The sequence below is a fragment of the Corallococcus sp. AB018 genome (genome assembly GCF_003986945.1).
Classification (GTDB): Bacteria; Myxococcota; Myxococcia; order Myxococcales; family Myxococcaceae; genus Corallococcus; species Corallococcus exiguus.
On sequence record NZ_RAWR01000001.1, the window covers coordinates 1 to 115,343 of the forward strand.

The 115,343-nt window shown below is 71.6% G+C and carries 47 protein-coding genes (1 of these 47 running past the window's edge); 9 read left to right on the forward strand and 38 right to left on the reverse strand.

The features are described 5' to 3' along the window. The 15 genes from D7Y11_RS00005 to fabD all read right to left on the reverse strand — a co-directional run. Positions 1–1,268 (reverse strand): 3-hydroxyacyl-CoA dehydrogenase NAD-binding domain-containing protein (locus D7Y11_RS00005; protein ID WP_233607154.1); only part of this gene is annotated, 1,268 nt, incomplete at its 3' end. 6 nt (positions 1,269–1,274) lie between these two features. Then, the gene (locus D7Y11_RS00010; RefSeq protein ID WP_121751480.1) at positions 1,275–2,027 is read right to left on the reverse strand and encodes a thioesterase II family protein; all 753 of its coding nucleotides are present in this window, start codon (positions 2,025–2,027) and stop codon (positions 1,275–1,277) included. Then, positions 2,024–3,751, reverse strand: coding sequence for a DUF6178 family protein (locus D7Y11_RS00015; RefSeq protein WP_120574527.1), 1,728 nt, complete (start codon positions 3,749–3,751; stop codon positions 2,024–2,026). Before D7Y11_RS00015 ends, D7Y11_RS00010 begins: the two co-directional genes overlap by 4 nt. A gap of 97 nt (positions 3,752–3,848) precedes the next feature. Beyond that, the gene (locus tag D7Y11_RS00020) at positions 3,849–18,980 is read right to left on the reverse strand and encodes an SDR family NAD(P)-dependent oxidoreductase (RefSeq protein ID WP_126932707.1); all 15,132 of its coding nucleotides are present in this window, start codon (positions 18,978–18,980) and stop codon (positions 3,849–3,851) included. Continuing rightward, positions 18,977–31,369 (reverse strand): SDR family NAD(P)-dependent oxidoreductase, encoded by a 12,393-nt coding sequence (locus D7Y11_RS00025; RefSeq protein WP_126932708.1) that lies wholly within the window; start codon positions 31,367–31,369, stop codon positions 18,977–18,979. The genes D7Y11_RS00020 and D7Y11_RS00025 overlap by 4 nt, the downstream gene beginning before the upstream one ends. Further along, complete coding sequence (locus tag D7Y11_RS00030) at positions 31,369–42,861, reverse strand: SDR family NAD(P)-dependent oxidoreductase (protein ID WP_126932709.1); 11,493 nt, start codon at positions 42,859–42,861, stop codon at positions 31,369–31,371. Before D7Y11_RS00030 ends, D7Y11_RS00025 begins: the two co-directional genes overlap by 1 nt. Beyond that, a complete protein-coding gene (locus tag D7Y11_RS00035; RefSeq protein WP_126932710.1) occupies positions 42,858–54,569 on the reverse strand; it encodes an amino acid adenylation domain-containing protein in 11,712 nt (3,903 codons plus the stop codon). Before D7Y11_RS00035 ends, D7Y11_RS00030 begins: the two co-directional genes overlap by 4 nt. Further along, positions 54,566–55,426 carry an SAM-dependent methyltransferase gene (locus D7Y11_RS00040; protein WP_121751475.1) on the reverse strand — a complete coding sequence of 287 codons (861 nt, stop codon included), beginning with the start codon at positions 55,424–55,426 and terminating at the stop codon, positions 54,566–54,568. The genes D7Y11_RS00035 and D7Y11_RS00040 overlap by 4 nt, the downstream gene beginning before the upstream one ends. 39 nt (positions 55,427–55,465) lie before the next feature. Further along, entirely contained in the window at positions 55,466–56,230 is a 765-nt protein-coding gene (locus D7Y11_RS00045) for a polyketide synthase (protein WP_121751474.1), read from the reverse strand. Then, positions 56,227–57,012 carry an enoyl-CoA hydratase-related protein gene (locus tag D7Y11_RS00050; protein ID WP_121751473.1) on the reverse strand — a complete coding sequence of 262 codons (786 nt, stop codon included), beginning with the start codon at positions 57,010–57,012 and terminating at the stop codon, positions 56,227–56,229. The genes D7Y11_RS00045 and D7Y11_RS00050 overlap by 4 nt, the downstream gene beginning before the upstream one ends. Positions 57,013–57,014: 2 nt before the next feature. Beyond that, complete coding sequence (locus tag D7Y11_RS00055) at positions 57,015–58,247, reverse strand: hydroxymethylglutaryl-CoA synthase family protein (RefSeq protein WP_121751472.1); 1,233 nt, start codon at positions 58,245–58,247, stop codon at positions 57,015–57,017. A gap of 2 nt (positions 58,248–58,249) precedes the next feature. Further along, positions 58,250–59,521 carry a beta-ketoacyl synthase N-terminal-like domain-containing protein gene (locus tag D7Y11_RS00060; RefSeq protein ID WP_121751471.1) on the reverse strand — a complete coding sequence of 424 codons (1,272 nt, stop codon included), beginning with the start codon at positions 59,519–59,521 and terminating at the stop codon, positions 58,250–58,252. A gap of 45 nt (positions 59,522–59,566) precedes the next feature. After that, positions 59,567–59,818, reverse strand: a complete 252-nt coding sequence (locus D7Y11_RS00065) for a phosphopantetheine-binding protein (RefSeq protein ID WP_121751470.1) — start codon at positions 59,816–59,818, stop codon at positions 59,567–59,569. A gap of 19 nt (positions 59,819–59,837) precedes the next feature. Continuing rightward, positions 59,838–60,845: a 3-oxoacyl-[acyl-carrier-protein] synthase III C-terminal domain-containing protein gene (locus tag D7Y11_RS00070; protein WP_158628986.1), complete on the reverse strand. Its 1,008-nt coding sequence runs from the start codon at positions 60,843–60,845 to the stop codon at positions 59,838–59,840. 47 nt (positions 60,846–60,892) lie between these two features. Further along, positions 60,893–63,334, reverse strand: coding sequence for an ACP S-malonyltransferase (fabD, locus tag D7Y11_RS43715; protein WP_306770408.1), 2,442 nt, complete (start codon positions 63,332–63,334; stop codon positions 60,893–60,895). 332 nt (positions 63,335–63,666) lie between these two features. Here fabD and D7Y11_RS00080 point away from each other — a divergent pair, with 332 nt between their 5' ends. From D7Y11_RS00080 to D7Y11_RS00095, 4 genes are all read left to right on the forward strand, one after another. Beyond that, on the forward strand, positions 63,667–64,488 hold the full coding sequence (locus D7Y11_RS00080; protein ID WP_158641876.1) for a sigma-70 family RNA polymerase sigma factor: 822 nt from the start codon (positions 63,667–63,669) through the stop codon (positions 64,486–64,488). Between the two features lie 77 nt (positions 64,489–64,565). Next, positions 64,566–65,528 (forward strand): SMP-30/gluconolactonase/LRE family protein, encoded by a 963-nt coding sequence (locus D7Y11_RS00085; protein WP_120574523.1) that lies wholly within the window; start codon positions 64,566–64,568, stop codon positions 65,526–65,528. 30 nt (positions 65,529–65,558) lie between these two features. Then, positions 65,559–68,282, forward strand: coding sequence for a serine/threonine-protein kinase (locus D7Y11_RS00090; protein WP_126932712.1), 2,724 nt, complete (start codon positions 65,559–65,561; stop codon positions 68,280–68,282). 45 nt (positions 68,283–68,327) lie between these two features. Beyond that, positions 68,328–68,537 carry a hypothetical protein gene (locus D7Y11_RS00095; RefSeq protein WP_120574521.1) on the forward strand — a complete coding sequence of 70 codons (210 nt, stop codon included), beginning with the start codon at positions 68,328–68,330 and terminating at the stop codon, positions 68,535–68,537. Positions 68,538–68,609: 72 nt separating this feature from the next. On the opposite strand, the gene D7Y11_RS00100 is transcribed toward D7Y11_RS00095, so the two are convergent. Beyond that, positions 68,610–69,194, reverse strand: coding sequence for a superoxide dismutase (locus D7Y11_RS00100; RefSeq protein WP_120574520.1), 585 nt, complete (start codon positions 69,192–69,194; stop codon positions 68,610–68,612). 46 nt (positions 69,195–69,240) lie between these two features. Next, on the reverse strand, positions 69,241–69,741 hold the full coding sequence (locus D7Y11_RS00105; RefSeq protein WP_120574519.1) for a flavin reductase family protein: 501 nt from the start codon (positions 69,739–69,741) through the stop codon (positions 69,241–69,243). A 146-nt stretch (positions 69,742–69,887) separates the two neighbouring features. Here D7Y11_RS00105 and D7Y11_RS00110 point away from each other — a divergent pair, with 146 nt between their 5' ends. The 5 genes from D7Y11_RS00110 to D7Y11_RS45110 are packed head-to-tail and all read left to right on the forward strand — an operon-like array spanning position 69,888 to position 83,117. After that, the gene (locus D7Y11_RS00110; RefSeq protein ID WP_158628984.1) at positions 69,888–72,236 is read left to right on the forward strand and encodes an AAA family ATPase; all 2,349 of its coding nucleotides are present in this window, start codon (positions 69,888–69,890) and stop codon (positions 72,234–72,236) included. A 31-nt stretch (positions 72,237–72,267) separates the two neighbouring features. Beyond that, positions 72,268–80,280, forward strand: coding sequence for a hypothetical protein (locus D7Y11_RS00120; protein WP_158641877.1), 8,013 nt, complete (start codon positions 72,268–72,270; stop codon positions 80,278–80,280). 12 nt (positions 80,281–80,292) lie between these two features. Next, entirely contained in the window at positions 80,293–80,817 is a 525-nt protein-coding gene (locus D7Y11_RS00125) for a hypothetical protein (RefSeq protein WP_126932714.1), read from the forward strand. Between the two features lie 15 nt (positions 80,818–80,832). Then, a complete protein-coding gene (locus D7Y11_RS45105; protein ID WP_126932715.1) occupies positions 80,833–81,603 on the forward strand; it encodes a hypothetical protein in 771 nt (256 codons plus the stop codon). Then, positions 81,603–83,117 carry an SUMF1/EgtB/PvdO family nonheme iron enzyme gene (locus D7Y11_RS45110; protein WP_126932716.1) on the forward strand — a complete coding sequence of 505 codons (1,515 nt, stop codon included), beginning with the start codon at positions 81,603–81,605 and terminating at the stop codon, positions 83,115–83,117. The genes D7Y11_RS45105 and D7Y11_RS45110 overlap by 1 nt, the downstream gene beginning before the upstream one ends. A 208-nt stretch (positions 83,118–83,325) precedes the next feature. Here D7Y11_RS45110 and D7Y11_RS00140 read toward each other — a convergent pair whose 3' ends face one another. From D7Y11_RS00140 to D7Y11_RS00235, 21 genes are all read right to left on the reverse strand, one after another. Next, positions 83,326–83,547: a hypothetical protein gene (locus D7Y11_RS00140; RefSeq protein WP_126932717.1), complete on the reverse strand. Its 222-nt coding sequence runs from the start codon at positions 83,545–83,547 to the stop codon at positions 83,326–83,328. Then, on the reverse strand, positions 83,544–84,275 hold the full coding sequence (locus D7Y11_RS00145; protein ID WP_126932718.1) for a hypothetical protein: 732 nt from the start codon (positions 84,273–84,275) through the stop codon (positions 83,544–83,546). Before D7Y11_RS00145 ends, D7Y11_RS00140 begins: the two co-directional genes overlap by 4 nt. A gap of 1,204 nt (positions 84,276–85,479) precedes the next feature. Next, positions 85,480–87,642, reverse strand: a complete 2,163-nt coding sequence (locus tag D7Y11_RS00150; RefSeq protein ID WP_126932719.1) for a hypothetical protein — start codon at positions 87,640–87,642, stop codon at positions 85,480–85,482. Further along, a complete protein-coding gene (locus tag D7Y11_RS00155; RefSeq protein WP_126932720.1) occupies positions 87,639–89,249 on the reverse strand; it encodes a hypothetical protein in 1,611 nt (536 codons plus the stop codon). The genes D7Y11_RS00150 and D7Y11_RS00155 overlap by 4 nt, the downstream gene beginning before the upstream one ends. Then, entirely contained in the window at positions 89,218–89,412 is a 195-nt protein-coding gene (locus D7Y11_RS00160) for a hypothetical protein (protein WP_120594156.1), read from the reverse strand. Before D7Y11_RS00160 ends, D7Y11_RS00155 begins: the two co-directional genes overlap by 32 nt. A gap of 4 nt (positions 89,413–89,416) precedes the next feature. Beyond that, complete coding sequence (locus D7Y11_RS00165; RefSeq protein ID WP_126932721.1) at positions 89,417–90,604, reverse strand: phage baseplate assembly protein V; 1,188 nt, start codon at positions 90,602–90,604, stop codon at positions 89,417–89,419. Then, positions 90,601–90,810, reverse strand: a complete 210-nt coding sequence (locus D7Y11_RS00170; protein ID WP_120565664.1) for a hypothetical protein — start codon at positions 90,808–90,810, stop codon at positions 90,601–90,603. The genes D7Y11_RS00165 and D7Y11_RS00170 overlap by 4 nt, the downstream gene beginning before the upstream one ends. Beyond that, entirely contained in the window at positions 90,810–91,151 is a 342-nt protein-coding gene (locus tag D7Y11_RS00175; RefSeq protein WP_121751455.1) for a hypothetical protein, read from the reverse strand. The genes D7Y11_RS00170 and D7Y11_RS00175 overlap by 1 nt, the downstream gene beginning before the upstream one ends. A gap of 31 nt (positions 91,152–91,182) precedes the next feature. Continuing rightward, positions 91,183–98,790, reverse strand: coding sequence for a right-handed parallel beta-helix repeat-containing protein (locus D7Y11_RS00180; RefSeq protein WP_126932722.1), 7,608 nt, complete (start codon positions 98,788–98,790; stop codon positions 91,183–91,185). Next, positions 98,787–102,557 (reverse strand): phage tail protein, encoded by a 3,771-nt coding sequence (locus D7Y11_RS00185; protein WP_126932723.1) that lies wholly within the window; start codon positions 102,555–102,557, stop codon positions 98,787–98,789. The genes D7Y11_RS00180 and D7Y11_RS00185 overlap by 4 nt, the downstream gene beginning before the upstream one ends. A gap of 451 nt (positions 102,558–103,008) precedes the next feature. Beyond that, complete coding sequence (locus tag D7Y11_RS43125; protein ID WP_158641878.1) at positions 103,009–105,522, reverse strand: hypothetical protein; 2,514 nt, start codon at positions 105,520–105,522, stop codon at positions 103,009–103,011. Further along, positions 105,519–109,286 (reverse strand): baseplate J/gp47 family protein, encoded by a 3,768-nt coding sequence (locus tag D7Y11_RS00190; protein ID WP_126932724.1) that lies wholly within the window; start codon positions 109,284–109,286, stop codon positions 105,519–105,521. The genes D7Y11_RS43125 and D7Y11_RS00190 overlap by 4 nt, the downstream gene beginning before the upstream one ends. Further along, positions 109,283–109,657: a GPW/gp25 family protein gene (locus D7Y11_RS00195; protein WP_121751450.1), complete on the reverse strand. Its 375-nt coding sequence runs from the start codon at positions 109,655–109,657 to the stop codon at positions 109,283–109,285. Before D7Y11_RS00195 ends, D7Y11_RS00190 begins: the two co-directional genes overlap by 4 nt. Beyond that, positions 109,657–110,844 (reverse strand): phage late control D family protein, encoded by a 1,188-nt coding sequence (locus D7Y11_RS00200; RefSeq protein ID WP_120594164.1) that lies wholly within the window; start codon positions 110,842–110,844, stop codon positions 109,657–109,659. Before D7Y11_RS00200 ends, D7Y11_RS00195 begins: the two co-directional genes overlap by 1 nt. Beyond that, a complete protein-coding gene (locus D7Y11_RS00205) occupies positions 110,844–111,122 on the reverse strand; it encodes a LysM domain-containing protein (protein WP_120574501.1) in 279 nt (92 codons plus the stop codon). The genes D7Y11_RS00200 and D7Y11_RS00205 overlap by 1 nt, the downstream gene beginning before the upstream one ends. A gap of 10 nt (positions 111,123–111,132) precedes the next feature. Next, entirely contained in the window at positions 111,133–111,861 is a 729-nt protein-coding gene (locus D7Y11_RS00210) for a hypothetical protein (protein ID WP_120594165.1), read from the reverse strand. Then, entirely contained in the window at positions 111,858–112,070 is a 213-nt protein-coding gene (locus D7Y11_RS00215; protein ID WP_126932725.1) for a hypothetical protein, read from the reverse strand. The genes D7Y11_RS00210 and D7Y11_RS00215 overlap by 4 nt, the downstream gene beginning before the upstream one ends. An 18-nt stretch (positions 112,071–112,088) precedes the next feature. Further along, positions 112,089–112,964, reverse strand: a complete 876-nt coding sequence (locus D7Y11_RS00220; protein ID WP_126932726.1) for a hypothetical protein — start codon at positions 112,962–112,964, stop codon at positions 112,089–112,091. A gap of 1 nt (position 112,965) precedes the next feature. Then, positions 112,966–113,457 carry a phage tail protein gene (locus tag D7Y11_RS00225; protein WP_120574497.1) on the reverse strand — a complete coding sequence of 164 codons (492 nt, stop codon included), beginning with the start codon at positions 113,455–113,457 and terminating at the stop codon, positions 112,966–112,968. 24 nt (positions 113,458–113,481) lie between these two features. Continuing rightward, positions 113,482–114,045: a phage tail protein gene (locus tag D7Y11_RS00230; protein ID WP_126932727.1), complete on the reverse strand. Its 564-nt coding sequence runs from the start codon at positions 114,043–114,045 to the stop codon at positions 113,482–113,484. Further along, positions 114,045–115,343 carry the 3' portion of a phage tail sheath subtilisin-like domain-containing protein gene (locus tag D7Y11_RS00235; protein ID WP_158641879.1) on the reverse strand. It continues 1,023 nt past the right edge of the window, so the window shows 1,299 of its 2,322 coding nt (coding positions 1,024–2,322); the start codon falls outside the window, past its right edge — the gene reads right to left on this strand; the stop codon is at positions 114,045–114,047. Before D7Y11_RS00235 ends, D7Y11_RS00230 begins: the two co-directional genes overlap by 1 nt.

Genomic DNA, 115,343 nt, shown 5'->3' on the forward strand with positions numbered 1-115,343 from the left:
AGGTCCCACGCCTCCGCGCCTGGACTGGAGAGGACCGGGACCCGCCCGCCCCGCGGGACTGGCGCTCGCGGCGCGGCCCGGGGGTCCCCTGCCCCGCTCTCCAGCGACGGGTCCTCCAGCAGCCTCCGCTCGACGCCTGCTGGCACCGGCAGGCCGTCCCGCCGCATCCGGTCCGCGGTCTGCGTCACCCCGAGCGCGGCCCACATCGCGAACGGGCCGAGCTCCCACTGGAAGCCCCGCGTCAGCGCCACGTCCACGTCCCGGGGTGAGCGCGCCACCGCGCCCACGCAGCGGGCCGCGTGGGACAGGATTCGCGACACCACCTCCCAGGCGAAGCGGCCGGCCCGGCCCTCGTCCGCGATGAGCTTGCGCAGCCGCGCGCTCGCGTCGTCCTCCGCCAGCAACGGCCGCAACGTCCGCGTCAGCGTTGGGTCCGACTCCCGGCGTGCCGCCAGCGAGGGAGGTCCCGCGCGCCATCCGGGTGGAAGCTGGAAGCCAGCGCGCTCCTCTGGCAGCTCCGCGTGGCAGCGCTCCACGACGTCCACGAAGGCGCTGGCCCCCCAGTCCTCCAGGGCCTGGAAGCAGCCCCGCTCGCGCGAGAACAACAAGGCCGTCAGCCCCTCCACGTCCCCCAGCGCCAGCCCGTGCGCCTCCATCCGCTGGAGACAGGTGACGAACGCGTGGGCCGCGGCGCGCTCGGCGACGAGGTGCGGCGACTCCCGGGCCACCACGACGCTCAGGCCCAGCACGTCCCGCGCGAAGGCCCTCGCCTGTTCCACCCGGACCGCCTCCGTCCCGGGGCCCGGCACCAGCTCTACCAGGCGCGCCCTCCTCACGGGCGGCAGGAAGTGCATCCCCAGGAAGCGGCGGAGGAAGTCAGGAGCGCGCCCCGCCACCAGCTCGCGCAGCGGCAGCCGGGACGTGTCCACGGCCACCAGCGCCTGCGGTGCGAGCAGGGGCTCCAGCCGCGCGAGCAGCTCCGACGTCCCGGCCCGCGTCCCCTGCGTGGCGTCCACCACGAGCCCGCAGCCGCGCAGCGCCTCCGCGTCACCCGGGAGCGCACCTGGCGTCACGAGCCTCGCCAGGGAGCGGTGGAAGAACGGGGACGGCGTGGCGTCCAGGGCCCGCGCCAGGCCCTCTGCCGCGGCGCCGGGGCGCTCCACGTCGAGCAGGAGCACGGGGACGCCCACGTTGGCCAGGTGCGCGGCGAGCCCCAGAGCCGGGGCCCCCGTGCCCAGCACGGCGACGCGTTGGATGCGGGAGGCCATGGGCCCTCAGCTCCCCGTCCAGGGCCGGAGCACCCTCCGGAAGAGCTGGAGCAGCGGCTCGGCGCTCGTCCGCGGGAAGAAGTGGCCTCCGGGGAACATCTCCAGCGTGAAGGACTCCCGGGTCTGCTCGGCCCACTCCTCCAGGGCCACGCGCGCCACCGCCTTGTCGTCCTCGCCGCCCAGGACGGTGAGGGGCACCGGGAGCGGCGCCTCGCGCCGGTAGGTGTACGACTCGATGACCGCCCAGTCCGCGCGGATGATGGGCATCAGCATGTCCATCAGCCCGGGGCTCGCGAGCACCTCCGGGGGCGTTCCCTCCAGGCGCACGAGGAACTGGAGGAACTCCTCGTTGGACATCAGGTGCACCTGGGGCGACCACCGCGAGTGCTGGGGCGCGGCGAACGCGGAGATGAACAGGTGGCACGGCAGGGGCGCGTGCCGGCGGCGCAGCTCGCGCACGAGTTCGAAGGAGATGAGCCCGCCCATGCTGTGACCGAACAGCGCGAAGGGCCGGTCGAGCAGCGGCTCCAGCGTGTCCGCCAGTCCCTGGACGAGCGGCTCCAACCGCAGGCTCGGCAGCTCGCGGATGCGCGCGCCACGCCCCGGCAACTCGAGCGCGCACCCCTCCACCGACTCGGGCAGGTCCCGATGCCAGGTCCGGAACACCGAGGCTCCTCCCCCCGCGAAGGGCAGGAAGAAGAGCCTCACCCGTGCCCCGGGCCGAGGCACGGGACGGACGAGCCAGCGTGAATCAATCACCCCCGCCCGTCCTTGCCCGTGGAGCGGTCCCCGGGCGAGGCCGGAGGCGCGGAGGTGGACGCCTTCTTCGCGGGCGCACCGATGCCCTGGACGAACGCCTGCACCGCGTGGATCTGCTGCTGCGTGAAGATGAACCGCGTGTCGCGCTTGTCCGTCTCCTTGGAGCCGCCCGAGATGGCGCGCGGCAGGAAGGGATAATCACTGAGCAGCGCCTTCACCGCGAGGATGACCTGGCGGTCCAGCACGTGGCCCAGCCCGTCCAACCGGCCGCGGGACTGACAGGGCTTGCCCGCGTTGACGTCCGCCTTCAGCGTGGCGGCCATCCGCGTCAGCTCCTTGGACTTCTGCGCGTCGCGCTGGCCCTCGGCCAGCCGGGTCAGCGTCTCCTGGAGCGTGCGCGCCGTGAACATCTGCACGTCGCGGTGCAGGAGGCTCCAGCCCACCTGGAAGAGCTTCACCAGTTCCTGGCGCTCCAGCAGGTCCGCGGCGTCGTCGACGGTGGGGTCCCCGGGCCGGTTGCCCGCGGCCTCCCGCAACAGCCGCTCCATGCCCAGGTTGCAGACCGCCACCGCCGCGTCCGCGGCCTCCAGCGGACGGAACGCGCGGCCCGCATAGGCGCACCCGGAGATGAGGACGTTGGCCAGGTAGCTCAGCTCCCGCAGCCGGTCCATGTACGCCTTCGGCTCGCGGTCGCGGACCGCGAGGACGGCCCGCTTGAACAACGGCTCCGCGTGCGCGGCCTGTGGCTCCCCGGCGGCGAGCAGCGGGTGCTGGGCCGGCGCCTCCAGCACCTCCGCCTCGCGCAGCTCCTGGAGGAACTTCACCACCTTCTGCGACGGCGCGCCCTGCGGCAGGGCCTGCGTGGGTCCCTTCTTCGCCGCCTCCTTCGCCGCGCGATCCAGCGACTTGAAGTAGGACTGGGTGATGGGGTCCGGGGCGCGGGAGGCCACGAGTTCCTCCGTGGGCGTGACGCGCGCCAGGTTGAGGAAGCTGGCCGCCGACGAGGGCGCCACGTAGCCCTCCGCCTCGCGCCGGTCCTCGCGGTCCGCCGCCACGTCCGACTCCAGCATCTCCTCGCTGTTGAGGACGTTGAACAGACCGCCGTTGTCGTCGATGTACTCCGTGGAGATGTAGCAGCAGCGATCCAGCATCCGCATCAGGAAGTCATGGTGGTTCTTGTCCAGCTCCACCAGGACCGCGATGAGCGAATCCCAGCTCAGATGATCCTTGGCGATGATCTGGTATTCGGCGAACTCCTCATACAGACAGCTCTCCAGGGCCTTGTCCGTCAGGTCATCGTCGTCCGAGCGGCTGTTGCCAGACATCCGCTCGGCCATCGCGTCGATGTTGATGACCAGCACGTGCTTGCAGACGGCCAGGGTGACCAGGTCCTCGTCCAGCTCCGCCAGCTTTTGCGCGGCGAACTCCACCCCGGCCTCCATCATCACCTGGAGCCAGAGGCTGAAGCGCTCCGCGTCGAACGTCTGGTCCTTGCCAGGCTTCGCGCTGCGCCAGAGGTCCTCGTCGAAGATCTTCTTGAGCTGTTCGGTCGTCGCCAGGGCGACGATCTCCCCGGAGTCCTCCAGGCCGATGTGGTCGATGAGCTTGGAAAGCACGGGGGCTTCCAACCCCTGCACGATGCTGACCAGCTCCGGCTCCTCCAGGATGCGTGTCAGGAGTTGCTGCGGACGGCTGTTCGAAGAGGTCGACAATGCCTTCGTCATGACTTCTCCCCAAGCAATGCGCCTGCCCCACGGCGCTTCGCCAGACGAATACTAGAACGCCCCGAGCACTGACAGTCTTTTCTGGAATCCACTGAATTCAAGTGGACTCTCGTTCCTGGATGCCATTCCGGGCGGAGGCCGGCGGGACGGGGAGCTGGAGGCCGGCCACGTAGTGGGCGAGCTCGGAGAGCGTGCGGTGCGCGACCACGTCTCCCGGTTCCAGCATGACCCCGAAGTCCTCGCGCAGCTTGGCCACCATGAACATGACGTTGATGGAGTCCAGGCCGTACTCGCTGATGTCCGCGTGCATGTCGATCTCCGACTCGGACACCTTGAGGATGCGGGCGGCGGCCGCGCGCACCTTGGGCGCCACGCGCGTCTGGACGTCCGACTCCGGGGCGGGCGGAGGCGCGGGAGGGGCGTCCGCCTGGGGCTGCGTCCGCGCCCGGATGGCGTCCGCGATCTCCGCGATGCTGCCGCCGGACACCACCGTCATCGGTTCGAAGGCGGCGCCGAAGGCCGACTTGAGGCGCAGGATGATGGTCATCATGTCGAAGTGGTCCACCCCCTGGTCCTGGAGGGACTGGCGCGGGTCGAAGTCAGACGCCTGACGCTTCATCACCTCCGCGGCGACATGGAGGATGCGCGCCCCCGGTTCATCCGGCTCGGGTGCGGCCCGGACAGGCTCGGCGACAGGCTCGACGGCTGCCTTGGCGGCGGGCTGAACGACGGGCTCCGGCGCGGCCTGCGTGAACCAGCAGCGCTTCCGGTCGAAGGCGTACGTGGGCAGGTGGATGCGCCGCGGGCCGCCGCGGTGCAGCGAGGCCCAGTCGACCGTCGCGCCGCCGACCCACTGGCGGGCGAGCTCGCGCGGGTCGTGGGCGTGGCCGGTATCGCGGCCCTCCCCGGTCGCGGTGCCCTCCCACAGCCCGTCCACCGGCGCGCGGCCGGACAGGAACGCGTCCAGCTTCTCCACCACGTCGTCGAGCGACGTGACGACGAGCGCCAGCCGGGCGCTCCACGCCTTGCGGCCCACCTGCAGGGTGTAGAGCACGTCCTCGAGCGACAGCCGGTCGCGGTGCTGGCGCAGGAAGGTCCGCATCCGCTCCGCGCTGGCCCGCAGGGACTCCGGGCGCTTCGCGGAGAGGACGAAGACACCGGGGGCGGCCAGGGCCTGGCGGTGCGTGGCCTGGGGCGCGACGGTGTGCTCCTCCAGGATGACGTGCGCGTTGGCGCCGCCCGCCCCGAACGAGCTGAGTCCCGCGCGCCGCTTCGCGTGTGCTCCGGCGCTGGCGGGCAGCTCCCAGGGGGCGAGCCGCTGCTGGACGTGGAAGGGCGAGCCTTCGAAGGCGATCTTCGGGTTGGCCGTGTCCGCGTGCAGCGTGGGCACCAGCATGCGCTCCTTGAGCTGGAGGACGACCTTGGTGAGGCCGGCGATGCCCGCCGCGGACTCCAGGTGGCCGATGTTCGACTTCACCGACCCCAGGGCACAGAAGCCCACCGCGGGCGTCCGGGTCCGGAAGGCCTTGGTGAGCGCGGCGACCTCGATGGGGTCGCCGAGCGCGGTGCCGGTGCCGTGCGCCTCCACGTAGGAGATGCTGTCCGCCGGGACGCCGGAGCGCTGGAGCGCGGCGGCCACCACCTCCGCCTGCGCGTTCAGGTTGGGCACGGTGAAGCCGCTCGTCCTGCCGCCGGTGTTGATGGCCGTGGCCTTGATGACGGCGTGGATGGGGTCGCCGTCGCGCAGCGCCTCTCGCAGGGGCTTGAGCAGCACCGCGCCCACGCCCTCCCCGTCCACGAAGCCGTCCGCGCCCGCGCCGAACGCCTTGTTGCGGTCATCCCGGGCCAGCATGTTCACGCTGCACAGCCGCTGGTAGTGCAGCGGGTGGAGGATGAGGTTGACGCCGCCCGCGATGGCCAGGCGGCACTCGCCCCGCTTCAGGCTCTCCACCGCCAGGTGCAGCGCGGTCAGCGACGACGAGCACGCGGTGTCCACCGTGAGGCTGGGGCCGTGCAGGTCCAGGTGGAACGAGACGCGGTTGGACAGGGTCCAGTGCGCGGCGTTCGCCCGGGTGAAGCCGCCCCGGGCGTGCACCTCGCCGCTGAACAGGTCGTAGTCCTGGTTCATGGCGCCCACGAAGACGCCCACGCGCCGGTCGACGGCGTCCAGCGCGGCGGGGCCCTGGGCCGCGTCCTCCAGCACCTGCCAGGCCGTCTCCATGAAGAGCCGGGCCTGCGGGTCCAGCACGTCCGCGTCCTCCGGCACCATGTTGAAGAAGGCCGCGTCGAACTGGTCCACGCCGGAGAGGAAGCCGCCGTGACGGCTGTAGACCTCCGCGCCCTGCGCCTCCGGACGCCAGCGCTCGGAAGGAACGGGCGTGATGGCGTGGCGGCCCTCGCGCAGGTTCTTCCAGAAGGACTCCAGGTCCTCCGCCTGCGGGTAGCGGCCCGCGCATCCGATGATGGCGATGTCACCGTCCGCGGCCTCTGGGTGAACGGGAGCGCTGGGCTCCGGCGTCACGGGGGTGGACGGAGCCCGCGGCTCCGGCGGCGTCGGCGCGCCCCCGAGCAGCCGTTCGAGCGCGTCGCGGGACGTGGCGAGGAAGTGGTCCGTGAGCTTCACCAGCGTCAGGTGCTCGAAGAGCAGCGTGGAGGGCTGCTGGCCCAGGTCCGCCTCGAAGCGGGCGACGATCTTGAGGTTCACCAGCGAGTCGACGCCGAAGCGGTCCAACGGGACGTCATCCGGCAGCCGCTCCTTCGAAAGCCCCAGCAGTTCGGAGAAGACGCCCCGGACGTAGTCGAGCACGCGGCCCCGGAGCTCCCCTGCTCCGGCGGCGGGCCGGGGCGCGGATGCTCGCGGTGCGAGGGGCGCGGCCTGGGACTCGCGGGCCTCCGCCTCCGTCCACGTGAGCCCGTCACTCACCGCCATCACCAGGCACTGGCGCGACACCTGGGGCGCGGCGATGGGCGAGCCCAGCGCCAGCGCCGGCTGGAAGCCGCCGGCCTTCAGCACCCGCAGCCACTGGCCCGCGTCGAGCAGGGGCGAGCCCTCCATGCGGACGCGGGCATCGTCGAAGCGCCACCAGCCCTTCATCAGGCCGAAGGTCATGGTGACATAGCCCTGCACCGCCGTGGCGTCGCTCACCACGAGCAGGCCCCCCGGCCGCAGCAGGCGCTTGAGGTTGGCGACGGTGCGGCGGATGTCGCGGGTGGCGTGCAGGACGTTGGCGCCAAAGGCGATGTCCACGCTGCCCGGCCCCAGGTCCTGCCGGTCCACCGGCGTCTCCACGTCGAAGGTGCGGAAGTCGGCGAACGGGTGGCGCGCGCCGTACCGCTCGGCGCCGTGCCGGACGAACGCCTGGGAGATGTCCGTGTAGAGGTACTTCACCCGGCCGCCCAGCCCGTCCAGCCGCTTCAGCACGAACTCACTCGTGCCGCCCGTGCCCGCGCCCACCTCCAGCACGGTCACCGTGGCCGTGGGGTCCTGCGCGAGCCGCCGCTCCACCTGCGCGCGGATGGCCTCCGCGCAGAGGTGGTTGAAGTAGTCCGACAGCGCCGAGCCCCGGTACACGCCCTCCACGAGCGACGTCGAGCCGCCCGGGAACATCACCTCCGGGGCGTCCACCCGGCCCGTGAGGACCTCCGGGTAGGCCTGGGCGCAGGTGCGCAGCAGCCGGACGTGCGGCTCCAGCACGGGGAACTCCTGGACGAGCCGCGCGGCGTCCGCCCGGCCCGCGGACTCCACGCGCGGCGTGGTGAGGAGCAACCGGCCCTCCGCCATGAGGAAGCCGCCGCGCACCAGGATGCCCAGCAGCGCGTGGAACAGCTTGCGGTGCGTGTCCACGACGCCCAGCCGGGCGCCCAGCTCCTCCGAGGAGGTGCGCTCTCCGGCGCGCAGGAACACGCCCATCCGCTGGAAGGTCTCCAGCAGGAGCGCCTGGCCCAGCCCGTCCAGCCGCTCGAAGCCAGCCTCCAGGTGCCGCAGCGACTCCAGGTCCGCGGGGACGGAGGGCACGGGCTCCAGCGCCACCGGCCCGCGCTCCGCCGCGAACAGCTCCTGGCGGCCGGTGGCGTGGACCCGGACGGTGCCCAGCAGCTTCACGTCTCCCTTGAGCACCACCACCTGGCCCAGGTGTTCGCGCCGCGCGAGGACCCGGCGGACAATCTCCCAACCCTCCGCGGGCTCGATGGAGTCCACGCCGCGCCGGGCGAGCTCGCGGCGGTAGCGCTCGCTGGCCACGATGCCCACGCTGCCCCAGTAGCCCCAGTTGATGACGACCACCGGGAAGCCCGCACCGCCGCGCTCCAGTGCCGCCTGGGCGTCCTCGAAGCGCGAGGCCGCGGCGTAGTTGCTCTGGCCGGCGTCACAGCTGAAGGACTCCGCGGACGAGAAGAACAGCATGAAGTCCAGCGGGGTGCCCCGGAAGACCTCGAACAGGCCCTGCGTGCCCAGCACCTTGGGGGCCAGCACCTCGTCGAGGACCGGCTCCTCCAGGGTCGCGAGCGTCGCGTCCTTGAGGACGATGGCGGAGTGGATGACTCCGTCCACGGCGCCGAAGCGCGCGCGGGCCCGGGCGTGCGCGTCCCGCAGCTGGGACAGGTCGCTCACGTCCGCCGGGACATAGAGCACCTCCGCCCCGAGCGCTTCGAGCTCACGCAGCTGCTCCTGCTTGCGCGCGTCCACGGCGCTCCTGCCCACGAGCACCAGCCGGGCCTTCACCGTGCGCGCCAGGTGCAGCCCCAGCTCGTAGCCGATGCCGCCCAGGCCTCCCACGATGAAGTACACCCCGCGCGCCTTGAAGGGCTCCGCGCCGGGAGCGGCCGGCAGCACCAGCCGATCCAGCCCCAGCTCGTAGCGGCGGCCCTCGCGCAGCGCGACCTCCGTCTCATGGGCGCGGGCCTGCTCGTCGAGGATGGCGCGGGCCAGGGTGGGGCTCGCGGGCTCACCGCCGCCCACGTCCACCTGGGTCACGCTCCAGCGGACCATCTCCCGGGAGAGCGACCGCACGAAGCCGCTGACCGCCGCGGCCATGGGGCGCGGCTGCTCGTCCCCCAGCACGCGGTGCGCATCGCGCGTCACGACCTTCAGCTCCAGCGAGCGCTCCGCGAAGCCTCGCGCCAAGAGCCGCTTCACGCACCGGAACAGGGAGCGCAGGTGCTGTTCCTGGCGCGCCTTCACGTCCAGGACGCGAGCCTCCGCGGGGGCTCCGGAGAGCACTTCGCCGCCTCCGGCGGACAGCACGTACAGGACACCGGGCGCGCCTTCGCCCAGGTCCGCGGGCACCTGCCCGTCATGCAGCGCGATCCGCTGGAGCTCCGTGCCGCGCCGCCCGGCCTCCGCCACGAGTTCCGCCGCCAGCGCGGCCTCCTCCGGCTGATCCGGACGGTAGAGGATGCCCCCGCGAGCTGCTCCGGAAGACGCCGTGTGCGGGGCCTCCATCGGCTGCTCCCGCCAGCGCGGCGCGAACAGCATGCCCCCGGTGCGGTCGGACATCGGCCGCAGCACCACGTCGTCGAAGGCCGCCCGGACGACGCCCGCGTCATCCAGCAGCAGCACCTGGAAGGACGCCGCCGCCGCGTCCTGCTGGCGGACGTACGCGAAGCCCTTCGCGGGCAGCGTGCCGGGGATGCGCACCGCGCCGATCGCGAACGGGACCCGCGCCGTGCCGGCTCCGGATGCCGCGTTCCCCAGCCCCAGCAGCGAGACGGCCTGCAGCACGGTGTCCAGCAGCACGGGGTGGAGCGGGCGGCGGGACAGCTCGCCCGCCGTCTCCGGGGTGGACTCGAAGGCCGCGAGCGCCTCGCCCTCCCCTGCCTGGCAGGCCTTGAGGCCACGGAAGCGCGGCCCGTAGCCGAGCCCCAGGGCCTGCGCCCGCGCGTAGAGCGCGTCCGCGTCGATGGAGGTCCGGCACCGCTCCCGCACCGCGCCCAGCGCGACGGGGCCCGGTGCGTTCCCAGCGTCATCCGGGTGAAGCTCTCCGGAGGCGTGGACGGTGCGCGCGCCGCTGGCATCCTGGCTGCGCAGGACGAGCCGGAGGACCGCGCCCTGCCGCGTCACCGCCACCTCCACGTCGTGATCCGTGGTCACGACGAGCGGCTGGTGGAATGCCACCTGCGCCATCCGCGTCCGCTGCGTCTCACCCAACAGCCGCCCGGCCTGGGCCATGAGCTCCAGCCACGCCGTGCCCGGCATCACCGGCTGGCCGTGCACCTGGTGATGCGTCACCAGGACGTCCTTAGCCGAAAGCCGGGTCTTGAGGACGAGCCCGCCCTCCTCCAGGCCCATCTGGAAGGTGGACGCCTCCGCCTGGAGGGGCGCGGTGCGCTCCGTCTTCCGGAACCAGCAGCGCTCCTTCGCGAACGGATAGGTGGGCAGCGCGAGCGGCTCCGGACGCGGCCCCTTGCGCAGGCGGGCCCAGTCCACCCGGACGCCCAGGGTCCACAGCTTCGCCACCTTCGCGAGCGAGCCGCCCGCCAGGAGCGCCTCCAGGTACTGCTCGCCCTCGCGGCCCTCCAGCAGCCAGTCCGCGTCCGAGCCCTCCTCGCGCTGCCGCTGGTGGTGGAGGTCGGAGCCCGAGCCGTTCGCGCCGTCCGCGAAGCGCAGGAGCTGCTCACGGACCTCGCGCGGCGACGACGCCACGAAGGCCAGCCGCTCCTCCATGGCCGTGCGCCCCGTCTGGAGCGTCCACGCCAGCGCGTCGAGCGGGAGGCCTTCCGCGTGCGCCCCGATGAAGTCCGCGAGCCGCCGGGCCTGGACCTTCAGCCGCGCCTCGTCGCGGGCGGAGAGGACCACGACCTCGGACGGCGCGGGGACGGGGGCGCGCGCCGGAGCGGGAGCGGCGTACTCCTCCACCACGAGGTGCGCGTTGGTGCCGCTGAAGCCGAAGGAGCTGATCGCCGCCCGCCGGGGCGCGCCGGGCGCGGGGACCCAGTCGGACAGCTGCGTGACGACGTGGAACGGCGTGTCCTGGAAGCCGATGAGGCTGTTCTCCCGCTCGAAGTGGAGCGACGGCGGCAGCTGGCGGTGCTTGAGCGCCAGCAGCACCTTGATGAGGCTGGCGACGCCCGCCGCCGCGGACGTGTGGCCGATGTTCGTCTTCACCGACCCGAGCCCGCAGAAGCGCGTGCGCGGCGTGAAGGCGCGGAACGCGTCCGTGAGGGCCTTCACCTCGATGGGGTCCCCGAGCTTCGTGCCCGTGCCGTGCGCCTCCACGTACGTGAGGGTCTCCGGATCGATGCCGAAGCGGCGGTAGAGCGAGACCTCCAGCGCTGTCTGCGACTGGGCGCTGGGCGCGGTGATGCCGTTGGTGCGGCCGTCCTGGTTGGTCGCCGTCCCCTTGATGACGCCGAGGATGCGGTCGCCATCCCGCCGCGCCTTGTCCAGCCGCTTGAGGATGACGGCGCCCACGCCCTCACCGGGCACGAAGCCGTCCGCGCCCTGGTCGAACGTGTGGCACCGGCCGGTGGGCGACAGCATCCCCGCCCCGTCCATCTTCGCGTAGGAGCTCTCCGACAGGTAGAGCGTCACGCCGCCCACGAGCATCAGGTCCGCCTCGTCGCTGACCAGGCTCTGGCGGGCCAGGTGCATCGCGACCAGGGACGAGGAGCACGCGGTGTCGAGCTGCATCGCCGGGCCCTTGAGGTTCAGGAAGTAGGCGATGCGCGCGGCGAGGATGGAGTTCGCGTTGCCGGTCATCGCCTGGGCCTGGCGGACCGCCGCCGGGTCCGTGCCCAGCAGCTCGTGGTAGTCGTTGTTCATGACGCCCACGTAGACGCCGCAGCGCTGGCCCTCCAGCCGCTCCGCCGCGTAGCCCGCGTCCTCCAGCGCCGCCCAGGCCGTCTCCAGGAACAGCCGCTGCTGCGGATCCATCAGCGCCGCTTCGTTGGGCGAGATGTTGAAGAAGAGAGGGTCGAACGCGTCGACGTCGTCCAGGAAGCCGCCCCAGCGGCAGCGGTGTCCCGCGCGCGTGGCGTCCCACCGCTCGGAGGGGACCTCGCGCAGGGAGCACACGCCGTCCTTCAGGTTGCGCCAGAACGCGTCCACGTCCGGGGCGCCCGGCAGCTTCGCAGCCATGCCGATGATGGCGATGTCCTCGGACCCGGCCTCCGCCAGGGCGGTGCGCACGGGCTCGCGCTGGACCTCCACGGACGGCGGGGGCGCGGCGGCGGCCACCGGCGCGGGAGTGCGCACGGGCTCCACCGGCGCGCGCCACAGCTCCAGGAGCTCGTCACCGGGGAGGGACTCGTCCAGTCCGGGGGACTTCGCGCTGGCCCGCACCTCCACCACGGGCACGGCTTGGGGCACGGGCGCGGCTTGCGGCGCGGGGGCCGGGGCCACGACGGGTTCCGGTGCGCTCGGGGGCGCGGCCGTGCGGGGGGCCAGCTCCTGGAGGACCTTCGCCAGGCGGGGGATGTCCCCGTAGTCGAAGAGCTGCACCGCCTCCAGCGACGTGCCCATCCGCGCGTTGAGGTTCTTCACGAACTCCAGGGCCAGGATGGAGTCCAGCCCCATCTCCGCGAACGAGCGGCTTTCGGAGAGCTCCTCCTCGGGCACGTGGAGCGTGGCCGAGAGCAGCCCCTTGAGCTGACGGCGGAGCGTGGCTTGCGACACGGCCGGGGCCGGCGCGGACGGCACCGGGGCGGGCACGGACGGCGCGGGGGCCGGCCGCGCTTCCGGCACGGGCGCGGCGCGCTGTTCATCCAGGACCCGCGGGGACTCCTTTGCCTGGGGCTGCTTCAGCTTCAGCTTCATGACCGCCTTGTCCTTCCACCCGGTTTCCACCGCTTCCCCTCGCGTCGTCGCCGCGGGCCGCGCGAAGCGCTCCGCGTCACACCAGAACCGCTTCCGCTCGAAGGGATACGTCGCGAACGAGACGCGCCGGCGAGGCTGCCCCGCGTGCAGCGCGCTCCAGTCGACCTCCGAGCCATCCACCCAGGCCCGGCACAGCGCCTCCAGCGGCTCGGTGCCAGGGATGCGCGCTCCGGAAGGCCGGGCCTGGGCCTTGCCGCGGAACACGCCTTCTTGCGCCGTGCCGCCTTGCGCGAACGCCTCCAGCTTGCGCTCCAGGTCACGCGGGTCCGACGCGATGACGGCCAGGCGCTCCGTCATGGCCTCGCGCCCCTCCTGCGTCGTGAAGGCGAGGTCCTCCAGCCGCACGCCGTCCAACGCGCCCGACCGCACGTCGCCCAGCAGCCGCCGGGCATACTCCGTGAGGGCCGCTTCCGTGCGCGCCGACAGCAGCAGGGCCTGGGGGCCCGAGGCCCGCGCGGGCAGCGGAGGCGCGACGTACTCCTCGATGGCGACGTGCGCGTTGGCACCACCGAACCCGAACGAGCTCACGCCCGCCACGCGCAGGGAGCTGCCGTCCGCGCCCACCCGCGACTCCCACGGCTGAAGCCGCGTCGCCAGCTGGAACGGCGTGTCCTCCAGGCGGATCTGCGGGTTCACCTGTTCGAGCGTGGCGTTGGGCGGGATCCGCTTGTGCGCCAGCGCGAGCAGCACCTTCGCGACACCCGCGGCGCCCGCGGCGGCCTCCAGGTGGCCGGTGTTCCCCTTGAGCGAACCGATGGCGCAGCGGGCCTGACCGCCGTACGGCAGGTTCCACTCGCGGTAGAGCGTGTCGAAGGCCTTCTTGATGCCGTTGACTTCAATCGGGTCCCCGAGCGGCGTGCCGGAGCCGTGCGCTTCGATGAGGGACACGCGGTCCGGGGCGATGCCCGCCTTGCGGTAGACGGTCGTCAGCAGCTCCGCCTGCGCGTTCGGGTTGGGCGCGGTGAGCGAGTGCGCCCGCCCGCCGTGGTTCGTGGCGGAGGCCCGGATGACGCCGTAGACGTGGTCCCCGTCCGCGAGGGCCTTGTTCAACGGCTTGAGCATCAGGGCCACGACGCCCTCGCCCCGGACGTAGCCGTTGGCGCCCGCGTCGAACGCGCGCAGGCGGCCGTCCGGGCTCAGCATGCCCGCCGAGTCGAAGGCCACGAAGAGCGCCGGGCTGAGCAGCAGGTTGACGCCACCCGCGATGGCGGCGTCGCAGCTGCCTTCGCGCAGGGCCTCGCAGGCCCGGTGGATGGCGATGAGCGAGCTGGAGCAGGCCGTGTTGCACGGCTCGCTCGGCCCGTGGAAGTTGAACTGGTAGGAGATGCGGTTCGCGAGCAGCGCGTGCGCGGTGCCCGTGGGCGCCAGGGCCTCTCCCTCCAGGCCCCGCTCCTTCAGCAGGCCGCCGTAGTCGGAGGTCGCCACGCCCACGAAGAGGCCCGTGCGGGAACCCGACAGGCTGGACGGCTTGTAGCCGGCGTCCTCCAGGGTCTTCCAGACGGTCTCCAGGAAGAGCCGCTGCTGCGGGTCCATCAGCTCCGCCTCGCGGGGCGTGATGCCGAAGAACGCCGCGTCGAAGCCGTCCACGCGCGGCAGGAAGCCGCCCCACTTCGCGCGCGTGCGGCTGGTGTCCCAGCGGTCCGCGGGGATCTCCTCCGTCAGCACGTCGCCCGCTTCCAGGTGCCGCCAGAGCTCGCGCAGGTCGCTGGAGCGCGGCAGCTCGCCCGCCATGCCGATGACGGCGATGCCTTCGTCTCCGGGGCGCGCGGCGGGTGCCCGGACTTCCGGCACGGAGGCGACGGGAGCGGGCACGGGCGCGGGTGCACTCTCCGGCGGCGCCGTGGGGCGCGAGTGCTTGCGGATGGCGTCGCCGTGGTTCTTCATCAGGAACCCGGCGAACTCGCGGATGGTCGCGTGCTCGAAGAACGACGCGGGCGTGATGTCGAGCCCGTAGTGGTCGTTCATCCGGTTGGCCAGCTCGGTGAGGATGATGGAGTCGAAGCCGTAGTCCACGAGCTCGTCGTCCACGCTGACCGCGTCCCGGTCCACCTTCAGCAGCGAGACGACCTCGTCCACGATCCGCTGCCGCAGCGCCTCGATGACCGCCGAACCGTCCACGACCGACTCCTCGATACGGGCGGGAGAGGTCCCCCCGGTGGAAACTGGTGCATCCATGAATGCCGCGGGTGCTTCGGCCGGCCCGGCCACGTCGGCCAGGCTGGCGGTGCGCGCGGGGTCTCCGTACGCGACGACGACGTGCGGCTCGGAGATCCGCAGCGTCGCTTCGAACAGCGCGAGCCCCGCCGGGGTGTCCAGGGCGCGCATGCCCAGGGTCTTCTCCACCAGCCGCTCCAGCTCCGCGGTCACGGGGAGGCCGCCCTCCTTCCACAAGGGCCAGCTCACGGACACGGTCCGGCCCCGCCGGAAGCCCGCCTCGCGCAGGCGCTCCCGGTGGTGGGCGAAGTGGTCCATCACGGCGTTGGCGTAGGCGTAGTCCCCCTGCCCCGCGTTGCCGAGCACCGAGGAGACCGACGAGCAGAGCGCGAAGAAGTCCAGCGGCACGTCCCGCGTCGCCTGGTCGAGCGCGAACAGGCCCTCCAGCTTGGGCCGCAGGCACTCCTCCATCGCGGCGCGGCCCCTGCCGGCCTGGAGGGTGCGCAGATTGCCAGCGGCGTGGATGACGCCGTGCAGGTCGCCCAGCTCCGTCCTCGCGCGCTCCACGGCCTCGCGCACGGCGTCCGCGTTCGCGACGTCGCAGCGCAGGTAGAGGACGCGAGCCCCCTGCCGCTCCAGCTCCAAGATCCGCTCCCGCTGGGCGGTTCCCAGCTCGGAGCGCCCCAGGAGCGCCAGCCGCGCCTGGAACTTCGAGGCGAGGTGGTGCGCGAAGACGAAGCCAAGCGCTCCCGCTCCACCGGTGATGAGGTAGACGCCGCCCTGACGCGGCGTGGGGCCCTGGCGCGTCCAGGCCTTGGGGGACAGCTCTCGGAGGACCCGGAGGAACCGGCCCCCGGCGCGGTGGAGCACGGGCGCGGAGTCCTCACCGTCGCGCAGCTCCGCCACGATGAGCCCCGCGAGCGCTCCGGTGCCCGGGACCGTCACGCCGACGGTGCGGCAGCGAAGGGCCGGGTTCTCCGTGGCGAGCGTCGCGAACAGGCCGTCCACGCCGCCGTGGACCGGAATCGCCGCGTCCGCGTGCAGGGGGTGGAAGAAGAAGAGGCGCGTGGGGCCCAGCAGGTGCGAGCGCGCCATGGCCCCCGCGATCCGCACGAGGGAGTAGAAGCCCTCGTCCTTCTGGCGCTCGAGGCCGGTGGAGTCCTCGGGAGGACCGTCCAGGGCCCACAGATGGAGGAGGTCCACCGCATCGCGCGCGCCCGCGCCGCAGGCCGTGAGGAGCGCCGAGTAGGACTCCTCGTCGTCAGGCCGGACCTCGAAGGTGTCGGGACCGAGCGCGCGGAACGACGCACCCGGCCGGACCTGGACGGTGCGGACACCGGGGGTCAGGGCCCGCAGGCGCTGCCCCAGTTCGGCGTGGAGCGCGGCATCCCGGGTGAGGATGATGGTGACTCCGGCCGGCGCGGGAGTGCTCGCGTTGGACGTGAGGTCGCGCCTGCGCCACTCATACCGGAGGAGCCGCGCGGAGGAGGCCGACCCCGCGCTGGTGGCGGACGGGCTCCGGGCTTCCGTCGTCCGCGTGGGGCCAGGGCCAGCGCCGTCCGCAAGAGCGGCAGGCCGAGCCGCCGTGGAGGTGGGCGAAGCTTCCGCCACGATTGAGGCCTCTTGAGCGGCGGCGGGCGCGGCCCAGCAGCTGCGGCGCTGGAAGGGATAGGCGGGCAGTGGCACCAGCGTGTGGTGCTCGGCGGGGACCAATCGGGCCCAGTCGCATGTTCCGCCCGCGAGGAAGACGTCGCCAAGCGCGGTGAGCACCTCGCGGTACCCGGCCTCCGACAGCTCCTGCGTCGTGAGCTTCCGCACGAGCGCGTTGGCGTCCGGCATCGACTCCGCCGGACGCGGCGGGGACAGCGGGAGCCGGTGTGCTTCCAGCGCCCTGCCGACAAGTGCCTCCAGCTCCTCCCGGCTGCTCGCGACGAACGCGATGCGCCGGGCGTAGTGCGGGCGCTTGCACAGCAGCGTGAACGCGACGTCCCCCAGCGAGCACTCGTGGCCACTCAGCCACGCCTTCAGGTCCACCAGCGCGGCCCGGAGCGAGTCCTCCGTCTTCGCCGTGACAGGCACCAGCCACGCGGGCTTCACCGGCGCGGTGAGACGCTCGCGCCGGGGCGCCTCCTCCAGGACGACATGGCAGTTCGTCCCGCCGAAGCCGAAGGAGTTGATCGCCGCCATGCGCGGCTGGCCGTCGTGACCTTGCCAGGGCGTCTGTTGCCGGGCGACGCGGAACGGACCGTCGGCGAAGTCGATGAGGGGGTTCAGCTCCTCCAGGTGCAGTGACGGCGGCAGCGCTCCATGCTCCAGCGCGAGCAGCACCTTGATGACGCTCGCGATGCCGGCGCTGAACGTGGTGTGGCCGATGTTCGGCTTCACCGAGCCCACGGTGCAGAAGCCCACGTCCCGCGTGGACTGCTGGAAGGAGCGCGTCAGCGCCTCCAGCTCGATGGGGTCTCCCAGCGCGGTGCCCGTGCCGTGCGCCTCCACGTAGGTGATGCGGCGGGGCTGGATGCCGAAGCGCTGGTAGACGTCGCGCTGGAGCCGCTCCTGCGCCGCGGGGTTGGGCGCGGTGATGCCGTTGGTGCGGCCGTCCTGGTTGACGCCGAACCCCCGCACGACGCCGCGGATGGCGTCGCCGTCACGCAGCGCCGCATCCAGGCGCTTGAGGACCACGGCGCCCACGCCCTCGCCCAGCGCGATGCCGTCCGCCTTCTTGTCGAAGGTGCGGCACCGCCCCGTCCGGGACAGCATCCCCGCCTTGCTCGCCTTGATGTGCAGCTTCGGCGTCACCATGACGTGGACGCCGCCCGCGATGGCCAGCTCGCTCTCCCCCGTCAGGACGCTCTGGCACGCCACGCTCAGGGCCGTGAGCGAAGACGAGCACGCCGTGTCCAGCGTCATCGCCGGACCCTTGAGGTCCAGGAAGTAGGAGATGCGCGCGGCCAGCACCGCGGGCGACAGGCCGGTGAAGGCCTGCGCCGTCGTGGCCTGCTGGGTCTCCGCGAGCAGCTCCTCGTAGTCGCTGACGGAGGCCCCCACGAAGACGCCGCAGGTGCGGTCCTTGAGGTCCTCCGGCCGCAGCCCCGCGCTCTCCAGGGCCCGGTAGGACTCCTCCAGGAAGAGCCGTTGCTGCGGGTCCATGATCTCCGCCTCCATGGGGGAGATGCCGAAGAACCCGGGGTCGAAGCGGTCCACTCCGTCCAGGAAGCCGCCCCACCTGCTCACCGTCCGCCCCGGCGCGCGGGGGTTCGGGTCGTAGTAGCGGGCGTTGTCCCAGCGCTCGGCGGGCACCTCCGTGATGGAGTCCACACCGTCCATCAGGTTGCTCCAGAACGCCTCCGGATCCGCCGCTCCGGGGAAGCGGCCGGAGTAGCCGATGATGGCCACCGCCCGCTCATCGCCGTCGCGCGAGGCCACCGGCGCGGCGTGCTGCCGCGCGGGCGTCACGGAGAGGTCGTCTGGCTGGAGGCGCCGGACGCGCAGCTCGTGGATCGCGAACACGACCTGGCCGCTCGCGTCCAGCAGGTCCATGTCGAACGCCATGGCCTCGCCGTCATTGGACAGCAGCCGCGCCACGGCGGTGTGCGGTGCTCCGTCCACGTCTCCAGGCATGTCCACGCGCCTTGCGCCCACGGGGACGTAGACGCTCGCCGGAACACCGGACAGGTGGATGGCGGTGCTCAGCGCCGTCATCAGCAGCCCGTTGACGATGGGCGGCTGGAGCAGGAAGCGCGGCTCCCACGCGCGGCCCTCCTGCGAGGGCTCGATGCGCGAGACGGACACGCCCGCCTGGACGCGCAGCCCGTCCATCGTCCGGTAGAACGGACCGATGCCCAGGTGCGGGTTGCGGCCGTAGACGTCGTCCTGGGACAGCGTGAGGGGCCAGGACCCGAAGTCCGGCGGCGGCACGGTGGACGCGCCCGCGGGGCCGGTCAGCTCCCGCACCTGGCCCTTGAGGTGCAACCGCCCCGTCGGGCCTCCGTCGCTCTTCACCGCGAAGCGCCATCCGGCCGGCTCCTCGCGGAACAGCAGCGTGAGGGAGGTGGGCGCGTCATGGGCGCCTACGACCGGCGCGCTGATGACCAGGTCATCCAACTGCACGCGCGACAGGCCCAGGCGCGTCTTCGCCACGGAGTACACGAGCTCCAGGTACGCGTCCGTGGGGAACAGCGGACGGCCGAAGACCTCGTGCGCGCTCAGGCACGGGTTCTCCGACGCGGACGTCTGGAACGTGAAGGTCAACGAGCCGCTCATGACTCCCCTGCTCCGTTCGACGACCGGGAGGCCGCGGACTCGGACACGGCGAAGAACAGGCGCTTGTCCGCGCGAGGTTCCGGCGCGCCTCCCGCCGCCACGGCCTGCGCGATGTAGGCGCCAAGCCGCTCCAGCGACGGATGCTCGTAGACCTTGCTCGGGCTGACCTTGATGGCGAAGCGCTGGTTCACCTTGTCCATGAACTCGATGCCGAGGACGGAATCGAGGCCCAGCTCCACCAGCGGACGGGAGGCTTCGATGGCCTCCGGGTCGGTGAACAGCACGCCGGCCAGCAGCGCGCGCAGCACCTGTGTCGTCTCCGGCACGGAGCTGACCGCCGCGGGAGCCGGGGCCTGCTGGGGCGCCACCGCGGTCGGGGGTGTCTTCACGTCCAGGCTCCGGGCCAGCCCGCTCAGGGTCTGCTCGCCCTGGAAGTGGACCGTGCGCAGGGACGTCCCGAACTCCTCGTTGACCTTGCGGAAGAACTCATCCGCGAGCACCGGATCCAGCCCGAGGTCCGCCAGGGGCTCGTTCACGCCCACGGCCGCGGCGTCCACGAAGAGGACCTGCGCCAGCAGGGCCCGGAGGCGCTCGACGGGAGGCACAGCGCCAGGCCGGGAGGACTCCGGGACGGGTGCGGCGGCCACGGGCATTGGCGCGGCGACCGGCGCCGGGGGGACGGCCACGAGCGTCGGCGCGGCGACCTGCGCCTGGGGGACGGCCACGGGCATTGGCGCGGCGACCGGCGCCGGGGTGACGGCCACGGGCATTGGCGCGGACGATTGAGACGCGACGGGCTTCGTCACTTCGGCCGCCACGGGGAGCCTCAGCGTGAGCTTGCCGGGACGCGCCACGGGAGCCTCCGCGGCCACGGGCGTCACGGGCGCCCGGGGCGGAGCCTGCACCGGGGGCGCGACCGGCTCCACCACGGGCCTGGGCTCGGGGACGGCCTGCGCCGCGACGGGCATCGGCGTGTGCAGGTCGTACCAGTGGGCCTCCTCCACGAACGGATAGGTCGGCAGCGGGACGCGGCGGCGCGCGCGGCCTTCGTGCAGCAGGCGCCAGTCCACGTCCACGCCCAGGGTCCACAGCTGGCAGAGCTTCGGGAGCCGGCCGTTGCGCGCGAGCGTGCGCAGGTACAGCGCGCCTTCCTCGCCCTCGATGAGCAGGCCCACCGCCGCGCCGTGCTCCGCCTTTCGGCCCAGGAACACCCCTTCCGTCTCCGGGGCCCCCGACGTGAAGGCCTTCAGCTTCGCGAGCAACTCCTGCCGGTTCGACGCGAGCACCGCCAGCCGGACGGCCATGGCCTCGCGGCCCACCTGCGTGGTGTACGCGACGTCCTGGAGCGCGACGGCCGGGCCCCGGGCCTCCAGGTCCTGGAGCAGGTCCGCCGCGTACCGGCGGAGGACCGCGTCCGTCCTCGCGGAGAGGACGAACACCTGGGCTTCCGCGTCCTCCTGACGGGGCGCGGGGGACTCCACGTGCTCTTCAATCACCAGGTGGGCGTTCACGCCGCCGAAGCCGAAGGAGCTGAGGCCCGCCACGCGAGGGCCCCGGGGGCTCTCCCACGCCTGGAGCGAGCCCGGGAGGTAGAACGGCGACCCCTCCAGGTCCACGTAGGGGTTGCGCTCACGAAAGTGGGCGTTGGCGGGGAGCTTCCGGTGCTTCAGGGCCAGCAGCACCTTCACCAGCCCGGCCATGCCCGCGGCGGCCTCCAGGTGCCCGGCGTTCGTCTTCACCGCGCCCAACGCACAGCGCGCGTCCGTGGCGGTGTCCTCCGCGGAGAGCTGGCGGAAGGCCTTCTTGAGCGCGTTGACCTCGATGGGGTCGCCCAGGCTGGTCCCCGTGCCGTGCGCTTCGATGTATGAGACGCGCGACGGGGCGATGCCCGCCTCCCGGTAGGCACGCACGAGCAGGTCGGCCTGGGCGTTGGGGTTGGGAGCGGTGAGGGAGTTGGCGCGGCCCGCGTGGCCCACCACCGCGGCGCGCACGATGCCGCGGATGGTGTCACCGTCCTCCAGCGCCTTGCGCAGCGGCTTGAGCACCACGGCGGCGCACCCCTCACCGCGCACGTAGCCGTTGGCGTCCTTGTCGAACGTCTTGCACTGCCCGTCGGGGCTCAACATCCCCGCCTTGTCGAACGCGAGGAAGAGCGTGGGCGCGAGCAGCAGGTTCACACCGCCCGCGATGGCCACGTCGCACTGGCCGTCACGCAGGGCCGCCACCGCGCGCTGCACCGCCACCAGTGAGCTGGAGCAGGCCGTGTCCACCGGCTCGCTGGGGCCGGTGAAGTTGAACAAGTAGGAGATGCGGTTGACGAGGATGGAGTGGAACACGCCCGTCGACGTGAGCCCGTCGATGGGTGCGTTGCGCGCGCGCAGAAGCTCCGTGTAGTCGGAGGTCGCGACCCCCACGAAGAGCCCCACCCGGGCTCCCCACCAGTCCGACATCCGATAGCCGGCGTCCTCCACGCCCTGCCACAGCGTGCGCAGGAAGACGCGCTGCTGCGGATCCATGAAGTCCGCTTCCCGCGCGGAGATGCCGAAGAACTCCGCGTCGAAGTGCTCCGGGTGCGGGATGAAGCCGCCCCGCTTGCCGCGCACCGCGTCCAGCAGGCCCGGCACCGCCTGGCCATAGGCCGCCTTCCACCAGTCCCAGCGCTGCTCGGGGATGGGGGTGACCAGGTCCTCGCCCGCCTCCAGGCGCTTCCAGAACTGCTCCAGGTTCTCCGAGCGCGGCATGACGCCACTGACGCCAATGATGGCGATGGCGTCCTGTGCCGTCCGCGAACCCACGGGCTCGTGACGCACGGGCGCCGCTGCCGGAGGAGCCTTTGCCGCCGCTGGAGCCATGGGGCCGGCCATGGCCGGTGCACGGCGCGGTTCGACGGCGACGGCGGGCGCCGCGGGTACGGCGGGCGTCGCCGGCCGCACGGAGGCCACGTGGTCCGCCAGCGAGGCCAGCGTGGCGTGCTCGAAGAAGATCGCGGGCGACAGCTCCGTGCGGAAGTGCTCGTTCAGCGCGTTGGCGAACTGGGTGAAGGTGATGGAATCGAAGCCGTACTCGCGCAGGTCCTCGTTGGGGTGGATGTCCTGGCGGCCCACGCGGAGCAGCCGCGACATGATGGCCACCATGTCCGCGCGAACCTGTCCGGCCGCGTCCCCGGCCGGAGCCTCCGCGCGGCGGGCGGGGGCCTGGGCCCCGAGCAGGCCGTCAATCCTGTCCTTGTTGCCAGCGATGACCATGAGCTGCGACTCCCTGAATGTGAGCGCTCGTTCGAACGCCTTGAGACCTTCATCGCGAAGCAGCGGACGCAGTCCCATCGTCGTCGCCAGCAATGCCTCGCTCGCCGGATCCACCGTCATGCCGCCGTCGCGCCAGAGCGGCCAGTCGAGCGACACCGTCTGCCCGGACCGCTCACCCCGCTGCCGCAGCGCCTCGCGTTGCCACGCGAACGCATCAAGGAAGGCGTTGGCGTACGCGTAGTCACCCTGCCCCGTGTTGCCCAGCACCGCGGACACCGAGGAGAAGAGGACGAAGGCGTCCAGCGGTTCACCGCGGGTCGCCGCGTCCAGGTGCATGGCGCCCAGCAGCTTCGGGCGCAGCACCTCCTCCAGTTCCCGCCGCGTCTTCTTCAGCAGGAAGGCATCGCGGCGGACGCCCGCGCCATGCAGGACGACGTGCAGGGCACCGAAGTGCTCGCGCGTCGCGCGCACCCAGGCCGCGACGTCCTCCTGATTGCTGACGTCCCCCTGGAGATGGAGGACCCGCGATGCATCACCCAACCGCGCGAGCCGGGCCTGCTTCGCCGCGTCCAGCGCGGAGCGGCCGGTGAGCACCACACGCGCGTCGTGATGGCGGACGAGGTGCTCCGCGAAGAGCAGGCCCAGGCCTCCAGCGCCACCGGTGATGAGGTGCACACCGCCCCGCCGGAGCGCGGATGCCGCGCTGGCCGGAGCCTCCACGCCCGCCCAACGCCGCGTGAGCCGCAGCTCCCCGTCGTAGGCGACGTCCGAGCAGCCCGGGGACACCGCGGAGAGCTCCCGCCACAGCAGCGCCGCCGTTTCCCTCGCGGGTCGGGCGTCGAGGCCCACGCTCGCGCAGGAGAGTCCGGACTTCTCGCGCACCAGGGTCCGCAACAGGCCACCGGGCGCGGCGAGCACGGGGCTCGCGTCGGTGCCCGTGGGGTACGCGTACACCAGCGACACCTGGGGTGCCGCGCGCGCCTGGAGCAACGCCTGGAAGAGGAAGAGCAGCGAGAGGCCGCTCGCGGCGATCCGCGCATCCAGCGACGCGGCCCGAGCCTCGCCCGAGCGCAGCGACGCCACCTGGAGGATGCGCGTGGGACGGATGCCTTCGCGCAGCAGGGATTCGACGAGCGACTGGTAGCTGGCGGGATCCTCCACGTCCACCGTGAAGCCACCCTGCGACGGGCCCAGGGCCACGGGAACCAGCCGCGCGCCCTCCCCCGCCGCGTGCAGCTCCGTCCGAAGCGCGGAGACGAGATCCTCGTCCGCCCCCAGCACCAACACGTCGCCCGAGGTGGGCGCACGCATGGCGGGCAGCGGCGTCTCATGCCACTCCGGCCGGTAGAAGTACGGACCGGTGCCCGGCGCTGCTTCCGGCTCCGGAGCGGCCATGCGGCCCAGGAACACGTCGCGCAGCGTGGCGAACACGCGCCCCGTGCCGTCCGCGAGGTCGATGTCGAAGCGGAAGCCCTCGCGCGAGGGCTCGCCCCTCCGGACGTGGGCGTGCGGTCCCTGACCGGGCTCGCCCAGCACGTCCAGCGCGCCCAGGGAGAACGGCACATGGGCCTCCGTGGCGTGCCCGGCATGCAGTAGCAGCGCCAGCGCCGACTGCAATGCGCCGTCCAGCAGGGACACCCACGCGTCCTCACGCCGCTCCCGGGGGTCGACCTCCAGGCTCGCCAGCGCTTCGCCCGTGCCCAGCGACACCCGTCCGATACGCTGGAACCTCGCGCCATACCGCAGGCCCAGCGCGCTGAAGGCGGCGTAGCAGGCCGCCCCCGTCTTCAGGACCGGGCACCTTTCGCGTGCGCCCCTGAGGTCCAGCGCGTGCACCGGCGCCGCGTCCCCCGCCAGCACCGAGCCTTCGGCGTAGCAGCGCCGCTCCGTGCCCGCCCCCGACCAGAGGCCGAAGCGGATCCGGTCCTCCTTGGATTCGAGCGACAGCTCCACCTGCGCGCTGCCCCGCACCGATAGCGGCCTCATCCACACCGCGTTCCGGATGCGGCGCGCCCGCGCTCCAGGGCCCGTGAGCCCTTCGGTGGCGAGCAGCTTCGCGAGCATGAAGACACCCGGCAGCGTTGGCTCACCGTGGAGCACGTGGTCCGCGAGCAGCGGCTCCTGCTCCGACAGCGTCTGCTCTATCGCCGGGCCGTCGTTCCCAGGATGCTCCCGCCGGCCGAGCAGCGGCTCCTGCTCCGGCAGTCCCTGAGCGGGCGCCGGTGGCGTGGGCGCGTCGATCCAGAAGCGCTCCCGCCGGAACGGGTACGTCGGCAGGCTCACGATGCGGCCTGACGCTCCGTCCAACGCGCGCGCCGGGTCCAGGCTCCCGCCCTGCCGCCAGGCCTCCGCCAGACGGTTCAGCTCCGTGGAGCGGGCGTCCTCACCAGCCGCGGCTTCGCGCGGATACGCCGCGAGCGCTGCGCGCAGCATGTCCCGGTCGCGGGCCACCACCGCCCACCGGGTGTTGAACGCGTTGCGTCCCACCATCAGCGTGTGGGCGACATCCGCCAGGGAGCACGCCCGGCCCTCCTCGGTGTCGAGGAACGCCAGGAGCCGCGCCACCTGCTCCTTCAGCCGCTCCGCGTCGCGGGCAGAGAACACGAACAGCCGCGGCGCCGGAGCCTCCTCGCGGACGGCCTCCGCCCGCGGGAACTCCTCCAGGATGAGGTGCGCGTTCGAGCCCCCCGCGCCGAACGAGCTGATGGCCGCGATCCGGGCCCGTCCGGACGGGGCCTCCCAGCCGCGCGTCTGCTTCACCACCTGGAACGGCGTCCGTGTCAGGTCCAGCTTCGGGTTCTCCACGTCGCCATGCAGGCTGCGCGGGAGCACCTGGTGGCGCATCGCGAGCGCGACCTTGATGACCGCCGCGATGCCCGCCGCGGCCTCCAGGTGCCCGATGTTCGACTTCACGGAGCCGATGGGACAGGGACGCCCGGGCCCCCGCTGCTCACCGAACGCGAGCTGGAGGCCCCGGATTTCAATGGGGTCGCCCAGCGACGTGCCGGTGCCGTGGCACTCCACGTAGCCGATGTCCTCCGGCCCCACCGCCGCGCGCGCCATCGACTTCTGGATGAGCTGGGCGTGCTGCTCCGGATTGGGAACGGTGAACCCCGCGGCCTTGCCACCGTGGTTGCTCGCCGAGCCCCGGATGACCGCGTGGATCCGGTCGCCGTCCGCCAGCGCCGCGGCGAGCGGCTTGAGCAGCACCGCGCCCACGCCCTCGCCCGGGACGTAGCCGTCCCCGCCCTCGCCGAAGCTGCGGCAGCGGCCGTCCGAGGACAGGAACTTCGCCTGGCTCAGGTAGATGTACTTGCCCGGGTGGATGGACAGGTTGACGCCACCGGCGACCGCCATGTCGCACTCGCCCGTCAGCAGGCTCTGGCAGGCCAGGTGGATGGACACCAGCGACGACGAGCAGGCGGTGTCCACCGCGAGGCTCGGCCCCTTGAAGTCCATGAAGAAGGAGGCGCGGTTCGCGATGGCCCAGGACAGCGAGCCGGGGCCCCTGTAGTCGCCCTGGAGCAGCCCCTTCTCGTGCGCGAGCAGTGAGTACTCGTTCCACATGGAGCCCACGAACAGGCCCACGCTCTGCTGCGCGTAGCGCTTGCGGGCCGCGTAGCCCGCGTCCTCCAGCGTCTCCCAGACGCACTCCAGGAACAGCCGCTGCTGAGGATCCATCTCCTCCGCTTCCTTGGGGGAGATGTTGAAGAACAGCGGGTCGAAGCGGTCCACGTCCTCGAGGAACCCGCCCCAGCGGCCATAGGAGCGCGCCCCCACGTCGGAACGGCTGCCCTGGATGGCGCTCGCGTCCCACCGCTCCAAGGGGATTTCCTGGATGCAGTCGACGCCGTCCACGAGGTTGCGCCAGAAGTCCCCCAACGTCCGCGCGCGGGGAAAGCGTCCGCTCATCCCGATGATGGCGATGTCGTAGCCCTGGCGGACCGGCGCGGCGCGAACGGGCTCGGGCGGCGCGGGAGTGGCCACGGGAGCCTCTGGCTCCGCGGGCCCCGACAGGCCCTCCTTTTCAAACCAGGCCACGAGCTTCTGGAGGTTCGGGTGCTCGAACAGCAGCGTGGGCGGCAGCTCCCGGAACGTCCGGTTCAGCTGCGACATCAGCTCCTGGAGGATGAGCGAGTCGAGCCCCATGGTGAAGAACGACTCCGTCGCGTCGAAGCCGGGACCGGGCAGGCCCAGCCGCGTCGCGACGAGCTCGCGCAGGTAGGCCTCCACGTCGCGCTTCGGCGCGCCCTGCTCCCGGGCTGGCCGGACCGGGGCCGCGGGGGCCTCCGCTCCCTGCACGAGCACCTGCACGTGCTCCTGCTGGGACAGCGCGGCGGTGAAGGCCTTCACGCCTTCGGCCACGGGGATGGGCCGCAGGTGGCGCAGCGCTCCGGTGAGCCCCTCCGCCATGCCCACGCCTTCCCACAGCGGCCAGTTCACGACCCGGCTCCGGCCCGGCGCGCCGCTCCGGTCGCGGAAGGCCATGAAGGCGTCCAGGAAGCTGTTGCCCGCGGCGTAGTCCGCCTGCCCCACGTTTCCCGTCAGGGCCACGATGGACGAGAAGCCGATGAAGAACTCCAGCGGCTGCGAAAGCGTGGCCTGGTGCAGGTGCAGCGTGCCCGCGAGCTTCGGGGCGAGCACGCGCTGGAAGTCCTCCCAGCCCTTGGTCATCAGCAGCCGGTCGTTCAGCACGCCGCCCAGGTGCAGCACGCCGTGCAGCGGACCGAAGTCCCGGGTGATGCGGCGAACGACGCCGTCGACCTGGGCGCCGTCCGTCACGTCGCAGCGCAGGAAGTGGACTTCACACGCGCGGGACGCCAGGTCCCCCAGCGGCGCCCGCACCGAACGGCCCAGCACGAAGACCCGGCAGGCCACGCGCGACGCCAGCGCGTCCAGCAGGGCACGGCCAATGCCGCCGCCGCCGCCCACGAGCAGGTAGTTCTTCCCGGCGCTGAAGGGGTTCACCGCCCCGGCCAGGTCCACCACCACGCCCCGCAGCTCCCGCATGAGCCGGCGTCCGTGGCGCCACGCCACCGGCTCCTCCGCCGGCTGCGCGGCGGTGCCTTCGCGAAGCAGCGCGTCCAGGCCCGCGTCGCCCGCGGTGTCCACGTCCACCAGCACCACCTGGAGCCGGGGACTCTCCCGCATCGCCGTCTTGGCCAGCCCCAGCAGCGCCGCCGCCGCGAAGCCCGTGCCCCGGTCCGTCTCGGTCGCGACGAAGGCCTCGCGCACGGCCACGACGATGCGCAGCTCCCGGTCGCTCGCGCGGGACAGGTGCGCCTTCACCAGGTCGAAGAGCGTGCGCAGGGCGCGCTCCGCCTCCGCGAGTCCGGAGGACTCCAACGCCTCCAGGAAGTAGAGCGTGGCCGCGCCGGATGCGCGCGTCAGCGCCTCCACCAGCGCCGCGACGTCACCCTCCGGGGACACCGCCCGCACGGTGCCGTGCACCGGTCGCGCCCGCTCCACGAACGCCTGGACCCGCGTGCCGACGACAGCGGCGCTCGGGGCCGGAGTCCGCGCGGCGGGCAGAGGAGCTTCGCTCCAGTGCGGCGCCTTCATCTCCCAGCCAGCGGGAGTCCTGGCCGCCAGCGAGCTGTCCGCGCGCTGGTAGATGACCTCGTGCAGCTCCAGCACCCGCCGGCCCTCCAGGTCCTGGCCGGTCACCTCCACGCAGAAGCGGTGCTCACCGCCCTTCGCGGGCTTGCGCTCCAGGTGGAGCCGGAGGACCTGCGGCAGCGCCCCGAAGCACCGCAGCGCGCCCACGAACGCCGGGACGAACCGGTCCTTTCCGAAGACGAGCGGACCGCCCACGTACCCCGTCAGCAGGCCCGCCTGGAGCACGGTGTCCAGGATGTGGGGCAGCAGCGCGTCGCCCTGCTCGCGCAGGCCCGCGGTGGACAGCTCCGCGAAGCACGACGCCTGCGCGCCGCCGAAGCGCCGCAGCAGCCGCAGGGACTCGCCGTACTGGAAGCCGCTGGCGGCCAGCCCCGCGTAGAGGGTGGCCACGTCGTGCACCGTGTAGAGGCCGTCCGTCGCCATGGGCGCGTCGCTCCGGGCGCGCCCTTCCCCTTCCCGCCCCACCTCCGCCTGGCTCAACCCGACGCCGTCCGCGGACACGCGCGACACGTCACCGTCCAGCACGGCGCGCAGCTCCACGGGCTGGCTCACGATGCCCGGCGTGTGGAAGACGACGTTGCGCAGCGACGCGCGCTCCCCCAGCCCCGCGTCCCTCGCCGCGCGCAGGGACAGGCTCATCATCAGCGCGCCGGGGATGAGCCGGTGGCCCGCGACCACGTGGTCCCGGAGGATGGGGTCCTCCGGCGACAGCGCGAGCCGGGCCCCCGTATCCGGGGACGCGTGCGACGGCGCCTCGGACACCTCACGGTCGCGGATCCAGAAGGCCTCGCCTTCGAAGGGATACGGCGGCAGCGGCGCCCGCGCGTAGCTTCCCGCGGGGTGCAGCCGCTCCCAGGCGAGGGCCGCGCCCCCCTCCCACAGCGACAACACGGTGCGGTCGAAGAGCTCCCCCAGGTCGGTGGCCTCCGCCGCGTCCAGGCCGGGCTCCTCGATGACGTGGGGACCCGAGGGCGCCTGTCCTGACGGCGCCTCCAGCGCGGCCTGGAGCCAGTCCTCGCGGTCCGGCTGCCAGGCGAAGCGCTCCAGCAGGGGGTGCGGCTCCAGGCTCGGCGCCGCCTCCGCCGCGGACTGCGCGGCGCGGGCCAGCGATGCCAGGTCCGGCGTGTCGGACACCAGCAACTCCACCGCCGCGGGCCTGGACAGCAGCCCCTCCGCGACCAGGCCGATGAGCTCCGTCAGCCGCGCGTCCGGGGCGAGCGGACGGGACTGGAAGCTCCACTTGGTGCTGAGCTTGCGGAACGCGCTCTCCACCGCGACGAACAGCAGCAGGCGGCGGCGGTCCTTCCCGGCGCCGGACACCTGGGCGTCGTGGAGGAAGCGCTCCATCGTGAAGCCCAGCGGGGAGAGCGCGCCATCCCACTCCTCCAGGAAGCGCTGGAAGGTGCGCTGCCCGTGGAACAGCTGCCGCGCGCGCGTCACGCAGGCCGCGAGCGCCTCGCCCGGAAGCTCCACGTCCGCGACGAGGTGGGCCAGGTACTCCGGCCGGATGGACACCGAGGGGATGATCCGGCGGCTCACGGGATCGAGCACGCCCATGGCGGGGGAGCGCACGCGCGCGTTCCCCGGCTCCGCGCCGGACACGAGCGCGAGCGCCTCTTCTGGCGGGAGCATTCCAGAGAGGGCGAGCGCGACGGCGAAGCCGTGCTGTCCGCCGTGCACCTCCCGGGGGTGGAAGCCCAGGTCGCCCAGCGTCGCCCAGAAGGCATACCGGACGAGGCAGGACAGCACCGGCCGCGCCTTCTGGGACCACGACGCCGCGCGGAAGGCCGTCGCCAGGCCGCCGCGCACTCCCGGCACCGTGCACGCCTTCAGCAGCGCGTCCACGCGGTCGCGGAACAGCGCGTTGCCCTCATAGAGCGGCCGCACGCTCCGGAAGCCGGTGACGGCGTGCTCGCGAAGGACCAGCGTGCCAGGCGCGGTGGAAGGCCCCGCGGCCGTCCGGCCCGCACCGTCCAGGAACGCGCGCAGCTCCGCGGCGCTCCCGACGAGCGCCCCGCGCCGCAGCGGATAGTGGGCCGCGGCCACGGCGTTCGTCACGCACACGTCGCCCAGCGCCGCGTCCTCCAGGCCGTCCTTCTCCAGCCACTCGCGCCACTGCTCCGCTCGGCGCGCGAAGCTGCCCGGCGACTTCGCGGACAGCAGGAACAGGTGCTTGCGGCCCGCATCGCGCAAGGAGCGGGCCGGCTCCGCCGTGTCCTCCAGGTGCTCCTCCAGCACGACGTGCGAGTTCGCGCCGCCGATGCCGAAGGAGCTGACGCCCGCCCGGCGGGGCTCGCCCGTGACGGGGCGCGGCCAGGCGGAGGGCTCCTGCGCGACGGTGAAGGGCGTCTGGGGAAAGTCGATGATGGGGTTGAGCGTCGTGACGTTCAGCGACTTCGGCACCTGGCCGTGCCGCATCATCAGCAGCACCTTGATGACGCCCGCGACGCCCGCCGCGGCCTCCAGGTGGCCGATGTTCGTCTTGACCGAGCCCAGCTTCGCGAACCGCACGTCCGGCGTGGAGTGGCGGAAGGCCCGCGTCAGCGCCTCCACCTCGATGGGGTCTCCCAGCGACGTGCCGGTGCCGTGCGCCTCCACGTAGCCGATGCTCCGGGCGCTGATGCCCGCGGACTCGATGGCGGCCAGGATGACGTCCCGCTGCGCGTCGATGCGCGGCGCCGTCATGGACGCCGTGCGGCCTCCGTGGTTGACGGCCGAGCCCTTCACCACGCCATGGATGCGGTTGCGGTCCCGGCGCGCGTCGTCCCGGCGCTGGAGCAGCAGCACGCCCACGCCGTCCCCCGGCACGTAGCCGTCCGCGTCCTTGTCGAACGTGCGGCAGCGCCCGTTGGGGCTCAGCATGCGGGACTTCGACCAGGTGACGTACTTCCAGGGGTGCAGGTTGAGGCTGACGCCCGCGACCAGCGCGTAGTCGCTCTCGCCCCGCTCCAGCGAGCAGCGGGCTTCATGGAGCGCCACCAGCGAGGAGGCGCACGCCGCGTCGATGGTGAAGCTCTTGCCCTGGAAGCCGAAGGCGTACGACAGGCGGTTGGCCAGGATGCAGACGTAGTTGCCCGTGCCCGCGAAGCTGTCCGCCTGGACGTCCGGGTGGACCGCCTCCTGGTGGTAGTCCGTGGCCATCACGCCCGCGAACACGGAGGTCCGCTTCGCGCGCAGCTCCGACAGCGGGACGCCCGAGTCCTCGATGCAGTGGAGCGTCTCCTCCATCAGGAGCCGCTGCTGCGGATCCATGTTCTTCGCCTCGCGCGGCGAGATTTCGAAGAAGCGGTTGTCGAAGCGCTCCACACCGTCCACGAGCCCGCACCAGCGGCTCACCGACGTGCCCGGCCGGTCGATGTCCGGCGAGTAGAACTTCCGGGTGTCCCAGCGGCTGGGGGGAATCTCGCGGATGCAGTCCCGCCCGGCCATCAGGTTGTCCCAGAACGCGCGGGCATCGCCAGCCAGGGGGAAGCGGCAGGCGAGCCCGATGACGGCCACCCCGGGTGCCTTTGCGCTCGCGGCCATCACGCCATCCCCGCAGCGCCAGCGCTCGGACGCATGCCCACGAGCAGCCGCGAGAGCTTGCCCAGCGTCTGGTTCTCGATGACCTGCATCGGGTTGATGCTGAGCTCCAGCGCGTGGTTGAGCTGCTTCACCAGCTTGATGGTCATGATGGAGTCGAGCCCCATGTCCTTGAACTCGACGCCGTCCTGGATGGAGTCGGGCTGCGTGCCGAGGATGGCCGCCAGCGCCACGCGGATGAGGCCCAGCTCCCGGCCGGGCTCCTCCGCGGCCTCCTTCTTCGCGGGGGCCTCCACCGCCGGAGTGGCGCGGCCCAGCGCCCTGGGTTCGAGGCTCGGCTCGAAGGGCACCTCGTCGAACCAGTAGCGCTTGCGCGCGAACGGATACACCGGCAGCGACAGCCGCCGGGGCTTCGGGCCGGAGCGATTCAGCGCCCGCCAGTCCACGTCCTCGCCCGCCACCCAGCGAGCGCACAGCGCGTCAGGCTTCAGGGCTTCCGCGCCCTGCGCCGCGGACTCCTGGCCCCCACCGCGCAGCCCCTGGAACCGGCCCTTCGCCGGAGCGGAGCCCACGTGGATGGCCCCCGCGGGGCCCGCCTCTCCGCGCAGGAACGCGTCGACGAGCCGGGTCAGCTCCGGCACGTCCCGCGCCACGAAGGCCACGCGCTCCTTCATCGCCATGCGCCCCGTCTGGAGCGTGTGCGCGAGGTCCCGGAGCGACAGCCCGCCCGCGCTCCCGGAGGCCACCGGCGCGGCGAACGCGTGGAACACCGCCCCCAGCGTCTGCGCGCTGGCCAGGGCCTTCACCTGCTGCGTCGTCCCCAGCCGCGCGTTCGCCTCCTCCACCAGCCGGGAGAGCGCGTGCGCGCCAAAGCCCAGGTCCACCCGGAGCTCGTCCTCGTCGAGCGCCGCCTCCGCCACGCCCAGGATGCGCGCGGCGATGTCCCGCAGCACCGCCCTGCCCTCGTGCGCCGGGACCGCCGGGGCGCCCCCCGCGTTGGCCCGCAGGTGCGCCGCCAGCCGGCCCAGTGAGGCCTTCAGCACCTCCGGGGTCTGCGCGGAGACCGGCACCACGAACGGCCCCGCGTCCGGCGCGGACACTGCGGGCCTGGCGGCGACGTACTCCTCCAGGACGACGTGCGCGTTGACGCCGCCGAAGCCGAAGGAGCTGACCGCCGCGCGGCGCGGCAGCGATGCGCCGTCGTCGCCCACCAGGGGCTCCCAGGGCTTCGTCTCGTCCAGGATGTAGAGCGGCGAGTCGTCGAGCTGGATGTACGGGTTCAGCTTCTCGAAGTGGGCGTTCTTCGGCAGCACGCCATGCTTCAGCGCGAGCGCGGCCTTCACGAGCCCCGCGATGCCGGCGGCGGTCTCCAGATGTCCGATGTTCGTCTTCACCGCGCCGATGCCGCAGTGCTTGCGCGTTGACACCGGCTGGCCCCTGCGCCGGGCGAACTCCTTGAAGACGTCCTTGAGGGCGTTGAGCTCGATGGGGTCCCCGAGCGCCGTGCCCGTGCCATGCGTCTCGAGGTAGCCGAGCGAGGACGGGTCGAGGCCCGCCTGCTCCCAGGCGGCGACGATGACGTCGCGCTGGGCCATGGGGTTGGGTGCGGTGATGGAGGCGGTGTGGCCGCCGTGGTTCATCGCCGCGCCCTTGATGACGCAGTAGATGGGGTCGCCATCCTCCACGGCCTGACGCAGCGGCTTGAGCAGGACGGCGCCCACGCCCTCGCCGCGCGCGTAGCCGTCCGCCCGGCTGTCGAAGGTCCGGCAGCGGCCATTCGGGCTGAGCATGCCCGCGTCGTTGAAGGCCACGTAGAGGTTGGGGCTCAGCAGCGTGTTGACGCCACCGGCGACGGCCACGGTGCACTCGCCGCGCTGGAGCGCCTCCACGGCCTTGCGCACCGCCACGAGCGAGCTGGAGCACGCGGTGTCCACGGGCTCGCTGGGGCCGGTGAAGTTGAGCAGGTACGAGACGCGGTTGGGGAGCATCGCATGCGCGTTGCCCGTGGCCATGTGCGCGGTGGCCTGACGCTCCAGCAGCAGGTTCGTGTAGTCGTGGTTCGCCACGCCGACGAACACGCCCACGCGCTCGCCCCAGTGCGACAGCGGATCCTGGCCCGCGTCCTCGAAGGCCTTCCACACGGCCTCGATGAACAGCCGGTGCTGCGGGTCCATCAGCCGCGCCTCTTGCGGCGACAGGCCGAAGAACTCCGGGTCGAACTGGTCCACGCCCGGCATGAACCCGCCCCAGCGCAGCGCGGGCGCCTCCTTCGAGAGCACCTCCGCGTTCCAGCGTCCCGAGGGGACCTCCGTCACCAGGTCATGGCCCTGGAGCAGGTGCTCCCAGAAGGCCTGGGGGTCCTCCGAGCCCGGGAACACGCCGCTCACGCCGATGATGGCGATGGGCTCGGACGTGGACACCGGGGCCGCCGGAGCGGCCCGCACCTCCCGCGCGGGAGCGCGCGGCGCTGGCACCGGCGCCACGGGGGCACGCCCCTGGTAGTGCGCGGCGAGGGTGCTCTCGAACTTCTGGTGGAGCGTCCGGGCGAAGCCCTGGATGGACACGTGGCCGTAGAACAGGGGTGGCGTCGCGTCCAAACCGAGCCGCGTGTTCAGCGCCTCCACCATCTGCACGACGCGCATGGAGTCCAGGCCGTACTGGCTCATGTCGTCCTCCACGCTGAGCTCCTCCGGCCGAACCTTGAGGACGTGGCAGAGGATGTCCTTCAGGTCCTCGCCCACCGCGGCCACCAGGGCCTCCGCGTCCCGCGCGGGGACGGCGGTCTCCACCGGAGCGGAGGAGTGCGAAGGCGTCACCGGCGCCGGTCCAATCCAGCACCGGCGCCGAGCGAACGGATAACCGGGCAGCGAGAGTCGCGCGGGCGGCGTGCCCTCATGGAGCGAACGCCAATCCACGCGCGTGCCCGAGACCCACTGCTCCGCGACCTGGAGCAGCGCGTCCCGAGTCCGAGCGGTTCCCACGTCCCGCGCGGGGCCTTCGTCCGTGCCTCGGACGTGCCCCGTGCGCAGCCCCGGCAGGGCCTTGCTGGAGAGGAAACCGTCCAGCGACTCGCGCAGCTCGCCGAGTGATTCCACGACGAACGCCGCGCGCTCCTCGAGTGGCTCGCGGCCGACCTGGAGCGTGTACGCGATGGACGCGACGTCGGAGTCGAACAGCGTGTCCCGGTGCCGGGAGAGGTGGTCCGCCAGGTTCCGGGCATGGGCCTGGAGCCGCTCCGCGCTCTTCGCCGACAACGGCACGAGCACCGGCCGGGCCGTGGCGGCGCCCTGCCGGGGCCGGGCCTCGCGGTACTCCTCCACGATGAGGTGGGCGTTCGCGCCGCCCGCGCCGAAGGCACTGATGCCCGCGCGCAGCGGAGCCTCCTGGCCGTCCTGCGACGGGCCAGGGCGCCACGGGGCCAGCCCGCCCTGGAGGCGGAAAGCGGAGTCCGCCAGCTCCAGCTCCGGGTTGGGCGTCCCGGCGTGCGGCGAAGGGAACAGCTCCCGCGTCCGGAACTGGAGCAGCACCTTCGTCAGCGCCGCGATGCCCGACGCGGACTCCAGGTGTCCGACGTTCGCCTTGATGGAGCCGACCGCGCAGAAGCCCTGCTCCGGCGTGTGCCGGGCGAAGGCCTGCTTCAGGCCCGACACCTCGATGGCGTCCCCCATGGAGGACCCCGCCGCGGCGCACTCCACGTAGGAGATGGACCGCGCCGGCACGCGGGCGCGGCGCAGGGCGTCGTCGATGACGTCCGCCTGGGCCTGGGGATTGGGCGCCAGGTAGCCCGCCGTCTTCCCGCCCGCATTGATGCTGGAGCCCTTGATGACGCCGTGGATGAGGTCCCCGTCCGCCCGCGCGCGGGCCAGCGGCTTGAGGACCACGAGCCCCGCGCCCTCGCCGTCGATGAAGCCGTCCGCCCGCTCACCGAAGCTGCGGGTGCTGTCGCCCTTCGTGAGCAGGCCCGCGTGGGCCAGCCGCTCCAGGTGGTCCGGGTGCAGGATGAGGTTGACGCCGCCCGCCAGGGCCAGCTCGCACTCGCCGCGCAGCAGGCTCTGGCAGGCCAGGTGGATGGCGGTGAGGGACGCCGAGCACGCGCTGTCCACCGCGAAGCTGGGACCGCGCAGGTTGAACCAGTAGGAGATGCGGTTGGCGATGGACCAGAACCGGCTGCTCGAACGGTTCGGCGTGCCCTCCGCCGAAGCGCGCGCACCCAGCCATTCGTAGTCCGGGTTCATCGCGCCAATGAAGACTCCGGCCTTCAGCGGCTGGCTCAGGAGCGCGCCGCGCGGCTGGCCCGCGTCCTCCAGCGCGTGCAGGGCCAGCTCCAGCAGGATGCGCTCCTGCGGATCCATCTCCTCGGCCTCGCCGGGCGAGATGCTGAAGAACAGCGGGTCGAACCGGTCCACGTCCTCCAGGAAGGCGCCGTGGCGGACGCCGCCCTCCGCCCCATTCCAGCGCGCGGCGGGGATGGCGCTGAAGGCGCTCCGGCCCGCGCGGAGGTTGTCGAGCAGCGCGTCCAGCGTCGGCGCGCCGGGGTAGCGGCCGGAGAGCCCCGTGATGGCGATGTCCTGGGACTCGGCCTGCTGGGGACGCTCCTCGGAGGGCGTGCCGCGCGAAGGACGCCGCTCGAAGGAGACGGTCTCCTGGCGCGGTGCCGGGACGGACGCGGCGCCGGCGGTGCCCACCACCCGCGTCAGCTCCGCGGCCTTGTGCTGCTCCAGGTATCCCGCGAGCGCTCGCACCGTGAGCTGTTCGAAGAGCAGCGTGGACGGCAGCCGGCCCAGGTCCTTCTCGAAGCGGCGGCGGACCTCCAGGCCCAGCAGCGAGTCGACGCCGTACGCGTCGAAGGTCGCATCGTCCCCCAGCGCGCCGGGGGACTGCTTGAGGACCTCCGCGAACACGCGCTTGACGTAGGCGCGGGTGCCTCCCTCCACCGGCGCGGTGACCGGAGCGGACATGGTCGCGGGACGCACAGGGGCGGCCTCGCGGACCACGGGCTTCGCGGCGGGGGCACGCGCCTCACGCGCACGCACGGCGATGCCGTCGCTCTGCGCCAGGAGGACGCTCTGCCACTCCTGGCCGGGGGACAGGCCCGGGAGCCCGCACGCGGACGCGCCCAGGAAGCCCTCGCGCGCCAGGAGCATCTTCCACGTCTCGCGGCTGACGACCGGCGAGCCCGGGATGCGGTGCTCCTCGTCGCGGTACAGCCACCAGCCCTTCATGGTGCCGAACGTCAGCGTCGCGAAGTCGCGGGCGGCGATGGTCTCGTTGAGGACGAGCAGACCGTGCCGGCGCAGCATCCCCTTGATGCGGCGCAGGGTGGCGCCGAGGTCCGCCGTGGCGTGCAGCACGTTGGTGCCCAGCACCAGGTCCACGCCCTCCAGGTCCGCGTCCCGCTCCAGGTCCAGGGTGCGGTACTCCACCGGCACCGGGCTGTCCCGGAAGCGCTCGCGCGCCTTGTGCAGGAAGTGGACGGACAGGTCGGTGAAGACGTAGCGGACGCGCTCCGCGTACGGACGCAGGGCCTCCAGCACGAAGCGCGTGGTGCCACCGGTGCCCGCCCCCACCTCCACGAGGACCAGGGGCCGCCCGGGCTGCTCGGCCAGCCGCGCCTCCACGAAGGCGCGCACGGCCTCCGCGGTGAGCGCGTTGAGCAGGTCCGAGTGGAGGCTGGACGCGTAGACGTTCTCCACCAGCTCCGTGGAGCCGTCCGGGAACATGACGTCCATGGAGGAGCGCCGGCCCGTCCACACGTCGGGCAGCGCCTCCACGCACCGGTCCAGCAGGTCCATGTAGGCGGCCAGGTCCGGCAGCCGCGTCAGCACGTCCGCGCGCAGCGCCTCCAGCGGACGCTCCCCGGCGGCGGCCCTGGCGCGGATGGCCAGGCACTCGCGGTAGAGCCGCGCCTGCTCCGGAAGGACCTCGTCCGCGCGCGGCTCGCGGTCCACCAGCGTGCGCCTCAGGCCGCGCCGCGCGTACTCCTCGAACAGCTCGAAGGCGGCGACGACGCGGCGGGCGGGCTCCTCGGGCCGCGAGCGCGCGAAGGCCTCCACCTGCTGACGGACCCCCGCCAGCAGCGCGGCGCCCGCGTCCCGCTGGACGGAGACGACGGTGCGCGTGCTCGCGTGGATGCGACCCAACACCCGCGCGTCGCCCTTGATGGCCACCACCTGCGGCAGGGGCAGGCCCAGCACCTGCTCCAGGGCGCGGAAGCCCTCCCGCGGAACGATGGAGCCGAAGCCCTCCTCGCGCAGCAGCTGGTTGTACTCCGGCGTCGCCACCGCGCCGACGGTGCCCCAGAAGCCCCAGTCGATGACCTTCACCGGGAACGGGAACGACTGGGACAAGAGGAGCGCGAGCGCGTCCTGGAAGCGGCTGGCCGCCGCGTAGTGGGACTGGCCCGCGCCCCCGGAGATGCCCACCGCCGACGAGAAGAACACGAGGAAGTCGAGCGGCTCCCCGGCGAGCACCTCCGCCAGGACGAGGCTGCCCGCCACCTTGGGCGCGAGCACGCGCTGGAGCCGCGCCCGGTCCAGCTTCTTCAGCAGGGCGTCCTGCAGCACGAGCGCGGAGTGGAACACGCCGTGGATGGCGCCGAAGCGCTCCTTCACCCGGGCAACGGCCTGGCGCAGGGAGGCGGCGTCGGTGACGTCCGCCTGCATGAAGACGACGTCCCCACCGTGCGCGCGCAGCGCCTGGAGTCCGCGCTCCATCGCTTCATCCGGCGCGCTCCGGCCCAGCAGCGCCACCCGCGCGCCCCGTTGCCCCAGCAGGTGCTCCGCCAGCGCCAGCCCGATGCCGCCCAGGCCTCCCACGATGAGGTACGTGCCTCCCTGGCGGAAGATGGGGGCCTCGGACGCGGGCGCATCGAGCGCGCCCAACCGCCGCTGCATCAACGTCCCGTCGCGCAGCGCGACCTCCTCCGGCAGCTCCGCGCCCTGTGCCTGGAGGTAGCGCCGCAGCACGTCCGAGCGCAGGTCCTCCAGCGGCTGCCCGGCGCCCAGGTCCACCACGCGGAAGCGGCAGTGGGGGTACTCCCCCGCGAGCGAGCGCAGGAAGCCCCCCAGCGCCGCGCCCGTCAGCAGGAGCGGCTCGTCCGCGCGCGTACGCAGCGCGCCGACCGTGAACACGAGGACGTCCAGCGGCCCGGCGAGCGCGCCACGCGCGTCCAGCGTCCGCACCACGTCATAGAGGCAGTACAGCGCGCGGCTGTCCTCGGCGCGCACGGCCTCCAGGGACTTCGCCTCCGTGCCGGGGGCCAGGAAGAAGACCGAGTCCAGCGGGAAGCCGCCATCCAGCAGCGGCTCCAGGCCTCCGGCCTCCAGGTCCCGGAAGGACAGGGCCTGCGTCCGCGTGTACCGCTCTTCAATCTCCTCGCCCCATGCGCGCGAGAGCTCGCCCGCGTCGTCCGGGTAGACGATGAGCGCGCCGCGCTTCTCCACCGGCGATGCCACCGCCGCGTCCACGCGGACCGCGTCGAAGTAGGGGGCGTACAGCAGCGGGGCCTCCTCGGCCTTCAGCTCCCGGGCCTCCAGGCCGTGCACCTTCACCGCCACCCGCCCGTCCTCCGCCACGAGCGCGACGTCGAAGCAGCGGCCGTCCTCGCTCTTCACGTAGACGGCCATGGCCGGCGCCAGGGGCCCCAGCACCTCGACGGCGTCCACGACGAAGGGCAGCAGACGCTTCGCCCCGCCCTGCCCCTCCGCCGAGGCCACCTGGCCCAGGACGACGTGGAGCGCTGCATCCAGCAGGGCCGGATGCAGCTGGTAGTCCGCGAAGCCCTCCGAGGCCTCGGGCGGCAGCGCGAGCCACCCCACCGATTCACGGCCGTCCGTCCGCATCCGCTGGAGGCAGCGGAAGAACGGGCCATAGCGAAGCCCCGCGCGCTCCAGCCGCGCGTAGATCTCATGGCCGTCCAGTTCCTTCGAGCAGCGCGCCGCGACGGCCTCCACGTCCAGCCGCTCCACCGGCGCCGTCCCGGCCTCCGGCTGGTACTCGCCGGTGGCGTGCGTCACGGGCCCGTCGGGGTGCAGGCTGGAGATGCTGAAGGACGTCGTGCCGCTGCCTCGGGTGAGCGCGATGGAGACGCGGACCGGCGCCTCCACCTCCAGCCGCTGCTGGAGCACGACGCGGGACAGGCTGAAGCGCTGGCCCTCGTTCTCCGGCAGGAGGAACGCGCGCCACGCCATCTCCAGGTAGCACACGGCCGGGAGCACCCCGTGCGAACCCACCACGTGGTCGCGCAGGAAGGGCGCATCCGGCGTGAGCGTCGTCTCGTAGCGCAGCGTGTCCGCCGCCAGCGTGGGGACGACGTGGTCCACCAGCGGGTGGAGCGACGCGGGGCGCGCGGCTCCGCCCCGGACGAGCGATGCGTCCCAGTGACGCTCGCGCTCGAACGAATACGTGGGCAGGTGCAGGCGCCGCGGCAGCGGGCCCGTGTGCAGCCGGGCCCAGTCCACGTCCAGCCCCGCGACCCAGAGCCGGGCCACCTTGTCCAGGCGTCCCTTGCCCAACAGCCGCCACACGTGGTCCTGGCCGTCCTCGCCCTCCAGCGCCTCCATCAGCGCGGGCGAGCGCGTCGCCGGGTCGCCCACGAAGGTGGACTCCGCGGACGTGCCGCGCAGGAAGTCCTTCAGCCGGGAGCGCAGCTCCTCCACATGGGACACGACCACCGCCAGCCGGTGCGCCATGGGCTCGCGGCCCACCTGGAGCGTGTGGCAGACGGCGTGGAGCCAGCGCCGGGCCTCCTCCTGCCCCGTGGAGGGACGGCGGTCGAGCTCCTCCAGCATCGCGGCGGCGGAGCGCTCCAGCGCGCCCCGCGTCTTCGCGGACAGGAGGAAGACGGCGGGCCCTTCCGGCGCGGGGGCCTGGCTGGCCTGCGCATCGGAGTCACCGCCGAACTCCTCGAGCACGACGTGGGCGTTGACGCCGCCGAAGCCGAACGAGCTGACGCCCGCGCGGCGGGGCACCGACGGCGCGGGCCGGTGCCAGTCCGCGGTCTCCGTCACGACGTAGAAGGGAGACCCTTCCAGGGCGATGTATTCGTTCTGCGCCCGGAAGTGGACCGTCGCCGGGAGCTTCCGGTGCTTGAACGCCAGCAGCACCTTCACGACCCCGGCGACGCCCGCCGCGGCCTCCAGGTGCCCGATGTTCGTCTTCACCGACCCCAGGCCGCAGGTGCGAGCCGGCAGGTCCGACCCGGCGTCCGAGGCCAGGGAGCGGAACGCGTTCACCAGGGCGCGCGTCTCCACGGGGTCGCCCAGCTTCGTCCCGGTGCCGTGCGCCTCCACGTAGGAGACGGTGGAAGGATCCACGCGGGCCTTGCGGTAGGCGCGCGTGAGCAGCTGCTCCTGCGCGCGGGGATTCGGCGCGGTGAGCGTGTTGGCGTGGCCCCCGTGGTTGATGGCCGAGCCCCGGATGACGGCGTGGATGGCGTCGCGGTCCGCGAGCGCCTTCGACAGGGGCTTCAGGATGAAGACGCCCGCGCCCTCGCCCCGGACGTAGCCGTCCGCGGAGCGGTCGAACGTCTTGCAGCGGCCGTCCTCGCTGAGCATCCCGGCCCGGCCGAAGGCCAGGGTGAGGAACGGGGACAGGATGAGGTTGATGCCGCCGACGACGGCCTGCTCGCAGTCGCCGTTGCGCAGGGACTCCAGGGCGCGGTGGATGGCCACCAGGGAGCTGGAGCAGGCCGTGTCGATGGCCTCGCTCGGCCCGTGCCAGTCCATGAGGAACGAGACGCGGTTGGGCAGCATGGTGCCCGCGATGCCCGTGGCGCTGTAGGCCTCCACGGTGTCCTGCTGGCGGACCTGGAAGGCGCCGTACTCGAGCGCGCCGACTCCGACGAAGAGGCCCGTGTTGCTGCCGCGAAGCTCGCTGGGGCGGTGGCCGGAGTCTTCAATGGCCTGCCAGACCAGCTCCAGCAGCAGCCGCTGCTTCGGATCCATCAGCGCGGCCTCGCGCGGCGTGATGCCGAAGAAGGCCGCGTCGAACCGATCCACGCCGGAGATGAAGCTCGCGCGCCAGGGCTCCCGCCCGTCGATGCGCAGGTACGGCCGGTCCGCCGGCACGGGCGTGACGAGGTCCGCGCCCCGCGCCAGGTGCTCCCAGAACTCGCGCAGGTCCTTCGACCCCGGGAAGACGCCCGCCAGGCCCACGATGGCCACGGGCTCGTCCAGCGCCGGCTCCGGCACCACGGCGGGAGCGGCCACGCGGGCCTGCTCCACCGCCGGGGCGGCGGGCGCGGACACGGCCGGCGACGGGAGGGATTGGGTGAACGCGGAGGCGTGCTCGCGCGCCAGGTGAAGGGCCAGGGCCCGGGGGCTCTGGAACTCGAAGACGAGCGTGGGCGACAGGGAGGCGCCCAGCTCCGTGCCCAGCGCCGTCATGAACTCCACGAGCGCGACCGAGGACAGGCCCGCCTCCATGAAGTTGCGGGACGGGTCCACCTGCTCCACGGCGACGCCAAGCTTCGCGGCGATGCGCTCACGCAGGCGCCGCTCCACGCCCCTCGCCACCTCGTCCCCGGCGGCGAGCGGAGGGACGGCGGCCCTCGAAGGAGCAGGGACCGCAACGGGGGTGGTCGTCGTCGAGAAGGGATTGCCGAGCGCCGGGACGTTCTTCAGGGTGACTCCCGTCAACTCCACCAGCGGGCGGCCGGAGGCGTCATGCAGCCGCGCGTCGAGCACGAGCACCTCGTCGTTCGACAGGCGCACGCGGCTGGTGGCGACGCAGCGGGGACCGGGCGACTGGTGCACCACCAGCCGCTCCACGAACATGGGGATGCACGGTCTGCCGCGCGCGGCGAGCGGCTCGAACGCCCCCGCCACGATGACGCCATCCAGGAGCGCAGGAGGAACGAAGCAGTCGGAGCCGGCGGAGGACTCCTCCGCGACGGCGAGCTCGCCCAGGACCTCGCCGTCCCGGTGGAAGGTGCGCTGGACCGTGAAGAGCGACGGGCCATAGGCCACGGACACCTGGCGCATCCGCTCGTAGACGCTCGCGCCTTGCGTGGTGCGCGTGGCCTCCCGCTGGAAGCGCGCGACGTCCAGCGCGGTGGGCGCGGGGCCCGCTCCCGCGTCGAACAGGAACGTCCCCGTGGCGCAGCGGACCGGGGGCGCGTCGGGCGTCAGCTGAAACGACACTTCGAACGACGCGTCCCGCACCGACACCGTGATGCGCGCGGCTCCGCCCGGCCCGAGCACCAACGGCTGGTGGAAGAGCAGGTCGCGCAGGCCCACCGGCGGCCGCTCCTGGAAGTGCCGGCGGCCGGCCTCCAGCACCCAGGACGCGTACGTCACGCCCAGCAGCACGCGCTGGCCGAGGACGGTGTGGTCCCTCAGGGCCGGGTCGTCGTGCGTGAGCGTGAAGCCATCCTCCAGGCGTGCGCCCACGACGCGCAGGGCCCTGCGGGTCAGCAGGCCCCCTGTCGCGCGCGCCGGTCCCACCGGTTCCGGGCTGGATGAAGCGGTCGCCACCTTGTCGGACTCCACGGTCATACCCCTCTCCCCGACTTCAGCCCCTCCGCGCGCGGCGCGGCGGCGTGTTCCCAATGGCCGTGGGTCAACGGTGCGTCGTCGCGGTGCGTGCGCTCGGCGGCCGGCGCGGTCACCGCGTCGAACCAGTAGCGCAGGCGCTCGAACGGATAGGTGGGGGCCGCCACGCGCGCGGGCGTCGCGTCCCCGTACAGCGCCATCCAATCCACCGCGTCTCCACGCACCCATCCCCAGGCCAGCGCGCGCGGATCCGTCCCGAGCACCGGCGAAGGCTCGCGGTCCGCGGCGGTCCCTTCATGCGTGCGCGCATCCACCGTCCCCTCGCCGTAACGCGCGAGCGAGGACTCCAGCTCCGCCAGGTCCGAGGCCACGATGGCCAGCCGCTGGCCGTGCACGGACCGCCCCGTCTGGAGCGTGTACGCGAGCCGGGGCAGCGCCAGCGAGGAAGCCCCCCCCGCGCGCAGCTCCGCGACGTGCTCGCGCAGCGCCGCCGCGTACCTGCGAAGCGCGGACGCGTCACGCGCCGACAGCGGGATGACCTGGGGGCCCGGCGCCGCGACCTCACCGCGGGCCGGCGGCACGTACTCGTCGATGACCACGTGGGCGTTCGCGCCCCCCGCGCCGAAGGAATTCACCCCCGCGCGGCGCGGCAGCGCGTGCCCGTCCGCGTCGACCCGCGCCGCCCACGGCGTCGCCTGGGAGACGAGGTGGAACGGCGAGTCCCGCAGGTCCAGGTAGGGGTTCACGTCGTTCAGGTTCGCGAGCGGCGGCAGCGTCTGGTGGCGCAGCGCCAGCAGCACCTTGAGGACGCCCGCGATGCCGGCCGCGGACTCCAGGTGGCCGACATTGGTCTTCACGCACGTCACGGCGCAGGACGCCTGGGAGGTGGCCTCCCCTCCTCGCGCGCGGGCCATCTCCTGGAACGCGCGCTTGAGGCTGTTGAGCTCCACCGCGTCGCCAATCTCCGTCCCGGTGCCGTGCGCCTCGATGAGGGACACGCTGCGCGGGTCAATGTCCGCGCGCTCGTAGACCTGCCGGAGCAGCTGCACCTGCGCGTTGCCATTCGGGGCCGTGAGCGAGTTCGCGCGGCCGCCGTGGTTGACGCCCGTGGCCCGGATGACGCCGAGGATGCGGTCGCCGTCCGCTTCGGCGGCCCGCAGAGGCTTGAGCACCAGCGCGCCGGAGCCCTCGCCGCGCACGAAGCCATCCGCCCCGCGCGAGAACGAGCGGCAGGCGCCCGTGGGGCTGAGCATCCCCGCTTCGCTGAAGGTGATGTCCATGCGGGGGCTGGCGATGACGCTCACCCCGCCGACCAGGGCCAGCGAGCACAGCCCGCGCCGCAGGTCCTCCACGGCCTTGTGGATGGCGACCAGCGAGCTGGAGCACAGCGTGTCCACCGGCTCGCTGGGGCCGTGGAGGTTCAGCAGGTACGAGACGCGGTTGGCCAGGAACGCATGCGCGTTGCCGAACGTCGCGGCGGAGCGCACGCCGTCCGCGGCGGACTCCACCACGTCCGTGTAGTCACGGTTGGTGACGCCCACGTAGAGCCCGGTCCGCGTCCCGGACAGCGACGCGGGGTCGCGCCCCGAGTCCTCGATGGCGCTCCACACCGTCTCCAGGAACAGCCGCTGCTGCGGGTCCATGAGGCGCGCTTCCTCGGCGGGGATGCCGAAGAACGGCGCGTCGAAGCGGTCCACCGCCTCCAGGAAGCCGCCCCACTTCGACACGCTCTTGTTGCGCCCGGGCGCCTTCGCGTCGCCATGGAACGCACGCCAGTCCCAGCGGTCCGCCGGCACCACGCGCACGAGCGACCGGCCCTCCTCCAGGTTCTTCCAGAACGCCTCCAGGCTCGAGGAGCCGGGCATCCTTCCGCTCATGCCGATGATGGCGATGGGCTCATCCGCCCCCACGATCGCGGACGGCGCCGCGACGGCGGGCGTCTGCTCGACGGCGATGGCAGGTGACGGGGGCGCGGCAGTCGGGGCCGGCGGGGAGGCGCGCGCCGCCAGCTTCGCGCCGTAGCGCTCGCGCAGGTGCGAGGCGAGCGCGCCGAGCGACGGGGGCGTCAGCTCGAAGAACACGGCGGGCGTCAGCTCGGAGCCGAAGGTGGTGTTGAGCGCGGTCGCCAGCTCCGTGAAGGAGATGGAGTCGTAGCCGTACTCCGCCAGGTCCTTGCGCGGGTCCAGCGACGCCGGCTCCAGTTGCAGGAGCCCCGCGACGATGCCGCGGACCTCGTCCAGCAGGCCGGGCAGCGCGGCCGTGCTCGCGGGGGCCGCCGCGGGCACGGACACGCGCTGGGACACGGGTTCGGTGCGCTCCGGTGCGGAGGGCTCGGCCGCGGCCTTCAGGAAGCGCGAGGACAGCGCTCCCCCGCGCCCCAGCACCAGCGCCTCGGGGAGCCGCTGGCCGAGGACGGCGTCGAACGCGTCCAGGCCCGTGGCCGTCTCCAGGGGCTCGGTGCCGAAGAAGCTCCGGATGAACTGCTCGGTGGCGGCGTCGACCTTCATGCCGCCGTCGCGCCAGTAGGGCCAGGCGATGGCGTGGCTGGTGCCATGGCGCATCCCGCGCTGGCGCAGGCCGTCGCGGAAGGCGCGGAAGCCGTCCAGGAAGGCGTTGGCGAACGCGTAGTCCGTCTGCCCCACGTTGCCCGTGCGGGCCACGAGCGAGGAGAACACGGCGAAGAACTCCAGCTTCTCCGCCGCGAGCGCGCGGTCCAGCAGCAGCGTGCCGGTCACCTTCGGCGCGAGGACCGCCTCGAACTCACCCGCGGTCTTCTTCACCAGCCGCTGATCCCGGCGCTCCCCCGCTGCGTGGATGACGCCCTGGATGCCGCCGTAGCGGGCCCGCAGGGTGTCCACGAGCATCTCCACGTCGCCGGGCTCGGTGACATCCGCGACGAAGTACTCCACGTCCGCGCCCTGCGCGCGCAGGGCGTCCAGCTCCGTCCGGCGGGCCTCCGTCAGCGCGGAGCGGCCACACAGGGCCACGCGCACGCCGGGGCGATTCAGCAGGTGCCGGGTCAGGTGCAGGCCCAGCGCGCCAGCGCCGCCAGTGATGAGGCAGGCGCCGCCATTCGGGAGCACGGGCCGTGCGGCATCCACTTCGCCGGAAGGCAGCGGCGCGAGGACCTCCACGAAGCGCGCCCCGTCCCGGTGCACCACGAAGGGCTCAGCCATCGCGCCCGCGCTCAGCTCCGCGAAGGCGGCGTCGGCCATGGCGTCGGGGCGCTCGGCCTGCACGACGGTGAGCTTCAGCAGGTCGCTCTCCAGCCGGACCGACCGCGCGAACCCCTTGAGCGCGGCGGACAGCGGATGCGGCCGGGCCTCCGTCGCGGGGAAGACGGACAGGAAGGGAAGCGGGCGCTCCAGCCCGTCCCGCAGCAGCGCCTGGCACAGGTGGAACACGCGCAGGGCGCCGTCCTGGAGCTGCGCCTTGAGCGCGTCGGCGTCGTAGGAGAACGCCGCCGTGGGGCCACCGTGGATGACCGCCGCTGGTGACAGCCCGCGGGCGCGCAGGGCCTCCAGCACCCGTCCCAGCTCCTCCGGGCGGCGGGCATCGAAGTCGAACACCTCACCGCCGTCCCCCGGATGGAAGCGCTCAGAGGGCCGGGCCCACACGAGCGAGGGCCGCGCCCCAGAGCCTCCCAGCAGCTCCCGCAGGCGCTCCACGAAGCCGGCGTCGCGCGACACCACGAGCACCGGTCCGGGGAGCTCGCGCCGCGCGCGCGGCGTCAGGTCCGCGCGCTCCAGCACGGTCCGGTACAGCGTGGCCGCCTCCGGCTTCACGGCCTCGTCCCGCTTCACCGGGCGGACGCTGTAGTCCCGCACGCGCACCAGGACCTCGCCGCTGGGGCTCATCAGCGTGAGGTCGAAGCGCGACTGGAGCGACGGCCGGCCCTGGCCGTCCGCCACGCTCACGTGCACGCAGCAGGCCGCGGGGAGCGCGCGCCCGAAGAGCTCCACCGACCTCATGGAGAAGGGAAGGAACGCGACATTGCCGGAGCCCTCGGGCGTGAAGAGCAGGCCGGCCACCGACTGGAGCATCCCCTCCAGCAGCGACGGGTGCAGCACGAAGGCGTCCTGCGCCTCCGCGCCTTCCGGAAGCTGGAGCTCCACCAGCGCCTCGCGCGCGCCCCGGAGGACCCGCTCCACGGGCTTGAGACTCGCGCCGTAGGCGTAACCGAGCCCCGCGAACGGCTGGTAGAATCGCGCGCGGTCATCCGCCGTCGTGCAGCGCCGCCGGATGGCGTCCACGTCCACGCGCGCGGGGACGGCGCCCTCCACGGGCCCGGTGTCGACCCCGCCCTGCACGTGCACGTCGCCGTCCCCGGTGACGAGCTTGAACTCCACCGCGCCGTCCTTGCGCTCGAAGCGCGCCCACGCGTCCCGGGGTGCGCCGTCCACGGCGAGCGGCTTGAGCCACACCAGGTTGCGCAGCCGCGTGACGGGAGCGCCGCCCGACGCGAGCTCCCCCGCCATGCGGGCCATCTCCAGGGACACCACCGCGGGGAGGATCCGCTTCCCGCCAATCTCGTGATCCTTCAGGTAGCGGGCCTCCGGCTGGAGTCGCTTGCGGAACACCACCGCGTCGAGCGTGGACTCGTTGGCGTCCACGAGCGCGCCCAACGCCGCGGGCGCGCGCGCCTCGCCGCCTGGCGACAGGCTCCGGGGGCCGGTGCCCTCCGTCACCCAGTGGCGCTGCTTCTCGAAGGGATAGGTGGGCAGCGAAACCCGGCGCGGGCGCGTGCCCGCGTGCAGGACGCTCCAGTCCACGTCCTCGCCCGAGGCCCAGCGCAGGGCGCTCCGCGCCGCCTCGCCACCGGTGGACGCCATCGCGGTCTCACGGCCCTCCAGGAAGGCGGACAGCTGCTGCTCCAGCCCGGCCACGTTGGAGGCGACGAAGGCGGCCCGCGACTCCATGGCCGCGCGGCCGGTCTGCAGCGTGTACGCGACGTCCGCCAGACGCGCGTCCAGCCCCGCGTGCCGCCGCAGGTGCGCGAGCAGGTCTTGCGCGCGCTGGCGCAACCGCTCCGGCGTCTTCGCGGACAGGGGGAACACGAACGGACCGGCGGCCTCCCCTGCCCCGGCGCGCTCGGCGCCCTCCATCGGGAACTCCTCCAGCACCACGTGGCCGCTGGCCCCGCCGAAGCCGAACGAGCTGACGCCCGCGCGGCGCGGGTGGCCGTGCGCGGAAGCGGGCCAGTCCCGCGTCGCGGTCGCGACGGACAGCGGCGTCCCCGCCAGGTCGATGAGCGGATTCAGGGCGTGGAAGTGGAGGTTGCCCGGCAGCTTGCGCGTGCGCAGCGCCATCACGGCCTTGATGACCCCGGCGATGCCCGCCGCGGCCTCCAGGTGGCCGATGTTCGTCTTCACGGCCCCCATCACGCAGGCCGCGGGCGGCTGGAGCGGAGGCTGCCCCTTCTCGGCGTTCTCGAACGCGCTCGCCAGGCTCTGCACCTCGATGGAGTCCCCGAGCTTCGTCCCGGTGCCGTGCGTCTCGATGAACGAGACGGTGCGCAGGTCCACCTTCGCCTGGGCGTACGCGTCCGCGAACAGCTGCGTCTGCGCGTCCGGGTTCGGCGCGGTCAACGAGTTGGCGCGCCCACCGTGGTTGACGGCGCTGCCCCGGATGACGGCGTGGATGGTGTCCCCGTCCCGGCGCGCGTCACTCAAGCGCTTGAGCAGCAGCGTCCCGATGCCCTCGCCGCGCACGTAGCCGTTGGCGGCCTGGTCGAACGCCTTGCACCGGCCGTCCGGGCTCAGCATCCCGTTCTGGCTCAGGGCCAGGTAGAGGTTCGGGCTGAGGATGAGGTTCACGCCCCCGGCGATGGCGGCGTCGCACTCCCCCCCGCGCAGCGCGCCCACGGCGCGGTGGATGGCCACCAGCGAGCTGGAGCACGCGGTGTCCACGGCCTCGCTGGGCCCCAGCAGGTCGAAGAAGAACGAGACGCGGTTGGGCACGAGCGAGCCCGCGAACCCGGACAGCGAATACCCCTCCAGGTCCACGCCGTGCTCGCGCTGCACGTCCCAGTAGTCGGAGTTGATGGCGCCCAGGAAGACGCCCGTGCGCGTGCCCGCGAAGGCGGAGGGCGCGTAGCCCGCGTCCTCGAAGGTCTTGTAGACCGTCTCCAGCGACAGCCGCTGGCGGGGGTCCATCACCCGCGCCTCACGGGGCGAGACGTTGAAGAAGGCCGCGTCGAACCGGTCCACGTCGGAGATGAAGCCGCCGAAGAACGCGTCGGACTTGTTCTTCTGCGTCTTGGGGTTGCCGAAGTACGCGCGCGAGTCCCACCGCTCCAGCGGCACCTCGCGCACGGAGTCCCGGCCCGACAGCAGTCCCTCGAAGAAGCCCTCCGGGTCCTCGGAGCCCGGGAAGCGGGACGCCATGCCGATGATGGCGATGGGCTCCGGCACGTCCTCCCGCGCCGGAGCGGCCGTGGACGCCGCCGCCACCGGCAGGGCCACCCCGCGCTCCGCGAGGTGCGCCGCCAGCGCGCGCACGGACGGGTACTTGAAGAGCGCCGGAGGATCCACCTGGACGGACAGCCGCTCCAGCAGCCGCGCGCGCAGCGCGGTCAGCGTCACGGAGTTGAAGCCGGACTGAGCGAACGTCGCCGTCAGCGGCAGCTGCTCCGGCCGGACGCCGAGCACCGACGCCGCGACCTCCCGCAGCGCGCCCTCCAGGTCTCCTGAAACAGGCGCGACCGCCGGGACCCGCACGGGGCCGCCAGCGGTCGGGACGGGGCCCGCGCCGTGGTCGCGCAAGAGCGCGTCCAGCTCCAGCGCCGCGAGCGCCTTGCGGTCCACCTTCGCGTTGAGCGTCATCGGGAACGAGCGCATCCCGAGGAACACCGCGGGGACCATGTACTCGGGCAGCCGCTGCCGCAGGCGGGCCTGGAGGTTCTCCACCTCCAGGGGCGCGGCACCGTCACCCAGACAGAAGGCGTGCAGCGCCTGCTGGCCCACCCGGTCCGCGCGCACCACGACCACGGCCCGGGTCATGCCCGAAACGGCCTGGAGGACCTTTTCAATCTCCTCCAGCTCGATGCGGTAGCCGCGCAGCTTCACCTGGTTGTCGACGCGGCCCGCGTACACGAGCGTGCCGTCCGGCCGGAGGGACACCTGATCCCCGGTCCTGTAGAGGCGGGCGGACGGGTCCTGGGAGAACGGATCGCGGATGAAGCGCTGCGCGGTCAGCTCCGGCTTGTGCAGGTAGCCCTTCGCGACGCCGACCCCGCCGATGCACAGCTCGCCCGTCGTCCCCGGCGGCACGGGCGCCAGGTGCTCGTCGAGCACGTGGAGCGTCGTGTCGCCAATGGGGCCCCCGATGCGGATCTCCTCGCCGGGCACCACCTTCCAGAGGGTGGACCAGATGGTCGTCTCCGTGGGGCCGTAGAGGTTCCACAGGCCGCGCACGCGCTCCAGCAGCGCGTCCGCCAGCTCACGGCCCAGGGACTCGCCGCCGCACAGGGCGGTGAGGCCGCTGGCGCCCCGCCATCCGGCGGACACGAGCATCTGCCACGTCGCGGGCGTCGCCTGCATGAAGGTCGCGGCGCCCCGCTCCAGCGCGTCCTTCAAGCGCAGGCCGTCCTTGCTGACCTCCTCCGTGAGGATCTCCACCCGGGCGCCGCACAGCAGCGGCAGGAAGAGCTCCAGGCCGGCGATGTCGAAGCACAGCGTGGTGACCGCCAGCAGGTGGTCCCTCGACGTCATGCCCAGGTGCTGCCGCATCGCGCACAGGAAGTGGGCCAGGCCCCGCTGGAAGACCTGGATGCCCTTGGGCTCGCCGGTGGAGCCGGACGTGAAGAGCACGTAGGCGATGTCGTCTGGCGTGGCCCGCGCCGCCACCCGGCTCGCCGCGTTCGGGAACATCTCGCGGGCGGCGTTGAAGAAGGCCCCGTCCACCTCCACGGAGCGGCCGGAGAACCAGCGCGGCGCGCCGTGCGCCCCCCGGTTCGTCAGCAGCAGTCCCAGCTCCGCCGTCCGCGCGATGTACCCCAGCCGCTCATCCGGGAACGTGGGATCCAACGGCACGTACGTCCCGCCGGACTTGAGCACGCCCAGCAGGCTGATGAGCATCTCCAGCGAGCGGTCGAAGAAGATGCCCACCGGCGTGCCGCGCGTCACGCCCAGGGCGTGGAGGCTCGCCGCGACCAGCGAGGACTGCTCGTCCAGCTGCCGGTAGCTGATGGAGCGCCCGGCGCACAGCGCCGCGACACGGTCCCCCTGCTCCCGGGCGCGCGCGGCGAACAGCTCCGCGAACGTCTTGTCCCGGGGGTAGTCCTGCACAACGGGGGTCGCTTCCGGACCGCCGGGCCTGCCGCCGCCCGGTCCGGAGCCGCCGCCACCGCCCGGGTTCGGGCCCTTGTCGGTGAACCAGTACCGCCGCTTGTCGAAGCGGTACGTGGGCAGGGAGACGCGCCTCGCGGAGGCCGCCGTGGCCAGGCGGCGCCAGTCCACGCCGCCCCCCGTCACCCACGACTCGGCGAGCCGCTCCGCGTCGCCATCCGCGAGCACCGCGGTGGCGCCCGCCCCAGGCTCCGCGGCCTGCCCCGTGAAGAGCCTCCGGGGAGACGACTCGCCCCGGAGGAACGCGGCCAGCAGCACCGCCAGCTCCGCCGTGTCGTGCGCCACCACGGCCAGCCGGTGCCGCAGCGGTTCGCGGCCCACCTGGAGCGTGAAGGCCACGTCGCGCAGGGAGAGCGCCGCGCCCGGGGACTCCACGAGGAAGGCCCGGAGCGCCTCGGCCTGGGCGCGCAGGGCGGCCGGGGTCCCGGCGGACAGGGGCACCGCGTACGCCCTGCCCTTCGGCCCGGCGTCGGCTTCCGGCCGGGACGCGACCTCCTCCAGCACCACGTGCGCGAGCGCGCCGCCGAACCCGAACGCGCTCACCGCGCCCCGGCGCGGACCCGCTGCGGGACGGGGCCAGTCACGCGTGCGGTCCACGATGTAGAACGGCGACCCGTCCAGGTGGATGTACGGGTTGAGCGCGTTGAAGTGCAGGTTGCCGGGCAGCACGCCGTGGCGCATGCCCAGCACGACCTTGAGCACCCCCGCGATGCCCGCCGCCTCCTCCGCGTGGCCGATGTTGCTCTTGAGCGAGCCGATGCCGCAGCTCCGCGGCGTCCACCGGGCCGGCTGGCCCCGCGACGACACCGCCCGTTCGAACGCGGCGCCCAGCGACGCCACCTCGATGGAGTCCCCGAAGGGCGTGCCCGTGCCGTGCGCCTCCACGTACTGGATGGAGGAGGGCTCCACCTGCTGCCGTCCGTAGACGTCCAGCAGCAGCGCCTCCTGCGCGTTCGGGTTGGGGGACGTCATCGAGTTGGAGCGCCCCCCGTGGCTGACGGCGCTCGCCCGGACGACGGCGTAGACGTTGTCCCCGTCCGCCAGCGCCTTGTGCAGGGGCTTGAGCAGCACCGCGCCAATGCCCTCCGCGCGGGTGTAGCCCGCCGCGTCCTTGTCGAAGGGGCGGCACTTGCCGTCCGCGGCGAGCACCCCGCCCCGGCCGAACGACACGTGCATGGCCGGCGTCAGGATGAGGTGCACCCCGCCGGCGATGGCCATGGTGCACTCGTCGTTGCGCAGCGACTGGAGGGCGCGGTGCAGCGCCACCAGCGAGCTGGCGCACGCGGCGTCCACGGCCTCGCTGGGCCCCTGGAAGTCGAAAAAGAACGAGACGCGGTTGGCCAGGATGGAGTTGGAGCGGCCCGTGGAGTTCTGCTCCTCGATGGCGTTCCCGCTGGCGCGGTAGAGCTCGTCGTACTCCGGCAGGCCCGCGCCAATGAAGACGCCCGTGCGGGAGCCCGCCACGTCCGACGCCCGGTACCCGGCGTCCTCCAGCAGCCGCCAGGTCGTCTCCAGCAGGAGGCGGTGGCTGGGGTCCATGATGACGGCTTCCTTCTCCGACACGCCGAAGAAGGCCGGATCGAACTGGTCGATGCCGTCCAGGAAGCTGCCCCACTTGATGTGCGTCTTGTTGGGGCCGCCGTGGGCCTCACCGAACCACGCGCGCCAGTCCCAGCGCTCGGCGGGGATCTCCGTCACCGGGTCCTTGCCCGACGTCAGCGTCTTCCAGAAGTCGAAGACGTCCTGGCCACCGGGGAAGCGGCCACTCACGCCAATGATGGCCACGTCCCGGGCATCCACCACGGCGGGGGCCGCCGGAGCGGCGGTCGGCTCCAGCCACCCCCAGCCCTTCGCGGAGCCATCCGCCGTGGCGGCCACCGGAGCCTGCGCAGGCGCGGACACCACCGGCGCGGGGGCCGGGGCCTGCGCCGCGCGGCGCGTGACGAGCCGCAGCGCATAGCGCTCCGAGAGCGCGGGATAGCGGGCCTCGTGCAGGTGCGCGATGAAGGCGCGCAGCCTCTTGTACTTGAAGAACAGGATGGGCGTCAGCGACAGGCCCAGCTTCGTCCCGATGCGATCCGCCAGCCGCGTGAGGGAGATGGAGTCGAAGTGGGCTCCGCTCGCGGAGTCCAGGTCCATGGACATGCCCAGGTCGATGGACGCCGGGGGCTTGCCCAGCATGTCCGCGACGATGCCCACGACGTCCGCGGTGAGCAGCCGCAGGACCTCCGCGCGGGTCTCCTCGCTGTTGAAGTCGATGCGCGCGGCGCCCGTGTCCTGGGCCTCGTCCGCCTCCCGCACCTCCAGGCGCGGCGCACCCTCCATGAACAGGGACGTGCCCATGCGGCGGCCCGCCCGGGTCAGCTCCGCGCGCAGGCCGTTGAAGGACCGGGCCAGCGCCCACGCCATGCCCGCCTCCGGGCGCGGCGCGACGAGCGCGAAGAAGTCCAGCGGCAGCTCGGACGTGATGTCATCCAGCGCCAGCACCTGCTCCAGGGTGCGCGGGATGTGTCCCGAGGGCTCAAGGTACTGGATGACGCCGTCCAGCCGGCCGAAGTCGTCCTGGATGCGCTTGCGCACGGAGGCGCGCAGGGACTCGAAGTCCTCCAGCGCGTCCGCGTGCACGGTCATCACGCGGCAGCCGTGCGCGCCGGTGAGCTCCTCCACCAGCGGCCGGGACGCGGCACCGGACGGATCCACCACCAGGTAGACGCCGCCCTTGCGGCACGCCAGCCGCTCCGCCGCGCCCGGCGACACCGCCGCGGGCACAGGCAGGGGCTGACCCCGCACCACGGACTCCAGCGCGGACATCAGGCGCCGGCTGGACTCCTCCAGGTCGGGCAGCCGCCGCTCGACGTGGAGCGGGTGGAGCACCAGGGGCGGCCCCTCCGCGGGCCCCGCGCCGACGATGGCGTTGTGCGGCTGGGCCTCCAGCCCTTCACCGTGGTGCACGTAGACGAGCGGCGTGTGGCCGCGGCCCGCCAGCGCGCCCCGGAGCTTCTCCACGGCGCCCAGCGCGAACCTCCAGTTGCCCGCGATGGAGTCCGTGAGGCTTCTCAGGTTCCGGCGGCCGGCGTAGTCGACGTTCCACGCCTCGTAGTTCCACAGGTGGAGGATGGCGCGGACGCGGCCGTGCGCCGCCTCCACCTCTAAGAGCAGGCGGCCGAAGTGCGCCGCGTCGTCCGGATCCACCTGGAAGAGCCGCTCCCCCAGCCGGCGGAAGACGCGGCCGGGCTTGACGAGCACGAACGCCGCGCCCGACAGCGCTTCCACCTGCTTCGCCCGCTCGGTGAGCCTCGCGTGCAGGTCATCGCGCCGCGCCAGCACCAGGACGACGTCCCCTGTCCCCACCTGCGCGCTCATGAGCGCCCCCCGCCCACCACGTCGAGCCGGCCCGCGGCATTGGCGAAGGTGGCAATCGAATAGTCATCGAACAGCGTGCGGTCCACCTTCATCTCCAGTCCCGCGTCGTTGGCGTAGTCCGCGATGAGGAAGTTGCCGGCGACGTCCAGCCCCACCGTGCGCGCCAGCTCCGTGATGTCGTCGAAGCCGGTGTTCCAGGGCGCGCCCAGCGAGCGGAAGCCGTCCAGCAGCGCCTCCGACTTGCGGTAGCCCGTCGCCTTGGTGATGAGCTTCTTCGACAGGTAGTCGAAGGTGATCTCGAAGCGCTTGAGCCGGTCCCTCAGCGCGATGAGGGTGTTCACCGCGCTCTGGTATTCCAGGTAGAAGACGTTGCCCTCCCAGAGGATGAACGTCTGGGCGTCGAAGTCGAACCCCTGCGCCTCCAGCGCGGAGAGGAAGTCCACGCTGGTGTACTCCGCGGGCACGAACGTCGCGGCCTGCGCGTAGCCGTGCTGCTCCAGCTGCTTGCGCTTGAACTCCAGGACGTGGCCCTGCTCCACCTCGAAGTAGCGCACGCCGTCCGCGGCCAGGCGGATGGGGCGCGTGTCCAGGCCGGAGCCCAGGATGAGGAACTGGCGCACGCCCGCGGCGATCTTGTCCAGGAACGTCTGGTCGAAGTAGCGCGTGCGGTAGCGCACCAGGTAGCGCGTGGACGGCGAAGCGGAGGCGATGGCATTCGACGCCTCCGTGGCCTCCGCGTTCAGGAAGGCATTGGCCACGTGGTCGCTGAACAGGGGACTCGCGGCTTCCGTCTCCTCCGCGCGCCAGTTCGCGATCACGAAAGCGGTCCGGCCCACCATCTCATAGGCAGTGCTCATCAGGATTTCCCAGGGGAGTCGTTGGGGTGGACCGGGCCGTCAGGTCCCGAACAGTCTTTCAATCTTCTCGCGTACGTCTGGCTGCGCGAACGTCTGCCGGTGCATGGCCCGCTCGCCTTCAATCACCCGCTGCAATTCCTGGCGGGTCGTCTGATTCAGGTGTGCCTTCAACAACCGCAGGGAGAGCAGCGGCTTCTCCGCCAGGTCCGCGGCCATGCGCAGGGCGGCCTTCACCACGTCCGCCTTCTTCTCCACCTGGACCTGGGCGCCGCGCGTCTTGAGCTCCAGGCCGTAGTAGTTGCGGGCCGTGAAGAGCATCTCCGCGCCCAGCGTCGCCCCCAGCCGCTTGGGGAGGATGTACGTGGAGCCCATCCCGGGGGTGAAGCCATACTTCATGAAGACGGCGCTGTAGATGCACTCCTCCGCGAGGATGCAGAAGTCCGCGAAGAGCCCCAGCGCCAGGCCCCCGCCAATGGCGTGCCCCTGCATCGCGGCGATGACGGGCAGCTCACAGCGCAGGAACAAGTCGTAGAAGAGGAGCCCGTCCAGCGACACGCCCCGCGTGTCCTGGGATTGCACGCCCTCCACCAGCCCGACGAGCTCCTCCTTCGTGCCGCCGCAGCAGAAGTAGTTGTCGAAGCCGTGCACCACCACCACGCGCAGGTCCGGCGTCCGGGCCACGGCGTCGAAGGCCTGCTTGAGGTCCCTCACGAAGGCCGGGGAGAAGGTGTTCTTGCTCTGGCGGTCCTCCATGGCCACCACGCCCACCGCCCCCTGGCGCGTCAATGTGACGGTGGAGTTCATCGCGAGCCCTCCTGCTCCCAGGGCAGGCTCTGGTGGGTGAGGAAGGCGTGGATGCGCTGGCGCACCGCGGGGTCCAGGGCGAGCCCCGTGGTCGTCTGGACAGCCAGGGCCTCCACCCGCTCGTCGATGGGGAAGACGTCGTTGGCGTAGCGCTTGAGCTTGAGGATGCCCTCGGCCGGAATGCGCTTGAAGCGCAGGAGGAGCCGCTGGAGCGCGCGCTCGGAGTCCTCGCCCAGCTCGTCGACCAGGCCCAGCTCCAGCGCCCGCTCCGCGCCCAGCTGCTGCGCCGTCAGCGCCAGCTTGTAGGCGTGGTGCATGCCCACGCGCCGGGCCAGGAAGGGCAGCACCATGGCGGGGAGGATGCCCCAGAGGATCTCCGGCAGACTGAAGGACGCGGCGTGGCTGGCGAGCACCAGGTCGCTGGCGGCGACGACCCCCACCCCGCCCGCCATCACCTTCCCCTCCACGAGCGACACCACCAGCTTGGGGAAGCTGGCCAGCCGCCGCAGCGTACGGAAGTAGAGGGCGCAGGACGCGTTCATGCCCCGGGCGCCGGGCTCGCCGGACGACATCAGCTCCGTGAAGTCCATGCCGGAAGAGAACGTGTCGCCCTGCGCGCGCAGGACGACCACCTTGGTGGACGCGGAGCGCTCCGCCTCGTCCAGCGCCTCGTTGAGCGCGGTGAGCAGCTCCAGGTTGATGCTGTTGCGCGCGTCGGCGCGGTTGAAGGTCAACCGCATGGACAGCGCGTCGGACTCGCGGAGGATGGCGGGGGGGCGCATCTTCAGCTCCACTCGTATTCGCGGTGGTAGTCCTTGATGCGCCGGAGCACCAGGCGCCGCTGCCCGGCGAAGGCCTGCTCGTGGATGCGCCCGAAGCGGGACAGCCCCACCTCCAGGTCCTTCGCCCCGAAGGGGAAGGCGCGCAGGTCGTCCAGGAGCGCGTCGTACTCCTGCATGGACAGCCGGTAGCGCTGCTCCAACCGGCGGCGAATCTCCATCCGCGCCAGCGCCCGGGTGGACGCGGGGCCCACGAGGCCGCTGAAGAACTCCGACGAGCAGCCGGAGCCATACGAGAAGAGGCCCACGCGGGTCTCCTCCTGAGCGCCCAGGTGGTCGATGAGGCTGGCGAGCGCCATGTACAGGGAGGCTGAGTACAGGTTCCCCACCCGCATGCAGTACTCCAGCGAGGGAGCGACCCGCGCCGTGAAGTCGCGCTCGATGGCGGCGCTGTCCAGGCCGCCGAACTTGCGCACGAGCTTGCGGTGCGCGCCCTTCACCATCCCGCCGAATGGCGTGTGGAACGCGAGCGCGCCGAACGTCTTCACGACGTCCGCGCCCTCCACCCGTTCCGCGTACGCCTCGAAGCAGCGCTCCATGCAGTCCAGGTACGAAAAGAGCGACACGTCCGGGTTGCCGGTCTCCACGTCGTAGGACGGCCGGCAGGTGTCCATGACCTCGTAGCCGTGGAAGCCCGTGGCGCCCACGTCCAGCTCCAGCACGTCCGGGGACGTCCCCACCAGGAACGCCACCGCGCCGCAGCCCTGTGAAGGCTCCGCGTAGCTGAGCTTGTCCGCGGAGCGCGCCACGTCCGTGGCGATGACCAGCACCTTGGGGTCGTACGCCGCGTGGGCGAGCACGTGGTTCGCCGCGATGCCCAGCGCCGCCGTGCCGCCGTAGCAGGCCTGCTTCACCTCGAAGAGCTTGCAGCGGCGGCTCAGGCCCAGGTGGTGGTGGACGTAGGTGCTGATGGACTTGCCGAAGTCGATGCCGGACTCCGTCGCGGTGACGACCATTTCGATGCGGGCCTTCTGCGCCTCCGTCAGGCCGTCCACCAGGGCCTTCGCCGCGTTCACCGCGTGGGTGACGGGGTCCTCCCAGGGCAGGCCCACGGCCTTCTCCCGCATCAGCAGGTTGTCGAACCGGTCCAGGTTCAACCCGCGGGCGTGGAAGATGTCCTTGACGCCAATGACGGCGGCGCCGCCGTACACGTTCATCCGCTCGATGCCGACTTGCATGTTCAGGTCCTCGCCTCGCCCAGCACGACGCAGGCGTTGATTCCACCGAAGCCGAACGCGTTGCTCAGCGCGTGACGCAGGGGCCGCTGCGTCGCGCTCGGGCCCGCGAAGCGGCACTCGCCGTCAATGGGCTCTTCCAGGTTGGCGTTGGGGTGGACGAAGCCGTGCCGCAGCTGGCCCACCGTCGCGATGGCCTCCACCAGGCTGGCGGCGCCCAGACAGTGGCCGGTCAGTCCCTTGGTGGAGTTGATCTCCACCTCCCCCACCCGCGCGCCCCACACGCGCCGGATGGCCTCCACCTCCGTGCGGTCCCCCAGCGGGGACGCGCTGCCGTGGGCGTTGAGGTAGTCGATGGCGCCGGGGTCGACGCCCGCCTGCGCCAGCGCGCGGCGCATGGTCCGGACCTCGCCGTCCACGTTGGGGTCGGAGGACGCGTTGCCATCCAGCTGCACGGCCACGCCCAGCAGCCGGCCCTGGACGGGCGCCCCGCGGGCCCGGGCGAACGCTTCACGCTCCAGGACGACGCAGGCCGCCGCCTCGCCCGGGACGAAGCCGTTGTGCCGCCGGTCGAACGGGCGGCACGTGCGCGACGGCGCGTCCGTGAAGTCCTTGTAGAGCGCGCCCGCGTTCGCCAGCGCCTGCAGCTCCAGGACGGACAGGTCCGCGGGAGGGGCCACGACCACGCAGACGTCGCACAGGTCCAGGGCCAGCAGCTGGTGCGCGCGCGCCAGCGCCACGTTCCCGGACGCGGACGCGCCGCCCACGGTGCCCCCTTCGCCCTTCGCGCCCAGCAGCTCGGAGACGACGCCCAGGTGGAAGGTGTCCAGGAACTGCAGGGCGTAGCGCGGGTTGATGAAGGTGGGGTCGCTCCCGTATTCGCCGTGCGTCTGGAAGACGTACTGCTGGGTCAGGTTGTTGCCGGCGATCAGCACCCCCACCCGCTCCGGATCCACGCCCGAGGGCTCCAGGGCCGCGGCGCTCCACGCCTCCAGCGCGGCCACCACGGACGTCTGGACGGTGAAGGGCGCGCGGCGGCCCAGCTTCAGGGCCCGGGCCTTGCGCTCCTCCGGGAGGGCGCCCACGCGCTCCAGGGCCGAGTCGAAGGAGAAGCCGCGGATCTCCGCGCCAATGCGGCAGCCGTCCGGGAGCGGCCTGGCCGTCCGCTCGCGCAAGGCGATGCCGGAGCGGCCCGCCCGCAGTCCCTGCGTGAGCGCGTCGACCCCCTGGCCGAGCGCGCACACGACTCCCATTCCTGTGATCGCCGTGGCGGTCATTGGTCGCACATCACCGAGGTCTGTCGTTCGCGCGTGGGGGCTTCGTCAGGCCGCGCCGCGCTGGGCCTTGGCGTGGAAGAAGCCCACCAGGTCCCGGATGTTGTCCACGTTGGAGAGCTCCACGAGGGAGAACCTCAGCCCGAGCGACTCCATCGTCATCGTGACGATCTCCAGCCGGTCGATGGAGTTCGCGCCCAGGTCCACCAGCCGTCCCTCGAAGGGAACGGACTCCGGGGAGATGGAGAGGACGGAGGCCGCGTGGCCCCGCACGATGGAGAAGATTGCGTCGTGTCCCATGACAGTCATCGCGCGCGCCTCAGTAGGTGAAGACCATTCCAACGAAGGACACACCGGACCCCGTTCCCGTCAGCACGCCGCGCTCGCCGCGCCGCAGCCCGCCCACCTTGACGGCCTCGTAGAGGGCCATGGGCATGGAGGCGCCAATGCAATTGGCGTAGCGGTCGATGATGCGCACCAGCTTGTCGTCCGGATAGGTCAGGCTGAGGTAGTCCAGCACCACGCGGCTCGGCTGGTGCGGAATGACATACCGGCAGTCCTTGATGGTGATGTCCGGGCACTGCTTCCACAGCCCCTCGTTGAAACGGGGGAGGTACTCGAAGCCAATCTTGAGCAGCTCCGCCCCGTTCATGTGCAGGTAGTTGTCCTCCGGCGTGGTGTTCTTGCCGTTGGGGTGCCGCCGGGAGCCGCCGCCGGGCACCATGCTGAACTCCGCCCCATAGCCATACGTGCGGACCTGGGAGGCGTGGATGCAGCTCTTCTCCCCGGGCTCCGGCAGGGTGACGACCGCCGCCGCGGCCGCGTCCCCGAAGAGGGTGAAGTTCTCCGGCTTGCGGAAGTCCAGCGCCACGGAGGAGATGTCCGAGGAGACGATGAGGATGCGCTTGTAGCGCCGCATGTTGAGGGAGTTCGCCGCGACGTCCAGCGCGACGAAGAAGCTCAGGCATGAGGCGTTGACGGTGATGGACGGGACGCCGGAGCGGCCCAGCCCCAGCTCCCGCTGCACCAGCGGCCCGCCGTCCGGCACCGCCTGCTCGGGGGAGCCCGAGGCGTTGATGATGAGGTCGATGTCCTCCAGCTTGAGGCCGGCGTCGCGCACCGCCTCCTTCGCGGCCTCCGCGCCCATGAACGACGCCGTCTCGTCCTTGACCCAGCGCCGCTCGCGGATGCCCTGCTTCTCCACGCACCAGCCTGGGGGCAGATCGTATTTCTTCTCCAGATCGCTGCTCAGGACGACGTCCGCGGGCACATACCGGCCCAGACCGGCGATCTTGAACGGCAACGGAAAGCCACCACCCTGATTCATTTCCATGCTCCGGCCAGGAGAGACACTGCCTTGACGCCGTTCGGGAGCTACATTCCCAGCGACGCGATTTTTTCTTCAAGAAATGACGCGGTGTCGGAGAGCAGCTTCGCGGTGATCCGCGCCACTCCCCGGTTCTGCCAGGGCTCCAGGTCGGTCCCCTTCACCCAGGCATTGAAGGCGCCCAGGGCGGGACCGCAGTGGATTTGATAGTCGACGCGCCCCTCGGGGTCGCCCGCCAACGCCAGACGCGTGGAGTAGGCGAAGTACCAGCGGAACACGAGCGCCATCTTGTGCTTGGGATTGGAGCGAGCCTTCTCCAGCTCCTCGGGCGCCCGGGTGCGGAAGTACGCCTGGGTCTCCTCGAACACCTGTTCGAGCGAGCGCTTGAAGTACTTCGTCTCCAGCTGGTTGCGCGTCTTCGCGTCCAGGGTGTCCAGCGATTCGTGCTGGCGGTACAGCTCGTAGAGCTTGTTGGCGCGGGCCGGGAAGAAGAGCCCCCGACGGAGGACCTGGACGCGCGCGCCCAGCTCGAACATGTCGCCGGCCGGAGCGGTCGTGGTGTCCTGGACGCCCGCCTCCTGGAGCAGGGCCTTCATCGCGTCGGAGGCGCCGCTTTCGACGGTGCACTGGTTGATGCTGCCGGTGACGATGTAGTCCGCGCCCATCATGAACGCGGCCGCCGCGGCCTGGGGCGTGCCAATGCCTCCCGCGGCGCCCAGGTGGACGCGCGGGCCTTGCGGCAGGGTGCGCGCCAGGCGGTCGCGCAGGGACATCATCGCGGGCAGGAGCGCGAACGCGACGCCCTGGTCGGTGTGGCCGCCAGAGTCCGCCTCCACGGTGAGGGCGTCCGCCATGGGGACGGCGCGCGCCAGCTGGGCCTCCTCCGGGGTGAGCTTCCGGGCCGCCACCAGCTGCTCCAGGAGCCGCTCGGGCGCCGGGCTCAGGAAGGACTGCGCCACCTCCGGCCGGGACACCTTGCCCACCACGCGGTGCAGCCGGGTGACGGTGCCGTCCGCCTCGCGGCGCAGGCCCCTGGCGCGGTAGCGGACCAGGGCGGGCGTCATCTGCATGAACGCGGAGGCCTCGATGAACCGGATGCCGCGCTGGAGGAAGAGGTCCACCAGTGCGTCCTCCGTCTCCGGGCGGTTGAGATCATGGAGCAGGTTCATCCCGAACGGCGTCTGGGTTCCCAGCGCAGCCTGGAGCTCCTGGATGGCCTTCTCCACGCGCTCCAGGGACAGGCCCGCGCTCCCGAAGAAGCCCATGCACCCCGCGCGCCCCATGGCGATGACGAGCGCCGTGGAGGCGATGCCCCGGTACATCGCCCCGGAGACGCACGCGTAGCGCAGGCCGAAGTCCCGGCGGAACTCCGCGGACCCCAGCCGCTCCGGCGCCAGGGGCTGGACGCGCCGCGTGGAGGCCGGGGCGGGCTCTCCAACAGGCTTGGAGACGGGCGCGGAAGGGGGCTCCGGGGCCCTGGGCGGGGCAGGCTGGAAGGTCAGCGGCGCTGCCTCCGCGCGGATCTTCCGCAGCATGCCGGTGAGGACGTTGCCGGGGCCTACCTCCTCGAAGCTGACGCCCTCCAGGGACAGCAGGCGCCGCATGATCTCCGCCCAGCGGACCGGGCGGGAGATCTGCGCCGCCAGCGTCTCGTGCAGGAGGTGCGGCTCGTAGGGCAGCGCGTGGACGTTGGAGAAGACCGGGAAGCGCGGCGGCGCGAAGCGGAAGCCAGACAGGAAGGCGGAGAACTCCTGCTCCGCATCGATCATATAGCGCGAGTGGAAGGCGGCGCTGACCCGCAGCATCACGAAGTGCCGGGCCCCCTTCGCCAGAAGCGGAGCCTCCGCGCGGGCGACCTCGTCCCTGGGCCCGGAGATGACCAGCTGGCTGGGGGTGTTGAAGTTGGCGATGCCGACCCCGGAGAGGTTCTCCGCGGCGAGCGTCCGCTGGATGTCCTCCTCGCCCAGGCCAATGACCGCGGCCATCCCACCGCCCTTGGCCCGGCCCATGAGCTGGCCGCGCTTCTGGACGAGCCGCAGCCCGGTCTGGAAGTCAAACACGCCCGCGGCGAAGAGGGCGCTGTACTCCCCCAGGCTGTGGCCCGCGGCGTACGCGGGTGACAGGCCCGCCTCCTGACCCTTCAGGTAGGCCAGGGCGCTGACGACGTACAGCGCCGGTTGGGTATAGGAGGTCTCCTCCAGACGTCTGTCCGGGTCTTCAAGACAGAGGCTCCGGATGGAGTACCCCAGAATTTCGTCTGCCTGCTGGACCTGTCTGGGAAATTGATCGAAAAGGGCGGCGCCCATGCCTTTCGATTGGGCGCCTTGTCCAGGGAACATGACGACAGGGGTCATCGCAGCCCCCCGCGTGAGCGCCAGGCAGTGGGATTGTCCAATGACATCCCAGGCAATGAGCTCCACAGCGCAGGCACGCGAGCCTCCCCGACGGCAACCCCACTGACGCCCCAAGCGGCAGTGAAGCCAATCCATACTGATCGTCACTTAACCTGTCAATCAGGTCTAAATAGACCAACAAACTATTTGCGAAATGCGCGCAATATCTTGAATTCCTGAAACTTTCCAGTGACGCCTGTGTTGCCTGCCAGTCCCGCGTTTGTAGCCTCGCAGGCAACAACTCCACGGCCGTATGTCCTTGCATTACCGAAGCGCGCGTCACGCGGTCCGCCGAGCCGCCCCCCGACATTCCTCCGCCCGGTAGGGGTGCTAGCGTCCCGGATGTGTCCCCTGCTCCCACCCCCCTGGCCTCCGCTTTTCTCGCGGCGCCTGGCCGCGCGCCCGCTTCACTTCCGGAGCCCACGCACTTGGAGGAACTGCTCCGCGCGTCGCTCGAGCGCGCCCGGTCGCGCTGGCCCGGGGTGGAGCTGGAGCCGCTCGCCTTCGTGGCGTTCGTCGCTGAGCGATTGACGTCTCCAACGGGGCTGCTGGAGGCGCTCGAAGGGGCCTCGCCTGCCTTCTCGGAGTTGTACCTGGCCTTCGGGTGCCTGCGGCACGACCGCGCCGCGCTCCAGTTCTTCGAGGACGGCTACCTGCGCGATGTCGGCGCGTTCGTGTCCGGCGTGGACCGCTCGCCCGCTTTCGTCGCGGAGGTGCGGCAGGTGCTCCGGGAGAAGCTGTTCACGGCTGCCGCTGGCTGTGAGCCGAAGATTTCGGAGTTCACCGGCGGCGGCGCGCTGGGCGGATGGGTGCGGGTGGCGGCGCTGCGCATCGCGCTCAACCTGAAGCGCTCCGAAGCCCGGGCCGACTCCGCCGCGCAGGACTCCGTCGAGTCCGCGTTCGGCGAGCAGCTGGGGCCAGAGCTCGAACACCTGCGCTCGCGGTACCGCGAGGCCTTCACGGAGGCCGTGCGCACGGCGCTGGGTGAGCTGTCCGACCGGGACCGCACGCTGATGCGCCTGTACCACGTGGAGTCGCTGTCGCTGGACGCCATCGCGGCGCTCTACCGCGTCCACATGTCCACGGTGTCGCGGTGGCTCAGCCGCGCGCGGGAGCAGGTGGCGGAGGCCACGACGCGGCGGCTGTGCGAACGCCTGGGGGTGGGCGCGTCCTCGGTGGACAGCATCGCGGCGCTGGTCGTGAGCCAGGTGGACCTCAGCCTGACGCGGCTGCTCGGTCCGGGGGGCTGAACTTTCGCTGCAAGGGATTTCCCGGCCGGTGTCAGGGCGTCGAAAGGCCCCTTCCGGGCCTCACCGAGGAAAGCCCCATGCGCGTCTCTTCCTGGCTGTCCGTCGTCACCCTCGCCGCCACCGTCTCCGCCTGCGAGCCGTTCCCCGACGATGCCCCCTCCATCCCCACCGAGGTGCAGTGGCCCGGCGAGGCCTTCTTTCCAGAGGGCATCGCGGCCTCGAAGGACGGCACGCTCTACGCGGGCAGCCTGGGCACCGGCGCCATCGCGCGCGCCAAGCCGGGCTCGCTGGGGGCCGAGGTCTTCGTCCCGGGCCGGGCCTCATTCGGCGTCTACGGGCTCGAGGTGGATGAGGCCCACGACACGCTCTGGGCCTGCACCTACGACGACCTGCTGCTGCCCGCGCAGGCCTCGTACCTGAACGGGTATGCGCTCTCCACGGGTGCCCTGAAGGCCAGCCATGCCATGCCCAGCCAGGTCAGCTTCTGCAACGACGTCGCCGTCGATGCCGCGGGCAACGTGTACGTGACGGACTCGTTCGGGAACGCGGTCTTCCGGCTGGCCGTGGGTGGGACGGCGCTCGACACGTGGTCCTCGGATGCCGCGTACGAGCCCTCCGAGCCGGGCCTCATCACGCTCAACGGCATCGCCTACGACGGGGCGAACCGGCTCTACGTCGTGAAGAGCGACACGGGCGCGCTGTTCTCCATCGATATCCAGCCGGATGGCAGCGCGGCGGCGCCCGTGAACATCCCGGTGACGCCGGCGCTGGAGACGCCGGACGGGGTCGAGTGGGTGGATTCGGGCCGGCTGTTCGTCGTGGAGAACACGGTGGGGCGGGCTTCGCTGGTGACGCTGGGTGAAGGCGCTGGCGCGAAGGAGGTGCTCGCCAACGGCTTCGTGGAGCCGACCGCCGCCGCGATCACGAAGGACGGCGCGTGGGTGCTGGAGTCGCAGATGGGGTTCTTCTTCGGCACGCCGGGGACCCCGGCCCTGCCCTTCCGCGCGTACCGGGTCGCCGTCCCCCCTCTTCTGCCCTGAGCGCGAACAATCCTAGAGTCGCGTCCCACCATGTCGGGATGTCCCTCCGAGGAAACGATTCTCGCCTTCGTGGAGGACCGCCTGCCGCATGAGCAGCGCGCCCTCGCGGAGGCGCACCTGTCCCGCTGCGATTCCTGCGGGTCGCTGCTCGCGGCCGTCGCGGCGACGTGGCACGCGGAGGGCCGGTTCGTGGAGGCGGCTCCGCCCCGCTCGTTCGCTCCTGGGGAGCGGGTGGGGCCGTACGTCATCGTCGCCCATGCGGGCAGTGGCGCGATGGGGGACGTGTACCGGGCTCGCGATGGGCGGCTGGGACGGGACGTGGCCTTGAAGGTGCTCCCGCTCCGGTTCGCGCAGGACGCGGAGCGCCTGGCCCGTTTCCGACAGGAGGCCCGCGCGGCGGGCGCGCTGTCCCATCCCCACCTGCTCACGCTGTTCGACGTGGGGACCCACGAGGACGTGCCGTACCTCGTCACCGAGTGGCTGGAGGGGGGCACCCTGCGGGCGCGGCTGATGCGTGGGCCGCTTCCACCAGAGCAGGCGCTGCGGCTGGGCATCCAGTTGTCACAGGGGCTCGCGGCCGCGCACGCGCGTGGCGTCATCCACCGCGACCTCAAGCCCGCGAACATCTTCCTGTGCTCGAACGGCAGCGCGCGGGTCCTCGACTTCGGGCTGGCCCGGCTCACCGAGCGCATCGAGGACGCCTCGCTCACCCAGAGCGGCGCGGTGGTGGGCACCGCCGGGTACATGGCTCCGGAGCAGATCCGCGGCCAGGGCGTGGATGCTCGCGCGGATGTGTTCTCGCTCGGCGCGGTGCTCTACGAGGCCGTGAGCGGCCGTGCTCCCTTTGGCGGTGACAGCCCGGTGGAGCGGATGAGCGCCGCGCTCCGCGATGCGCCTCCCGTGCTGCCGGGAGAGCTGGGGACGGTGATTGCTCGCTGTCTGGCGAAGGATCCAGGCGAACGGTTCCAGTCCGCGCAGGACCTGGCCTTCGCCCTGGAGTCCATCGCGGCTCGTGGTGCGCCCCTGGCCTTGCGGCGCGGAGTGTTCCCACGCCCTGCCCTGTGGGTGGCCGCGGCGGCCGTGCTGCTGTCTGTCGTGGGTGGCTTCCTGGCGTTCGGACACAGGCCGGCGACTGCGGCGGTGCCAACGGCGCAGTCCTCACGCCCGACGTACCGCCCCGTCACGTTCCGCCGGGGCCACGTGCTCAACGCCCGGTTCTCCGCGGACGGACACACGTTGCTCTATGGCGCGGCGTGGGAGGGAGGACCCGCGGAGCTCTACAGCGCGCGCACGGAGCGTCCGCTGTCACAACCGCTGGGGCAGCACGCGGATGTGCTCGCCGCGTCCTCGAAGGGGGAGCTGGCGGTGCTGCTCGATCCCCGGTTCTTCGACGCCGAGCATGGCAGCGGGACGCTCGGCTTGATGCCGCTCGCGGGCGGCGCGCCCCGGGCCGTGCTCGATGGCGTGCTGGAGGCGGACTGGGGACGTGCGGATGGACCGCTCGCGGTGGTGCGCCGCGTGGGCGAGAACTTCCGGCTGGAGCAGCCCCCCGGCACGGTGCGCTTCGAATCCCAGGGATGGATCAGCCACGCACGCGTCTCCCCCGACGGAGCGCGGATCGCCTTTCTGTTCCATGCGCATCCCAAGGACGACCGGGGCGGGGTCTGGGTGCTGGAGAAGGACGGTCCGCCCCGCGAGCTTTCGTCGGACTGGGCGAGCATCCGGGGCCTGGCGTGGTCTCCCGATGGAAGCGAGGTGTGGTTCACCGCCTCGCGTACAGGCGCGGACTCCGAGCTGTTCGCGGTCGACCTGCGCGGCACGACGCGGCCGGTGGATCGGATCGCCGGGCGGATGGTGCTGCATGACATCTCCCAGGACGGCTCCGTCCTGGTGGATCACCCGGTGATCCGCACGGGGCTGGCGTTCGGGCACGCGGGCACGGAGCGGGACCTGACGTGGTCGGACTCGTCGTTCATGACGGACATGTCCCGCGATGGCCGGACCTTCCTCTTCACCGAGGGCGCGGAGGTGGAGGGCCCCACCTACGGCGCCTATCTGCGCACCTCCGATGGCGCACCACCGATCCGCCTGGGCGACGGCATCCCCATGGCGCTGTCTCCGGACGGCAAGCAGGTGCTGCTGGTGCGCTACGGCGAACAGATGGAGTTCCTGCTGCTGCCCACGGGCGCGGGCGAGCCTCGGTCGCTGTCGCTCGCTCCTGTCACCACGGTGCTCACGGCGCGCTGGTTCCCGGATGGGAAGCGGTTGCTCCTTCGCGCGCACGAAGAGGGACGTCCTGCCCGGCTCTGGGTCTTCGAACCCGGCTCCGGAGCCCCCAGGCCCATCACGGAGGAAGGCACGGGCTTCCACACGGTCATCTCACCCGATGGCCTCCGCCTCGCGACCGTGGACGCGGAGGGAAGCCTCCGCCTGTTCTCCCAGACGGGTGAGGCGCAAGGCACCGTCCCCGGCCGGTTCACGGATCAATGGGTGGCGGGCTGGGACGCGAGCGGAACGGCGCTCTACCTGCGAAGCGTCTCGCTCCCGGTGCGCGTCTCCAGGGTCGACGTGAAGACCGGCGCGAGCACACCGCACCTGACCCTTCCAGCGGGGGGCGTCATGCCAGGCTTCATCTCCGTGATGACGATGGCGATCTCCGAGGACGGAAAGTTCTACACATACAGCTACAACGAGGCGCTTTCCCGGCTGTATCTGGTGGAGGGATTGGTGGGAGCCCGGTCTTCCCCGCAATAACGGTGCTAGACTTCCATTGCGGTCCAAACCCAACCGGAGGTCGTGATGAAGCTCAAGATGGCGCTGGCGGCGATGGCGGCATGTCTGGGATTCGCGGCGGGATTCACCAACACCCAGGCCGAGGCGGCAGGTCCCTGTCCGTACTGTATCGACATGCGCGCCCGGTGCATGCGCAACGCGACGACTCCGGCGCAGGAAGAGGCCTGCTACGTCCAGTTCGACAAGTGCCGCATTGACTGGTGCGAGCCGCGCTGAACGCATCCGAGAACCGCGCCGCTCCGGACCGTGCCGAGCCGGGCCGCGCGGTTCCCGTCACTTCACTTCACATCAGGCGTTCTTCAGGTTCTCGTTCACGAAGTCCCAGTTCACGAGGCTGTTGAGGAAGGTCTCGATGAACTTGGGGCGCAGGTTGCGGAAGTCGATGTAGTAGGCGTGCTCCCAGACGTCGATGGTGAGCAGCGCCTTCTTGCCGTGCTTCAGCGGCAGGTCCGCGTTGGACGTCTTCATGATGGACAGCTTGTTGCCGTCCTTCACCAGCCAGGCCCAGCCGGAGCCGAACTGCGTGATGGCGGCTTCGGTGAACTGCTTCTTGAACTCGTCGTAGGAGCCGAAGTCGCGGTCGATGGCGGCCGCGATGTCACCCGTCGGCTTGCCGCCGCCGGCCGGCTTCATGCAGTTCCAGAAGAAGGTGTGGTTCCACACCTGGGCCGCGTTGTTGAACACGGGGCCGTCGCTGCTGAGGATGACGTCCTCCAGCGACTTGCTGGCCTCGGGCTTGCCCGCGGTCAGCTCGTTGAGCTTGTTGACGTACGCGGCGTGGTGCTTGTCGTGGTGGAACTCCAGCGTCTCCTGGCTCATGTGAGGGGCCAGCGCGTCCTTCTTGTACGGGAGCTCGGGCAGCGTGAAGGGCATCGGGTGCGTCCTTTCCGGGTTCAGTGAGGTTTCAGCTACTCGTTCGCTACTTCGGGGCGGGCCCTGGCTCCGGGTGCGCCGTCAGCGCGCGATACCCCCGGTTCCAGTAGAGCAACGGTTCTTCGTCCACTCCCCGCTGGATGCGCTCCACACGGCCCACCAGCAACAGGTGATCGCCGTAACGGTGCACATCCAACAGAGCGCACGCCAGACCCACCAGGCTGTCCTGCACGAAGGCACCTTCGTCGAACATCCGGCCTTCGGCCTCCCCCTTCGCGCAGCGGACCGACACGTCGCGTTGGATGGTGGACAGCACGCTCACACTGAAGCGGCGGGCGGCCTCCACGCGCTTGAGCGTGCGGGAGGACTGCTGCAGCGCCAGGGCAATCAGCGGAGGCGTCAGGGAGAGGGAGCTGAAGGAGCTGACCGTCGTCGCCGCGATCCCGTCCGCGTCACGGACGGAGACCACCGCCACCCCGCTCGCCCACCGGGACATCGCGTCCCGGAAGTCCAGGGCCGACACCCCTTCAGTACCACTCTGAGTCATGTGCCGGTCTCTACCACCCGCCCCGCCACCCGGTCAGCACTTCCTCCAATCCATTGGCGGAATACCAACGCAGTGGAACCTGCCCTCCGGGCCCGTCCATGGCCGGATCCACCCGCCCTCCGTATGCTGGCCGGCTGGAGGCGCCCATGGATCCGTTGTGGGGGGAGACGCTGAGGCGTCTGGATGCGCTGCTCGTCCAGGTGTGTGACCTGGAGGAGGCCCGCGCTTCGAAGCTCCGGGGGGAACAGGAGAATGGCTGGGATGCCGTGCGCACCACCGTGCGCCCTTCCACCGCCGAGCTCGCCTTCAGCTCGGCGCTCGCGGAGACGCCGCTCCTGGGGACTTCGCCTCCCCTTCCCTTCGCGCGGCTGCGGGCTTCACTTCGCGTCGACACCGTGGAGGAGGAGGCGCTGTTGCTCCTGCTCGCGACGTGGCTGGAGCCCCGGTACTCGCGCCTGTTCGCCGTGCTCCAGGACGAGACCGCGCAGGGATGGAACGTGGAGCGATTGCTGCTCACCGTCCTGGGACGTACGCCTGCTCGCGCGCAGCGCTTGCTGGCGTCCCTGACCGACAGCGGACTCCTGGTGGGCGGTGGATTGTTGCAGACGGGCGCTGGCGCTTTTCCTCCCATGCTCCGGCCCGTGGACCTGGCTCCGGAGGTCCGCGAGGCCCTGCTGGAACTGCCCCGTCCCTCCGTGCTGGGCGAGCTCTCGCTGGAATGGCATGGACCGGAGGTGCCGCCTTCTTCGTCACTCGGGACGTTCGCTGTCGTGCATGGCGAGGGGGAGCGACTGGGCGTGGCGATGAGCCTCGCTGACGAAGCCGGTGTGCCGCTGGTTGTCGCTCGGTGGGCTGGGGCTCCGGAGCCGGTTTCCATGGCCCGGGCCCTGTGGCGTCTGGCGTCGGTGCGCGGCGCGATGCTGGCCGTGGACATGTCCGGTGGGGAGCGGGGGCTGGCACTCTCCGTCACGGAGACGCTGTCTGGATTGTGCCAACGGTTTGGCGGGCGGGCCCTGGTACTCGCGGACTCCGCGCAACCCTTCGCCGTGCCGCACCATGAGGCTCCCGCTCCAGGCTTCGTCCAGCGGCGGACCCTGTGGATGGAGGAGGCACGGGTTCGGGGACTGTCATTGACGGAGGCGGATGCGGGACGGCTGGCGTCTGGCTTTCGGGGCGGGGTTCAGGAAATCCGCCGCGTGTTCGACTCGGCTCCCGGCGGTGACGTGGATGCGCTTCGTGCCGCGGCCTCGCGGCTGGTCCAGGTGCCCTTGCGCCATGGCTACCGGCTGGAGACATCGCGAACGTTCGAGGACCTCGTGGTGCGTGACACCACTCGCGCGGCGTTGGAGCGCCTGTTGTTCTACGTGGCGCAGCGCGATCGCGTCGCCGAAGAGCGTGGCCTGTCACGTCGCTTCCGGATGCACACGGGCCCGGTGGCGCTTTTCTCCGGACGCTCCGGCACGGGAAAGACCCTGGCGGCGGAGGTCATTGCCCATGCGGTGGGCCGGCCGCTGTATGTCATCGACCTGTCCCGGCTCGTCAGCAAGTACGTGGGTGAGACGGAGAAGAACATCGACGAAGTGCTGTCCCACGGCGAGCGCTCCGGCGCCGTGCTGTTCTTCGACGAGGCGGACTCGCTGTTCTCCGCGCGCACGGAGGTCAGCAACGCCAATGACCGCTTCGCCAACCTGGAGGTCGGCTTCCTCCTCCAGCGCATCGAACGTCACGACGGGCTGATCATCCTCGCCACCAATCTTCAGACGGCCATCGATGAAGCCTTCTTGCGCCGCTTCCACGCGCGCATCGAGTTCCCCTTCCCCGAGGTCGACGAGCGACGCCGCATCTGGGAGCTGATGCTTCCGGAGGGCGTGCCTCGCGCGGGGGCTCTCGACCTGACGGGCCTGGCGCAGCGGCACCGGCTGGCGGGCGGTGACATCCGCAACGCCGCGCTCAAGGCCATCTTCCTCGCCGAACAGGCGGGTGCTCCGCTGTCTCAGGAGCACCTGGAGCGCGCGGTCGCACTGGAGCTGTATGAACTGGGCCGGCTCTCGCGGCGTCCGGAGGCGGAGGCTCCTTCGGACGCGGGCACACGCCTTCGTCGCGTGGCGGAAGTGTTCCAGGAGGCACTGGACTCGCAGCTCAGACAACACTTCCTCAAGGAGGTCCACATCCTCCACGGCTCTCCCACCCGGGAGGCGCTCGCGGGGAAGCGGCCCGCCGTGTCGCTCGCGCTCTACCGGCTGGCTGTCACCCAGAACGGTGCGCTGCGGCTGGGGCTCATCGTCTCCGCGTGGTCCCACCGCGCGGAGGAGGAACATGAGCTGCTTGGCGTGTTGCATGGGTTGCTCTCACGTGGACTCCCGCACGAGCTGGATGGCCGCAAGCTCACACCTCGCGTCCAGGAGAGTTATGACTTTGACCTGCTCCATCGCTTCTGGAGCAGTCATGGACATCCCATCCGGGCCTCGCTGGTCCTCGATGTGGAGATGACCTAGCGTCCCTCGCGCTGATGGTGCGGGGGGGACCGTGCGCATCCGTGACCAGGGCCCGAAGGCCTCCGCCAAGGCCATGCTCCGGAAGAACTCCGGGCGCACTCCCTCGTCCTCCGCGGCCCTTCCTCGTGCTCCGGGTGTCGTTCCCCGGGGCCCTTCCTCGTCCAATCCCGCGCGTGAGCTGGCGGCGCGGCTCGCGTCGCTGAAGGGCGCGGCCCCTGCTCTCCACGGGCCTGTGCTCCGTGATGCCGCTCGCGACATGGAGCGCCGGTGGAGCGACCCAGCGTGGCGGATGCTGGGCGGTCCGCGCTCGCATCTTTTCGAGCCTTGCCCGGTCCACCCGCCGGAGGTCGCGCTGCTCTCCACTCCCGGCGCCGTCGAGGCGGAGCTGGGCATCCATGGGCTCGCGCCACAGCCGAACACCGGGCTCGCGCAGGCGGCTGGCGCGTCCCAGCCCGCGACCCTCGCGCAGCAGGAGGAGGATGCTCGACGGCGTGATGCGGCGCGCATGGCCGTCCTGCCTCTGGGCTCCGCTGAGCAGCTCGGAGACACCGCCGCGCGGCTCGCCGAGGCCCGTGATTCAGACCTCGAACCCTCCACGGTCACTGAGGAGTCGGAGGCGGCGGGACTCGGGGGCAGCACTTCTCCAGCGCCTGATGCCATTGCAGCAACCACCGTCGAAGCGCCCAGCGCGGGCGGCGACGTGGCAACGCCTGAGCAAGCTCCCGCGCCGGCATCCATCCCCACGGGGACCGCTCCGGGCGGCATGGACGACGCCGCGCGCATCGACACGCTGGTGTCCGCGCTGTCGAGCCAGAGCGATGTCCACATCGTCGTGCGTCAGGCCTCCCCTGGCGCAGGGCCCCAGGAGCCTCCTCCCATCCAGACGGATGCCGCGGTCGACACAGGCCCCAGGGTGCCCGTGCCTCCGGCCGCGATGGAGTGGCAGAAGGAGCTGGCCGCGGCCCATGCGCAGGGCGTCCAAGGCATCAAGCACGGTCTCGAAACCGCTCCGGATCCGACGGGTGCCGTCGCGGCGGTGGAGCCCCCCGCCAGCCTTCCCGCGCCGCCTCCTGCTCGGGCAGCACCTGTCACGGCGGGGCCCATCCCCGCGGCGCCAGCGGTGAGCGCGGACGCGGATCCGGTCGCCGCATGGAAGGGCCGCATCGCCAGCAGCACGGCGCAGGTGCCAGAGCCACAGCTTCCTCCGGCGCCCCGCTACACGTTCAAGATCACCCAGGCCGCCGTGGACCCCAACGCGGTCCGCGCCGCGCGCCTCAAGCAACTGGAGGACGAAGGCAAGAAGGCCATCACCCCGGCGAAGCAGCCGAAGGACCTTCCAGCCATCCCGGATGATCCCACCGGCAAGGCCTCTTCGCTGGTGGATGCGAAGTGCGACCGGAAGCTGGACGTCAAGGACGCCAAACTCCCCGACCTGCGGAAGAGCCCGCTGGGCCACGTGCCGGAGATTGGCGCGCAGCTCGTGCGCGACGACGGCGGGCACATGCTCATCAAGGGCCCGCTCGGCGACCTCGTCTACAAGCCCGGCGGCCCCAAGCCCACCGACCCGGAGCAGCTCAAGGACTGGACGCGCCTCCAGAAGAAGATCACCGCCGAGGCCGACAAGCAGAAGAAGGCGAAGGTCCAGCCCAAGGAACCCGCGAAGGGCATCACCGTCCTCGAACAGGCCGCCCCCGCGCCCATCAACGTCCCCGACTTCGCTCGCGTGGACATTGGCGACGTGCTGGCTCGGCTGCTCGCCGCTCCGGACAAGTACGCGGACGCCTCCGTCCAGAAGGCCCGCGAGGCCTATGTCCCGGGCGGCCTGGATGCGTCCTGGGGCATCGCTCTCATCGCCGCCGAACGCCCCATCTTCGCCGCAGAGCTCCAGCGCGTCGCGGACGCCGCTCAGATCAAGAAGGAGGACCTGGACGCGAAGGTGGAAGCCCGCCGCAAGCAACTGGTGGACTCGCACGTCGCAACCACCGGCACGCTCAGCAAGGCGCACGAGGACGCGAAGAAGAGCCTGGAGGAGGGCGGCAAGTCGTTCGCTGATTCCCTGTCGCGCATGCGCGCGTCGCTCGATGCGCAGTCCGAGGCCAAGGCCGCCGCCATCAAGGGCGGCGTCGACCTGACCGAGGCCCGGCGCAAGCGCGATGCACTCATCGCAGCCGTGGACACCAAGGTGAGCAACTGGGTCGTCCGGTACGACCAGAACGGCAAGCGCTTCAAGGAAGCCTTCGTGAAGGCCGCGAGCGACCAGATGCACGCCTACGAGCTCGCCGCGCTCCAGGACGAGTGGGAGCTCAAGAAGGACGCCGGCGATGATCCGGTGAAGCTCAAGGCCGCCACGGAGGCGTACCGCCCCACCAAGAAGTGGATGGACGACCGCCGCAAGGAGATTGGCGCTGTCGTCGCGAAGGCGAAGCGCGACATCGACCAGAGCGTGGAGCGCTATCAGCAGGAGCTGCGCGACGCGGGCAAGGAGGCCCGGGAGGTCATCCGCGATTGGCACGCGAAGCAGATCGGCTACGAGCGCGGCTTCTGGGACCGGCTGCTCGGGTGGATCATCGACTGGCTGGCGGCCGCCCACGACGAGAGCCGCGCTTGGGAGACCGCTCGCGCGGCGGAGAACAAGACGTCGCTGGATCAGAACATGCTGTTCCTCGCGGAGGTGCGCCTGCGCCAGGGCGAGGAGCTGGACGAGGAGACCATCAAGGGGAACAACGCCCTCAGCGAGGAGCAGAAGGCCATCCTGCTCTCCTACTACGGCAAGGGTGGCAAGGACGCGGTGCAGGCGCTCGCGGAGGGACTGGCCGTGCGCATCATCGGCCAGCGCCGCAAGCCGCTCATGGAGGCCCTGGAGAAGGAGCTGCTCGCGTCCACCGACCTGGAGCGGCTCAAGGTCGTCGTCGACCAGCAGGAGCCCCTCTTCAGCAACCGCGCTCGCAACATCTCCCTCAAGGTCTGGGAGGGCGTGGACCAGTGGGGCACGGACGAGAAGAAGATCTTCGACGCGCTCGCCAACCTCAACCCGCTCCAGGGTCACTACATCGAGGTCCTCTACCAGCAGGAGCACAACGAGAACCTGCGCGAGCGGCTCAAGAGCGAGCTGGACGACTTCTTCAGCACCACCACGCACGACTGGGACAAGGCGGAGGCGCTGCTCTCCGGCAACGCCTCCAAGGCCGCCGCCGTCGAGCTGAACGACGCCATGGAGGGCACCTTCCTCGGGACCGGCTGGGGCACGGACGAGGACGCCATCTTCAACCTGCTTCGCGGCAAGACGCCGGAGCAGATCGAAGCCATCAAGAAGGCCTACCAGCTGAAGTACGGCAAGGACCTCGTCGCCCAGATGGACGACGAGCTGCGCAGCGGCGCGCGCACGACGCACGACGCGGACGAGATGCACGCCCTGGTGGAGGGCCGCACCGAGGACGCGCGCGCCATCGAGATGGACCGCGCCATGCGCGGCGGGTGGTTCTTCGGCCTGGGCACCGACCGCAAGGCCATGGAGGGCGTCTACGACCGCATCCGCAAGGAGACGGAGGCCGACGCCCAGCAGTACGGCTGGGACACCCAGACGTTCCGCGCGGAGCTGCTCAAGCGCAACCAGGCCATCGACGCGTCGTATGAGCAGCAATACGGCACGGATTGGACCCAGCGCACCGCGGGCGAGAGCGCGCTCAGCGCCGCGTTCCACGACGAGATGAAGGGCGAGGACCTCAAGCTCATCGAGGGCCTGCGCGACGACAAGGGACTCCAGGTGGATGCCGCGCGCATCCGCATCGAGCACACCAGCGTCTTCTACGCGGACGACAAGGTCATCCGCGACGCCATGTCCGCGCAGGGCAAGCGGCAGATCGCCGACGCGCGCCGCGACGGCTACCTGGACATCCAGGAGCGGATGGACATCGAGCGCGGCCTGGACGAGGCGAAGGTCAAGCCCGCCAGCGAAGGCCCGCTCACCGAGGAGGACCGCCGCAAGGGCCGCATCAGCGAGCTCGAGTTCCTGGAGAAGTGGAGCCCGGAGAAGGTCCAGGCCCGCATCGCGAAGGAACACAAGGAGGTGGACGTCAAGGCGAAGGCCCAGGCCCAGGCCGACGCCATGGCGAACATGAAGGCGCTGGCGGCCGAGTACGACAGCGCCTACGTGGAGGGCACGCACCTTCAGGCGAGCTTCGAGCAGGCCGTCCTGATGGACACGTCCGGCGCGGACCGGGACGCCGTCGCGGCGATGCTGAAGAAGGGCTACCTCACCGACGCGGAAGTCGTTCAGTACGCCGTGCAGGGCGTGGGCACGGACGAGGACGCGCTCAAGGAGGTCTTCGCCGGGAAGACGAAGGCGGAGATCCAGGCCATGGCCGAGGAGTGGGCCAAGGACCACCCCGCCGACCCTGGCGACACGCACACGCCCTTCGAGCGCTTCCGCGCGCGCATCGACGAGGAGCTGAGCGGACGCGAGGCCTTCGACATCCTCGACATGGTGGACTACGGCGAGCCCGTCACGCCCCGTGAGAAGGCGGACCGCGCCTGGCGCCGGGTGCACTTCGAGGCGAGCTCCACCAACAGCCTGGCGTCCTCGGAGTACCAGCTGGTGCTGGACCAGGCGTCCGCGCTCGACGCGGAGGTGAGCGCGCTGGAGCTGCACGAGCGGATGCGCCCCAAGCCCGGGGACAAGAACTACACCGCCGACGGGCTGCGCAAGTGGCAGGACGACTGGGAGAAGAAGTCCGAGCGCGTGCAGCGCCAGGGTGATTACGCCGACGAGTCGGTGCAGATGCACCGCGAGCAGGTGGACTTCATCACCGACCGGCTGGTGATGGTCCTCACCGCGGTGGTGATGGCGGTGGTGGTCATCATCGGCGTCATCGTCAGCATCTTCTTCCCGCCCGCGGGCGCGGGGTTCTGGGCCGCGTTCGGCGCGTTCATGGCCAGCACGCCGGTGCTGGTGGGCACTGCGGTGGCGACTGCCGCCGTGACGATGCTGACCAAGGCCGCCATGAAGGGCAGCGCCTACGGCTGGGAGGAGGCCGCCACCGACGCGGGCATGGGCGCGGTGGACGCCCTCACCGCCGCGGCCACCGCCGGCATGGGCACGAAGCTGCTCAAGCTGGGGTTCCTGGCGCGCATGGCGGAGGAAGGCGGCGTGCTGGCGCGGATGACGGCGCACGGCCTGGCCCAGGGCGCGGAAGGCCTGGCGCAGTCCGTGCCCTCCGCGTTCCTGGGCAACGTCCTCAACGACGCGAACTACAAGGGCGGCAACGCGCTCTTCAACGTGCTGGCCGGCACCGCCCTGCAGGCGGCGCCGGGCGCGGTGATGGCCGGAGGGCTGGGCGCGCTGGGCGGCATCTCCAAGCCCCACGTGCCACCGCGCACCCAGGACCTGCTCAACTTCCGGGGCACGCCCAAGGAGCGGCTGACCCTCTTCAAGAAGTGGAAGGCGGAGAACCCCGCCGGGAACATGAAGGAGTTCCTGCGCGAGTTCGACGAGGGCCTGCTCAAGCAGATGTCGGGCGACTTCGACCGGCAGCAGCTCCAGCGCGCCATGCGCAAGGAGCTGCTGGAGCACATCCCGCCCGCGCAGCGAAAGGCGTTCGCGAACACGCCCATCGAGCTGATCTCCGAGGCGGACTTCGAAGCCCTCACCGGCAGCAAGTCCGCGCAGGCCGTCACGATGTTCCGGCGCGGCAAGCCCACCATCATCGTCAAGGCGGGCGCGGACCTGTCCGACCTGGGCGAGGAGGGCCTGCACCTGCTCCAGCGCCACGACAAGGCGACGCGCGACCTGATCAAGGCCCTGGACGAACGGGCGCTGCGGAACTGGGACAAGCTGCCCATCGAGAAGCAGTTCGAGCTCTATCGCAAGAAGCTGCTCCTGGAGATCGACGCGCAGGAGTCGCTGCTCACGTCGCTGGAGGGCAAGCGCGGCGTGTCCATGGAGCCGGAGGAGGCGACCCGCCGCATCCGGCAGGGCAAGAAGACGCTGGAGAACCTGCGCCAGCGGATGAAGGAGGTGGATGCCTTCACGCCCCTGGACATGGCGGAGTTCGGCCAGGGCGTGCGCTCGAAGCCGCAGTACCTGAATGAGCCTCCACGGCTGTTCAGCAAGAAGAAACCGCCCGTGCCTCCGCCGGAGGCGGAGGGGGCCAGGCAGCTGGAGATGGAATTCACCCCGGCGAAGCCACCGGAGGTGGTCGTTCCGGAAACGAAGCCGCCGGCGGTCACGACGCGCGGAGGTGGGAAGAAGAAGGCGCTGGTGCTCACCGTGACGGACACGGAGCCGGTCATCCGGCAGTCAGGCCGGCCCAACGACGTGTGGCCCAACACCGTGCTCCACGCCGACCACCCGGAGGTGGGGCCGTTCTCGAAGGGGGGGCCGGAGCTGGATGATCCGTTCATCAAGAGCGCGCCGCGCCAGGTGTTCACCGACGCGCAGCGGGCGCGCACCACGCTGGTGCTGGATCCGTCGGACACGGTGGCGCAGATCGGCCCCGCGTGGCAGGAGGTCAAGTACCGCCCCAAGGAGCTCCGCTACTACAAGCTGGTGGAGGTGACGCGCGCCAGCGGTGAGACGGAATACATCGAGCTCATCCTGTCCAAGCGCTCCGGCAACCGCTGGGAGCCGCGCGGCTTCATCACCACCGAGGCGGGCGAGGTGGTGGAGAAGCAGAAATCCCTGGCGTTCACGGAGGCGCTGCTCGGCGAACGGCTGGGGCCGACGGAGCGATTCCGGCGGCTGGACTTCAAGCCCAGGGGCGCGGAGCAAGGCAGCGGCATCGATGAAATCATCGTCGAGTTCGACCACGCCGCGGATCCGACGAGCGCGAAGCTCCACCTGGTCGAGGTGAAGGGCGGCAAGCACGCCCCCAGGCTCAAGGACTTCACTGCGGTGGGAGAGAACCTCCGCAAGAACCTGGACGACCTGCAAGCGCAGCTGTCGGACCTGGCCTGGGCCCGGGCGAGAGGCCTGGGGCCGGCGCACCTGGAGGCGCTGACCAAGGCCATCGACGAGTGGCGGATCTCCATCGAGCTGCGCGTGGGGCCCATCACCCCCATGCCTCCGCCGGGCTGGGAGCTCGTCGACCGCGTCGAACGCATCGCGGACGCGTGGCGCAAGATGTCGCTGGTCCGGGAGGTCATGCCCCACGGTTCGGCCCCCCGCGCGGAGCTCGATGCCCTGATGGTTGCCTTCAGGGACGAGCTGAAGAAGGGCCGCGTCGGGGCCACGCTGAAGGTGCTGAAGAAGGTGGAGTCAGCGCTCAAGGGCACGAAGCGCAAGCCAGGCCTGCTGGCCCAGTACAACATCGATCCAAAGCAGCTGAAGGGGCTCATCCACAGCCTGGACCCGAACGTGAAGCCGGGGGAGATCGCCCGGATCATCGAACCGTTCGAGACCGCGAAGCGCATTCGCACGATAGGTCCCACCGGCAACGTGCTGGGCTGGGGGGACTTCGACATCACCGTCTCTCGCAGCTGGAGCAGCCGCCGGTTCAAGCGCTTCGAGCTGGCGCAGATGCGGGACCTGCAAGCGGGGCTGGAGGACATCCCGGAGCTGGACCCCTCGACGTTCGGCACGCTGTCGCTCCGGGACCGGCAGCAGGCCCTCAAGAAGTCGGTGGGCGCGGCCATGGACGCAATGGGCATCCCCCGGTCGCGCCGTCCACAAGTCCAGTTCCAGAACCTGCCGGCTGGGGACTACGGATGGATGGAATGGGACTTCAACGTCACGCACCAGGGCCGGCTCGCGCCCGTGAGCCGGCGTGGCGTCATCGTCATCAACGAGAACCTGGACGTGGGCGACGCGGTGGGCACCGCCGTCCATGAGTCGCGTCACTACTATCAGGCGTATCAGGCCTACCAGTACTCGATAGGCCGACAGTCGCATCCGTTCTCACGCCGGTGGTGGCGCAACCTGCCTGGCTCCGGCGGCCACTACTACGGGCCGGGAGACCCCCGGTACTTCCGGCAGCCCATTGAAACGGACGCGGAGAGCTTCGGCCGCCGCGTCATCGATCTCTTGCCGCCCCGCTGGCCTCCTCCATGATGAGGTTCCGACATGCGCGTCGCTCCTTCCACCTCCGTCACCTGCTTCGTGTGCGGCTCCACGTTCACCGTCCACAACCGGGTGGACCTGACCGGAGGCCGGCGGACCGTCCTCCAGGAACCGTCGGCCTGTCCCTTCTGTGATGCGCCCCTGCGGAGCATCCCCAAGCTGGACGTGGGCGTGGCCAAGAGCCTGTTGCTCACCGAGGCCGGCGCGCCGGAGGAGAAGAAGACATACGGAACGGTGGAGCGGTTCCTGGAGCGCTTCACCCGCACGGAGGCGGAGGTGGACACGCTGCTGACGTTGGCGCGCGAACTGGACCTGGAGGCCTGGGAGTCGGGCAACCTGGCGCGGCTCCAGCGGAGCAAGGATGCGGGGCTGAAGACGGAGACGAAGTTCGTCTCGAAGCTGCGCGAGGAGGCGGAGGACGGTGGCCTCTTCGAGCGATTGCAGCGCGCCGCGACGACCGTCAAAGATGCGCACCGCGCCCTGTGGAAGCACCACATGGCCCTCTTCCAGCAACGGCAGCAGCCGTGAACGAGGCGGAGTGACATGGCTGGAATCCCCGTGAACGTTCCAGGCACCTGGGCCGGGCTCTTCTCCGCCGAGTGGGGAGAGGACACCCACGCGCGCGAGCTCATGAAGCGCTTCTCGCCCATCGCGCTGACGAAGGCGAACACGCCCGTTCAATACCTGCGGACGCTGGCGGATGTGCTCGCGTCGCTCATCGTGTTGACGGGAGCCGAGGAGGCCCGCACGGCGGCCGCGCCCCTGGTGCCGCTGTGTGCGGCTGGAGTCGAGCAGGCCGGGGGGTTCTTCGATTCGGTGGATCCGCCGCGAGTCGCCCTCCAGGTGCTGTCCTTCGTGAACGCGGCGGAAGCGTGCGGGGCCGCGCAGGGAATGGTGACGGCTTCGCCCGCGAAGGCGTGGCTGGAGGCCCTCGCGAAGAAGGTGAAGAAGCTGGATGACGTGTTGCTCTATCGCTGCGGGCTGGTGGCGCTCTGTCTGGGGGAGCCGGACCTGGCGGCGAAGCTGGTGGGGGGTGGGAAGCTTCCGGCGACGCTCACGCCCGGGGAGCAGTTCGGCTTCAACGTCCAGGGCTTCGTGCGCTACCTGGCGACGGCGATGAAGGTCGGGGCACCGTCTGAAGCGGTGCGGCCCGCGTGGGAGTCCTTCGTGGAGGGCTTTCCGAAGATCAAGGCCGCGGAGCAGGTCTCGTGGAGTGACCTGCTTTGGGCGGCTCGCGCGTACTTCGTGGGCGTGGAGGGGCGGCCGGTGGCGCGGGTGGGCGAGTCGCTGCATGCACTCGTGAAACCGACCTGATGCGCTCCCCTGCTCTCGTTGCCCGACCTGAGGTTTCTTTCGAGGCGATGGACCGGGTGCTGTCCGCGCTGGGCTGGCTCCTCCAGTCCGAAAGCCAGACGCCTCCGCTCATCCCAGGCGAGCCGGAGTTCGCGGTGTACGTGAAGCGCGGGACGGACTCGGCGATCCATTACACGTTCAACCCGGTGCTCCGGCTTCGGGTGCTGGAGTTCTCCGGACCTGACGCCGTGGGGGAATGGGTGGCCGTGCGCAAGGCGGTGCCGGTGATGGAGGCCCCGGCGCTCGCGGCGCTGCTGGCTTCGTCGGAGACGCGGGAAGTGTTGCTGGGGTTACTGGCCACGGAGACGCTGCGCGAGCGCTCGTCGATGGAGCGCGTGGCGGCGCTGCGCTTCCATCCGGAGTTCAGCGTGTCTCGGACCGCGGAGCGCGTGCTGGCGTCGCTGGTGCCGGATGGGACGGAGGAAGCGTTCGCGCGGTTGAAGGCGGAGAAGGAGGCGCACCCGGACCGCTCCGTGCTGTTCGCGCACCTGCCAGGGGAGGAGCAGCGGCGGCAGGTATTGCGCTGGCTCATCCATGATCAGGCGGCGTCCAATCCGGACGTCGACGCGGTGCTGCGCTCCGCGCTGGTGGACGCGGACGCGGAGGTTCGGGTGACGGCGGTGATGGCGGCGGCCCGGCTCCAGGCGAGGGAGGTGCTGCCGGCGCTGCGCGAGGCTCGGATGCCTACGTCGACGCGGGAGGGCGCGGACCCGAGGGACCGGCAGTTCTATTCGAACCTGCGGGACCTGGTGGTCCATGTGCTCGCGGGCCGACCGCTGCCTCCAGAGGGCTCACCGAAGCGCGAGCGGATGGCTCCGCTGCTGCGCGCGCTGTCGGGCCCCGCGGATGTTCGGGACGACCCCACGCTGCTGTTGCATGCGCTCACGACGCCGGTGGATCTGGGGCCGCGCCCGGTGGGACTGCCCGAAGCAGTGGTGGAACGGGACGGCACGTACAGGCTACGCCGGTCCGGGTTGGAGGCGCGCTGGGTGCCTCCGGTGGAGCATTGGCTGGGGACAGGGCCGACGCTGCGGCGGGTGATTTCTCCGGGGTTCTTCGTTGCTCGGGTACCCGTGAGCCGGGCCGCGGCGGCCTGGGCGATGGCGGCTTCACAGGGGCCGATGGGGACCGCGGGGCCGGACGCGGAGGAACCACTGCCGTGCACTCTCGTGGAGGCAGAGGAGCTGTGCTCGGCGCTGTCACGCATTGAAGGCGTGGCGCTGCGGCTGCCCTCCAGCGAGGAATGGGAGATGGCGGCCCGTGGGCCAGATGGGCGGCTGTTCCCCTGGGGTAATTCGATGCGGGACGACGGGTCTATTCGGGCTTCGCCCTGGGGCGTGGAGAAGCTCGTGGCTTCGCTTCCGCAGTGGGCGCGGGCGGGACTGCTGTGCGGGGGACGGGAACAGCCGCTGTGCGCTTCGCGCCGCGAGGTGTCGGCGGGGGTGGGCGCCGTGCGGTGGGTGCTGGCCTCCTGAAGCTGACTGGCAGTGCGAGGACGCCGGGACTGCCGCGCACGAAGCTGGGCCCCCTGGGATGGCGAGAAGTTTCAGGCTGGCCGCCACCTCCGGGAGCAAAGCGCCTCAAACCTGTCCGACTGTCGGACAGGTTTCCCGAGGCCGCAGGCCCGGGGCCCGTTCCCCGTGGAGCCACCGGCCACTGTCCTCGTCCGTCGAGTCGGGCGGGCTACTTCTTTGGCATCCGGATGTTGGGGTTCGCCGTGACTCGGGGGGCGCTCTTCGCCTTGAAGCTGCCGCCGGCCGCAGCCTTCATCGTGGGCCCCTTGGCCGCGGTTCCCAGTTGGGCCCTGGCTGTGTCCATCTTGGGCTGCTGCGACGGCGCGATGGCCTTGTTCATGGCGGGCTTGCGGTCGGGTGTCTTCCGCGTCTGGGACGTCATTGTCTTCATGGGTTGCCTCCGGGAATGCGTCCGGCGGGGATGCCTTCCAGCTTGAGCGACTCACCGGGCTGCGCTGGGACTTCCAGGTCCACCAGGCCTCCTGCGCCAGTGAGGTGCACGTCCGGGCCAATCTCCAGACGGCAGCCCACGGCCGGGCGTCCCGTGTGGTCCTGGACCAGCAGCCTGCGCCGGTCGTCGCTCACCACCACCGACGGGCGCCTCAATGTGACCTGCGCCTGCGCGATGAGCACGCAGCGCTGACCCTTCACGCTCGCTCGGACCTGGGCCCGGACCCGGGCGACTCCGGGGGCCTTGCCTTCGGGAGGTCTCGCCAGGAGCGTGGCACTGGCCGCGGGTGGACCTGGGAGGACCGCGCCTTCCCAGACCGCCTCGAGCCCTTCGTCCAGCCCCACCGCCGCGAGCGACAACGGCACGCGGATGGGTTCCGCGCCCAGCCAGAGTTCGTCTGGCGCGACGATGGCCACTTCGGGCTCCAGTTGGACGTCCGCGATCCAGGACCAGCGCTCTGTGAGCAGGTCCGCGAGCCAGCCGGCTTCTTCTGGCGACATCCGTTCCAGGGCCTTCTCCACGTGCGCCGGATCCGCCAGTCGTTGGAGCGCCGAGGCGCCCTCCCGGAACCGGGCGTTCTCCAACAGGCCGTCGAGCTGGTCCGGAAGCTGTTTCGCGAGGGAGCGCAGCAGGTGGCCCAATCGCTGTCTTGGAGGAAGTGCGTTCATCCTCGCCTCCTCCACAGCGAACGGCCGACCATCCGGCGCCGCAGTCGCTGTTCTGCTTGATGGAGCGCTTCAGCGTCCCTCGCCGTGAGTCGGCGACCGTTCATGAAGAAGGCCCGTGTGCTGGGTTCCAGTTCGTGTCCCGGGGCTTCTTCCCACACGGGTTCTTCATCAGGGACTTCGGGTCGTGGCGGTGCCTGGACTCGCGGCGGAGGAAGCAACGTCTTCACGTCGATGTGCACCGGGCCTGGTGTGGTGTGCCTCGTGGCCCGTGATGGGGAGAGGATGGATTCGCCCCGTTCCTCCGATTGAGATGGATGCGGAGTCCGTGGCTCAGGTCTGTCATGACGACGTGGCCCGAGTTCCTCATGGAACGGTGGGGCCCTTCGTGTGTCCGGTGCCGGCAGTCGATCCAGGGCTCGGGGTGTCCGTCTCCTCCGTGGCGATGCCCGTGGGGACGTCTCTCTTTGCTCCACTGGGAGCGCCTGTGGTGGCGCTTGGGTGGTGGCGCGCGCGACGCGATGGCGGCGTGTTGGAGACTCCGGGACCCGTGCGCGGATCCGTGGGGATTCGGCGCTTCTCTCCACAGCGGGTCTCGGCACCCGGCTCCTTCGCGGACTTGGAGCCTTCACGCGTGTTTCGACGGCGAGAGGGACCTCAGGGGCCTTCTGGCTTTCAGGTTCGGGCCGGTCGCTTCGTTGTGAAGTGACATCCCCGCCCGCGGTGCGAGGCCGAAGTGGTCGTGGCTCCGCGACCTCCGTCTGGAACTCTGGGGCGCTGGGGACAACGGGGAGCGCGAGCGAGGAAGGCAGTTGCCCATCTGGGCTTCGGTTCACGGGTTCGACCGGTGGCCGTGGTTCCTGGAGCTGTGCCGACGTACCGACAGGTCGGGGAACACGACGGCGGATGGGTGCGCTGGGTTCCGTTACGGCCGGGACTCCGACCCGCTCATGACGCTTGAGCACGGGTGGCGTCGCGTTGTCAGGTTCCGTGAGCCCCATGGACCTGGGGCCTGTCGATGGCGAGGCGGTCTTCACCGCGCGGCCTGGCTCCCCTTCCCGCCTCCGCGCACCCGGCGTTGGCAGGGACGGTGGCAGCGGTGGATCCACCTTGAACTCTCCGCGCTCCCCCCGCTCCAGGGGATGGAGCACCCGGTCCAATTCCGCGAGCAGCGCGGCCACCGCGAAGAGGTCGTCTCTGGCTTCGCTCATGTCGGCACTCCCAGCCAGGACTTGAGGACCGTGGTCGCGGCTCTCAACTCCGGGTCCCTCAACACCGTCTTCGTCACGCCGCCGTCCTGCACCGTGATGTTGGCCGTGCCTGAATCCAGCTCGATGGGGAGCATGACTCCCGTGGCGAGGCTCGGGCCTCCGAAGCCCTTGAAGTCGCGCCGCAGCGTCACGTCGCGCACCAGCGCCTTGGGCATCTGCAGATCGCGCAGCGTGATGACCACGACCTCCTCGTCGTCCTCGCAGCACAGCGGCGTGGGCGTCGTTGTCACCTCATCGTCCGCTCGGGCCGCCGCGCCTGTGCGCACGTCCACCGTGTCCACGGTGGCCACTCCCTGCCACCACGTCCCTTCGTCGTCCGCTCCGCGCACGAGCAACAGCTCCCCCGGCCTTGCGACCTGCACCGGTTTGCTCGAGCCAGATGTGCTCGTCAGCGGGCTGCCATCCAGGAACAGTCGCGTCGCGCCGACTTCCACCGGCGGCAGCAACTTGAACGTCTGGCCTGGATACGGCGCGGCCACCGATGACGGCACCAGACCCAGCGCGCCGCCGCCCTGCCCCAGGATCAGGTTCAGCTTCGCGCCCAGGGCGATGATCTCCTGCACTACCCCGTCCGCCTGCGGACCCGCCGCCGCGTGTCCATCCATCAACTCCTGCGTGGAGATGGACACCGCGCTTCCACTCACGGACGACCCGCTCCTCACCATTCCGGCGACTCCGGGCAGCTTCGCATCCGTCGCGATGGACACATTCAGCGGCGCGATGATCAGCCGCTTCTCGGCTCCTTTCACCTCCCAGCCCAGCACCAGCGCCAGCGTGGGCCGGTCCCCTCCCACGTTCGCCACATGTCCCGGCTGCACTTGTCCCAGGTCCACCGTGGGCGTCACCGACAACGCCGTCGCCTGCGTGAGCGTGTCCTTCACCAGGGCCACCGGTCCCACCAGCGGGATTCCCGTGGACTGTCCCGCGAGCACTCGCGTCAGGCTGTCGCAGAATGGCTTCAGCACGAGCTTCAGCAGCGGTGCCAGCGCAGCCCGGTTGCGCACGTCGAACCATCGCTGACGGAACACCCAGTGGAAGCGCAGCGACCACTCCAACGTCCGGAGCATCCGCAGCGACCCGTCCGGATATGCCAGCCGCGACGCCACCGCCTCGTCCATTCCCTTCCCTGCCTCGATGTCCAACGTCGTCAGCTCGTTGGACAGCTGGCCGGGGATGCCCGGTGAATCCGCCCTCCGCAGCGTGGTCTTCAACGATGCCAGCCCCGACACGGACGCAGTCACGGTGCGTGGCGGCTGGAGCGCCGTGGCCACCGCGCCGTAGTCCGTCGCCGACGCCTGAAGTGAGTCCGCCGCGCGTTGGAGCGCATCCGTCAACTCAGGTGCCGCGCCCTGCTCCTCAAGCGTGGCCTTCGCCTGGAGCAGCACGTTCCGGTCCGACAGGCACTCGCTCTGGCGGGTCGAGGCCCCGGACGCCACCGGGTCGAAGGCGCTGGATGCCGACGAGACGCTCAGCCCATCCAGCACGCTGCTCAGGGACACCGTCTCCGATGTCGTCTTCAGCTCCGCCCGCCTCGTGGTGCGCAGGCCCGTCCAGGTCCCCAGCTCCGCGACGCCGCTCTCCGCCGCATCCTTCCGCTGGTCCGTGGTGAAGAGCCCCGCGTCGATGGCGTCCTCCACGGTGCCGCTCGTCGACAGGGGCCCGAAGTCATACGTGGGCACCCGCACCGCCACCTCGCCGCCGTGCTTCTCGTCGCGGAAGGCGAACAGCGTCACCGTTCCCGCGAGCAACGCCGCTCCCGTGAGCTTTCCGTCTCCATCCGCTCCGATGGTGCCCACCGCGAACTCCAGCTCCTCCACGCCCGGCAGCCGGCTCTCACTCCCCACGAGCGAACCGGCGGACACATTCGGCAGTCCTTCGCCCCGGGGCGCGGCAGCCAGGGCTGGCGCTAGCGCGATGCCCACCGCGCGACGACGGGCCCGCTCGATGACGTTGAACACGGGCAGGAGCGCGCACACCGTCTGGACGTGCGGCGCGTCCTGATCCGCCACGCCGTCCATTCGGTCCAGGAACGCCTCCAGCTGCTTCCAGGCCGCTGTCCAGCCGTCCAGCTCCGCGCTCAGGCGTGTCACCGCGCTCACGGGCCGGTTCCCTTCTTTGGCGTGTTCGGTGGCGGCGTGGACGCGTCAGCCGCGGGGGGCTGCGGACTCGGCGGACGTTCGGACGCGCCCGGACCTCCGAAGCCGATCGCCAGCGAACGCCCTCCCCGGCGCTGGGCGTGCTTCGTGGACGCCATGCCCTCCAGGATCTCCTTCTGTTCCTCCACGTGCTCCTTCGACTGGTCCAGCACTTCCACCAGCGCGGAGCGGCTCCGCTCGGCAGCGGCCTTCAGTTCATCTGGCGTGCGCCCCACCGCCCTCACGAACCGCTCGGGCGCCTTCTCCACAGCGTTCACGAACTTGTCCGCCTGCTTCTGGGCCTTCGTCTTCAGGTTGCCCCAGGCGTCCTTCACCTCGTCCCCGCTCGCCTCCAGTACCTGCGCGGCCTCGCTCTCCAGCAGGGCCTTCTTCACGTCCTGGAGTGTGAGGTCTCCCGACGCCAGCTCCATCGCGGACGACAGGCCCAGCAGCTCCCAGAGCATCGCGGCCTTCGCCAGGTTGGGCCCCGCCGCCAGCAGACAGATGCCTCCCACGTAGCCTCCCGGGGGCCTGTTCGTCGCCGTGAGGAAGGCCTGCTTCAGCCCCGCCACTCCGCCCGTCGTGGACACCGGCAGCGCGTACATGCCCGCGGACTTGAGCGCGTTCAGCAGGTCGATGATGGCCTGCACCGCCTGCGCCAGCTTCATCAACACCTGCACCTTGTCCTGCATCGCGGCGGCGAGACTCCGCAGAAGCGTCGCCAGGTTGTCCACCGACAGGAGCAGCGCCCTCAGCGCCTCCGGGAGGATGAGCAGCTTCTCCAGGTCCGGGAACAGGTCGCGCATGCGCGCGGACTTCCAGTCCGGCTTCACCGACCTTCCGCGCGCCCGGCTGCGGCGCGGATCCAACGCGCCCTTCGGGTACTTCTCGAACGCCTTCTTGAACGCGCTGATGTTGAGCAGCTTGCCCAGCAGGTACAGCGCCTGCCGGAGCGCATCCAGCGACGGCGCCGCCATCACGATGAACACCGCCTGCACCGGCGCGCCGTCCGTCACCGTCGGGCGCGAGTCGTCCCCCGGATCATCGAAGGACGCGACGAACCGCCCCGCCCAGCGCGCGAAGCCGTCCGGAGTCACCGGCGGACGCTCCAGCGCGAAGCCCGCCTTGAAGTCCTTGGGGATGTTCGGGATGAAGCCCGTCTCCGCCAGGTTCGTCTCCGTGGGCCCGATGCCCGGCGCGTCCGCGTAGAGATACGCTCCCGCGTTGAGCAGGTCGTTGATGATGTCCTTGAGCAGCTCGTAGGCCGCGAGGATGAGCGCCCGGAACGGATCCGGCAGCCCCAGGAGGATGGCCGCCAGCGCCTGGAGCAGCGCCTGCACGAACTGGAGCACCGCGATGATGATCTGCAGCGGCGGCTTGATGATGCCCACCAGCTGCGCCAACCCCGGCGGCACGCCGATCAGCAGCGGCCGCCACGCGGGCCCGCCCCCGGCCTCAGTGCCGGTGGCGTCCGTGCCTTCCGCATCCTCCAGTGCCTTCGCCAGGTCCTCGCAGCAGGCCTCCAGCGCGCCGTGGAGCTCAGCGATAGCGGCGTCGTTGAACTCGGCCACGCGCGTCCTCCCGGGTGCGTTGTTCCAGCTCCATCAGCTTCTCCAGCCGCTCGGCGTCCTGGGCCACGCCCACCGCCGCCGCCTGGAGCAGCAGGGCCTTCACCTCCTCCAGCCGCTCACGCAGCACCGATGCTTCCAATGGCTTCCAGTCAGGAGCCTTCATCGCGTCACCCCACCGGCATGCGCTTGACGAAGCCGAAGTAGGACCAGTCCAGCATCGGCGTCATCGCCGCCCAGACATCCAGGAGCGGCCCGTACGCGGCCACCGTCATCGGGTTCACCGCCTTGAGGATCTGCGCCAGCATCGTGAAGTGGATGGCCAGCCCGTCCCCCAGCACCATGGGCGAGATGGCGGTGAGGCCGCCCACCTGGCACATGCCCAGCATCGTGTTGATGGACACGTTGCCCATCAGCGCGTCGATGGAAACGGCGTTGAGCGACGGGCCCGGCAGGTCCGGCATCGCCGCGGCCACCTTCACCGCCTTGCCCGCCGCGAGGTTCACGTTGCCGCCGGACGTGACGCCAAAGCCCCCCACCGCCGTCTCCTGCGACGCGCCGGAGACGATGCGCGTGTGGCTGCCCTGGATGCGGTCCTCACGCGGACCGCCCACGATCTCCTTCACGCCGCTGCCACCCACCGTGCGCGAGTAGCCCGCCACGTCCACCTTCTCCGTCAGCGACCCCGTCACGTGCAGCGACACGTCCCCGCCCACGTCGCGGGTGTGGCTGCCGTCCACCGTCTCGTCCTGCTTGCCCGCCACCTCCAGGTGGTCGTCGCCGTCCACCTCCGCGGAGCGGTTGCCCTCGTTCACCGTGCGCTCGTTGCTGATGAGCCGGTCCAGGCCTTCCGCGGACAGGATGACGCGGTTGCCCTGCCGGTCGTGGATCTCCACGCGCGCGGTCTCCGGCCGGTCGTCCAGGACGATGTAGTGGCCCGTGGCGGACTTGAGCATCCGCACGCCCGGCACCGCGGACTGGGGCGGGTAGTCGTGCTTGGGAATCTCACTGACGTCCGGGGCCACTCGCGCGGTGGAGTCCGGCTGGCCCAGGTCCGCGAGCGCGGGCTGCCCCCACCACATGCCGCTCCAGATGGGTTGGGACAGGTCTCCGCCCTCGAACTCCACCCACACGCCCGCGCCCACGTCCGGCACCACGAAGAGGCCCTGATCCGGTCCCGCGTATGGCGTGCACGGCATGGCCCAGCCCGTGGCCACGTCCCCCATCAGGCGCGGCACCACGCACTGGATGCGCCCCAGGTTGAGGGGGTCCGAGACGTTCGTCACATAGCCCCGGTACTTGCCGAAGTAGCGGCTCTCCGTGCGTTCGATGAGCTGCTGCAGCAGTTGTTCGATCATCGCGCGCTCCCCAGGTCGTCGTCCTCGTCGTACTGGCGCACGCCGGAGACGTCCGACAGGTTGATGTAGACGGGTGTGGCGCCATCCGGCCCGGTGAGGTGGACGACGTCGTCGATGAGCTCCACCACCAGGCCCACGTACACCTGGCCCAACGTGGTGAAGAGGTAGCAGCGCTGCCCCATGCTGGCTTCGAGCAGCTTGCGCATCACTCCTCCAGCTTCTGCACCAGCCGCGTGGCCAGCTTCACGCGCGTGTCCACCCAGATGCCCACGTCGCGCTGGCGCTCGGAGGCGAGCCTGCGGCGCGCGGCGCGCACCAGGTCCTGGAGCGTCACGGGCACCGTGGGCACCGGCGGCAGACGGGAGATGCGCACGTCCAGCGCCCGGAGCACGGAGGTGTCCAGGTCCAGCTTCGCGCGCGTGCCGGCCAGGTTCTCCAGCGTCGCGGCCTTCGCGTCGGGCGCGTCCGGCGTGGCGGAGAGGGAGACTTCGGGCAGCGCGGTGCGCTGGAGGGCGACACGGCCACTGAGGGCGAAGGGGTCGGGCATGGGGGTGTCCTCGCGAAAGGGACTTCCAGCGCTACGGGTTGAGCTCCACCACGGCGTCGGCTTCCTGGACGTGCACACCGGAGGTGGTCGCGTTGCCGACGGCCGCCACGCGCGAGCCGCCCAGGATGATGACGGAGTGGGCATACGGATCCGGTAGCGGCTCCGGCGGGAGGGGCCGGATGCCCGCGTCCTGCACCGGGATGGGGCCGGTGGTGCCGCCCGTGTAGAACGAGTCCGCCAGCACCTCGTGCAGCACGGAGACGTTGAGGATGCTCTCCTTCACCGTGGACGCCGCCGAGTCGATGCCGAGCACGCTCTTGTCCACCAGTTGGAGGGCCTTCTTCGGGTCGCCGTCCGCCGCGGTCAGCACGGAGCGCACCTGGCCCTGCACGTCCTCGGGCTTGTCCGCGTGCATCGCGACGCGGTCCACCAGGTCCCGCAGGGCGCTCGTGGGCGAGTCGTCCTTGGTCACCGCGATGCCGTAGAGCGTCCGGGCCGCCATGCTCACGTCCATGGTCGCGGGCAGCTTCGAGCGGACGTCCTGCATCGTCGTGTTGTCCAGCACGCCCTTGGCGGGGATCTCCGCCCGGGCCTGGGGAGGGAGGGGCGTGGGTTGGAAGACGAGCTCCGCGAGCAGCGTGGAGAAGGCATCGCTCGCCACGTCGCGGCGGCGCTGGAGGCCGCCCAGGAGCAGCTCCTGGTCCAGGGGCACGCCCAGGGTGGAGCCTCCGCCCACGGGAATCTGGAGCGTCAGCCTGTCCGAGGGCATCAGCCACTGGGGACGCACCACAGGCGGGGGCGGCGTCACCGTCTCCGCTCCCAGCACCACGTTGCCGGTGAAGGTCACCGGCGCTTTCTCCACGCGCAGGACGACGACGTTCACGGCGTCCAGGCACTCGCACCGGTTGCCGCTGAAGACAGTGGAGTCCGCGCGGCGCAGGTACACCGCGCCCACGCCGCCCTCGCTGCGCAGCTCATTGCCGGACACGGCCACGGAGATGACCGCGCCGCCGTTGCCCAGCAGGAGCAGCGCCGGGCCTCGCGCGGTGATGTCGTTGCCCTCCACCTGCACGCCCCGCTTCTCCTTCACCACCGGCTTCGGAAGGATGGGGAGGGGCTTGACGAGGAAGTCCACCAACGCGGGCTGCACCAGCGCCGTCGTAGCCGAGAGGTAGCGCGAGGCCGCCGCGCTGGCGCTCAGGGTGGGCGCGAAGTCCGCGGCCGTCACCGTGAGCGCGCGGTTGAGCACCGGCCCCGCGGCGAACTTCTGCTTCAACGAACCCAGCTGCACCAGGTCCTCCACGCGGGGCACCGACGCGAGCGTGGCGATGGAGGACGGCGCGGAGTTGCCGGGGACCGTGCGGCCATCCGTGCTCGGTTTGGGCACCGGGTCCGTGGCGAGGAAGGGCACGCGCGACAGCTTCGCCACCAGGTCCGGAGGCAGCGTGTCGGTGACGACGAGGACGCCCGCGCCTCCGCCACCACCGCCCGCGTGGCGCACGGTGTTGCCGCGCACCACCGTCTCGCCTCGCCAGTCGATGGCCACCTCGTGGAGCACCGCCTGCGGCAGCGTGTTGCCGCTCTCCAGGAAGACGTTGCCCTTCACCACCAGCTCGCCGGAGCCCACGAACGAGGCCACCGCCTGGCCCAGGCCGGGCTCGCCCGCGGTGGGCAGGCCCGCGCACGCGAAGAGGTGGTTGTCGGAGACCACCGTCACGGACAGGTCCGGCCGCAGCCGCAGGCCCGCCACCGCGCAGCCCTCCAGCCGATTGCCGTCCACGTCCAGCAGCGAGCCTGGATCCGTGGGCGCCTCCGTCAGCAGGTGCCCCGCAGCGCCCAGGGCGGTGATGCCGGTGGCCGTGTCGCGCACGGTGTTGTCCGCCAGCCGAACGCGGCCCTGCACGCCGGACACGAAGAGGCCGTCCGCGGGCAACGGGAAGGTGTCGAAGACGGGATCCACCAGGTCGCCGGGGTCCGGGGCCTCGCCGCGCGCCAGTTGCTCCAGCGACTTGCGCAGCATGTCCAGGATGCCGTCCAGCTCCTGCATGCCGGTGACGACGGCGACGAGCGACGCGGAGACCTTGTCGGAGCGCTGGCGCAGGTACTCCTGGAGCCGCGCGACTCGCGATGCGTCGTCCTCGGCGGGGTCCAGGGCCTGCTCCACGGCGCGCAGCAGGACCGCGGCGGCGTCCAGCTCGGCCGTCACCGCGCTGGATTTGGCGACGGCCTCCGCGGCGGTGGTCGCGGGCTCGTCCACCAGCAGGTGCAGGGCCTGGCGCGCGGGCACGCCGCCGTTGCCGCTGGTGAGCGCGGTGATGGCGTCGCTCACGCGCTGGAGCGCCAGCGTGCGCAGCCGCCCCTGGATGCCCGCGATGTCCAGCACGCGGTCGTACTGGGAGAGGTAGAGTTGCAACGAGCCGCTGAGCACCGGCCCCGGCGCCATGTCGCGCACGGCCAGCACCAGCGCGCCCAGGGCGGAGACCCAGCGCTCCAGCGGCTCCGCCTTCGGCGGCACGGGCGGTAGGGGCATGGGCAGCACCTCCAGCGTCTGCACGCGGATGCGGTCCAGGAGACTCCGGGCGATGGCCACCTGCTCCATGCGCTTCTGCGGCTGGGCAATGGCGTCGACCACCGCCTGGTGCGCCTGCAACGAGAGCGCGGACAGCTCCGCGTCGCCGCTCACCAGCTCGCCCAGCTGCCCCACCGCGGTGCCGAAGGCGCGCAGCTGCTTCTCCACCGTGTCGTCGGATTCCGTGACGAGGCCCGCCGCCTGCCGGTCCAGGTTCGTGGCGTACAGGCCGATGGTGGCGGTGATCCCCTGCGCCGCGATGCGCGTGCCGTCTTCCGGCGCGACGTCCGACGGGGGCAGCACGCCGACGGTGAAGTCCAGTACCTGCTTGAGCGTGGCGCGCATGCGGTCCACCACCGGCTGCATCTTGCCGCCGGTGCGCTCCACGTCGCGGTAGTCCGCCTCCACCTGCGAGGCCAGCGCGGGGTGGAGTTCCTGGAGCTGATCCGTCAGGGCCTCCTTGGACAGGCGCAGCTGCACGAGCACGTCCGTGTTGGCCTTCGCGTCCCGGGTGCCCGGCTGGAGCGGCAGCTGTTGCAGCGCGGCCTGGGCGAAGGTCCCGATGATGGTCTTCTTGGGTCCCACCGCCTGGCCGATGACGGGCTGCCGCGCGCGCTGCGCCTGCGCCTCGCGCAGCTGGGCCACCTGGCTCAACGCCCCCGCCAGCGTGACGATCGCGGTCAGGTCACCCGGCCCGCCCTGCACCCGGGCCAGGGCCTTGAGGAGGATGTCCTTCGTGTCGGAGGGCAGGCCCTGCACCAGTGAGTCGAAGGCGCCCTTGATGCGGTCCGCAGTCGTCGCCACGGCGTCCTTGCCGGACACGGTGGCCAGATCGAACTGCGCCACCATGTCCCACGCCTCCTGGGACACGGGGTCCGGCGCGGTGAAGCTGGAGGCGCGGCTCAGCGACGAGCGCACCGCGTGCGCGGTCTGGGTGTGGTCGTTGAAGCTCTGGGCGGCGCGCAGTTCCGCGACGTCGTTCTCCAGCGCGGAGAGGATGGAGTCGGGCACGGTCCCCAGGGCCTCCAGCTCCACCACCAGGGTGTCGAGCGGGCCGTACAGGCCCCGGCCAGCCTTCTGGCGTCCGTCCACGTTCGCGCCCGTGTACTGCAACACGATGGCGTACAGGCCCACCACGGCGCCGTGAACGTCCGCGCGCTCCGGGCGGACCGTGGAGCTCGTGACACTGAGTTGCTGGAGCACCACGGTGATGGGCGGCAGCTTCACCGGCCCCGTCACGGGCGGCGGCTGCGTCGTCGTCACCGGCGCGTGCACGCCGTCCACCTCGTTGCCCTCCACGGTGATGCCGGAGCCGGACACCACCGCGATGCCCGCCGCGCGCACCTCCGCGTCCGGGAGTCCGGGCGCGCCGTAGGCCTCCGTGCGCCCCACCTGGAGCAGCCGGTTGCCGCGCACCTGCGCCTCGTCCACGCCCGAGAGCACCACCGCGCCCCGGAGCGTCAGCCGCTCCAGCCAGCGCAGCGCCGCGTCCAGGGGAGCGCGCACGCGGGTCGTGGCGTTGGCGAGCAGCGCCTCCACGAGCGGCCGGGGACGGGACTTCGCGTCCGCGCTCAGCACGGCCTCCAGGCCCGGGTCCAGGCGGGACAGCGCCAGCGTGTTGTCCTCCTGCGACGGCACGTCCGCGAGCGCCACCTGTTCGAACCGGTTGTCCTCCACGCGCAGGCGTCCCACCGCGCCGCCCGTGCCCCAGGTGCGCACGGCCGAGTCCCCCAGCGCGCGCACCACGTTGCCTCGGATGCGCACGTCGAACACCGGCTGCGGACCGCCCAGCAGGATGCCGAAGCCCGGCGTGGACTCGCCGTCGCCTTCAATGCGGTTGTCCACCACCTCCACGTCCGAGGCGGGGCGGCCGTTGGACGCGCCGTCATCCAGGCCGTCGCCCACGACGATGCCGGCCACCACGCCCAGCACGGACGCGGCGGGCACGGCCGGCAGGGAGATCCACGACTCGCGCACACGCAGCGCCCGGCCCACCAGTTGGATGCCCACCTGGAACAGGCTGTCCGACACGGCGTTGCGGATCTCGTTGCCCACGACGTCCACGCCGTCGCCCGCGACCTGGATGCCCACGGCCGCGGATCCCAGAATCTGGTTCTCCGCCACCACCACGCGGTCCACCGGCCCCGCGAGTCCCCCTTCCGCCAGGTCCTGCACCAGGATGCCCACCTGGAAGCCCTGGACGCTGTTGCCGCGCACCTCCACGCCCGCCAGCCGCCCGTCCGCCACGTGGATGCCCGTGGTCGCGTCTCCCAGCGGCTGGAGCCGGTTGTTGGTGATGGCCAGCGCGTCCACGAAGAGGCCCGCGCGCGGGAAGGACGCGAGGAAGCGCTCCGCGAGATACGGGGCATACGGCGCCACCGCGATGCCTGTCGCCGCGCCGATGCGGTTCTCGTCGATGACGATGCGAGCGCAGGTGCCCGTCACCAGCACGCCTGTCGCCTCGGAGCCGGCCTGGTTCGCCTGGATGTGGCAGCGGCGCAGCGTCACGCCGCTGGAGTCCGCCAGCGTCACCACGCCGTGAGGCAGCGCCGCCAGCGCGTCGAGCAGCGGCTTCGCTTCCGGCACGTCCTCCAGCGGCTGGCCTGGATGCTGGCGTTGCAGCTTGCGCAGCTGCACCAGGGTGGCCACCACGGAGCCCGCCGCGCGGCCCTGGCCCGGGACAATGGCCTTGATGCGGTCGACGACCACGTCCACGAAGTCGGCTTCGGCGGACGGGTGCTTCACGTCGTCCTCCTCCAGCACCCGGTCGTCGTCCACCTCCACCAGCGGCACGAAGCGCTGGCCGTTCGACATGGCCACGCTCGTCTTCACCGCCTTCACCACGGGCTGGAGGCCTCCGCCAATCACCACGTCCTCGAAGGGGGCCTCCACCAGCTTGAGGTCCTCGATGCGCACGTCGCCATCCAGGCCGCAGCGGTCCACGAAGAAGGCGCCGCCGGAGCCCTGGGTGCGCAGCTCGGTGGCCTCGCCGTCGCCCAGGAGGTGCACGGAGGACAGGTTGCGCAGCAGCACCGGGTGCTCCAGCTTGTAGCGGCCGGCTCGCACGAAGATGGAGCCGCCCTGCCCTCCCATCCGGTCCACCGCCGCCTGGAGCGCCTCGTCGCCGGTGATGCCTTCGAGCAGGTCCTGGTCGACGTCGCCGAAGCTGCGCACGCCGTCGCCCACCACCACCGTGAAGACGCCCGGGCCGATGACGCGTTCGGAGAGCTCCACCAACCTGTCTCGCACCTGGGCGAGCGGCAGGTAGCGCGGCCGCAGGTCCTCGAAGATTCGCGTCTCGCCTCCTGTCACTCGCGCCAGGGGCACGCAGTGGTGCACCGGACCGTGCACGGGCGCGTCCGTGAGCTGCTCGACTTCCCCGCGGGCCGCGCCGTCCGCCGCGCGCACTCGCACGGTGAAGGACCAGTATTCGGTCGCGCGCCCTTCAGTGTTGCCGAACGCCAGGGTGATGCCATCGTCGAAGCGGTAGCGCACGTTGGGCACCAGCAGGTCGCCGCCGTCCCACCGGCGCACCACCGCGCCCTGCTCCGGACTGAAGGCCCGGCCCAGCGTGCCTCCCACGGGGAGCGGCACGGGGTCGGTGGTGAGCACCGTGCTCGCGTCCGCCAGCTCCAGCTTGCCCGTGTCCGCCTGGACGCCTCGCAGCAGTCGCAGTACTGGCAGCGACGGGCCTTCCGGCTGGAGCCGGGTGACCCGGTCTTCGATGACGACGAGGTCGCCAGCACGCAGCTTCGCGGCGCTCGCGGGGGAGACCTGGAGCGTCATCGCATCCGCCGCCGCGGGCGCGGTCAGCGGGAGCACCGTGGAGCCGTTGTCTCGCGACCACAGCACCACCGGCTGCGCGCCGCCCCGGAAGAACTCCACGCGGAAATGGAGGTTGTCGGAGCCCGTGTAGCCCTCGCCCGTGGAGGCGTTCTCCGTGGACAGACAGCGGTCTCGGCAAGGGTCCAGCGGCTCTGGTGGGAAGCGGTCCGGCAGCGCGCCCTTCGGGATGTTGGTGGTGAGGCGTGCGCCGCTGGTGGGCGTGGGCAGGACCTCCGCGTCGGTGTCAGACAGCCCCTGGAGCGCGCGCACCTGGGTGACGAGCCGCAGGCGCACGGTGGTGTCCTGGCCGTCCAGCGCGGGCTCCTCCAGGAACGCGTCGTCGTACTGGGTGGTGGTCTGCTCCCAGCAGTCGAGGAAGAAGAAGTGGTGCCTCGAGCCGTCCGTGGGCAGCGCCGCCAGCGGATCCGCCTCCGGTAGATCCAGCTGCACGGAGTAGCGCAGGTCCTGCTCCAGGAAGATGCGCACGCCGTCGAGCAGCATGCGGCCCGCGCCCGGCAGCGTCCCGTCACCACCCCTTATAATGATATCGGCCCCCAGCGCCGCGTCCTCCACGCGCAGCGCGGCCACCCACGTGCGGGCCACGGGCGGCAGGCCCAGCACGCCCCAGGAACTCAGCTTCGTCGGGTCCACGCCCGCGAACGCGGCGACGGGGAAGCGCACGTCGTTCCATCCCGTGGGCCGCTGCCCCAGACCGGCGGAGAGGACCGCTTCGTTCCCTTCCGTGTCCGCGACGACCACGCGCAGGTCGATGAACTCATCGTCGGTGAGTGGCCGTTCGAAGCGCAGGCCGATGACGAGCACGGAGGCGGTGAAGGTGGTGCGGTCCGAGCGCGGCACTGCCGTGAGGTCCAACGGCGCGGGCAGCGTGCGGCGCAGCGCGATGTGGCCCCGGCTGCGAACCACGAACGGCAGCGTCTCCGAGTCATAGCGGTCCAGGCGCAGCTCGCGCGGGATGATGCGCTCGTCGTCCGCGGGCAGGCCCTGCCCCGTCCAGCCGAGCACGTTGCGGATGGGATCCACCAGGTACGTGTCGACGATTCGGAAGCCGTCGTCGGGCGAGCCCTCGGCGACGTCGGCGGAGCGGCGGCGCGAGTCCACGGTGCGCAGCCGCACCTCCTCGTTCCAGTCAGCGTCGAGGCTCATGCGCCCCATCTGCTGATAGACGCCGGAGAATCGCCGGGCTTCGTCGAAGCGGGACCTGGAGGTGTACGCTTTCACGGTCATGGTCGGCTCATCCGAACGAGGTCGTCCTGGCTGCGGTCGGCGTGGAAGGGCGTGATGCCAATGGGCATGCTGTCGTCGGTGCGCGCGGAGAGTTCGCGCTCGTGGTCGGAGCGCTCGTCGTGGGCACCGGGGACTCCACCGCGCTCGGAGGCGTGGAGCGCTTCGAGGCCGTTGTTGTCGCCCAGGACGAGGTAGCCCGGGTCCGTCTGGCGGTTCGATTGGACGGACACGGTATGCACCCGCGACTGGTGCGACACCGGAGGCTGTCCGCCGCGCGCGAAGAGGCTGTAGCGCAGCCAGCCCAGGTCCGGCCGGTCCGTGCGCACCTCGCCCGCGAAGGCGCAGGAGGAAGCCTCCAGCACGCCCGCTTCCGTAGCCCCGAGCACCGTGCAGTGCCGCAGTCGCACGGTCGCGCCCGCCGCGCGGATGGCGACGGCGTCGCGGTCTCCGGCGTCGAAGGTGCAGCCCGCGGCGATGAGGTGCACCCAGGGCGGCAGTTCGATGACGCCCACCATGCAGCCGTAGAGGCGTAGCTCCACGTCGGAGGGAGGCAGCGAACGCCGCGCGCTGATGTCCTGGTGCCCACCGCCCGGCATCCACAGGCCCACCTGTCCGGGGACGCCCAGGTTGCACCAGCGCAGATCCGCTTGCCCTTGAGCGAGCACCAGGTCCAGCCGTCCCGCGAGCCACAGACCCGCGAGCCACACACGCGTGGCCGCGCTGCCGCCGAAGCCCGGGTAGAGCGCGAGCGAGAGGCCGTGCTCGTCCGCGCCGATGCAGGGCGCCGCGCCCGTGTCCGCGGCGAAGAGGGACAGCCCGTTGTCCAGGCCCTGCGACAGACGCTCCGGAGCCAGACGCGGCGAACCGATGAGGCCCAGCACCGGAGGTGCTCCGGCTGGGCTTCCTTCCGCGACGTTCACGATGTCCGGCGGGGCATGGCCGCCAGTCGCCAGCACCGGCGGCGCGCCGGTTGCGACGATGGGTCGCGCCTGGCCTCCAGTCGCCAGCGCCGGAAGCGCTACGGCTTGGAGTCCGTCCGCGACGGTGGCGACGATGGGCCGCTCCTGGCCTCCGGCGGCCAGCACTCCGCCCGCGCGCTCCGGGGAGATCCACGCGGTGACAGGAAGGCCGGCGCCGGAGCGGTCGCCAGGACGGTCCGGCGGATCGATGAACGGGAAGTCCGGCTCCGCCCACGCGGCGGGCGGACGGCGGTCCGGCGGAAGCAGCCCCGCTCCCAATGAGGCGCCCCGCCCTACCCGCGCGGAGACAGTGACGCGGCCCACGGGAGCGTCGTCCTGGAGCACGACGCGGCCCAGGCGTGGATCCACCGCGACGATGCCGGAGGCGATGCTCGGAGCGAGCGTCGTCCACGGGCCCAGGCTTCGCTGGCGCAGCTGGAACGGGTGGCGACTCAGCCGCCCAGGCACCGAATAGCGCCGCGCACCGCCGGCGACGGAAGCATCCCGCGAGTGGTACGCACCACCGGGCCGGGAATCGAGCGGGAGCGGCTGGCCCTCGCGAGGCTCGATGAACGCGGCGCCGTCGTTGGCGACGTTGAAACGCAGGAGTTCATCCGGGAGCAGGGCCAGCTCTGGCAGGAAGGCCAGGTAGCCCCGCCCGCCCAGTGAGAAGACGACCTCCGACGCGGGCAGCGGCGCCGGATCCGTGAGGAGCACGCGCCCGTCGACGTACAGCGCTTCGCCCGGAACCGGCGGGTTCGTCCCCGAGGCCTCCAGCAGTCCGGCGACCCAGGCATCCTCGCCTGCCTTCAGCGTCATCCGTTGAGGACGCGTCGTGTCCGCCCAGACGAGCGCCTCCACGCCGTCGGCGGTGGTGGTTGCCACGAGCGTGCCGGGCAGGTTCGCGGTGATGGGCAGTGGGGCCAGGGGGCGCCAGACAGGGCTCGCGGAGGCCGGATCACAGAGCATCACCGGCACGGCCAGTTCTCCCGTTACGGCCTCGCCGCCCAGGAGCATCAGTCCTTGCGCCGTGCTCAGCAGCGTCGCGGCCTTGCGCTCCTGGCGGTTGCGCACCGCATGGGGCCGCCACGGTCCGCCCGTGACCGGCAGCGACCAGAGGTCTCCAGTGGGCGCACCGCCCAGGTCACCGCCGAAGACGAAGACCCGGCCGCCGCGCACGCACAGGCTGGGATCCAGTCGCGCCGAGGGCTGCCGTGGGCTCGCGGTGTCCAACCGCGTCCCCGTCGGAGTCGCGGTGTCCAGGCCCGTCACCGACCACACGCCCAGCTTCCCCGTGCCGTCCGGTGCCACCAGCAACAGTGAGTCACCAGCGATGGCCAGGGACATGCCTGGACCGTCTGGAGGCAACGCGCCGATGAGCTCCGCCACCTGCCAGGGCGCGCCGTCAGCGCTCACGTCGAAGCGGGCAAGGCGCAGACTGCCATCCGCGAGGTGTTGCTCGATGCGAGCGACCCACGGCGCACCGGCCAGGTCCACGCGGATGGCATTGCTGCGAGGAGGCCCCTGGCGCAGACCCACGGTGAGGGTGCGCCACGTGCCGTCCACGTCGCGCAGGCGCGGCTCACCGCTCACCCGTTCCACGAGCAACGCCGCCGTGGTGCCGCCCAGGAGCTGGTTCGCTTCCGGCGAGACGGTGACGGCGTTCAGTGCGTCCGACACCAGTTCAGTGGACAGGAGCACCGTGTCCGAGTTCTCACGCGCGGCCAGCAGCGTCAGTCGCCAGGTGTCTCCGGGCGAAGGCCTGCCCCGGTCCGCGAAACGCAGCGTGGGCGAGGGCCCCACGGGCGCGGTGGGCAGCGGTCCGCGCAGGAGCGGCAGGGCTTCCGGTCCCACCAGCGGAATGCCGTCGACGGAGACGGTGATGGCATCCGCGCGTTCAGCGGCGTCGGCGTCCTCGGCCAGCGAGGTAGGGGTGAGCAGCATCGCCGCCGTGCGTCCCGTGACGAGCGACGGAGGCGCGGGCTCATGGCGAGCGGTGAGGCCTCCAGTGAGGTCCGCGCGCTCCAGGGGCTTGAGCCACACCAGGGGACCATCGCGGTCCAGTGGATCCACGCGAAAGCCCCGGTAGCCGTTGGGCAGCGTGAGCACGGTGGCCGGGGTGACTTCCTCCAACTCCACGGGCGTCAGGCGCGCGGTACGGATGAGGGCGACATCCGGACGTGCCCAGCCCAGCAGGTCCAGCGTGCGCGGCGTCGCGGCGACACGGCCCGCATCCGCGCTCCCCAGCCGGCGCAAGGCCTGGTCCAGCGTCTCCCCGGGCGCGATGCCAATGAAGGGGCCACGCTCCGGGACACCGGCGCGGGGACGCTCGATGCCAGGCGAGCGGCGGGTGAGCGGATCCGCGAGGCCGATGGGATCCCACAGCACCGCGCTGCGCCCGCGCCAGGGCAGCAGGTCGTTGAGGTCCTGGGTCTCCAGCAGGGAACGGAAGGACTCGTCCACTTCCGCATCCCAGAGGCTGGTGACGGAGAGCACCTCCTCCAGCGACGCGAGCGTGCCCTTCCGTCGGCGCCACGCCACCGCGCGAGCCACCACACCTCGCTGCACGCGAGGGTCGTCGGTGATCAGCCGTGCGCCCATCAACTCCGCGAGCAACGGCAGCGCCTGCGGACCCGCACGCTCCACGAAATGATCATCCCAGAGCTGATCCACCGCGCGCGCGAACGCATCCAGCTCCATGCCCAGCACGGCGAGCAGCTTGAGGAGCGGCTGATCCGCGAGCGTGAAGTCCCGCGCCGAGTAGAGACCCGGGAGGAGCTGGCTCAGCCGCTGAGAAGGAGGGCTCATGGGGCCAGCCCCTCCACGACCGGAAGCGTCGCGGCCAAGCCGTAACGCGCCGCACCAAGCGCCCAAACATCAATGCCGTGCACCTTCCGCCCGACACGGTCCCAACCTGTCCGACTGTCGGACAGAATCCCGCAGCTCGGCTGGAGCAGAGGTCCCCCGCCTCGGTCCTCCAATCCTGTCCGACTGTCGGACAGGTTTCCGCAGCTCGGCTGGCACGGTGGTCCCCCGCCTCGGTCCTTCAATCCTGTCCGACTGTCGGACAGGTTTTCACTGCGCGGCGGGCGCGGAGGTCCCCGGCCTCGGTCCTCCAATCCTGTCCGACTGTCGGACAGGTTCTTGCGGTGCGCCGCAGCCGGGAGTCCACGCAGGGTTCCCTCTTTCTCAGCCACGGAGACTGACCCCTTGTCCGCGGGCCTGGGGCGGGGGCCGGTCGGGCGCGTCGAGGCGGGGCTCATAGGTCCTGGGCCTCCTCGTAGGTGAGCGCGACGCCATCGCTTTCTCCAGACGGCGGGGCCCAGGCCAGCAGCTCGCCGGGAGCGGTGACGATGCGCTCGAAGAGGGCTGGCGGCGTGCCTTCGCGATGCAGCCGCTGCACCACCACCGAGCGCAGGCCCGTGATCTCCGCGAGCGCGCCGTACACGTCCGACAACTGCAGGTCCTGTCCCAGCTCCACGCGATCCGGATCCAGCAGACCAGGCTCACGCTCCGGGTCTCGGTCCACGCCCAGCCGCAGGCGCGTCTCTTGAAGCACCGCGACCGGATCCGCCCCCTTCACCACGCGCAGCAGCACCCGCAGCCGCACTTCCACACGCTGCCGGTTGATCAGGTTCAGCTCCACCTTCGGCGCCACCCGTGCCGCCAGATGCGCGTGGAGCGCTTCCAGATCGGCTGCGCCCAGGGCTGCTCCTTCCGGCCCGGCCACCACCACCTTCAACGAACGGCGGCGCACGCCATCCCGGAACACGTTCGCGCGGTGCACGCCGTCGAACACCAACGTCAGCGCCTGCACGTCCGAGAGCGACACGGCGCGGTCCATCGCGCCCACCGTGGCGGGCCCTCGCACGCGCGCCAGCGCTGGTGCCTCCGGATCCGTTCCTCCGGCCAGCGGCAGCGGGTTGAACGTCTTCTCCACGCAGGGATGCGGGCTCGCCATCGCCAGCAGCCGCAGCGCGGCCCGGTTGCCTCCTGTCCCTCTGCCAACCCGGTAGCGGACCCGCACCTCCGCGCCCAGGGGCAACGCCGAGCCGTGGTCCCCTTCCCCGAAGCGCAGCCGCGCGGCCCCGGCCGGCAGCGACTCCACCGAGAAGGCCAACTCATCCGGCGCGGCGTCCAACAACGAATCCACCGGATGCCACGCGCGTCCCCCCACCGTCAGGGACACCTCCGGCCGGCGGCCTCCCGCGCGGCTCGGATCGCGCAACCAGGTCACCGGCTCATGCAGCAGTGACACCGTGCGCAGATCCAACGCGGGAACGGCGACCTCCTCCACAGTGGAGCCCTCGCTGACGAGCATGTTGTTTCCCAGCAGCACCACGCCGTCCAACGCGTACGCGCGCGACAGCGGCGGCTGGAACGTCACCTGCGTCATCGGCGTGCGCTGACCGGGCGGAACCTCCGTGCGGACGCGCAGCACTCGCAGTGCTTCGCGGTAGATCCGCTCCGTGCCCTTCGCTCCTCCGGGGCCCAGACGCTCCACGTCCTCCGCCAGCACGAACCAGTCTCCTGGCCGCACCGGCGGTTCCTGCGAGGTGAGCCCGGAGGCATCCATCAGTGGCAGCAGGTAGAGGGTGTCCGTTCCAGATGCCGCCACGCCCAGCGGCCGGGCCACTCCCGCCTCCGCGCCGAAGGCCTGGTCCGCCCGGTTCAGCGCCTCACTGCCCTTGAGGATGACGAGTTGATCCCGCGCCTCCTGGATGAGGCTGTTCACGAAGGCATCCAGGAACGTGACCATCTTGTCCAACCGGACCGCGTGCACGGTCGGGTCCTCGTCCGCGCACGGGGCCAGCGCCTCCTCCAACGCGGCCAGTGCGTCCGCCTGCCGCTTCTGCAGGTTGCGGAGCTGGCGGGCTAGGATCTCCTGCGACTCGGACAACGCGCCCACGGGACGGCCGGGCGGAGGCACCGCCTGCGCCACGACCTTCTGGGCCTCGCACAGTTGTTCGCAGAGCGCGTCCAGCGTGCTCTTGCACGCCGCATCCCCGCCCAGGTCCAGCGTCTTCATCAACGACGCCAGCTTGCGAGCATCCTGCTTGGCGCGAGCCACCTGCCGTTCCTCCAGCGGCCCGTGGCGCTGCACCTCGATGCGATCCTGGAGCCCCGCGACCACCGAGCCGGGCCCGAAGATGCCGCCCGTGGGAGCAGGAGCCCCGGGCTCACCCGCCTCGCCTGAAGGCGCACCGGTTCCCCCACCCGTTCCACCCGTCCCCGTGCCTCCACCTGTTCCCGTCCCCGTCCCGGTTCCAGTTCCTGTCCCCGCTCCAACCGGAGGAGGCAGGAACGCACGCAGTTCGTTGAGCTCCGGCAGCAGGCGCAGCGGCGCGAGCGTCTCGAACACGGCGGCGGTTTCTTCCCCCTCCGCCGCTGAATTCACCGCCGTTCCCGGCGACAGCGTGCCGCGCACGTTCGCCTTGCAGCGGAAGTGCTGGAGCCCCACCGCCGCGGTGCCCGGACTCGGCCGATAACCGATGTGCCCGAGCAGCTTGGAGACGGAGTCCTCCAGCCGCGCGGTGGCGAGGAAGCTCTCCTCCGCCCACGCCTGCTGATACGTCCACAGCACGTGCAGCGCGAGCGCCACGCTGTCCAGCAGCCCCCGCCCCAGGTCCACCGACGATGGCGCCGCGTACGCGAGCGGATTCCACGTGGGCGCCTCGTCCAGCCGGGTGAAGACGGTGCGCGCCGACTCGCCCAGCCGGGTGCGGAGCTGCTCATGCGTCAGCGCCTGGTGCGTGGAGGGAACGCGGCTCATCGCAGCCCTCCGCACACCTGCACGGTGAGGACGCCTTCCGAACCCGGCCAGTAACCACCCCGGGCAGTGGCCACCTCGTCGGGTCCAATGGGAATGACGCCCGCCTCCAGCCGCTCCTGCGATTGTGGCTCCAGCCGGCGGAAGCGCTTCACCCGCACCGCCGTCACGCCCGGGACGCGCAGCACCGCCTGGTACAGGTCCGCGAGCTGCACATCGCCGTTCAGGCCAGAGCGGTCCGGATCCAACAGGCCGCCGTCCCCAGCGATGGCGCCCACCACCGCGTCGCGCACCTGGTCGGCCTGCGCATGCGGCGAGGCATCCACCTCCAGGTCCAAGTCGAGCGGCACCCATTTGGGCGGCAGCGCTTCCACGTCCACGCCCAGCAGGCGGATTTCCTCCAGGCGACTGCGCACCCCCGCCCATCGGCGCAGCAGCTCGTCGCGGTCGAGCGTGTCCTCGTCGCGCAGCAACACCGTCACGCGGATGACCGTGCGCAGGTCCCGGTCCACGGCGCGCGCCGAGGCCCCCGCCACCTCCGGCATCTGCTGGAGCATCCGCACGTAGTCGTCGACCGTGACGGCGGACAGCGGCTGCGACACACCCGCCGGTGCGCGGTAGCGAATGGAGTCGAGCGACTCCGCGTCGCGTCCCTCCACCGCGGGCAGCGGGTTGTCCACGCGCACCAACGCGCGCACGTCGTCCATCGATTGGGCCAGCAGCTCGCCCGCGGACGCGGAGCGCTGCGGATCCAACGGCACCTGGAGCAACCGCGTGAGCACGCCCTCCCCCACGTTGGCCACCGTCCCCAACCCCACGCGCAGCGACAGTCCCAGCGTCGTCTCCCGGGGCGGAAGCACGGCGCCGTTGACGCCGTCGCCCCAGCGCAGGCTGGCGCCACCCGTGGGGGTCGCGCGCAGCACGAACACCTCATCCCCCGGCCCCTGGATGGACAGGTCGTCCACCAGCGTCCAGGGGTCGTCCTCCACGCTCACCTGGAGCTGGGGCGTCCCGCGCCGCGACGTCTCCTCCGGCAGTGGATACCCGAAGGCCTGGACGCTGACCGGATGGAACGGCAGGGCGAACTCACGCTCCTCGCTGCCGTCCACGACCGGGGACAACAACGCACGCCACTGCGCGAGGCTGCGCGCGAAGGGCTCCGCCGAGTCCGCCTCGAAGCCCTCTGGAAGCGGCGTCACCGGCAGCCCGTGATGCGCGGGCACCACGTTGCCCAGCACCGTCGCGCGAGGCCCGGGTGCGGGGTCTCCCGGCGCCAGGAACACCTCCGGCGCGAACCTGCGGGGATCCCACCCGACGAAGGTCGTATCGGTGGCGAGCGCTACAGACGTCACTCGCACCACGTGCCCGCTCTCGCCGCGGCCCCGGTAGAGGATCAGCCACCGGCCGGGCTCCAGCTCCGGGTACAGCCCCGCGAGTGTCGCGCCCGTGTCCCCCAGCTGCACGGACTCCGCGAGCGTCACGGTCTCCAGCCGGGGGAAGTACGACAGGGGCGACTCGGTGACGAACACCAGCGAGTGCTCGTCCGTGGAGACATTCGCCACCAGCGTTTCAGCGGGAATCTCCAGCACGCCGCCACCGGTGAGGAACTCCAGCGCGGTGGTGCCGGGCGGAAGCACCGACAGATTCAGTTCCTCCAGCCGTGCCTTCACCAGCGCCGCGAGCGCCTCCGGATCCAATCGGAACCGCAGCATCACCGTGGCGGAGAGCCCCGGATCCGGCACGTAATCCAGTCCGCGCGCGTGGTCCTCCACGGAGCGCCGCAACCGGGCGTCCTCCAGGAAGCCCTCCACCACCGCGCGCTCCTGCTGGTACGCCAGCGAGTCCAGCTGCGCGGCCACGGCCTCCAGCAACATGGTCGTGAAGTCCGCGGGCCCCCGGTCCTCCCACGGCGACATCACCGTGCGAGCCCGCTCCAGCATCACCGCCAGCAACGACTGCGCATCGCGAGCCTGGTAGTCCACCAGCGCGCCAGGCGCCGGACGCTCCGGGGCCGCGAGCCACGGGCGCGGCTGCGGATCCCTCACGTCACAGCCTGGCACGACGTCCGGAGCCCACGCGCCAATGAATGGCGGCGGGTCGCGAGGACCATCGCCCGGAACCGGCACGGCCGCCCGCGAGATGGCAGCATCCGGAACCAGCCGCAGGTCCACGGTCTCCGGGGGCGGCAGGCCGCCAGTGAGCAACACCGGAGGAATCTCCGGAGTCCCCGGCGTCCGATACGGCAGTGGCCCCACCTCCAGGAACGGCGGGGCCGCGCCCTGAGCGAACAGCGCGGGAGAGGCGGACAGCTCCGCGTCCGGCTCCAGCACGAACGGCGCGCCCACGATGGCCGTGAAGAGCGAGTCGTAGGCGCGAATCTCCCCGGGCCCCAGCCGCAGCCCATGCGCATGCCGGTGCCAGGTGAGCTGCGCGAGCAACAGCTGTTCCGCCTGGAGCCAGCCCGCGTGCACCGACGTCCAGGCCTCGGTGCGTCGCACCAGCGCCGTGCGCAGTCCGCCCTCCAGTTGCAACGCGGTGCCGGTGATGACGAAGAGGGAGCAGTCCTCGACGGCGATCTCCCCCGGCGTGCCCACGTCCAGCACCGGCTCCAGGCCACCCAGCGGCGCGGCCACGTGCAGTCCCACGACGTCCGCATCGGTGGGAAACGCAGGCAGCGTCAGCGGCCCCACGACCGAAGCAGACAGTGCATCCAACGCGGCGATGAGCCAGTCCGACCAGGACGCTTCGGGCTGCGCGGACACCGGAACAGGCGCCGCTGACACACGGCTCACCTCCACGTCACGAACCACCACCGGCTCCAGCGAAGGTCCCCCCAGCACCCGCATGCCCGTGGCGCGCGTTCCGGCGGAGACATCCTCCACCTGGCCCATGGCCACTTCGATGCTCCGCCCACCCAATGCGAGCACGCCCATCGGGAACCCGCCCTGTACCCGCTGCACGGTGAAGCCACGCACCTGGAGCACGCCCGCCGAGGCCACCAAGAGCCCGATGCTCCACTGCACCCCGAACGCATCCACCTCGCTCACGGACACGTCCACCATGGACAGGCCCTCGCCCTCCTCCCGAGCCACCAGCACCCGCGCTCCGGTCGCGTTCGGCCCGGAGACCTGCGACACCGTGAGCCCGGACAGGTCCGCACGGGTGAAGCCCGCCAGCTCCAGGCCCACGCCCGTCTCCATGCCCATGACGTTGCGCACCGCCACGTCCGCCCACTGCGAACGCTGGCAGACCGCCCGCACGCCGAAGGCATCCCCCACCGTGGCCCTCACGCCGTCCACGGACAGGCCCGTGACGCGGGCCTCCGTCGCCAGCAACCGGAGCCCCGTCGCCACCTCGCCCTTCGCCTGCGTCACCGTGAGCGAGTCGATGACCACCGTGCCGTCCGGCGTCTCCACGCTCATCGCCGCGCAATCCCCCGACGCCGTGGCGCTCACCGTGACGTCCGACACCTCCACCCGCGCCCCCAGGAGGACCAGCCCGGCGTCCACCGCCACCACCGTCACGCCCGACAATCCGGTGACGAGCCCCGTGACTTCGAGCGTCCCGCCGTCGAGCTTCAGCGTCACGCCCGGACCGCCCGTGAGCCGCAGCGCGTGCGCGGGCGTGCCGATGACGAAGTTCGTGGTGAGCACGCCCTCGCCCACGGGCAGCACCCACTCCACCTCGCCCGGCGGAGTGGTCTCCAACGCGGCCTGTGCCTCCGCGAGCGACGCCTCCAGCGGCAATGTCAGGACCCGCGCGCTCACGGCGGCGCCTCCAGGTCCCGGCGGAACAGCTCCGCGTGTTCCTCGCCCGTCGCCAGCAGCGTGTAGAGGATGTCCACGTAGAGCGTGGCGTCCTCGGCGCTCACCTTCACTGCGTCCAGGCGCACCTGGTCGCGCATGAACTCCTGCACGTTGAGGCGGATGATGTACTCGGCCGTGGCGGCGGCCTCCGGGCTCGCGGCGCCGAACACCATTCGCTGCACGCCGCATCCGAAGCGCGGCCGGTTCACCCGCTCCCCGGGCAGCGTGAAGAGCAACTGCTCCAACTGCTGGCGGATGACCTGCGAGGGACCCACCGTGCGCGGAGTGCCCAGGTCTCCCAACTGGAAGGGGAAGTTCAGGCCGCGCCCCATCACGCCACCCCGTTGAGCGCGTCGCGCGCCAGGTCCACGTCCACTTCGTAGCGGGCCAGCGCCTCCGCCCACACCCAGCGGTGCCGAGCGCCGCGCACGTACCAGGTGCCATCCATCAGCTTGCCCGCCCCCACGAGCCCTACCGGACGCCGGGCGCGAAGGATGCGCTCGTAGCGCAGGCCCTGCACCGTGCCGTTCGCCTCCGCGAGCCAGTCCGCCTCGCGGTAGTCCGACCACGCCAGGTTCTCCACCTCCGGCACGTCGTGCGGCACGTCCACGTACTGCAGGCCCACTGCCTTCGTCTGGGGCCGCTTCGGCAGCACCGCCGCCATGCGCGCCTTCAGGATGTCCGCTCGGCTCGTGGGCCCCATGCGCGGGAAGCGAGGCGCCGTCACCGTGGCGGAGCGGATCCGCCGCGTCCGCTCGTCGATGTGCTCGCCATGCAGCTCCGTGGGGCGGTGGCTCTCCCAGCGCGCCTTGAGCTCAATGACGGTCGGCGTGGAGCGAGGAATGAGCGACAGGTCCGGCTGCTTCGGACCATTTGGCCGGGGCAGGTGGAAGTGGCCCACGCTCTCCGGCGCCGCGTTGGCGCCCGCGCCCACCGGCCCCTGCTTGCGCTCCACGAAGACCTCGAAGCCGTTGCGCCGCGCGAGCCACCGGAGGAGCGACGCATCCGTTCCGCGCTGGAGCACCACCGCCCGCGCCGGGTCGCGCACGGGCGCCGTCTCCTGCACGTCCAGCGCGAAGCCGTATTCACCGTACAGCTGCCGCACGATGCCCGCGTCGGACAGCCCGCTGAACGAGCGCGTGCGCTCCTCCAGGTGCATCAGGCACGACGCGTCCAGCCCGTACACCTCCAGCGACGAGTCCGGCATGCGCGAGGGGCCGAAGTACGGCTCCACCGCGGTGATGTAGCCGTCGAACACCACCTCCTGCACGTCCGGCGCCTCGCTGTCCGGAGCGCCCAGCCCGAAACTGATGGTGACGCGCTTGAGCAGCGCGAAGCGCCCGTCCGCCAGCGCGTCCCAGTCCCCCGAGTCCGTGGGCGCCATGTCCAGGGACAGGTGGAAGGAGGACGCGTCGTCGGTGCGCTCGTCCACCTCCAGACGCGACACCCGGCCGCGGGCGTCCGTCATGGGCTGCCCGTCGATCCACAGCTGGAGGAACGCCGCGCGCTGATCCGCCATCAGGGCTTCTCCGGGATGAACAGCACCGTTCCCGGCTCCAGGAGCGCCTCGGGCTCGAAGGTGGGGTTGGCGTCCACGATGCGCCACGCCTGATACGGGTCGCTGAAGTAGCGCTGCGCGAGCAGGTCCAACCGGTCCCCCGCCACCACCTTGTGCAACAGGGACGTGGGCACGCTCGGAGCCACGCGGGGCACGTACAGCGACACCGTGGCGCCCTCCGGCCCCAGCGGCACCGCGTACGTCGGCAGGTCCTTGTGTCGCGAGGAAGGGTCGCTCATGGCCGTCTCTTCAGCTCGCCCCGTTGAGCTTCACCTGCGGCGCCAGGGCCTGCGCGATGAGGGTGCTCGCGTCCGCGCCCTTCACCGCCGCCAGGTCCTCCATCCGCAGGCGCTGGTCGCGCAGGTTCGCGAACGCCTGCTCCACCTTGCTGTTCGCCGCGTTCTCCCCCACCTCCAGGATGCGCATGCGCAGGTCCACCTCCGCGCGCAGCGGGAACAACGCCGGGTCGAAGCGCTGCTCCACGATGGTCATCCCCGTGATGACCACCGGGAAGGTGCGCGGCCCCAGCATCAGGAGCAGCTCAGTGGGGTTGAGCGAGACGAGCTTCGTCGCGGGCTTCTTCTCCTCGTCCCCCGTCTGGTCCTTGCCCAGCGCCATGCCCTCCAGCATGGCCAGCTCCGGCAGCACGCCCTGGATGCCCTCCCCCTTCGTGTCGCGCAGCAGCGCCTCCGTCACGTCGAAGACGAGCTTGAGGGCAATGGTCTCGCTCTTGGCGTGCAGGCCGCCGCCGCGCTGACCGTCGGTGAGGATCTTGGTCTGCTCGGGCGTCTTGCCGGGCTTCGTCTCCCACTGGCCCGCGCGCGTGCGCGTCACCGTCTCCGGGTTGTACTGGAAGCGCAGCGCGATCACGCCCGACGCGGCCTTCGGGTCGGCGGACGACGGCGGCAGCGTCACCAGCATGCCCTTCTGGAGCTGCTGATCGAACGCGATGAGCGTCGGATCCAGGTTGCGCGTCATCCATTGCCCCGAGCGCCGGGCGGCTCGCGCTGAGCGAGGCTCCGGGCAATGGCTTCGTTGTTCTTGTCCATCAGCGCCACCACCGTCTGGGTGAACAGCTTCACGAACTCCTTGGGGTTGTCCGGGACGCTGCGCAGCATCCACGCGAGCTCACGCTCCATCTCGCGACGGGTGAGTCCGACCTGTCCTTGCACCGGGGGTGGGGCCATGGCGTGCGCGTCCTCTCGTCAGCTCCAGCCATCCACGAGCGGACGGCCTTCCAACTCGTTGCGAAGCAGCTCCAGGTAGCGCCACCGCCGGGCCCGCGGCAGGGCCAGGATGTCCGCCTCCGACCAGTGGTAGTGGAAGGCCAGCACGTGCACCTCCGTCTCCAATCGCGCCGCGCCGCCCCGCAGCTCGCGAGCCAGCAGCGAGAACGGATCCAGCTCCAGCTCCAACCACGCGGAGCACTTCGGACAGCGCGCCAGCAGCCCCAGGTCCGGAGCGCTCGTGCCGTCCGCCAACGCCAGCGCCACCGCGTGCCGTGAGCGCGCGGGCAGGGCCAGCCACGCGGAAGGCGTCAACGTCTGCCCATCCACCACCACCAGCCGCGACCACAGGAGCGCGGACCGCTCCTCCCGCGTGCCCTGCACTTCCGCGAGCAGCGCGTCGTCCTCGCCCGTGGGCTCGCGCACCTCCGCCCGTCCCTCTGGCAGCGCCACAATGAGCACCTCCGGCGCCGCGTCCACCCGCTCCGGAGAGAGCGCGGAGAGCCGCACGTCCACGTCCGCCATCGCCTCGCATCCAGGCGCGGGGCAGCGCGCCACCAGCGTCGCCCGGTCCCCGTACATCCGGGCCCGCAGGTGCAGCGCCAGGTGGTGCCGGTCTCCACGCGTGAGGCAGGCCGCCAGCTCCTCGTCCACGCGCGAGTAATCCCCCAACCGTCCCAGACACGCCGCCAGCCATCCGCTCACCGCGCGCTGGCCGGGACGCTCGCCTGCCTGGGCCAGCGCCCACTCCTCGCGGCCGGTGAGCGGGCGCAGCTCGCCCTGGCGGTGGCAGCGGCCGTCCTCGTCGAAGAGGCCGTGCGGCAGCAGCACCGGGATGGGAGGTTCCAGGAGCACGTCAGACCACCGGCTCCAGCGTGAAGCCCTCGTGCTGGACCTCCAGGGACTCGATGAGGATCTCGTTCGCCTCCGCGGCCAGCTCCGACATCGCGGTGAACTTCGAGACCCACGCGTTGCGCAGCACGAACTTCTTCACCGCGCGGTTGAAGTCCAGGTCGAAGACGAGAATCTCCACGGTGCGCCGGAAGTCCGGCTCCGCCGAGCGGAATCCGGGCGTGGCTTCGTGCCGGATGAGCTGGGTGGCCCAGTCCCGGAACGTCGTGTCCTGGGTGAGGCCCGCCTCCAGCGTGAGGGGCTCGTAGTGCACCCGGCCCGGGGACAGCTCGTCCACGGAGGACGGGCTGTTGCCGGAGCGGAACTTCACCACCTCCACGGTGCCGGTGATGCCGGAAATCTTCCGGCACGCGGCCACCTCGATGTTGTTGAAGAGCACGCGGAAGTTGAAGTTGCGGTACGGGTCGCGCTTCGTGGATTCGACGAATCGGGGCATGGCTTCACTCCTCGAATGGGGACGTCAGGGCGTCGGGAGGCTCGTCGCGGGCATGGACAGCACGGGCCGGGGCACCGGCTCCCAGCCCTCGTGGGTGAGCTCCAGCGTCAGGAGCGCCACCTCGCCCGCCATGGCGTCCAGCTTGGGCAGGGCGTGGAGCTTGCTCACCCACGCGTTGTGCACGTGGAAGCTGCGGATGCGCGCCTCCATGCCTCCGGGCGGCGGCACGTCCGTGGGGTGCGCCCAGGCGTCCCACACGTCGATGAAGAGGTCGCGCTTCACCGGCTCGCCGGGCGCCTTGCCGGTGCGCGCGAACTCCAGCACCGCGCGCGCCCAGCGCTCCAGCGTGTCGTCCAGCGCCAGCCCCTGCTCCAGCACGAGCGGCTCCCAGTTCACCTTGTGGGGCTGCGCGTAGCGGTGCAGGTTGTTGCCGCCCTCCCACGTCTCATAGGCGCCCACGCTGACGGACAGGCCGGACACGGTGCGCACTCCCGCCACGTAGTCGCCGGCCGCGGACGTGCTCATCCGGAGCCGGAATTGGAAGGTCCGCAGCGGGTTGCGGGCGTTGGCGGGGACGGGCGTGGGCATCAGGCCGCCAGCAGGCTCTTCTGGCTGATTTCGATGACCACGAACTCCGCGGGCTTCAGCGGCGCGAAGGCCACCTGCGCGGTGACGATGCCCGCGTCCACGTTCTCCTGCGGGTTGGTGCTCCGGTCGCAGACGACGCTGAAGGCCTCTTCCGGCGTGCTGCCCTGGAACGCGCCCTGCCGGAACAGCCCCAGCATGAAGGACTCGATGGCGACGCGGATGCGGCCCCAGAGCTCTTCGTCGTTGGGCTCGAACACCGCCCACATCAGGCCGCGCCTCAGCGACTCCTTGAGGAAGAGAGCGGTGCGGCGCACCGGGATGTAGCGCCACTCCGGGTCCGGCGACAGCGTCCGCGAGCCCCACGACACCAGCCCCACGCCGGGGAACTGGCGCAGGCAGTTGAGGCTCGCCGGGTTGAGCTGGTCCTGCTCCGCGTCGATGACGGGGTACTGGAGGCCCAGCGCATTGGCGAGGGACGCCTCGATGCCGGCGGGCGCCTTCCAGACGCCACGCGTGGTGTCCGTGCGCGCGAAGAGGCCCGCCACGTGGCCGGACGGCGGCACCAGCCGCGTGGGGTTGCGGCCCACGCCCACGGAGTCCGCCACGCGGATCCACGGGTAGAACATGGCCGAGTTCTTCGAGCGCGAGGGCAACCCCTCCACGAACTGCTTCGCGTCGTCCGGCACCACCGCGAAGTCCTTGTCCACGCCGCCGGGGCCGTCCGCGAGGAAGAAGCAGTCGCCCCGGTTGTCGCAGTACGCGACGCCCGCTGCGATGAACGACACCTCGTTCTTGCCGGGCAGCGCCACGATGTTGACCTCCTCCGTGTCCAGCGCGTGCAGGCCCGTGCGCAGCTTCGCGTCGCCCGCGAAGTCGGACGTGTCCAGGAGGCCCGCCCCGTCGTCGCCGCCCAGGAGGCGCAGGTTCGTCACAGAAGACGGCCGCACCACCGGGTTCGCGGGCGAGTCATCCGAGTAGCCACGCGCGCGCGGCGCGAAGCCCAGCTGCCGGAGCATGGTGGGCACCGTGGGCTGGAGCGTTTCGCTGATGGAGAGCTGGAGCCCGTCGAAGGACTCCGCGCTCGTGCCCGCCGTGCCGGCGGCGGCGGTGCCAGTGAAGCCGGTGGCGGAGAGCGACAGCGTGGAGGTGCCCGCCGCCGTGGCCAGGCCCGTGATGACGGTGTTGCCCTGCGCATCCGTCACCACCGACGCGACCTTGCCGACCAGCGCCACGCTCAGCGAGTGGTTCAACTCCGCGGGCGTCACCGCGCCCTTGTCCACCGCCAGGATGGGGATGGG

Bases quoted from the DNA above. Each gene is read 5' to 3' on its own strand.
- D7Y11_RS00015 (WP_120574527.1), bottom strand. From the start codon at position 3,751: ATGACGAAGGCATTGTCGACCTCTTCGAACAGCCGTCCGCAGCAACTC.
- D7Y11_RS00020 (WP_126932707.1), bottom strand. From the start codon at position 18,980: ATGAGCGGCTCGTTGACCTTCACGTTCCAGACGTCCGCGTCGGAGAAC.
- D7Y11_RS00025 (WP_126932708.1), bottom strand. From the start codon at position 31,369: ATGGCCGCGAGCGCAAAGGCACCCGGGGTGGCCGTCATCGGGCTCGCC.
- D7Y11_RS00030 (WP_126932709.1), bottom strand. From the start codon at position 42,861: ATGACCGTGGAGTCCGACAAGGTGGCGACCGCTTCATCCAGCCCGGAA.
- D7Y11_RS00035 (WP_126932710.1), bottom strand. From the start codon at position 54,569: ATGAGCGCGCAGGTGGGGACAGGGGACGTCGTCCTGGTGCTGGCGCGG.
- D7Y11_RS00040 (WP_121751475.1), bottom strand. From the start codon at position 55,426: ATGAGCACTGCCTATGAGATGGTGGGCCGGACCGCTTTCGTGATCGCG.
- D7Y11_RS00045 (WP_121751474.1), bottom strand. From the start codon at position 56,230: ATGAACTCCACCGTCACATTGACGCGCCAGGGGGCGGTGGGCGTGGTG.
- D7Y11_RS00050 (WP_121751473.1), bottom strand. From the start codon at position 57,012: ATGCGCCCCCCCGCCATCCTCCGCGAGTCCGACGCGCTGTCCATGCGG.
- D7Y11_RS00055 (WP_121751472.1), bottom strand. From the start codon at position 58,247: ATGCAAGTCGGCATCGAGCGGATGAACGTGTACGGCGGCGCCGCCGTC.
- D7Y11_RS00060 (WP_121751471.1), bottom strand. From the start codon at position 59,521: ATGACCGCCACGGCGATCACAGGAATGGGAGTCGTGTGCGCGCTCGGC.
- D7Y11_RS00065 (WP_121751470.1), bottom strand. From the start codon at position 59,818: ATGGGACACGACGCAATCTTCTCCATCGTGCGGGGCCACGCGGCCTCC.
- D7Y11_RS00070 (WP_158628986.1), bottom strand. From the start codon at position 60,845: ATGAATCAGGGTGGTGGCTTTCCGTTGCCGTTCAAGATCGCCGGTCTG.
- fabD (WP_306770408.1), bottom strand. From the start codon at position 63,334: ATGGATTGGCTTCACTGCCGCTTGGGGCGTCAGTGGGGTTGCCGTCGG.
- D7Y11_RS00085 (WP_120574523.1), top strand. From the start codon at position 64,566: ATGCGCGTCTCTTCCTGGCTGTCCGTCGTCACCCTCGCCGCCACCGTC.
- D7Y11_RS00090 (WP_126932712.1), top strand. From the start codon at position 65,559: ATGTCGGGATGTCCCTCCGAGGAAACGATTCTCGCCTTCGTGGAGGAC.
- D7Y11_RS00095 (WP_120574521.1), top strand. From the start codon at position 68,328: ATGAAGCTCAAGATGGCGCTGGCGGCGATGGCGGCATGTCTGGGATTC.
- D7Y11_RS00100 (WP_120574520.1), bottom strand. From the start codon at position 69,194: ATGCCCTTCACGCTGCCCGAGCTCCCGTACAAGAAGGACGCGCTGGCC.
- D7Y11_RS00105 (WP_120574519.1), bottom strand. From the start codon at position 69,741: ATGACTCAGAGTGGTACTGAAGGGGTGTCGGCCCTGGACTTCCGGGAC.
- D7Y11_RS00110 (WP_158628984.1), top strand. From the start codon at position 69,888: ATGGATCCGTTGTGGGGGGAGACGCTGAGGCGTCTGGATGCGCTGCTC.
- D7Y11_RS00125 (WP_126932714.1), top strand. From the start codon at position 80,293: ATGCGCGTCGCTCCTTCCACCTCCGTCACCTGCTTCGTGTGCGGCTCC.
- D7Y11_RS45105 (WP_126932715.1), top strand. From the start codon at position 80,833: ATGGCTGGAATCCCCGTGAACGTTCCAGGCACCTGGGCCGGGCTCTTC.
- D7Y11_RS45110 (WP_126932716.1), top strand. From the start codon at position 81,603: ATGCGCTCCCCTGCTCTCGTTGCCCGACCTGAGGTTTCTTTCGAGGCG.
- D7Y11_RS00140 (WP_126932717.1), bottom strand. From the start codon at position 83,547: ATGAAGACAATGACGTCCCAGACGCGGAAGACACCCGACCGCAAGCCC.
- D7Y11_RS00145 (WP_126932718.1), bottom strand. From the start codon at position 84,275: ATGAACGCACTTCCTCCAAGACAGCGATTGGGCCACCTGCTGCGCTCC.
- D7Y11_RS00160 (WP_120594156.1), bottom strand. From the start codon at position 89,412: ATGAAGGCTCCTGACTGGAAGCCATTGGAAGCATCGGTGCTGCGTGAG.
- D7Y11_RS00165 (WP_126932721.1), bottom strand. From the start codon at position 90,604: ATGATCGAACAACTGCTGCAGCAGCTCATCGAACGCACGGAGAGCCGC.
- D7Y11_RS00170 (WP_120565664.1), bottom strand. From the start codon at position 90,810: ATGCGCAAGCTGCTCGAAGCCAGCATGGGGCAGCGCTGCTACCTCTTC.
- D7Y11_RS00175 (WP_121751455.1), bottom strand. From the start codon at position 91,151: ATGCCCGACCCCTTCGCCCTCAGTGGCCGTGTCGCCCTCCAGCGCACC.
- D7Y11_RS00180 (WP_126932722.1), bottom strand. From the start codon at position 98,790: ATGACCGTGAAAGCGTACACCTCCAGGTCCCGCTTCGACGAAGCCCGG.
- D7Y11_RS00185 (WP_126932723.1), bottom strand. From the start codon at position 102,557: ATGAGCCCTCCTTCTCAGCGGCTGAGCCAGCTCCTCCCGGGTCTCTAC.
- D7Y11_RS43125 (WP_158641878.1), bottom strand. From the start codon at position 105,522: ATGAGCCGCGTTCCCTCCACGCACCAGGCGCTGACGCATGAGCAGCTC.
- D7Y11_RS00195 (WP_121751450.1), bottom strand. From the start codon at position 109,657: ATGGGGCGCGGCCTGAACTTCCCCTTCCAGTTGGGAGACCTGGGCACT.
- D7Y11_RS00200 (WP_120594164.1), bottom strand. From the start codon at position 110,844: ATGGCGGATCAGCGCGCGGCGTTCCTCCAGCTGTGGATCGACGGGCAG.
- D7Y11_RS00205 (WP_120574501.1), bottom strand. From the start codon at position 111,122: ATGAGCGACCCTTCCTCGCGACACAAGGACCTGCCGACGTACGCGGTG.
- D7Y11_RS00210 (WP_120594165.1), bottom strand. From the start codon at position 111,861: ATGACGCGCAACCTGGATCCGACGCTCATCGCGTTCGATCAGCAGCTC.
- D7Y11_RS00215 (WP_126932725.1), bottom strand. From the start codon at position 112,070: ATGGCCCCACCCCCGGTGCAAGGACAGGTCGGACTCACCCGTCGCGAG.
- D7Y11_RS00225 (WP_120574497.1), bottom strand. From the start codon at position 113,457: ATGCCCCGATTCGTCGAATCCACGAAGCGCGACCCGTACCGCAACTTC.
- D7Y11_RS00230 (WP_126932727.1), bottom strand. From the start codon at position 114,045: ATGCCCACGCCCGTCCCCGCCAACGCCCGCAACCCGCTGCGGACCTTC.